The following is a 115,343-nucleotide window of genomic DNA, read 5'->3' on the forward strand; positions in this document are numbered from 1 at the left end:
CTGGTTCATCACATTTTCCTCTGTGCGTGAGTAAAATGTGTCAACGCTATTCAGGACGGGTCAATAGCCACAAAAAAACCCGCCGCAGCGGGTTTTTATTTAACAACCGAATCGGTCGAACTTACTGGCCTTTAACTTCTTTCAGGCCGTTGAATGGCGCACGGTCACCCAGCGCTTCTTCGATACGGATCAGTTGGTTGTATTTAGCAACGCGGTCAGAACGGCTCATGGAGCCGGTTTTGATCTGGCCAGCCGCAGTCCCTACCGCCAGGTCGGCGATGGTCGCGTCTTCGGTTTCACCGGAACGGTGAGAGATCACCGCGGTGTAACCAGCGTCTTTCGCCATCTTGATTGCAGCCAGCGTTTCGGTCAGAGAACCGATCTGGTTGAATTTGATCAGGATGGAGTTAGCGATGCCTTTCTCGATGCCTTCTTTCAGGATCTTGGTGTTGGTCACGAACAGGTCGTCGCCCACCAGCTGAATTTTGTCGCCCAGCACTTTGGTCTGGTAAGCGAAGCCCGCCCAGTCAGATTCATCCAAGCCGTCTTCGATAGACACGATTGGGTACTGTTTGGTCAGCTCTTCCAGGAAGTGAGTGAACTCTTCGGAAGTGAAGGCTTTATTGCCTTCGCCGGCCAGCACGTATTTACCGTCTTTGTAGAATTCGGAAGCCGCGCAGTCCATCGCCAGAGTAACGTCTTTGCCCAGCTCGTAGCCCGCCGCTTTTACCGCTTCAGCGATAACGGCCAGCGCTTCGGCGTTGGAACCCAGGTTTGGCGCGTAGCCGCCTTCGTCGCCCACGGCGGTGTTCATGCCTTTGGCTTTCAGAACTTTCGCCAGGTGGTGGAACACTTCAGAACCGATGCGCACCGCTTCTTTCAGGGTCTTCGCGCCAACCGGCTGAATCATGAATTCCTGAATGTCGACGTTGTTGTCAGCGTGCTCGCCGCCGTTGATGATGTTCATCATCGGCAGTGGCATGGAGAATTTGCCTGGGGTGCCGTTCAGTTCAGCGATGTGCTCATACAGCGGCATGCCTTTAGAGGCTGCGGCCGCTTTCGCTGCTGCCAGGGAAACCGCCAGAATGGCGTTGGCGCCGAAGTTGGATTTGTTTTCGGTGCCGTCCAGATCGATCATGATCTTGTCGATGTTCGCCTGGTCTTTGGCATCTTTACCCAGTACTGCCTGAGCAATCGGACCGTTTACTGCAGCAACGGCTTTCAGTACGCCTTTACCCAGGAAACGAGACTTGTCACCGTCACGCAGTTCCAGCGCTTCGCGGGAACCGGTAGAAGCACCTGACGGCGCAGCAGCCAAGCCGACGAAACCGCCTTCCAGATGAACTTCGGCTTCAACAGTCGGGTTACCGCGGGAGTCGATGATTTCACGACCGATGACTTTAACGATTTTGGACATTAGGTTTTCCTCAGTACAAGTTAAACTAAAACTCCAGACAAACAGCGCGCGGTTCTCACCGCGCGCCGCCCACCAAATATTTTATTTCACCTGGCGCTTCTGATGCTCGCCTGCGGCTTTCACGAAGCCGGCGAACAGCGGATGCCCATCACGCGGCGTAGACGTAAATTCCGGGTGGAACTGACAGGCTACAAACCACGGGTGATTCGGCAGTTCAATGATCTCGACCAGCTTGTTGTCGGCGGAACGACCGGCGACACGCAGCCCTGCGGCTTCGATCTGCTTCAACAGCATGTTGTTAACTTCGTAACGGTGACGATGACGCTCGACAATGGTCGGTTCGCCGTACAGCTGACGCACCAGGCTGTTGTCGCTCAGGTTGCACTGTTGGCCACCTACGCGCATCGTGCCGCCCAAATCGCTTTCTTCGCTGCGCACTTCGACGTTGCCGTCTTCGTCGCGCCATTCGGTGATCAACGCCACCACCGGGTACTTACAGTCTGGCATAAACTCGGTGGAGTTGGCGTTTTCCATGCCGGCCACGTTGCGAGCGAACTCCATCAACGCCACCTGCATGCCCAGGCAAATGCCCAGGTAAGGAATGTTGTTCTCGCGCGCATAGCGTGCGGTCATCACTTTGCCTTCCACGCCGCGGTAGCCGAAGCCGCCCGGGATCAGGATCGCATCCAGCCCTTTCAGCACTTCCACGCCGCGGGTTTCTACGTCCTGCGAGTCGATCAGCTTGATGTTCACGGTCAAACGGTTTTTCAGCCCGCCGTGTTTCAGCGCTTCGATCACCGACTTGTAGGCATCCGGCAGCTCAACGTATTTGCCGACCATTCCGATGGTCACTTCGCCGCCCGGATTGGCTTCTTCGTAGATCACCTGTTCCCATTCGGCCAGGTTGGCTTCCGGTGCGTTCAAGCTGAATCGTTTACAAATATAATCGTCCAGCCCCTGAGATTTCAATAGGCCTGGGATTTTATAAATAGAATCAACGTCTTTCAGAGAGATAACCGCTTTTTCCGGCACGTTACAGAAAAGCGCGATTTTCGCGCGTTCGTTAGCAGGAACCGCGCGATCGGAACGGCAAATCAGCACATCAGGCTGAATACCGATGGAAAGCAGCTCTTTTACAGAATGCTGGGTCGGCTTGGTTTTCACTTCGCCCGCCGCCGCCATGTAAGGCACCAGCGTCAGGTGCATGTACAGGGTGTGCTCGCGGCCCACTTCCACCGCCATCTGACGGATGGCTTCGAGGAACGGCAGCGATTCGATATCGCCGACGGTGCCGCCGATTTCCACCAGCACCACATCGTGGCCTTCGCCGCCTTCGATGATGCGTTCTTTGATCGCGTTGGTGATGTGCGGAATGACCTGCACGGTCGCGCCCAGATAGTCGCCGCGGCGTTCTTTACGCAGCACGTCGGAGTAGATGCGGCCGGTGGTGAAGTTGTTGCGACGCGACATTTTGGTGCGGATGAAGCGCTCGTAGTGACCCAAATCCAGATCGGTTTCTGCGCCGTCTTCGGTGACGAAAACTTCCCCATGCTGAATCGGGCTCATGGTGCCCGGATCCACGTTGATGTACGGGTCCAGTTTCATGATGGTAACGTTGAGGCCACGGGCTTCAAGAATAGCCGCCAGAGAGGCTGCGGCAATGCCTTTACCCAGAGAGGATACGACCCCGCCGGTCACAAAAATATAATTAGTTGTCATGCTGAACCTGAGAGTTTAGGTTTAAAGACGATGGAAGAACCAGGACGGGAAAGTAGTATACCCGAACCTCTCCTGACCTACAAACGATCGTTTTGCTGTCCATCATCTCGGCCGCCCTCCCGTGTTCATCAGGGTTTACTCCGCCGGCGCCGCCTAAACCCTCTAGGAAATACAAAGAGTTAGCGGAGAAAATTTCTTTTTACCGCCCCTATCGAGCGATAAAACGCCTTAGATTTCAGTTTGTTGGCCTTTTGCTGCCGACGGCAGCCCTGCGCCTGTGACCTGACCGTAAGCTTAACCGTTTCAGCCTGAGTGAACCTTGTTTGCGATCAACATTGTCGTTGCAGCGATTCAACTTTCCTTGCGCTTCACCTGCTGCCAGGCGTCTTCCATCTGCTCCAGCGTGGCGTCTTCAAGCCGCAGCCCGCGTTGCTGGACGATCGCCTCCACCTCCCGGAAGCGGCGTTCGAACTTGCGGTTCGCCGCCTGCAGCGCGTTCTCGGCCTTGTGGCCCAAATGGCGCGACAGGTTCACGGTGGCGAACAGCAGATCGCCGATCTCCTCTTCCAGCTTGCTCTCATCAACCACCGCCTGGCGGGCTTCGTGCATCACTTCGTCGATCTCTTCATACACTTTGTCCAGCACCGGGCCCAGCGTGTTCCAGTCGAAGCCGACCGAGGCGCAGCGTTTTTGGATCTTTTGCGCCTTCATCAACGCCGGCAACGCCTGCGGAATGTCGTCCAGCACCGAGTGCAGCGCTTTTTCGGCGCGCTCGCCGGCCTTGAGCTGCTCCCAGCGCGCCGCCACGGCTTCGCTGTCTCCGCCCTTGGCGTCGCCGAAGATGTGCGGATGACGGCGCTCCAGCTTGTCGCTGATGGCGGTGCACACCTCATCAAAATCGAACAGCCCCTGTTCCTGCCCCATCTGGGCGTAGAACACCACCTGGAACAGCAAGTCGCCCAGTTCGTCGCGCAGATCGGCGTAGTCCTGCCGTTCGATGGCGTCCAGCACTTCGTAGGTCTCTTCCAACGTATAAGGCGCAATGGTGGCGAAGGTTTGCTTGCGGTCCCACGAGCAGCCGAGCTGCGGGTCGCGCAGCGTTTTCATGATGTTCAGCAGACGCTGCAGCGGAGTGGATTGGGTCATAAAAAATCTCTGAGAAAGAATGGGGGCGCAGGGGAGCGCCCGCAGAATTCATGGATTTCGGGCCGCATCCGCTATCGATACGGCCCGAAAGGCGATATGGGCTTAGTTGCCGTGCAAACGCTTGGCGTCTATCACGTCCGGCAGTTGGTTCAGCTTCGCCAGCACCCGGCTCAACACCTGCTGGTTGTAGATTTCGATATCCATGTCGATAGTGGCCAACTGCTTCTTGGTATCGCTGCGGCTGGCGACGCCCAGCACGTTGACCTTTTCGTTGGCCAGAATGGTGGTGATATCGCGCAGCAGCCCGCTGCGATCGTTGGCCATCACGCGCACCACCAGCGAATAACCGCTGGAGTAGCTTTCGCCCCACACCGCATCGACGATGCGCTCCGGCGCATGCGATTGCAGATCGACCAGCTGATCGCAGTCCGCACGGTGGATCGAAATACCGCGCCCCTGGGTAATAAAACCGACGATGTCGTCGCCCGGGATCGGCTGGCAGCAGCGGGCGATGTGGTGCATCAGGTTGCCCACGCCCTCCACCACCACGCGGCCGTTATCCTTGTTGCGGGTCGGCGGCGGCGCTTTCTGCTGCACCAGCTGGCGCAGCGCCTCGCGATCCTGCTCTTCGGCGCTCGGCTTGTTGAACTTGCCCTGCAGGTAATTCACCATCTGGTTCAGGCGAATGTCCCCGCCGCCGATCGCCGCCAACACCTCGTCCAGCGAGTTCATGTTGTAGCGCGGGATCAACAGCTTCTCAGCCTCTTTCAGGCTGATGCCGAGATGCTCCAGTTCGTTGTCCAGCATCTGGCGGCCGGCGAGAATGTTCTTGTCGCGATCCTGCTTGCGGAACCAGTTGTGGATCTTCGAGCGCCCGCGGCTGGTGGTCACGTAGCCCAGGTTCGGGTTCAGCCAGTCGCGGCTCGGGTTTGGCTGTTTCTGGGTGATGATCTCAATCTGATCGCCCATCTTCAGCTGATAGGTAAACGGCACGATGCGGCCGCCGATCTTGGCGCCGATGCAGCGGTGACCGACGTCGCTGTGAATGTGGTAAGCGAAATCGAGCGGCGTGGAGCCGGCCGGCAGATCCACCACGTCGCCTTTCGGGGTAAAGACATAGACCCGATCGTCGAACACCTGGCTGCGCACTTCGTCGAGCATTTCGCCGGAGTCCGCCATCTCTTCCTGCCAGGCGATGAGCTTACGCAGCCAGGCGATGCGCTCTTCGTAGCCGGAGCGCACGGTCACGCCCGCGCCCTCTTTGTACTTCCAGTGTGCGGCCACGCCCAGCTCGGCGTCTTCATGCATTTGCCGGGTGCGGATCTGAATCTCGACGGTTTTGCCGCGCGGCCCCAGCACCACGGTGTGGATCGACTGGTAGCCGTTGGGTTTCGGGTTGGCGACGTAGTCGTCGAACTCGTCCGGCAGGTGGCGGAAGTGGGTATGCACGATGCCCAACGCCGCGTAGCAATCCTGTAGACGCTCCGCCACGATGCGCACCGCGCGCACGTCGAACAGTTCGTCAAACGCCAGGTGCTTTTTCTGCATCTTGCGCCAGATGCTGTAGATGTGTTTCGGCCGGCCGTAAATCTCCACCCGAATGCCTTCTTTGGCCATCTCGGCGCGCAGCCCGGCGACGAAGTCGTCGATGAACTGTTCGCGATCGATGCGGCGCTCATGCAACAGCTTGGCGATGCGCTTGTATTCTTCCGGGTGCAGGTAGCGGAAGCAGAAATCTTCCAGCTCCCACTTCAGTTGGCCGATGCCGAGCCGGTTAGCCAACGGGGCGTAGATGTTGGAACACTCTTTCGCCGCCAGCACGCGTTCGTCTTCCGGCGCGTCTTTCACCTCGCGCAGGTGGGCGATACGTTCCGCCAGCTTGATGACCACGCAGCGGAAATCCTCCACCATCGCCAACAGCATGCGGCGCACGTTGTCGACCTGTTCGGAGGCCATCGAGTCGTTTTGGGTGGCTTTCAGTTGACGAATGGCGTCCATGTCGCGCACGCCGTGCACCAGCGCGACGATGCCATTGCCGAACGCTTCGGTCAGGGTCTCTTCCTGCACGATGCCGGCGTCCACCAGCGGGAACAGCAGCGCGGCGCGCATACTGTCGTTGTCCATGCTCAGCGTCGAGAGGATTTCCACCATCTCCAGGCCGCGCCACAGCAGCAGCGAGGCGTCGGGATGGTTTTGGGTCTGCTGCTCACAATAACGCCAGGTTGCGGCCAATCGCTCACATGACTGCGGGTTGGGTAGCCCCAAGCCGGCGATCCACTCATCGAGAGCGAACTCACCCGCCGTATTCAGATGTGCACTTCTTACCGCAACCATAACTTCTCCCTACTTTGCAGCGACCTCTGGCGCGCGCTCGTTGATAAACAGCGCCATTGATTCAAGATGCCCCGTGTGCGGAAACATATCCAACATCCGCACGCGCGCAAGACGATAACCGGCGTTCAACAGCACTTTGCTGTCGCGAGCCAGCGTGGTGGGGTTACAGGAAACATACACCACCCGCGCCGGCGCCAGTTTTACAATGTGTGACATCACCCCGGCCGCACCGGCGCGGGCGGGATCCAGCATCACCTTATCAAACCCTTGTGCTGCCCAAGGTTGCCGCTCAACGTCGTCCTCCAGATTCTCATGGAAGAACGACGCATTATTCAGCTTATTCTTATGTGCATTATATTGCCCATTCGCTACCAGCGTGGCAACACCTTCGATGCCCACCACCGCAGCGGCGCGGCGCGCCAGCGGCAGGGTGAAATTCCCCATGCCGCAGAACAGGTCCAGCACCCGATCATTGGGTTGAATGTCGAGCCATTCAAGGGCCTGCGCCACCATTTGTTGGTTTACGGCGTCATTGACCTGAATAAAGTCGCGCGGACTGAAGTCTAAGCGTAGCCCGTCAACCTGATAATACGGCGTTTCACCGCACAGTTTTTCCACGCGGTCGCTGTCCGGCGCCAGATAAACAGCGACGTTTTCCCGCTCGCCAAACGCCAACAGCGCCTGGCGATCCGCCTCTTTCAGGGCATCGAGATGGCGCAGCACCAGCAGCGGGCCGTTATCCGCCAGCACCAGCTCCACATGCCCCAGCCGCCGCACCGCCTGCAGCCCGCTCAGGCAGGCGCGCACCGGCGCCAGCAGCTGTTCCAGCTCCGGGCGCAGCACCGGGCAGTGCTCCACCGCTACCAGCTCGCTGGAGGCCGCCTGTCGAAACCCCATCATCAGGCGCTGCAACTTCGGCTGCCACGCCAGGCTCAGGCGGGCGCGGCGGCGATAACCGTATTCCGGGCCGGCGATCACCGCTTCCTGCTGCGGGGTCACCCCGGTTTCGCGGGCGATCATGCGCACCAGCGCCGCCGCCTTGCTCTGCTGCTGCAGTGCCTCATCCGCATGCTGCTGCTGGCAGCCGCCGCACACGCCGAAATGCGGACAGCGCGGTGCCACCCGCTGCGGGCTGCGGCTCAGCAGGCGCTTGAGCTTGCCTTTGGCGAACTGGCGCTTGTCTTCGGTCAGCTGGATTTCCGCCTGCTCGCCCGGCAATACGCCCGGCACGAACACCGCTTTGCCGTCGTGGCGCGCCACGCCCTGGCCGAAAGGATCGAGATCGCTCACCGTCACGGTGAAGATTTGTGAGCTCTGCCGGGTCGTCACGCGGCGTTTGGGAGAGTAGAATTGCGCCATATTTGTCGATTGTGTGCTGGTTCATTAAGCTAGTGTCAGCTGTCAATTCTCCCACATTGGAATCCCATGACCAAATACAGCCTGCGTGCGCGCATGATGATCCTGATTCTGGCCCCGACCTTGCTGATTGGTTTGCTGCTCAGCACCTTCTTCGTGGTGCACCGCTATAACGAGCTGCAGGAGCAATTGGTCGACGCCGGCGCCAGCATCATCGAGCCGCTGGCGGTGGCCAGCGAGTACGGCATGACGTTCCGCAGCCGCGAATCGGTCAGGCAGTTGGTCAGCCTGTTGCACCGCCGCCATTCGGACATCGTGCGTTCGATCACCGTGTTCGATGCGCAGAACAATTTGTTCGTCACCTCCAATTATCACCACAACTTCGCCCAGCTGCAGCTGCCGAAAGGCGTGCCGTTGCCCACCGAACTGATGCTCACCCGGCGCGGCGATTCGCTGATCCTGCGCACGCCGATCCTGTCGGAAAATCAGTATCCGGATGAAACCGCCGACGGCGGCAGCCACCCCGACAACAACCTGGGCTATGTGGCGATCGAGCTGGATCTGCAGTCGGTGCGGCTGCAGCAGTATAAAGAGGTGTTCGTCTCCACCCTGCTGCTGCTGCTGTGCATGTGCATCGCCATCCTGTTCGCTTACCGCCTGATGCGCGACGTGACCGGCCCGATCCGCAACATGGTGAACACCGTCGATCGCATTCGCCGCGGCCAGCTCGACAGCCGCGTGGAGGGCTACATGCTCGGCGAGCTGCACATGCTGAAGAACGGCATCAACTCGATGGCGATGTCGCTCACCGCCTATCACGAAGAGATGCAGCAGAACATCGATCAGGCCACGTCCGACCTGCGTGAAACGCTGGAGCAGATGGAGATCCAGAACGTCGAGCTGGATTTGGCGAAAAAACGCGCGCAGGAGGCGGCGCGCATCAAGTCCGAATTCCTGGCCAACATGTCGCACGAGCTGCGTACCCCGCTCAACGGCGTGATCGGTTTTACCCGCCAGATGCTGAAAACCGATCTGAGCGCAACCCAAACCGATTATTTGCAGACCATCGAACGCTCGGCCAACAACCTGCTGACCATCATCAATGACGTGCTGGACTTCTCCAAGCTGGAGGCCGGCAAGCTGGTGCTGGAGCATATTCCGTTCGCCCTGCGCGAAACGCTGGACGAAGTGGTGGTGCTGCTGGCCCCCAGCGCCCACGACAAAGGGCTGGAGCTGACGCTGGATGTGCACAACGACGTGCCGGAGCAGGTGATCGGCGACTCGCTGCGCCTGCAGCAAATCATCACCAACTTGCTGGGGAACGCCATCAAGTTCACCGAAACTGGCAATATCGATATCCGCGTCGAGCTGCGCAAACAGCTGGATCGCCGGGTGGAAGTGGAAGTGCAGATCCACGACACCGGCATCGGCATCTCCGAACGCCAGCAGTCGCAGCTGTTCCAGGCATTCCGTCAGGCAGACGCCAGCATCTCCCGCCGCCACGGCGGCACCGGGCTAGGGTTGGTGATCACGCAAAAGCTGGTGAAGGAGATGGGCGGCGACATCTGCTTCCACAGCCAGCTGAATCGCGGCTCGACCTTCTGGTTCCACATCACGCTGGATCTGAACGAGGGCATGCTGTCGCTGGCGCCAAGCCTGCCGGATCTTAACGGCAAAACGCTGGCCTATATCGAGTCCAACCCGACGGCGGCGCAGGCAACGCTCAACATGCTCAGCGTCACGCAGCTGGTGATCACCCACTCGCCGACGCTGGGCCAGCTGCCGTCAGGCCATTACGATTTCCTGCTGGCCGGCGTGCCGATCCCGTTCCGCGACAACATGGCGCAGCATCAGGACAAATTGTTGGCCTCGCTGAAGCTGGCCGATCGGGTGATTCTGGCGCTGCCGTGCCAGGCGCAGATCGACGCCGAACTGCTCAAGCAACAAGGTGCGCTTGGCTGCCTGATCAAGCCTATCACCAGCACGCGTCTGTTCCCGCTGCTGAGAATGGAAACGCCCGATCGGCTCGCCGCCCCGCCTGAGCGCAAACGTCTGCCGCTGACGGTGATGGCGGTCGACGACAACCCGGCCAACCTGAAGCTGATCGGCACGCTGCTGGGCGAACAGGTGGAAAAAACGCTGCTGTGCGAGAGCGGTGAGGAAGCGCTGGCGCTGGCGCGCAACAACGTGCTGGATCTGATCCTGATGGACATTCAAATGCCGAAGATGGACGGCATTCACGCCAGCGAACTGATCCGCCAACTGCCGCACCACAACTCTACGCCGATCGTCGCCGTCACTGCCCATGCCGCCAGCGGCGAACGCGAGCATCTGCTGCAGGCCGGGATGGACGACTACCTGGCCAAGCCGATCGACGAGAAAATGCTGACCCGCGTGCTGTCGCGCTACCACAGCGGCGACGTGGAAAGCGCCGTCGCCGACGATGCCCCGCTGTCGCTCGACTGGCCGCTGGCGCTGCGCCAGGCGGCCAATAAACCGGATCTGGCGCGCGATCTGCTGCAAATGCTGCTCGATTTCCTGCCGCAGGTGCGCGAACGGGTGCAGGCGCTGCTCGAGGGGCAACACGACGACGAGATCCTCGACCTGGTCCATAAGCTGCACGGCAGCTGCAGCTACAGCGGCGTGCCGCGCCTCAAGCAGCTGTGTTTCTACCTCGAGCGGCAGCTGCGCCAGGGCATCACCAACGACGAACTGGAGCCGGAGTGGCTGGAGCTGTTGGATGAGATTGAACTGGTGATCCACGCGGCGCGCGCGCATCTGGCGCAACCGGCCTGAATCCTCAGGCCATAATGCAAAAAGGCACGCCGTAGCGTGCCTTTGTTGCTTTTAGCGCCTGACGTTTATCACTGCGCCAGCAGGTACAGTTGGCTATCGCCACGCTGAATATTCAACGCCAGCACCGACGGTTTGCTGTCGAGGATTTTACGCAGCTCGCCCAGGTTCTGGATCGGCTGTTGGTTCACGCCCAGGATCACGTCGCCCTTTTTCAGGCCGATGCGCGCGGCGGCGCTGCCGGCTTTCACGCTGTCGACCTTGACGCCTTTCACGTTGCCGACCTGGGTATTGCTCAGCTCGGCGCCTTCAATGCCGGTGTAGATATTGCCCGAGGCCACCTGGGTCTGCGCGCTTTGCTCCAGCGTGACGTCAATCGTTACCGGCTTGCCGTCGCGAATAATGCCCAGCGACATCTTGCTGCCGACCGGCAGCGTGCCGATCTCCGCCCGGAACGAGGCGAAGCTGGAGATGGCCTTGCCGTTCATGGTGACGATCACGTCGCCGGCCTTGATGCCCGCCTTCGCGGCGGAAGATTTCGGCATTACCTGGCTGACGAAGGCCCCGCGCTGCGCATCGACCTTCATCGCCTTGGCCAGCTCAGAGTTCAGCTCGGTGCCCATGATGCCCAGTTCGCCGCGTTTCACCTGGCCATACTCGACCATTTGCGCCGTCAGGTTTTTCACCATGTTGCTCGGAATAGCGAAGCCGATACCGATATTGCCGCCGTCCGGCGCCAGGATCGCGGTGTTGATGCCGATCAGCTCGCCGTTCAGGTTAACCAGCGCGCCGCCGGAGTTACCGCGGTTGATCGCCGCATCGGTCTGGATAAAGTTTTCGTAGTTTTCGATGTTCAGGCCGCTGCGCCCCAGGGCGGACACGATGCCCGAGGTGGCGGTTTCACCCAACCCGTACGGGTTGCCGATCGCCACGGTGTAATCGCCGACGCGCAGCTGATCGGAGTCCGCCATCTTGATCGCCGTCAGGTTCTTGAAGTCTTTCAGCTGGATCAACGCGATATCGGAACGCGGATCCTTGCCGATCACTTTGGCGTCGAAGCGGCGGCCGTCGCTCAACTGCACCTGGATCTTGTTGGCGTTGTCCACCACGTGGTTATTGGTCACCACATAGCCCTTGGCGGCATCGATAACCACCCCGGCGCCCAGCGCCTGGAATTTCTGCTGCGTGCCCTGCGGCTGGCCATCCGGCCCTGGCTGTTCACCGCCCTGACACATCGGCGAGCCCTGGAACGGCGAACCGTCCTGGCAGAACGGCGAATCCTCACCGAAGAACTGTTGGAACTGCTGCGGCATGCGCGGCGTATTGACCGTGGTGCTGCCCTCAACGTTAATGCTCACGACGGAAGGCATCACCTTCTCCAGCATCGGTGCCAGGCTCGGCAGCTGTTGGGTGCTGGAAGAGGCGGTTTCAGCGGCGCTGACCGTCGCCGGGCCCATCGCCATACCGATACTGAATGCCAGTGCGCTCAGAACTAATGCGGTTTTTTTCATCTGTGTGTCTCTTATAAAGTCGTTCAAAAAGAATGGCCGTCTTGCGTGCTTATTCAGAGTTAATTAATAGCCCGAAGTTCCGGCACAGATGATTGGCAATAGTAAACAAATATTGTCCGTCTTTACAAAACTCGAGACAGCCAACCGGTTGGAATTGCTGGAAATTATTCTTCAGCTCAATTATTCCGCCGCCATCAATCGACGATATTCATCATAGGCGTACAGGTCGGTCATTCCGCTGATATAGTCCTGCAATAAACGCGCGCGGAAATAATATTCCCGAATGGCTTGCTGCTCCGGCGATAAATGCTGCAGCCCTTCTACCGCCTCCGCATACGCCAGCCGATGCTTGGTGGACAGCTTGTGGAACAGGCGTGTTTCAATCGGATAAGCGCGATGGCTGTCCTCGCGCACCAGCTGGCTGAAGTCCGCCAGCGACATCGCCAACAGCGGGCTGTAAATGTCCAGCAGGCCGCTGATCACCCGATAGCCTTGCAGCTCGAGCTGCTCGACCTCAGGGTGGTTGAACACGTGCTTGAACGCCACATTTTTAAATATCTTCAGTAGCCGATAGGCCGGGCTGGAATCCTCCAGCAGCGCCTGATTGAAACTGCCCTGATAGACCGCGTCCAGATTGTCGATAAAGCGCTGCGCCGCATGCGGCACCAGCCGCGCCACGGTAAACACCCGCAGATACATGAAGAACTGATCTTCCGCGCTGCGCCGCGCGCCGCCGCGATCGATCTTGCGAAACGCGCTGGCGACGGTCTTGTCGAACAGATCGCCCGGCACCACCTCGCCCCACTCCTGAATCAGGTGCTGATACAGCTGCTCGACGGTGAAAATGCTCTTCTCCACCGCGTCTTCCAGATCGGCCACACAGTACGAGATATCGTCGGCGGCCTCCATAATATAGGTCAGCGGGAAACGATCGAACTCGCCCATGTGCAGCTCGCGCCGCAACCGATCGACGAAGGCCTCTTCCGCCAGATAGTAGCCGGGCTTTTTCATCAGGTAACTGTGGCTGGCAGGGATGTCGCTCGCCCAGTAGGCCGGGCGGGTGTATTTCAAAATGCAGCCGACCTGCGCGTAGGTCAGGTTGAGCTTGAGCAGGCTGTACACCATACGGATCGCCTGGGCGTTGCCCTCGAAGTGGCTGAGATCCTGACGGATCCGGCTGCGCAGCCGGTTCAGATCGCCCTCCCCTTCATGCAGGCGCAGCGTCGCCACCTGGCAGCGATCGTGGCTGCCCGGCTCGCTGCCGCAGCTGGCGGGATCGAGCCGCTGGGCGAACCAGTCGTTGATCGCCGACTCGCCGAAGTGTCCGAACGGCGGATTACCGATGTCGTGCATCAGGCAGGCCATTTCCACGATGCTTTCAAACGGATCGAGCAGCCGGGTCAAGCCGAGCTCATCAATTCTCCCCGCCTGTTTGAAGCGATTGAGGATCTCTTTGGCGATGTGGCGCCCAACCTGCTGCACCTCCATCGAGTGCGTCAGGCGGCTGCGCACCGCCGCGTTGCGTTCCAGCGGAAACACCTGGGTTTTTTGCTGCAGACGGCGAATGGCGGCCGAGTTGACGATGCGCCCGCGATCGCTCTCGAACTGCCGCACGATGTCGTACTCTTCCTCGGCCTCGATCGGTTTGCTGAAAGGCCGTTGGAAGCTGATTTTTTGCTTGAAGTCGATCCCGGACATCTGTTTCTCCGCCGTTGCGCCCTGCCCCCGTGATAACAATTCCCGGCAGCGGATGCAACGCATTATCTCTGATACACAGCCATGATAGACTATGCCGCAATTCTCACGGCCAATCAGCGAGTGTTATTTATGAAAGTAGGCATCATCGGCGCAATGGAGCAGGAAGTCACCCTGCTGCGCGATCAAATCGAAAACCGTCAAACCATCCAGCGCGCGGGCTGCGAAATCTACACCGGCCAGATCGGCGGCGTTGACGTGGCCCTGCTGAAATCCGGCATCGGCAAAGTCTCTGCGGCCATGGGCACCACCCTGCTACTGGAACACTGCAGCCCGGATCTGGTGATCAACACCGGTTCCGCCGGCGGCCTGGCCAGCACCCTGCGCGTGGGCGATATCGTGGTGTCGGAAGAAGTGCGCTACCACGACGCCGACGTCACCGCCTTCGGCTACGAGCCAGGCCAGATGGCCGGCTGCCCGGCGGCGTTCGTCGCCGACGACGCGCTGATCGCGCTGGCGGAAAGCTGCATCAAACAGCTGGATCTGCACGCGGTGCGCGGCCTGATCTGCAGCGGTGACGCCTTCATCAACGGCGCCGAGCCGCTGGCGCGCATCCGCGCCACTTTCCCGCGCGTCGCCGCCGTGGAAATGGAAGCCGCGGCGATCGCCCACGTCTGCCATCTGTTCGGCACGCCGTTCGTGGTGGTGCGCGCCATTTCCGACGTCGCCGACAGCGAGTCGCACATGAGCTTCGACGAGTTCCTGGTGGTAGCGGCCAAGCAGTCTACGCTGATGGTCAATGCCATGCTGCAAACCCTGGCCAAGCGCGGTTGATGTGAGGCTGCGCTTCACCTCGATGCTCTGTCTGTTGGCGCTCTGGCTGGCCCTGCCGGTCGGCGCCGCCCAGCGGGTGATTAGCCTGGCGCCCAACGCCACCGAGCTCGCCTATGCCGCCGGCATGGGCGATGTGCTGGTGGCGGCGAGCGCCTATTCCGATTATCCGCCGCAGGCCGCCAAGCTGGAGCAGGTGGCCTCCTGGCAGGGCATTAACCTGGAGCGGGTGCTGGCGCTCAAGCCGGATCTGATCCTCGCCTGGCGCGGCGGCAATCCGCAGCGCGTGCTGGATCAGCTCGCCGCGTTCGGCATCCCGATTTTCTATGCGGACGCCGACACCCTCGAAGGGATCGCCGGCTTGCTGGATAAGCTGGCGCAATACAGCCCGCACCCGGAGCAGGCGCATCAGGCGGCAGACGACCTTCGCCGCCAGTTCGCCGCTCTCAAGCAACAATACGCCGCTAACTCACCACGGCGCGTGCTGCTGCAGTTCGGCACCCAGCCGCTGTTCACCAGCGCCGGCGCCACATTGCAAAGCCAGGTGCTGGCGCTGTGCGGCGGGCAGAACGTCTTCGCCGATAGCCGCACCCCTTGGCCGCAGATCAGCCGCGAGCAGGTGCTGGCGCGTCAACCCCAGGCCATCGTCATCACCGGCGGCGCGAAAGAGGCCGCCAATGTGAAAGCCTTCTGGGCGCCGCAGCTGCAGGTGCCGGTGATCGCGCTGAACGAAGACTGGTTCAATCGCGGCGGGCCGCGGCTGCTGTTGGCGGCGCAGCAACTGTGCCGCCAGCTGGCGGAGATCCGCTGATGCTGGTGTTCTGGTTGGATATTCTCGGCACGGCGGTGTTCGCCGTCTCCGGCGTACTATTAGCCGGCAAGCTGCGCATGGATCCGTTCGGCGTACTGGTATTGGGCGTGGTCACCGCGGTCGGCGGCGGCACCATCCGCGATATGGCGCTGGCCAACGGCCCGGTGTTCTGGGTCAAGGATCCCACCGATCTGGTGGTGGCGATGATCACCTGCGTCTTGACGCTGCTGCTGGTGCGCCAGCCGCGCCGCCTGCCGAAATGGGTGCTGCCGGTGCTCGACGCCGTCGGGCTGGCGGTGTTCGTCGGCATCGGCGTCAACAAGGCTTTCGCGGCCGGCACCGGCCCGCTGGTGGCGATCTGCATGGGAGTGATCACCGGCGTCGGCGGCGGCATTATCCGCGACGTGCTGGCGCGCGAGATCCCGATGATCCTGCGCACCGAAATTTACGCCACCGCCTGCATCATCGGCGGCATCGTGCACGCTACGGCGTTTTACACCTTCCACATGCCGCTGCAACAGGCCATGATGCTGGGCATGATCATCACGCTGGCCATTCGGCTGGCGGCCATCCGCTGGCACCTCAAGCTGCCCGCCTTTATTCTCGAACGCTGAGCCGTCGCCCTGCGGGGCGACGCGTGGCAACGCCGCACCGGGTGATTTATTAGACTAAAAACGGGTCCAGTGGTATTACTTTCGTCCAAAAAATAGCGTAGTGTCGATGTAAAATTCTGTTAACCGCAGGTTAATCCCTTCCCCACACTGTTAAAACTTTTTAACTTTTTGCCGATAAGTCATCACAAGATGGCTTACGGATGACTATTCCCGCAATGATGAAAAAAATTCTGCTTGCCTGCTGTGGCGCCCTGCTGAGTGGCGCCGCGTATGCCGATGCCGTCAGCGGCCAGATCGGCGTTACCCTGACCATTGAACCGCAATGCGCCGTGCGCCTCGAAGCCGCCGTCCCCCAGGCCGAATGCAGCCACGCGACGGCGCAGCCGAAGATCATCCGCAACCCACCGACGCAGCAGAACGGTGCGGAAGTGATCCTCGTGGAATGGTAATGGTAGGCATAAAAAAACCCGCCGGCCTAAGGCGAGCGGGTTGATGTTCTGACGGGCAAACTCAGATGCTGAACGACGAACCGCAACCGCAGGTGGTTTTGGCATTCGGGTTGGTCACCACGAAGCGCGACCCTTCCAGCCCTTCGGTGTAGTCCACCGAACCGCCGACCAGATACTGCAGGCTCATCGGATCGACCACCAGCGCCACGCCCTGCTTCTCGATGGTCATGTCGCCATCGTTGACCTTGTCGTCAAAAGTGAAGCCGTACTGGAATCCGCTGCAGCCGCCGCCGGTAATGTAAACCCGCAACTTCAGGTTCGGGTTTTCTTCGTCAGCAATCAGGAACTTAACCTTGTTTGCTGCTGCCTCGGTAAATTGCAGGGGCAGTGCCGTTTGATCACTCATACTCTTTACTCCCAACATTGTTCAGCATCAGATCGCGACTATGGCTGCCTGATTAATATTAACGATTATCCGATACCTGAGTGTTGCGTTCAAGTATTCACCGCATTTGTTGTATTTTCTTTACCTGTTTTCTCCGCCGCTTCCCGTGCCAGCTGCGCCTCCTGCCTTTGCAGGGTGCGAGCCAAGATCGATGAATACAGCGGCTTGCCGCCGAGCAGCTGCGCCACTACCGTGGCGCCGAGGCAGGTGATGATCATCGGTAAAATCAGCTGGTAGTTGTCGGTCATTTCCAGCACCAGCACGATACCGGTCAACGGGGCCCGCACCGTGGCGGCGAACAGCGCCCCCATACCGGCGATGGCGAAGGTGCCCGCTTCGATGCCGTATTGCGGGAACAGATGCGCCCCCGCCAGCCCGAAGGCGGTGCCGAACAGCGTGCCCAGCGCCAGCATCGGCGCAAAGATGCCACCCGGCGCGCCGGAACCGAAGCACAGCAGCGTGGTGAAGATGCGGGTAATGAAGATAAACATCAACATGCCGACGCTGTAATTGCCCGCCGCGGCGATCGGGATCAGCCCAAAGCCGCCGCCCGCCGCCTCTGGCTGAATCAACCCCAGAATGCCACACACGCCGCCGAGCAACCCACCCATCAACAAGATATTGCGCATTCTGCCGCCGTGCAGGCGCGCGAACATGTCTTGGGTGCGGAAGATCAGCGCGTTGAACCCCACGCCCACCGCGCCGAATATCGCCCCCAGCACCAGATAGAGCCACAGGGTGTTGATGGGCGCCGAAGAAAGTTTGTCGACCGCGATCACCGAGCCCTGGCCGTTAAACAGCTGGTACACCACGCTCGACATGATAACGCCGATAAACACCGCTTTAATCGAGATCAGGTTGTAGCGAAACTGCGGCCGCATCTCTTCGATGATAAACAGAATGCCGGCCAGCGGCGCGTTGAACGCGGCGGACAGCCCGGCGGCGGCCCCGGTCGCCAGCAGCGAATGACGCGCCTCGGCGCCGCGAATGCGCAGCACGTCCAATACCATACGCCCGACGTTGCCGCCCATTTGCACCGTGGGCCCTTCGCGCCCCAGCACCATGCCCGCTCCCAGCGTGCCCATGCCGCCGATGAATTTCACCGGGATCACGCGCCACCAGCGCACCGGCCGCAGCTCCTCCAGCGCGCCTTCGATCTCCGGAATGCCCGAGCCGCCCGCCTCAGGCGCAAAGCGCCGCACCAGGTAATAGCCCAGCGCCGCCAGCGCGGCGGACAGGATAAATGCCAGCGGCCACACCAGGAGCCAAGAGTCGGCGACCTGTGCCAGCGAAGCCAGCCGCTGCTGCTGCACCCACTCCACCGCCTTATCGAAAGCCACGCCGAGCAAACCGGCCAGCGTCCCCACCAGCGCGGCCATCACCAGGATCGCCACCGGGGTTTTATCACGGCGAATAAACTGACGCACCGCATCGCTGCGGCTAAGACGCGGGCTCAACGTCCCGACTGGCTGTGAATGTGTTTCCGTCATCGCGAGTAATTCGTCAGGTAATTTGTAATACAAATAGGCAAGGCGGTTATTCTACCCCAACCCGGTGGCGGGCGCTGCCGTTAATGGTATCTGACTGTGATCGTTTCATAACGCGGCGCTCTCCTCTAGAATAGCGCGGTCAAATCATTCAAAAGAGAATCCAGGAGCCGATTTATGAGCCTACACAGCAAGTCCGAAAGTCTGTACGCCCAGGCGCAACAGTTGATCCCCGGTGGGGTGAACTCTCCGGTGCGTGCATTCACCGGCGTAGGCGGTGTGCCGCTGTTTATCGAGCGGGCAGACGGGGCTTACCTGTTCGATGCCGACGGTAAGGCCTATATCGACTATGTCGGTTCCTGGGGGCCGATGGTGCTGGGGCATAACCACCCGGCGATCCGCGACGCGGTGATCGAAGCGGCGCAGCGCGGCCTGAGCTTCGGCGCGCCAACCGAGATGGAAGTCAAAATGGCGCAATTGGTCACCGAGCTGGTGCCTACCATGGATATGGTGCGCATGGTGAACTCGGGCACCGAAGCTACCATGAGCGCCATCCGCCTGGCGCGCGGCTACACCAACCGCGATAAAATCATCAAGTTCGAAGGCTGCTACCACGGCCACGCCGACTGCCTGCTGGTGAAAGCCGGTTCCGGCGCGCTGACCCTCGGCCAGCCGAACTCACCGGGCGTGCCGGCCGACTTCGCCAAGCACACCCTGACCTGCACCTACAACGACCTGGATTCGGTGCGTGCCGCCTTCGAACAGTACCCGTCCGAGATCGCCTGTATCATCGTCGAGCCGGTTGCCGGCAACATGAACTGCGTACCGCCGCTGCCGGAATTCCTGCCGGGCCTGCGCGCCCTGTGCGACAAGTACGGCGCGCTCTTGATCATCGACGAAGTGATGACCGGCTTCCGCGTGGCGCTGGCCGGCGCGCAGTCCTATTACGGCGTTGAGCCGGATCTGACCTGCCTCGGCAAAATCATCGGCGGGGGGATGCCGGTGGGCGCCTTCGGCGGCCGTCGCGATGTGATGGAGGCGCTGGCGCCGACCGGTCCGGTCTACCAGGCGGGCACCCTGTCCGGCAACCCGATCGCCATGGCGGCGGGCTACGCTTGCCTGACCGAAGTGTCGCAGGTTGGCGTGCACCAGACGCTGACCGAACTGACCGAGATGCTGGCCGCAGGCCTGCTGCATGCGGCGCAGGAAGAGAATATCCCGTTGGTGGTCAACAACGTCGGCGGCATGTTCGGCCTGTTCTTCACCGACGCCTCGACAGTCACCTGCTACCAGGACGTGATGCAGTGCGACGTGGAACGCTTCAAGCGCTTCTTCCACCTGATGTTGGAAGAAGGGGTGTATCTGGCACCGTCCGCCTTCGAAGCGGGCTTCATGTCCGTGGCGCACAGCAAGGAAGACATCCAGCGCACCATCGACGCCGCGCGTCGCTGCTTCGCCAAGCTGTAATCCCGGCCGAATGGCCAAAAAAATGGGCGCCTCGGCGCCCGTTTTGTTTTTCGCTGCGGCTTAAAGCAGCGTGCCGTAAATGGTCAACAGCGCCACCACCACCACGATGATCATCGTCACCTTGCGCGCCAACGTCACCGCCGCGCGCGGCGTTTGCACCGGATCCATATGCGGATCGCGCGCCAGCGAGAACTGCGCCAGCCGCGTCAACACCTGATACGACGACGAATGCCGATCCCCCAGCGAGGCGAACCAGGCCGGCAGCGCGCGCTCGCCGTGGCCAAATAGCGCATAGGCCACCCCGGCCAAACGCACCGGGATCCAGTCCAGCCAGTTCAGCAGATGATCGATGCCCGACTGCGAACGCTCCAGCGGCGTATTGTGGCGCGCCAGCCAGGTTTGATAGGCGCGCAGGAAGGCATATCCCGCCAGCGCGATCGGCCCGTACGGCCCAAAGGCCACGAACCAGAACAGCGGCGCCAGGTAATAGCGGAAGTTGATCCACAGCAGCGCGTTTTGCAGCTCACGCAGGCGCAGCTCTTCGCTGCAGTCCACCGGCAAGCCGTGGATCAACGCCAGCTCTTCCGCCATCTGATCGCTGGCGTGGGTATCGCCCTGCCGCGCCGCTTTCAGGTAGGCGCGGTAGTGTTTGCGCTTGATGCCGGCGCCGACGCACAGCAGGTCGATGACGATCCACAGCAGCAGCGTCACCACGCCGAAGAACAACCCGTGCGACAACCACAGAACGCCCCAGACGACAACCATCCAGGCGGCGGTCATCACCAGCGTCTGCGCCAGCGAAACCCGATGCAGCCGTTGAAATACCACTTCGAGGCGATGATCCAGCTGCCAGTGTTCTCCCAGCTTGAACAGGCGTTCCCAGGCCAAAACCAGCAACAGCGTAAACAGCGTCATTAGCGATTCCTCTCCCTTTTTCTTGTCTCAAGCATAGCGTCGGCGGGCGCGCCGCGTTGTTCCAGAGATGCCAGATAGCGATCCCAATCGAACGCCGGCCCGGGATCGGTTTTGCGGCCGGGGGCGATATCGCAATGCCCGGCGATATGCGCCGCCAGCGGCGGATAATGTTCGGCCAGCAGCGCGGTGACCGCCTGCAGCGTGCGATATTGCGCCTCGGTGTAGGCTAACTGGTCGGTGCCTTCCAGCTCGATGCCGATGGAGAAATCGTTGCACCGTTCGCGCCCCTGATACAGAGAAACGCCCGCGTGCCACGCGCGCTGGTCGAAGGGCACATACTGCACGATCTCCCCATCGCGGCGGATCAGGCAGTGCGCAGACACTCGCAGCTGATGGATCTCGGCGAAATAAGGGTGCTGCGCGGGATCGAGCGTGCCGGTGAACAGCTGGTCGATATAGGGGCCACCGAATTCGCCGGGCGGCAGGCTGATGTTATGGATGACCAGCAGCGAGGGCGGCTCGTCATCCGGGCGACGATCGCAGTGCGGCGAAACCACTCGCGTCACCCCGACAATCCAGCCATTTTCCAACTGCATCAGACACCTCTCTGCGGTGGTACTTATTCCTGCAACAGAGTAGCATGTTCCCCTACGATCTAACCGTCCATTTCGGAGTTTTCCATGCCGACACGCCGCTACAGTGCCGACCGTCGCCGTACCGAGCTTCTTGAACGTATTGAAAGTGATATTCCCTATTCCGTCGCCCAGGCGCTGCGCGAAGACCTGGGAGGTGAAGTTGACGCCGGGCGCGATATTACCGCGCAATTGTTACCGGCGGACAAGCAGGCCGAAGCCACCGTCATTACCCGCGAAGCCGGCGTGTTCTGTGGCTGCCGCTGGCTGAACGAAGTCTTTATTCAGTTGGGCAACCAGGTGCAGGTGGAGTGGCTGGTGGCAGACGGCGACCGTCTGATACCGAACCAACCGCTTTGCCGGCTGCGCGGCCCTGCGCGGGTGCTGTTGACCGGCGAGCGCACCGCGCTGAACTTCGTGCAGATGCTCTCCGGCGTGGCGACCGAGGTCAGCCGCTATGTGGCTCTGCTGGAAGGCACCCAGACTCGCCTGCTCGATACCCGCAAGACCTTGCCCGGCCTGCGCACCGCGTTGAAATATGCCGTACTGTGCGGGGGCGGCAGCAACCACCGGCTGGGGCTGTCCGATGCCTTCCTGATCAAGGAAAACCACATCATCGCCTCCGGCTCGATCAAAAACGCGGTGGAAAAAGCCTTCTGGCTGCACGCCGACGTGCCGGTGGAAGTGGAAGTCGAATCGCTTGATGAACTGCAGCAGGCGCTGGACGCCGGCGCCGACATCATCATGCTGGACAACTTCAGCGTCGAGATGATGCGTCAGGCGGTCGCCCAAACCCAGGGCCGCGCCCAGTTGGAGGTATCCGGCAACGTCACCAGCGAGACGCTGCGCACCTTCGCCGAGACCGGCGTGGATTACATTTCGGTCGGCGCGCTGACCAAACATGTGACCGCGCTCGATCTGTCGATGCGCTTCAAATGATCCCCTCGCCCCCGGCCGCCGCCGGGGGCGTTACCGCAGATTTGCGAAGCCCCTCGCACCGTTTTTCCCTCCGCTGCAAACGGCATCATTACTGATGGAAGCACGCCGAGAAACGCGTAAAACCCGCTCGCCGTTCCCCCGCGCAAACCGCTACCGTTGTTTTCCACACCCTTATGGAGGAAACAACGCATGGAAACGCAACGCGGCTTTAGCCTGATCGAACTGATGGTGGTGATCGCCATCATCGCCATCCTCAGCGCCATCGGCATTCCCGCCTACCAGCGCTACATACAGAAAGCGGCGATGACCGACATGCTGCAAACCATGGCGCCGTATAAACTGGCGGTCGAACTGTGCGTGCTGGATGAAGGCGCGCCCGCCGGCTGTGACGCTGGCAGCAAAGGCATTCCCACCGGCGGCGCGTCGCGTTACGTCAGCGGGGTGAAAGTCGTTAAAGGCGTCATCACGCTGACCGGCGCCCAAACGCTGCAGGGGCTGGCGGTGGCGTTAACCCCCAAATCGAACGCCGATGGGCTGACCCACTGGACCCGGCTGTGCAGCAGCGAAAACGCGACGCTGGTTGAGGTGTGCCGAGAAGTCTTCCGCTTCGACGACGCAGCGGAGTAGCAGCGATGAACGCGCAAATCAGCGAAGAGGTTCACACCCTGTGTCGGCGCTATCAGGCGCTGGCGCTGAGCGAAGACCCGACCACCCTGACGGTCGCGCTCAGCGAAGAAGCGCCGCAGGGGCTGCTGGCGGCGCTGCGTTTCGCCACCGGCAAACGCATCCATCTGGAACAATGGCCGGCGGCCAGGTTGGAGCTGGCGCTGAATCAGCACCACGAGCCGCTCTCGGCACCGCTGGCGGCCGAAGAGGACACAACCGATATCGCCTACCCCGACGACGGCGATGCGCCGGTGGTACAGTTCATCAACCAGACGCTGCGCCTGGCCATTCAGCGCCGCGCCTCGGACATCCACTTCGAGCCCTTTCGGCAGCATTTTCGCATTCGTCTGCGCATCGACGGCGTGCTGCAAACCCTCGCCTCACCGCCGCCGCAGCTGACCGCGCGCCTCATCGCCCGGCTGAAGATCCTCGGCCAGTTGGATATCGCCGAGCGCCGTCAGCCTCAGGACGGGCAGCTCAGCCTGACGCTGGACAGCGCGCGCTATGCCATGCGTATCGCCACCCTGCCGACGCTGCACGGCGAAAAGGTGGTGCTGCGCGTCCAGCAGGGTGAGCAGCAGGAGCTGCCGCTGGATAAACTGGGCATGAGCCGGGCGGATCTGGCGCGCTACGCGACGGCGCTGGCCTGCCCGCAAGGGTTAATCCTGGTGACCGGCCCGACCGGCAGCGGCAAGACGGTCACGCTGTACAGCGGTCTGCGCCAGTTGAACGATGCGCAAAGCAACCTATGCAGCGTCGAGGATCCGGTCGAGATCCCGCTGTTCGGCATTAATCAGACCCAGATCAACGCCAAAACCGAGCTGAGCTTCGCCCGGGTGCTGCGCGCCCTGCTGCGCCAGGATCCGGACGTCATCATGATCGGCGAGATCCGCGATACGGAAACCGCCGAGATCGCGGTCAAGGCCGCGCAAACTGGCCACCTGGTGCTGTCAACGCTGCATACCAACTCCACTGGCGAAACCCTGACGCGGCTGATGCACATGGGGATCCCCGGCTACCTGCTCGCCGGCTGCCTGAAGCTGATCGTCGCGCAGCGGTTGGTGCGCAGGCTGTGCCGCCACTGCCGCTATCCGCAAAGCCAGCCGACGCATTTTCCCACCGCGATCTGGCCAGAACCGCTGACCGCCTGGCGCGCCGACGGCTGCGAGCACTGCTTCGGCGGCTACTATGGGCGCATCGGCGTGTATGAGCTGTTGGCCATTACGCCGGAAATACAGGCGGCGCTGCTGGCGAACGCTGCTCCTAGCCTGCTGGCGAATATCGCCCGTGAGCAGGGGCAGCTTTCGCTGCTGCAGGCCGGGCTGACTCTGGCCGCCGAAGGCACGACCTCGCTGGAAGAACTGTATCGCGTGATCGACGTCGTCCAGCTCGGCGCAACCACGTCATGAAAGCACGCCGCCTGTTTCTGTGGCAGGCTTTCGACGCTCAGGGCGCCTTACGCCGCGGCGAACTGATGAGCGAAGAAAAACGGCAGGTGAGCCGATTACTGATTGAGCAAGGCATGCAACCGTGCCGAATCGGGCACGGCAAACGCGTTACGCCCGGCCAATGGCGTGGAGAACCCTTAATCCACTTCACCCGCCAGCTCGCCACTCTGCTGCAGGCGGGGTTGCCGCTGGTCGATGCGCTGCAGTTGCTGGCAGCAGAGCATCCTTCGGCAGCCTGGCGCTGCCTGCTGCGCCAGCTGGCCGACCAGGTGCGCGAAGGGCAACCGCTTTCCGAAACCCTCGCCGAACAACCGGGGATTTTTCCCCTGATCTACCGCCAGCTGATCGCCATCGGCGAACTGACCGGTAACCTCGATCGCTGCTGCCTGCAGCTGGCACAACAGCAAGAAGCCCAGCTGCTGCTGCGCCGCAAGGTGACCAAGGCGCTGCGGTATCCCCTCTTCATCTGTACGGTGGCGCTGCTGGTCAGCGTGCTGATGCTGGTGATGGTGCTGCCAGAATTCGCCAAGGTTTATCAATCGTTCGATGCGCCACTGCCCTGGTTTACCCAAGGGCTATTGAAGTTGTCCGCGCTGCTGATCGCCGTTGGCCCCTATTTGGCGCTGCTGCTCGGCGCATCGCTGTTCGGCTACTGCCGCTGGCTGCATCCGCGCCCGCCGTGGCGCAGACGTGAACAGGCACTCTTGCTTCGCCTGCCGCTGATCGCCCGGCTGGTGAGCGGCGGCGCGCTGAGCCAAACATTTCGCATCCTGACCATGACCCAACGCGCCGGGCTGACGCTGGTGGAAGGCTTGAGCGCGGCGGCGCTGGCGGCTGACCATCTGCTGTACCGACAGGCGCTGGAGCAGGTGCGACGGCAGATCGCCGAAGGCGAAGCCTTTCATCAAGCCATGGGCCTGCAACCGCTGTTTCCGCCGCTGTGCCGGCAGTTGGTGCGGGTGGGCGAAGAGTCCGGTTCGCTGGACGCCTTGCTGGATAAATTGGCACAGTGGTATGAACGGCAGACGCACGAGCTGGCCGATACGCTGGCGCAAACGCTGGAGCCGCTGCTGATGCTGGTAGTGGGCGGGATTGTCGGCGCTTTGGTGATCGCCATGTACCTGCCTATCTTTCAACTGGGCAGCGTGTTGGGATAAGGGGAAGAGGATAGCGGGCACCGCGGTGTGCTGTGCCCGAATGCAAGCTGTGGCTTATTTGCTGCCGAAGACGCGGTTTTCCTGCTCTGCCACGCGGATAAAGGTGGTGCGCTTGGTCAGCTCTTTCAAACGCTCGGCGCCGACGTAGGTACAGGCGGAACGCAGGCCGCCGAGGATATCGCGCACGGTGAACTCCACCTCGCCGCGCAGCGGCAGCTTGACGGTTTTGCCTTCGGCCGCGCGATATTCCGCCACGCCGCCGACGTGGCGCTTCATCGCCGACTCGGAGCTCATGCCGTAGAACAGCATGAACTTCTCGCCGTTCTCTTCCACCACGGTGCCTTCGCACTCGTCGTGGCCGGCCAGCATGCCGCCCAGCATCACGAAGTCCGCGCCGCCGCCGAAGGCTTTGGCGACGTCGCCCGGTACCGAGCAGCCGCCGTCGCTGACGATTTGGCCACCCAGCCCATGGGCCGCATCGGCGCATTCGATTACCGCCGACAGCTGCGGGTAGCCCACGCCGGTTTTCACGCGGGTGGTACAAACTGAGCCCGGGCCGATGCCGACCTTAACGATGTCGGCGCCGGAGAGGATCAGCTCTTCCACCATCTCGCCGGTCACTACGTTACCGGCGCAGATCACGTGATTCGGGCAGGCTTCGCGCGCTTTCTGCAGGAAGGCGACGAAGTGTTCAGAGTAGCCGTTGGCCACGTCGATACAGATGAATTTCAGCGCCGGAGACAGGGCCAGGATCTGCTGCATTTTGGCGAAGTCGGCTTCGGAGGTGCCGGTGGACACCATCACGTGGCGCAGCACCGATTCCGGCATGCGCTGCACGAAGTCAGCCCATTGCTCGACGCTGTAATGTTTGTGTACGGCGGTGAGAACGTCGAAAGAAGCCAGGGCCTCGGCCATGCGGAAGGTGCCCACCGTGTCCATGTTGGCGGCGATAATCGGCACGCCGGACCAGCTGCAACCTGAATGCTTGAAGGTAAACTGACGTTCCAGTTCAACCTCGGAACGGCTTTTCAGCGTGGAACGCTTAGGGCGGATCAACACGTCTTTAAAGCCTAACTTCAAATCTTCTTCAATACGCATGACTTATGATTTCCTGGTTAATGGCGACGGATCGCAAGGAGGATATTCGAACCTCTGCCCGACGGCTTTCCCGTGGCGCGGAAAGATGACGGCGAGATTAATGCCAGTTCCAGTGACGTTATAATACGCGCTAATAATCGCCGAACAAGACTGCGAATTCGCCTTTATTTACGCTACAATCCGACAAATTTACCTGCATAATCGCAGTGTGATTGCCCGCTCATTTCTGCCGTGCCGCTGCGCTTTTTCTCGCCGCCCGAACGGGGCCGAGGCGCAAGCGCCGCCTGCCGACTTGCACTTCTGCGCGATCGCTTTATGATTCGTCTATTATTTTTTTATGAACATCGGATGCACCTAACACCATGGCCTACATTGTTGCGTTGACCGGGGGCATAGGCAGCGGCAAAACGACCGTTGCGAACGCCTTTGCGCGCCACGGCGCAGCCATTGTCGATGCCGACGTGATCGCCCGTCAGGTCGTTGAGCCGGGCACCCCTGCTCTGGCCGCGATCGCCGAGCGATTTGGTAATGAAATGTTGCTGCCGGACGGTGCGTTGAACCGCGCTGCGCTACGTCAGCGCATCTTCAGCCACCCCGATGACAAAACCTGGCTGAACCAACTACTGCATCCGCTGATACACCGCGAGACCCAACGCCAACTGGCGCAGGCTGCCAGCCCGTACGCACTGTGGGTGGTGCCGCTGCTGGTGGAAAACCGCCTGCAGGATCGCGCCGATCGGGTGCTCGTGATCGATGTCGACGCTGAGACCCAGTTGGCTCGCACCATCGCGCGCGACGGCGTCAGCCGCGAGCAAGCGCAGAGCATTCTCGCCGCCCAGGCCACGCGCCAGCAGCGCCTCGCCGTGGCGGATGACATTATTGACAACAGCGGCGCCGCTCAGGGGATAGAGCCACAGGTCGCCGCACTGCATCGTCGCTACCTTGAACTGGCGGCAACAGCGCCCCAACAGGATTAAACTGCATGAGTGATGTTTCCCCAACCGTTCTCTTTGAACACCCGCTTAACGAAAAAATGCGCACCTGGCTGCGCATCGAGTTTTTACTGCAACAGCTGCACGGCCAGCGCGCCCTGAGCGAAACCGCCATCGCCCTTACCTTCTTTCGCACCGTCTCCGACCTGCTGGACGTGCTGGAGCGCGGCGAAGTGCGCACCGAACTGCTCAAAGAGCTGGAGCGCCAGCAGCAAAAACTGTTGGCCTGGGCCGATGTGCCGGGCGTGGATATGGCGCTGATCGATCAGCTGCGCGGCCAGTTGAAGTCGCGCTCATCGGCGCTGATGGCGGCGCCGCGCCTCGGTCAGGCGCTGCGTGAAGACCGGCTGATCGGCCTGGTGCGCCAGCGGCTGAACATTCCCGGCGGCTGCTGCAGCTTCGATCTGCCAACCCTGCACATGTGGATGCACGCGCCGCAGCAGGATCGCGACGCCGACGTCGCCGCCTGGCTGCAATCGTTGGATCCGCTGAACCAGGCGCTGATCATGGTGCTGGATCTGATCCGTCAGTCGGGGCCGTTTCGCAATCAAATCAGCCTGAACGGCTTTTTCCAGGACAACGCCGAAGGGGCGGATCTGCTACGCCTGCGCCTCCATCTGGCGCCGCAGCTTTATCCGCAGATTTCTGGCCACAAGACGCGTTATGCCATTCGTTTCCTGCCGCTGGACAGCGAAAATGGCGTGGTGCCTGAACGCCTGACGTTCGAATTGGCCTGTTGTTGAACTCATGAAAGCAAGCCTTCTCAGCACTGACAGAAGGCGTAAGGAACCGTTATGACGACCGTAGTGAAATGCCCAACCTGTGGCACCGGCGTGGTTTGGGGTGAAGTCAGCCCGTTCCGGCCGTTTTGCAGCAAGCGCTGCCAGCTGATTGATCTTGGCGAGTGGGCCGATGAAGAGAAGCGCATTCCGAGCAACAGCGATCTGTCGGAAAGCGAAGACTGGAGCGAACTCGACGATCGCTAGTCGCCGGTTGAAGGCCTGGCGGACGCCAGGCCAATCTTGTTATTGCGCGGCGTTCGCCTGCGCTACCAGCAGTTGAATAATGCCGACGTTGGCTTCCGGGAACTCGTCTTCACGCAGATCGGCCTGTTTTACCCAGCGCATCGGCTGCCCCTCACGGCCAAACGGCTCGCCCGCCCAACGCTCCACCAGATAAAAATTCAGTGTCACGATGCGATCGCTGAAACGATGTTCCACCACCTCCAACAGTTCGGCCCGCTCGGCTTCGATACCGGTCTCTTCACGCAACTCGCGGCTCAGGGCCTGTTCCGGCGTCTCACCCGGTTCGATCTTGCCGCCGGGAAACTCCCAAAATCCGGCCATGTGCGTGTCAGCGGCGCGGCGGGTAATAAAGATCTCCCGTTGAGCATTGCGGATGATGCCCACGGCGATATTCAGATGTTTCATCTCACCCTCCTGATGGGTGCCAAAAAACAGGGGCTCAGCAAGCTGAACCCCTGGGTGTTATCGGTTAACCGCAGCCGGCATTACTGCAGGCGGCCGTGGCACTGCTTGTATTTCTTGCCGGAACCGCATGGGCAAGGATCGTTGCGGCCCACTTTGCGCTCGGCGGTCGCCGGCGCGTTCGGATCTTCGGTCACCAGCGCGTTCTCGTCGTGGTGGCTCAGCTGTTGCTGCTGCGCCAGGCGCTCAGCCTCTTCACGACGCTGCTGTTCCAGCGCTTCCACTTCTTCCGGCATCCGCACCTGTACCTTGCTCAGCACACTGATCACTTCATATTTCAGCGATTCCAGCATGGTGGCGAACATGTTGAAGGATTCGCGCTTGTACTCCTGCTTCGGATCCTTCTGCGCATAGCCGCGCAGGTGGATGCCCTGACGCAGGTAGTCCATCGCCGCCAGGTGCTCTTTCCACAGGGAATCCAGCGTCTGCAGCATCACGCCCTTCTCGAAGTTGCGCATCATTTCGCTGCCGACCACGTCTTCCTTACGCAGGTACTGCTCTTTGGCGTTCTCCAGAATACGTTCGCGCAGCGTCTCTTCGTGCAGCTCCGGCTCTTTGTCCAGCCACTGGGCAATTGGCATCTCCAGATCGAAGTCGTTCTTCAGGCGCTCTTCCAGCCCCTGAATGTCCCACTCTTCTTCCAGCGACTGCGGCGTGATGTAGTTGTCGATGGTGCTCTTGAACACGTCCTCGCGGATGCTGGCGATGGTTTCGCTCACGTCGGACACGTCCAGCAATTCGTTACGCTGGCTGTAGATAGCGCGGCGCTGATCGTTGGCGACATCGTCGTATTCCAGCAGTTGCTTACGGATATCGAAGTTACGGCTCTCCACCTTGCGCTGAGCGTTGGCAATCGCCTTGGTCACCCACGGGTGCTCAATCGCCTCGCCTTCTTTCATACCCAGTTTACGCATCATGCCAGACACGCGATCCGAGGCGAAGATACGCATCAGGGCATCTTCCATCGACAGGTAGAAGCGGGATGAACCGGCGTCGCCCTGACGACCGGAACGGCCGCGCAGCTGGTTATCGATACGGCGCGATTCATGGCGCTCGGTGCCGATGATATGCAGGCCGCCCGCCGCCAGCACCGCATCGTGGCGCACTTTCCAGGCGGCTTTGATGGCTTCAATTTGCTCTTCGGTCGGTTCTTCCAGCAGCGCCACTTCGGCCTGCCAGCTGCCGCCCAGCACGATATCGGTACCACGGCCCGCCATGTTGGTGGCGATGGTCACCGCACCGCTCTGACCCGCCTGGGCGACGATGTCCGCCTCCATGGCGTGGAATTTGGCGTTCAGCACCTTGTGCTCGATACCCGCTTTGGTCAGCTCATGGGAAACCACTTCGGATTTCTCGATTGAGATGGTACCCACCAGCACCGGCTGGCCTTTGGCGGTACGCTCGCGGATGTCTTCGATGATGGCACCGATCTTCTCTTTCTCGGTCATGTACACCAGATCCGGCATATCCTTACGGATCATCGGACGGTTGGTTGGCACCACGATGGTATCCAGCTTGTAGATCGAGCTAAATTCGAAGGCTTCGGTATCGGCGGTACCGGTCATCCCGGCCAGCTTCTCGTACAGACGGAAGTAGTTCTGGAAGGTAATCGAAGCCAGCGTCTGGTTCTCGTTCTGGATCTCCACGCCTTCTTTGGCTTCCACCGCCTGGTGCAAACCGTCGGACCAGCGGCGGCCCTGCATGGTACGGCCGGTGTGCTCATCGACGATGATCACTTCGCCGTCTTTCACGATGTAGTCCACGTCGCGGGTAAACAGCACGTGGGCGCGCAGCGCGGCGGTAACGTGGTGCATCAGCATGATGTTGGTCGGCGAGTACAGCGATTCGCCTTCATCCATGATGCCGGCTTCTACCAGCATCTCTTCGATCAGGATCAGGCCGCGTTCGGTCAGGTGAACCTGACGCGCCTTCTCATCCACCGAGAAGTGCCCTTCACCCTTGAAGGTGTCGGAGTCTTCTTTTTCCTGGCGGATCAGTTTAGGGATCAGCTTGTTAACCTTGATGTACATCTCGGAGCTGTCTTCTGCCGGGCCGGAGATGATCAGCGGCGTACGCGCTTCATCGATCAGGATGGAGTCCACCTCATCCACCAACGCATAGTGCAATTTACGCTGCACGCGCTCTTCCGGGCTGAACGCCATGTTGTCGCGCAGGTAGTCAAAACCGTATTCGTTGTTGGTACCGTAGGTGATGTCGGCAGCGTAAGCTTCACGCTTGGCCGGCGCAGGCATGCCCGGCAGGTTGATGCCGATGCTCAGGCCGAGGAACTCAAACAGCGGACGGTTGTTTTCGGCGTCACGCTGCGCCAGATAGTCGTTGACGGTCACGACGTGCACACCGCGGCCGCTCAGGGCGTTCAGGTAGGCCGGCAGCGTCGCGGTCAGGGTTTTACCTTCACCGGTGCGCATCTCGGCGATGCAGCGATCGTTCAACACCATACCGCCCAGCAGCTGAACGTCGAAGTGACGCATGCCGAACACGCGCTTGCTCGCCTCACGCACTACGGCGAAGGCTTCAGGGATCAGGCTGTCCAGCGACTCGCCTTTCTCCAGGCGCGCGCGGAACTCGTTGGTTTTCGCTTTCAGCTCGTCATCGGACAGTTTTTCCATGTCCGGTTCCATACGGTTGATCTGCTCAACCACTTTGCGCATGCGGCGCAGGGTACGATCGTTACGGCTGCCAAAAACTTTGGTTAATAATTTCACTAACATGATGTTTGATATCTCTGTCATGACGGCCGAGCACGGCAGTCAACTTGCTATTATTTATGGTTTTTGTGCCCGAAGGGCGAAGTCAGACGAGCGCGGCGGGCCCGGCACGAATGCCTTGCACCTGCGCCACCCACAGGCCGGTCTGGTGCCGTGCCAGCGTTGGCAACACCTCAAGGTGGGTGTGACGAATGATGGTCGGCGGCTTCGGCTCGTGCGTCAGCAGCGCGTTGAGAGTAGAAAGCAGCGCCAGTTGCGCCACTTGCAAAGGGGGCTCCGCTTCGGCTTCGCTCTCCTGCACCCGCGCATAAACTGCCTGCGGCGCCAGCGCGAAAGAGAGGTGACGAATGACGGTGCGCAGCGCATGTTGCTGCCAATAATCTACGCTGAAGGTAGGACGGCGGTGCGCGTCCTGGAGCAGAGCCAGGCTATTGAAGGTGCCGTTGGCCGAATTTTGCCGGTTAAGGCTGGACGACGTATTCGGCAGTGCGGCCTGATCGGGGGCGCCGGACAAATTGGAAGACGCGCCAAGCGTGGCCGCAACCATCCCTAACAGGAGATGGGGCCAGAAATAACGTCTGCCAAATTGTCGCCAACGATTTAGAATACCGATCACGAGTTTATAATCCGCCGGAGCCCATTATGCGCGATAGCCGTCCACAATTATTAGATGTCCTGTTCGACGACGCGTCTGCCGGCAGCAAAGGGACGCTGCAAAACGTCCAGCAACGCGCGGTGGCGCTGCTCAAGCTTAACCGTGCAGTGAAGGGCTTGTTGCCCGCTCCCCTGCATCCCTGGTGCCGCGTCGCGAATTTCCGACAGGGTATTTTAGTGCTCGAAACGGCAAATGCCAGTTGGATGATGCGCTTGCGCTACGAACAACCCGCTTTGCTATCTGCACTACGAGCGCAAATTCTACCATCATTGTCGTCGATCGACATCAGGATTAATCCGGCCTTGATGGCGAAAGGCAGCAACCAGGTGCAAAACGCCGAAAAAGCGCCTGAAAAACCCGTGCCAATGCGGCATTTGAGTCTGGAAAGTGCGGAGGAACTGAGAGGATTGGCGAGCCGTAGCCCGGAGAAGCTGCGCAAGATTTTGGAACGGCTGGCTGCATTGGCCGGAGAGGGTACCAACACAACCAGTCGTGATAAGTAATCAGCGACACGAACTGCAAAACACCCGACAGCCGGCATCACACCATCGCGAGCCTGAATTCTCAGGCTCTCAGGGGATGCGCCTGCCGTTATTCGCAGGCGAGGAATTCAGACCTTACGCCAATACGGTAGACGGTGCCTTGAATGCCAATGGCATTTCGGCTTCGTCCTGGAAGGTCACGTATTCCCACGCTTCCTGCTTGGCCAACACGGCCTGCAGCAGTTTGTTGTTCAGCGCGTGGCCAGACTTGAACGCGGTGAACGCGCCAATGATGTTGTGGCCGCACATGAACAGGTCGCCGATGGCGTCCAGCATTTTGTGACGTACGAATTCGTCTTCGAAACGCAGACCGTCTTCGTTCAGCACGCGGTAGTCGTCTACCACGATGGCGCAATCGAAACTGCCGCCCAAGGCCAGGCCACGGGACTGCAGGTATTCGATGTCACGCATAAACCCGAAGGTGCGCGCGCGGCTGATTTGACGCACGAACGACTCAGCCGAGAAATCAAGGCGATAGCGCTGAGAGCTGGCGTCGATAGCCGGGTGGTTGAAATCGATGGTGAAGTCCAAGCGGAACCCGTTATGCGGGGACAGCTCGGCCCATTTATCGCCATCTTCAACACGCACAGTCTCTTTCAGACGCAGGAATTTCTTCGCCGAGTTCAGTTCTTCGATGCCGGCATCCAGCAGCAAGAACACGAACGGACTGGCGCTGCCGTCCATGATTGGGATTTCAGCGGCGTCGACTTCAATGACGATGTTGTCGATGCCCAGCCCAGCCAGCGCGGCGTTGAGGTGCTCAACGGTCGAAATACGCACGTCATGCTCATTCACCAGGCAAGTACAGAGCATGGTATCACGCACGGATTTTGCATCAGCCGGAAAATCAACCGGTGGATTCAAGTCAGTGCGACGATAGATGACCCCGGTATTAGCCGGCGCTGGGCGCATTGTCAGCGTGACTTTCTTGCCGGTATGCAAACCGACGCCAGTCGCCTGAACAATACGTTTTAATGTCCTTTGTTTGATCATCGTTTTATCTCGCAATGTTATCCATCCTACCAGCCAAGCATACAGCATGGCTGGCGGGACAGTTTAGCACAAAGAGCGGAGATTCCAAATTCTCAGGATATTCTTAGTCTGCCTGCTTACGCAGGAAGGCTGGAATATCAAGATAGTCGGGCTCTTTATTCGGCTGCGCAGCTTGGTCGTTGACCACCTTCGCGGCAGGTTTCACTTCCTGCGGCAGAGGCGACATGCCGTGCTGCTGATAACGGTGATCCATCACCGGCTGGCTGGCCTGCTTATTGGTCACCAGGGTGATTTCAGGACGCTTGTCCATACCGATACCGGTTGCAACCACGGTTACGCGCAGTTCGTCGTTCATTTCTGGATCCAGCGAGGTACCGATAACCACGGTAGCGTTGTCGGAAGCGAACGCGCGGATGGTGTTACCCACGGTTTCGAACTCATCCAGACGCAGGTCGAAGCCAGCGGTAATGTTGACCAACACGCCGCGCGCGCCGGACAGGTCGATGTCTTCCAGCAGTGGGCTGGAGATCGCCATTTCGGCCGCTTCTTCGGCGCGGTCTTCACCGCAAGCCACGCCGGAACCCATCATCGCGTAGCCCATTTCGGACATCACGGTGCGCACGTCGGCGAAGTCGACGTTCATCAGGCCCGGACGGGTGATCAGCTCGGCGATACCCTGCACCGCGCCTTTCAGCACGTCGTTGGCCGCGCCGAACGCGTCCAGCAGGGAGATGCCGCGACCCAGAACTTTCAACAGCTTGTCGTTCGGGATGGTGATCAGTGAGTCCACGTGTTTGGACAGTTCAGCGATACCCTGCTCCGCGAATGCCATGCGCTTTTTGCCTTCGAAGTTGAAAGGCTTGGTCACCACGGCCACGGTCAGAATACCCAAATCTTTAGCCACTTCAGCCACCACTGGCGCTGCACCGGTACCGGTACCGCCGCCCATGCCGGCTGCGATGAAGACCATGTCTGCGCCGTCCAGCGCTGCGCGCAGGGCTTCGCGGTCTTCTTCCGCTGAATTGCGACCCACTTCAGGGTTCGCGCCCGCACCCAGACCTTTGGTAATACCGCTACCAATCTGGATGGTTTGGCCAACCGCCGTTTTGCGGAGCGCCTGGGCGTCCGTGTTCACAGCGAAGAATTCAACACCTTCGATGCGCTCGCGCACCATGTGTTCAACGGCGTTGCCACCGCCGCCGCCGACGCCGATGACTTTAATCACCGCGTCATTGGTTAGTTCCATTGGTTCAAACATAGTTTCTCTCCGTTTTGTGCCTGTCGCTGCGAGATCATAAAAAGATTACTCAGCATGATCTCTTTGTTGAAACATTAAAACTCTTTTCTCAGCCAGCTATTGATGCGTTTAAACCAATTGCCCACCGAGGCGCGTTTTTCTACCTCTGTCTCACCGCTCAGGTGAGACTCTTTTCCATAGTGCAGCAGACCTACCGCCGTCGAGTAGTAAGGCTCCTGCGCATAATCCGTCAGACCCGTGATGTTCAAGGGTTGGCCGATGCGTACCTGGGTGTGGAACACCCGTTGCGCACAGGCTGCCAGGCCATCAATCTGGGCGGCGCCACCGGTCAGCACGATACCTGCCGCCAGATGATGCTTCACCCCTTGCTGACGCAGTTGCTCCTGCAATTGCAAAATTTCATCGTTAACCAGATTCAACAGTTCGGTGTAGCGTGGCTCAATGACTTCAGCCAGCGTCTGTCTTTGCAGACTGCGCGGAGGACGTCCCCCGACGCTAGGCACCTCTACATTCTCATCCTTGCTAACAATCGACCCAAGCGCACAACCGTGTCGAACTTTAATCGCTTCCGCGTCGGTCGGCGGCGTGCCGAAGGCGTAAGCGATATCGCTGGTGACCACGTTCCCGGCGTAAGGGATCACTTTGGTGTGGCGCAGCGCACCGCCGGTGTACACCGCCATATCCATGGTGCCGCCGCCGATATCCACCACGCAAACGCCGAGTTCGCGTTCATCTTCGGTCAGCACCGCGTAGCTCGCGGCCAGACCGGCGAAAATAAGTTGGTCAACTTTCAGGCCGCAACGTTCCACGGCCTTGACGATGTTCTTCGCCATATCGTTATGGCAGGTAATCAGATGCACCTTGGCCTGCATGCGCACGCCGGACAGCCCAACCGGGTTTTTGATGCCTTCCTGATAATCGATGGCGTATTCCTGAGGAATCACGTGCAGGATGCGGTGTTCGTCGCGCACGCGCACCGATTTGGCGGTGTGCACCACGTTCTCCACGTCGTCCTGCGTCACTTCCTCTTCCGAGATCGGCACCATGCCGATTTCGTTCTGGCAGCTGATGTGCTTGCCCGACAGCGCCAGGTACACCGACGAGATCTGGCAGTCCGCCATCAGCTCGGCCTGATCGATGGCGCGCTGTACGCACTTCACCACCGACTCCAGGTCGTTTACGCCGCCCTTATCCATGCCGCGAGACGGGCAGCTGCCCACCCCGATAATGTTGACCATGCCATCGGGCAGAACTTCCCCTACCAACGCGGAGACTTTTGCAGTACCGATCTCCAGTCCAACTACCAGTTTTCTGTCCGTCGACTTGATCATTGTTGTTTTGCCTGTGCCTGATTCTGTTGCTGATTACTGTTTTGCTGACCGCCAAGCGCCTGCGGATCGACCAACACCGGAGCCCACCCTACCGAAGCGCCGGACTCGTAGCGCAGATCGACATAGCTGACACGCTTGCTCTCCGCCTGGCCCTGCTGCTGCAATACCGGGTAAAGCTCAATAAACCGCTGCAAACGCCCGTTGCGGTCATCGCGCCCCAGCTCAAGCCGAACATCGTTGTCCAGCGCCAGCTGCCAGGAATGGCGCGCGGTCATCGCCGCCATTTTCAGCGTATACTTGCTGGCCGCCAACGTGGCGCTCATCGCCCGATAGCCCTCCAGCACATCCTGTTCGCTTCCTTCCGGCCCGTAGAGCAGCGGCAACTTCTGCTTGCCCGCCCGCTCCGCCGGCACGCTGAACGCTTTGCCCTCGGCGTCCACCATGTGCAAATCGTTCCAGCGCGCCACCGGGACGTACTCCACCAGATGGATCTTCAGCTCATCCGGCCATTGTTTGCGCACGCTGGCCTGCTTGATCCACGGCAGACGTTCGATCTGCTGCTGGATGACGTCCACATCCTGCGTCATAAAGGTGCCGGGGGCGCCCAGCGCCAGGATCGCCTGACGAATATCATCGTTGGTGGTGTAGTGGCGTTCGCCGGTCACCACCAGCCTTGAGAGCGGCAGGCGACTGGCGTCTTTCATCCAGCCAAGCACCGCCCAACCGCTCCACACGACCGTTCCCAACACCATCAGCAGGAAAATCATTCCCGCCAACTGGGTTCCATTGCTGCGGCGCGGGCCGTTATCCACCTCGCGATCGCGCGCATTTAGGGCAGCTTGCGACATATCAGTCGGCCAACTCCAAAATTCTCGCCACTAGCTGCGAGAAGCTTAATCCAAACTGGCGCGCCGCCATCGGCACCAGGCTATGACTGGTCATGCCCGGAGAGGTGTTCACCTCAAGCAGATAGAAGCTGCCATCGCTGTCTTGCATCACGTCGACGCGGCCCCAGCCGCTGCAGTCCAGACCGCGGTAGGCGCGTAGCGCCAATGCCGCCATCTCGGCTTCCTGCTCGGCGCTCAAACCGCTCGGGCAGAAGTACTGCGTATCGTCCGAAATGTACTTGGCCTGGTAGTCGTAAAACACGCCGGCCGGCTGGATACGGATAGACGGCAGCACCTGGTCGCCCAGCATTGCCACCGTGTATTCCGGGCCGCTCAGCCACTTCTCCACCAGCACATCGTCGTCATGGCGGAAGGCTTCTTCCAGCGCGGCTTCCAACGCAGCGCTCTCGGTGACCTTGCTCATGCCGACGCTGGAGCCTTCACGGCTCGGCTTGACGATCAGCGGCAGGCCGAGATCCGCCACGCGCGCCAGCAGCGCCGCTTTTTCGGCGCCGAGATACAGCTGGCGATTCAGCGCCACGTAAGGCGCCACCGGCAAGCCCATCGACTGCCACACCATCTTGGTGCGCCATTTGTCCATGGTCAGCGCCGAGGCCATCACGCCGCTGCCGGTATAAGGCAGCTCGAGGAACTCCAGCAGCCCCTGCAGGGTGCCGTCCTCGCCGCCGCGGCCGTGCAGCGCGATAAACACTTTGGTGAACCCTTGATCTTTCAGCTGGGTCACCGGGAAATCGCGGGTATCGACGCCGTGCGCATCGATGCCGGCTTCGCGCAACCCGGCCAGCACCGCGGCGCCGGACTGCAGAGAAACGTCACGTTCAGCGGAGGTGCCGCCCAGCAGAACTGCAACTTTATCAGCCATGGTGCTCCTCCTCTTTCTTCGGCGGCTGCAGCTTCAGCTCGGCCAGTTTACGGGCGATTTTGCCCACGTTGCCGGCGCCTTGCACCAGCACCAAGTCTTCATCCTGCAGCAGCTGCGCCAGCGTTTCCGGCACGGTATCGGCATCGGAAACCAGGATCGGATCCAGCTTGCCGCGGCTGCGGATGGTGCGGCACAGCGAGCGGCTGTCCGCGCCCGGGATCGGCGCTTCACCGGCGGCGTACACGTCAAGCATCAGCAGCACATCCACCTGCGACAGCACGTTGGCGAAATCGTCGTACAGATCGCGAGTACGCGTGTAGCGGTGCGGCTGGAAGATCATCACCAGACGCTTGTCCGGCCAGCCGGCGCGCGCCGCTTTCAGCGTGGCGTCCACTTCGGTCGGATGGTGGCCATAATCGTCCACCAGCATCGCGCTGCCCGCTTTGCCGTTGACCGGCTCCAGCGGAAACTCGCCGAGGAAATCGAAGCGGCGCCCAGTGCCCTGGAAGCCCGCCAGCGCGCGCAGGATATCTTCGTCGTCGATGCCTTCTTCGGTCGCTACCGCCACCGCCGCCGCTGCGTTCAACGCATTGTGGCGGCCCGGCGCGTTCAGCGTCACCGTCAGCAACGGTTTGTCCTGACGGCTCAGGGTAAAGTGCCCCTGCGGCCCAATCTGCCGGTAGTCTTCGATGCGCACGTCGGCATCTTCACTGAAGCCGTAGGTGGTGATGTGGCGACCCACGCGCGGCAGCAGCTCACGCACCACCGGATCGTCGATGCACATTACCGCGCGGCCGTAGAACGGCAGGTTGTGCAAGAAATTGATAAACGTCTGCTTCAGGTTCTCGAAGTCGCCCTGGTAGGTGTCCATGTGGTCGGCTTCGATGTTGGTGACCACGGCCACCATCGGCTGCAGATGCAGGAACGACGCATCGCTCTCATCCGCTTCCGCGATCAGATAACGGCTGGACCCCAGTCGTGCGTGGGTCCCCGCCGCCTTCACCAGCCCGCCATTGACGAAGGTCGGGTCCAGGCGGGCTTCGGCGTAAATGCTCGAGACCATCGCCGTGGTGGTGGTTTTGCCGTGCGTGCCGGCGATAGCGATACCGTGGCGAAAACGCATCAGCTCCGCCAGCATTTCAGCGCGGCGGATCACCGGGATGCGCGCTTCACGAGCGGCGACGATCTCCGGGTTGTCGGCGGAGATGGCGGTAGACACCACCACCACGCTCGCATCCAGCACGTTTTCCGGACGGTGATTGAAATAAATCGTCGCCCCGAGCGCGCTTAACTGTTGGGTGACCGGATTCGGCGCCAGGTCGGAGCCGCTGATCTGATACCCTTCGTTTGCCAACACTTCGGCGATACCACCCATGCCGGCACCACCGATGCCGACAAAGTGAATGTGCCGGACGCGACGCATCTCGGGCACGATAGTACGTAGTTTCGCCAGTTGTTGTGTATTCATCACTCTCTCTAATCCGGATCCGGTACCCCGGCCCTACATCACATTGCTTTTATTCAGGTTCGGCGCGCCGAACCCCTGCACTCGTTACTTGGCGAGCCGCACCAGCTCCGCCGCCACGCGCTCGGTGGCATCCGGAATGGCGACCGCACGCGCTTTCTCGGCCATGGCCAGCAGCGTCTTGCGATCCCAACTCGCCAGCAGTTCGGCCACCACATCGGCGTTAAACTGCGGCTGTTCGATAATCTTCGCCGCGCCGGCTTCTTCCAGCGGACGCGCGTTCCAGTACTGCTGACGATCCTTGTGCATAAACGGCACGAAGATCGCCGGCAGCCCTGCCGCCGCGATTTCACTGACGGTCAACGCGCCGGAGCGGCAGACCACCACGTCGGCCCAGGCATAGGCGGCGGCCATGTCGTCGATGAACTCGGTCACTTTGTGCTGCGTCTGCCCTACCCTTTCGTAGTCGCGCAGCACCGTTTCCAGCGCGCCCTTGCCAACCTGATGCCAGAGCGTAATTCTATCGCCCAAACGCGCCGCGACTTCAGGAACTGTCTGATTCAGCACGCGGGCGCCCTGACTTCCGCCAATCACCAACACGCGGATCGGGCCTTCGCGCCCTTGCAACCGCTCTGCCGGCAGTGGCAGCGCCAACACGTCGGTACGCACCGGGTTGCCCACCACCTCGGCGTTCGGGAACGCGCCGGGGAAGGCCTGCATCACTTTGGCGGCGATGCGCGCCAGCCAGCGGTTGGTCAAACCGGCGATGCCGTTCTGCTCGTGCAGCACCACCGGGATGCCGCACTGCCAGGCTGCCAGGCCGCCGGGACCGGAGACGTAACCGCCCATTCCCAGCACCACATCCGGCTGATAGCTGCGCATAATGGCTTTTGCCTGACGCACCGCCTGCCAGATCCGCAGCGGTGCGGTCAATTGAGCCTTCAGGCCCTTGCCGCGCAGGCCGGAGATGCGGATAAAATCGATCTCGATCCCGTGCTTCGGCACCAGATCGGCTTCCATTCGGTCTGCGGTTCCGAGCCAGCGCACCTGCCAGCCCTGCGCCATCAGATGATGCGCGACCGCCAGCCCCGGGAACACGTGCCCGCCGGTACCGCCTGCCATCACCATTAAACGCTTAGGTTTCCCGCTCATCCCTTACCTCTTCACAAACGCCTGAGCCTTGGTCAGGCGCGTTTCATAATCAATTCGCAGCAACAGCACGATCGCCGTCGACATAATCAGCAAGCTCGAACCGCCGTAACTGATCAGCGGCAGCGTCAGACCTTTGGTCGGCAGCATGCCCGCGGCGGCGCCGACGTTAACCAGCGCCTGGAAGCTGAACCACACGCCGATCGCGCAGGCCAGGAAGCCGGAGAAGCGTTGGTCGATCTCCAGCGCGCGGCGCCCGATGGACATCGCGCGAAAAGCGACGAAGAATACCATTAACAGGGCTAAAACCACACCGATATAGCCCAGTTCTTCCCCCAAAATGGAGAAGATGAAGTCGGTGTGTGCCTCTGGCAAATACTCCAGTTTCTGCACCGAGTTGCCGAGCCCCTGCCCCCAGAACTCGCCGCGGCCGAACGCCATCAGCGACTGGGTCAGCTGGTAGCCGCTGCCGAACGGGTCGGCCCACGGGTTCCAGAACGACGTCACGCGGCGCATACGGTACGGTTCCGCGATGATCAGCAGCACCACGGCGAACACGCCGGAGCCGATGATCGCCAGGAACTGCCACATTTTCGCACCGGCCAGGAACAGCATTGCTAGCGTGGTGATGAACAGCACCACCACGGTACCGAGGTCCGGCTGCGCCAGCAGCAGCACCGCCAGCACCACCATCACGCCCATCGGCTTGCAGAAGCCCCAGAAGTTGCTGCGCACCTCTTCCACCTTGCGCACCAGATAGCTCGCCAGGTAGCAGAACAGCGACAGCTTGGACAGCTCCGCGGGCTGAATACGCAACGGGCCGAGTGCGATCCAACGCGAGGCCCCGTTTACCGAGCTCCCCACCACCAGGACGATCAGCAGCATCACGATCGACATCAGCAGCATCACGTTGCTGTAGCGCTGCCAAATTTCCATCGGGATGCGCAGCGTCACCAGCGACAGGCCGAACGCCAGGCCGAGGTACAGCGCGTCACGTTTGGCGAACAGGAACGGATCGTCCGCCAGGCGTTGGCCGATCGGCATCGAGGCCGAGGTCACCATCACGAAGCCGATGATCGCCAAGCCGAAGGTCAACCACAGCAGGGTGCGATCGTACAGCACCATGTTGACCGCGTCGTTGTCGCGCGCGCCGGTCACCCAGTCTTTCAGCCGTTCTGTCAGCCCGAAGTTCGGCAAGCGTAGTTTCATCCGCCAAGCTCCTGCGCCAGGCGGGCGAACTCATCGCCGCGCACTTCAAAATTACGGAACTGATCGAGGCTGGCGCAGGCCGGCGACAACAGCACCATATCGCCGGGCATTACGCGGCCGGCGATGGTGCGCATCGCCTGCTCCATGGTCTCGGTCAACGTCGCCACTTCCGGCCGCAGCTGTGCCAGCTGAGCGCCGTCACGGCCAAAACAATACAGACGCACGTTGTCGCCCTGCAGATAGCGCGCCAGCGGCGAGAAATCGGCGGACTTGCCGTCGCCGCCCAGCAGCAGATGCAGCGTGCCGTCCACCTGCAGGCCGTTCAGCGCCGCTTCGGTGCTGCCGACGTTGGTGGCTTTGGAATCGTTGATCCAACGCACGCCGTTGTGCTCCCAGGCCAGCTGGAAGCGGTGTGCCAGGCCGGTGAAGGTGGTCAGCGCCTTCAGGCTGGACGCACGCGGGATATTGACCGCATCCGCCAACGCCAGCGCCGCCAGGGCGTTGGTGTAATTGTGGCGGCCGGTCAGCTTCATTTCGCGCGTATTCAGCACCTTCTCACCGCGCACCCGCAGCCAGGTTTCCCCCTGCTGGCGGTTCAAGTGATAGTCGCCTACGTCCGCGCCGAAGCTGACACAGCGTTCGTCGGCGCCGCGCACCGGCATGGTCAGCGCGTCGTCCGCGTTCACCACGCACACCGCGGCGTTTTCATACACGCGCAGCTTGGCACCGCGATACTGCTGCAGACCGAACGGATAGCGATCCATATGATCTTCGGTCACGTTCAGGATGGTCGCCGCCGCCGCCCGCAGGCTATACGTCGTTTCCAGCTGGAAGCTGGACAGCTCCAGCACGTAAAGCTGACATTCCTGACGCAACAGGCTCAGCGCCGGCAGGCCGATATTGCCGCCCACGCCCACCGCCCAACCGGCGGCTTTCGCCATCTCACCCACCAGGGTGGTGACGGTGCTCTTGCCGTTGGAGCCGGTAATCGCCACGATCGGCGCCTGCGCCTCGCGGCAGAACAGTTCGACGTCGCCGACGATTTCGACGCCGGCGTCAGCCGCGGCGCTCAATGCCGGGGTCGCCAGCGCGACGCCCGGGCTGGCGACGATCAGATCCGCCGCCAGCAGCCAGTCTTGATTCAGATCGCCCAGATGGCGCTCCAAACTTTCAGGCAGTTTGTCCAACCCTGGCGGCGCGATACGGGTATCCATCACGCGCGGCGTCACGCCGCGCGCCATGAAGAAATCGACACAGGACAGGCCGGTGAGGCCCAACCCGATGATGACGACTTTTCTACCCTGATAGTCTGCCATGATTAACGCACCTTCAGCGTTGCCAGGCCAATCAGCACTAGCATCAGCGAAATGATCCAGAAGCGCACGATCACGCGCGGTTCCGGCCAGCCTTTCAATTCATAGTGGTGGTGAATCGGCGCCATGCGGAAAATGCGTTGTCCGCGCAGCTTGAACGACCCCACCTGCAGGATCACCGACAGCGTCTCTACCACGAACACGCCGCCCATGATCACCAGCAAGAACTCCTGGCGCAGCAGCACCGCAATGGTGCCCAGCGCGCCGCCTAGCGCCAGCGAACCGACGTCGCCCATAAACACCTGAGCCGGGTAGGTGTTGAACCACAGGAACCCGAGGCCGGCACCGACGATGGCGGTACACACGATCACCAACTCACCGGCATGACGCAGATACGGAATGTGCAGGTAGTTGGCGAAGTTCATATTACCGGTCGCCCAGGCCACCAGCGCGAAGCCGGCCGCCACGAATACCGTCGGCATGATCGCCAGGCCGTCCAGGCCGTCGGTCAGGTTGACCGCGTTGCTGGTGCCGACGATGACGAAATAGGCCAACAGGATGTACAGCAGGCCCAGCTGCGGCATCACGTCCTTAAAGAACGGCACAACCAGCTCGGTGGCTGGCGTGTCTTTTCCTACGGCGTACATGGCGAATGCGACAATCAGCGCAATCACCGACTGCCAGAAATACTTCCAGCGGGCGATCAGCCCTTTGGTGTCCTTACGCACCACCTTGCGGTAGTCGTCGACGAAACCGACGATGCCGTAACCCACCAGCACAAACAGCACGCACCAGACATACGGGTTGGACGGGTAGGCCCACATCAGCACCGAAATGGTGATGGAGGTCAGGATCATGATGCCGCCCATGGTCGGCGTGCCGCGCTTGCTGAAGTGCGACTCGGGGCCGTCGTTGCGCACCACCTGACCGAAGGACATTTCTTGCAGACGCTTGATCACCCGCGGGCCCATCCACAGCGACAGGAACAGCGCGGTCAGCAGGCTGACAATGGCTCGGAACGTCAGATAAGAAAAGACGTTGAAGCCTGAGTAATACTTGACCAAATGTTCGGCCAGCCAAACTAACATGGTGCTTTCTCCTGTAACGCGCGTACTACCTGCTCCATTGCGGCACTACGTGAACCTTTGATTAACACGGTGATGACCGCATGTTCCGACAGTAATTCCGCCACGCGCGCGATCACTGCTGTCTTGTCCTGATAATGTTCGCCGTTGCCGGAGGCTTCGCTCAGCACGCGGCTCAACCCGCCGACGCTGATCACTTTATCGACCCCGGCCAGGCGGGCGGCTTCACCCACCTGACGGTGGCACTCTTCCGCTTCTGCGCCCAGCTCGGCCATATCGCCGACCACCATCACGCGGTAGCCCGGCATTTCCGCCAGCACCTGCGCCGCCGCGGTCATCGACCCGACGTTGGCGTTATAGCTGTCGTCCAGCAGCAGCTTGCCTTCGGCCAGCGCCACCGGGAACAAGCGCCCCGGCACCGCCTGCAATTGTTTCAACCCCTGACGCACCGCTTCGAGCGTCGCGCCCACCGACATCGCCAGCGCCGTGGCCGCCAGCGCGTTGGCCACGTTGTGGCGCCCCGGCAGCGGCAGTGCGATCTCGGCGGTGCCGAACGGGCTGTGCAGCGTGAACTGCGTACCTGCGCCATTCACCCGCACGTTGTCCGCGAAGAAGTCCATACCTTCGGCGGCCTGCGGCGAGAAGCGCCAGACGGTTTTGCCGACCAGCATGCTCTGCCAGTGCGGCCAATCGTTGTTATCGGCGTTGATGATCGCCGCGCCGTCGGCCGGCAGGCCGGTAAAGATTTCACCTTTCGCCTGAGCGACGCCGGCCAGCGAGCCGAAGCCTTCCAGGTGCGCCGCCGCCAGGTTATTCACCAAAGCGGTCTGCGGACGCGTCAATGCGGTGGTGTAAGCGATTTCGCCAATGTGGTTAGCGCCCAGCTCTATCACGGCAAAATCATGCTGCGGCTCCAGACGCAACAGCGTCAGCGGCACGCCGATGTCGTTATTGAAGTTACCGGCGGTATACAGCACTTCGCCGCATTCACGCAGAATGGCGGCGGTCATTTCTTTCACCGATGTCTTGCCCGAGGAGCCGGTCAGCGCCACCACGCGCGCCGGCACCTGCTGACGCACCCAGGCGCCAAGCTGCCCCAGCGCCAAACGGGTGTCTTCCACCACCAGCTGCGGCACGTCCACCAATAAGCGCTTACTGACCAGCAATGCCCCGGCGCCTGCGGCTACGGCATCCGCCGCGAAGTCGTGAGCGTCGAAACGCTCACCTTTCAGCGCCACAAACAGGCAACCGGCGGTCACCTTGCGGGTGTCTGTCGTCACCTCGACAATTTGGCAATCGGCGCCGATCGGTTCAGCGCTCAATACCTCAGCCAGTGTCTGAAGAGAGACAGGGATCATGCCAGCACCCCCAGCAGTCGGGCGACCGTCGTGCGGTCGGAGTAATCCAGGCGGCGGTTGCCCACCAGCTGATAATCTTCATGGCCCTTGCCCGCCACCAACACCACATCCTGCGCCTGCGCTTGCATGATGGCGCTGGTTACCGCTTCGGCGCGGCCGTGGATCACCAGCGCCTGCCCGGCGTCCAGCAATCCGGTCAGGATGTCGTTGATAATTGCGCGCGGCTCTTCGGTACGCGGGTTGTCATCGGTGATCACCACGCGATCGGCGAACTGCTCGGCAATACCGCCCATCAGCGGACGCTTGCCCTTGTCGCGATCGCCGCCGCAGCCGAAGACGCACCACAGCTGCCCCTGGCAGTGCAGGCGCGCGGCTTCCAGCGCTTTCTCCAGCGCATCCGGCGTGTGGGCGTAATCCACCACCACCGTCGGTTTGGCCGGCGCGTTAAACACTTCCATGCGGCCGCAGACCGGCTGCAGACGGCTGCCGGTTTCCACCAGCGCCTCCAGCGGATAGCCCAGCGACAGCAGCGTGGCCAAGGCCAACAGCAGGTTGCTGACGTTGAAAGCGCCCATCAGGCGGCTTTCGATCTCGCCGTCGCCCCAGCTGGAGCTGAAACGAACGGTGGCGCCGTTGTCGTGATAATCGACCGCCGTGGTTTTCAGCCAGCGGCCGTGGCCGCCCGGCTGCAGGTTGCCCTGCATCGTCACCGCTACCGCATCCGGCAGCTTGCCGAGCCAGCGCTGACCGACTTCATCGTCGGCGTTGATGATCGCCTGCCCCACGCTGTGGGCGGCGAACAGCGACCATTTGGCCGCCTCGTAATTGGCCATGTCACCGTGGTAATCCAGGTGATCGCGGCTCAGGTTGGTAAAGACCGCCGCGGCGAACGGCAGCGCCGCCACCCGGTGTTGCACCAGACCGTGGGAAGAAACTTCCATGGCGGCGAAGGTCGCGCCCTGTTCCGCCAACTCGTTTAATACGTGTTGAACATCCACCGCAGAACCGGTGGTATTCTCGGTCGGACACACCTGGCCCAGCAGGCCGTTGCCGACGGTGCCCATCACCGCGCTGGTTTCGCCCAGCAGTTGGCTCCACTGCGCCAACAGCTGCGTAGTGGTGGTTTTGCCGTTGGTGCCGGTCACGCCGACCAGGCGCAGACGCTCGCCCGGCTGGTGGTAAAAACGCCCGGCCAGCGCGGAAAGGCGCTGGTTCAGTTGGCTCAGGTAGATCACCGGCACGCCGTGCATCTCAACGATGGCGCCGTCTTCGGCCTGACCGTCAGCTTCGGCGATCACGGCGGCGACGCCCTGCGCGATGGCCTGCGGAATATAGCGGCGTCCATCCGTTTGATGGCCGACAACGGCGACAAACAGATCCCCGGCAGCCGCCACACGGCTGTCTAATGTCATTTCCCGCAGCGCGCGCCCGGGTGCCGTCGGCACCCACGGGGCGAGTAAGTCGCGCAAATTACGATCTGCCACCTGAACCCTCTTTCTTGTTAATCACTAATTCGCTTTTGTCACCGGTAGGCAACGCGTCAGGCTCGACGTTCATGGTGCGTAATACGCCGCCCATGATGGCGCCGAACACCGGCGCGGAGATTGCGCCACCATAGTATTTCCCACCCTGTGGGTCGTTGATGACGACCACCAGGGCAAAACGGGGGTTACTTGCCGGCGCGACGCCGGCGGTATAAGCGATATATCGGTTGACGTATTTGCCGTCCGGGCCCACTTTTTTCGCGGTACCGGTTTTGATGGCGATACGGTACCCCTTGATGGCGGCTTTCACGCCGCCGCCGCCCGGCAAGGCCACGCTTTCCATCATGTGCACCACGGTGCGCACCAGAGGTTCAGGGAAAACGCGTTCGCCGGCGACCGGAGGGTCAACCTTGGTGATCGACAATGGGCGATACACGCCCAGGCTGCCGATCGTTGCATAGACTCGCGCCAACTGTAACGGAGTTACCATCAGCCCGTAGCCGAAAGAGAAGGTGGCCCTCTCTATGTCAGACCACCGTTGTTTTTTTGGGTATATGCCACTGCTTTCTCCGACCAGCCCCAAATTGGTCGCTTTTCCCAGCCCAAAACGAGAGTAAGTATCTACTAACGCTGAGGACGGCATCGCTAACGCCAGCTTTGAAACACCGACGTTACTCGACTTCTGCAAGATCCCGGTCAATGACAGCTCCGAGTACCGCGCCACGTCTTTGATCTCGTGGCCCTGGATGCGGTACGGGATGGTGTTCAGCACGCTGTTTTCTCTCACCACGCCGTTTTGCAGCGCGGTCATCACCACCATTGGCTTCACGGTTGAACCGGGTTCAAAAATATCGGTGATGGCGCGGTTACGCATGGTTTCTTTCGGCGTACCGGCCATGTTGTTCGGGTTGTAAGACGGGCTGTTGGCCATCGCCAGCACTTCGCCGGTGTTCACATCGATCAGCACCGCAGTGCCCGATTCGGCCTTGTTGAACGCCACCGCATTGTTCAGCTCGCGATACACCAGCGCCTGCAGGCGCTCATCGACGCTCAGCACCAGGTTGTGCGCCGCCTGGCTGTCGACGGAGGAGATGTCTTCGATCACCCGGCCGAAACGATCCTTACGCACCGTTCTCTCGCCCGGTTGCCCGGTCAGCCAGCGGTCGAAGCTCTTCTCTACGCCTTCGATACCTTGCCCGTCGATGTTGGTCACGCCGATGATGTGCGACGTCACCTGCCCCGCCGGGTAGTACCGGCGCGACTCCTGCCGCAGGTAGATCCCCGGCAGCTTGAGTTTGTGGATGTAGTCGCCGATCGCCGGGTTAACCTGGCGCGCCAGATAAACGAAGCGCCCTTTCGGGTTGGCGTTGATGCGGTTGGAGAGTTGGTCCAGCGGGATGTTCAGCGCATCGGAAAGCGCTTTCCAGCGGCTGTCCAGCGTGATGCCGCCGCGCTCGTTCAGCTCTTTCGGATCGGCCCACACCGCATTCACCGGCACGCTGACCGCCAACGGACGGCCGGCGCGATCGCTGATCATGCCGCGCGCGGTCGGCACTTCCTGCACGCGCAGCGAACGCATGTCACCTTCTTTCACCAGACGATCGGGGTTGATGACCTGCAGGTACGCGACGCGCAACATCAGGCCAACCATCGCCAGCAAAATGCAGCCGCACAGCAACGCAAAACGCCAGCTGACAAAGCTGGCCTGATCTTCCTGGCGTCTCAACTTACCGGGGCGCGCTGCTTTCATGCGTTTCCTTTCTACTCCGTGTCATTATTCCGGTTAAACCATTCATTGTTTAACGATGATATTTTCCTGCGATGGATCAACGTGTTGCATCTGCAGTTTTTCTGTCGCGATACGTTCAACCCGGCTGTGATCGCCGAGGGCGTTCTCTTCTAAAATCAGGTTGCGCCACTCGATGTCCAGCGCATCGCGCTCCAGAACCAGCTGTTCGCGCTCGGCGGTCAGCAGGCGGGTGCGGTGCGCGGTAGTCACCACGAAAATCGCGGAGACCAGTGACGCAATCAGTAAAATCAGGGGGATCTTGGCGTTGCGCAGCAGATCGCCGCCAATGACCCCAACCAGACCGTGACGTTCGTTGCCGATCACGCGGGCATCCTCTCAGCAATACGCAGCACCGAGCTGCGCGCACGCGGGTTGTCCGCCACTTCCGCTTCCGACGGCATCATTTTGCCCAGCGCTTTCAGCGTTCGTCCGCCCATGCTGCGCAGTTGCTCTTCGGTCAACGGAATGCCCGCCGGCACCTGAGCGCCGCGGCTGTGGTGACGCATAAAGCGTTTGACAATGCGGTCTTCCAGCGAGTGGAAACTTATGATCGACAAACGGCCCTGTGGGGCCAGCACTTCCAGCGCGCCGTCGAGCGCACGCTCGATCTCTTCCAGCTCGCTGTTGATATAGATGCGGATCGCCTGGAAGCTGCGCGTCGCCGGATGCTTGTGCTTTTCACGGAACGGGCTGGCATCGGCAATCAGATCCGCCAACTCTTTGGTGCGCGTCATCGGCTCCACGCGGTTTCTTTCGACGATGGCGCGTGCGATGCGCTTGGCGAAACGCTCTTCGCCAAAGGTTTTCAGCACCCAGGCGATATCGTCCGCCTCGGCCTTCATCAGCCAATCCGCGGCGGACAGGCCGGTGGACGGATCCATGCGCATGTCCAGCGGACCGTCGCGCATGAAGGAGAACCCGCGCTCTGCGTCGTCAAGCTGCGGCGAGGAAACGCCCAGATCGAGCAGAACGCCGTCGATCTTGCCGACCAGTTCGCGCTCCCGCACATAGTGCGACAACTCGGAAAATGGGCCGTGTACGATGGTAAAACGAGGATCTTCAATAGATTTGGCGGCTGCAATCGCCTGAGGGTCACGGTCAATTGCCAGCAAGCGCCCTTCCGGCCCCAGCTGGGACAGAATCAGACGAGAATGGCCACCGCGACCAAAAGTACCGTCGATATATATGCCGTTGCTGCGGATGTTGAGGCCGTTGACGGCTTCGTCCAGCAGGACGGTGGTGTGTTTATAGTTTTCCAACATGCTTATAGCGACAAGTCCTGTAGCCGCTCAGACAACGGTTCCTGAGTCGACTGTTCAGCGTCAATATCATCCTTGACTTGTTGATACCAGGTCTGTTCATCCCACAGTTCAAACTTGTTGAACTGACCGACCAGCATCACTTCTTTTGTGAGCCCGGCGTGTTGCCGCAGCGTATTGGCAAGCAGCAAACGACCGGCACTATCCATCTGACACTCACTGGCATGCCCCAACAGCAGGCGCTGAACGCGGCGCTCGGCGGGATTCATGCTCGACAGACGTGATAATTTTTGTTCAATAATTTCCCATTCGGGCAAAGGATAAAGCAGCAGGCAGGGCTGATGGAGGTCAATGGTACAGACCATTTGGCCTTGCGATTCCTCGTTGAGCAATTCCCGATATCGGGTAGGTACGGCGAGCCGCCCTTTGCTGTCGAGGTTGACCATCGTCGCTCCACGGAACATTCCTGAGCTACCCCTTAGTGACCGTTTTCACCACTTTACCCCACAAATTCCCACACAATGGAGTTTACGGAGGGTATGAAAACCTTGTCAAGCCAGAGCGCCAGCGCTTTGGCAATATTTCTCTGGTCATTTTGGGAGCTGACTCGCGAAAGAAACTCTGATTATTCGACGATTAAAAATTAACACCATGATAAACGGAGAGAATTTTCTAAGCGGAAAGAATCTGATTAAAAACCTGACGAACTGGCGATTAATTAACTCATTACTTCCTTCTGCAAGCCATGTCTCATTTTTCAGCTCGGCAATCTCAGGGCTGTAACCGCTGCCGCCCCGCGCCCGCCAAGGCTCAGCGCCTGGCGAATCGACCGAAGAATAAGGCCATAACCCCTTGAGTTAATAACGCTCAATCGTTATTCACCGTGAAACTGCGCGCTATTTTACTTCAATTTGTCCCGCCATGATGAGAGCACGATAAAAATAAATGGCTCGGATATTACGAGCAGAAGTAATTTCGATTTAAATCAATTTGGTAAGATTATTCCCAAAATACCTGTTTACAATTATGGTTTCATTTTCTTACACCTTTATTTCCACAATTTTTGCCGGAAAAAAACCTCTTCAAACACCAAAAATCGCAACTGCATGTTTTTAATGAATTTATTTAAATTCACCGATTTTAATCTCCCTGTCCCATCCTGTGCCCCTGTTCTGCGGGACAAAAACCGAACAAATGTTAAAAATAAAAATTTAAATCCAGTTAAAAAACACAATACAGATTAGTACACTATATGAAGTGCAAAAAACCAGAACTAACAACTACGAATAAATAATTTAACAGAACATTAACCAAAAAGGAGAGAGTGCATGCTTTCGCCCGCCCCTCACTGGCGTAGCGCCGCTGCCGATACGTTCGCACTGGTGGTGTACTGCTTTATCGCCGGCATGGCGATAGAAGTGTTGATCTCCGGCATGAGCTTCCAGCAATCCCTCTCTTCGCGCCTGCTGTCGATCCCGGTCAACATCCTGATCGCCTGGCCTTACGGCCGCTATCGCGATCTGTTTATCCGCACGGCACGCCGCTGCCCACGCGGCCAATTCCTACTGCGCAACCTCGCCGATCTGCTGGCTTACGTCAGTTTCCAGTCGCCGGTTTATGCCGCCATTCTGTGGAGCGTGGGCGCCGACGGCCAACAAATGCTGACGGCGGTGACCAGCAATGCGCTGGTCTCCATGGCGATGGGCGTAGTGTATGGCTATTTCCTGGAATATTGCCGACGGCTGTTTCGGGTCGCGGGTTACGTCTAAACCAGGAGCCCGACAACGCGGGCTCCTGTAGAGCGGCCTATTTGCGGCTCAGGCTACCGCGGCGGAACAGATTACGGCGTATCCGCGTCAGTCCCGGTTTGGGTTTACGCGGTTCGTCCAGGCTGGCCAACACCAGCTCCAGCACGCGTTCGGCCACGTCGCGATGGCGCTGCGCTACCGCGAGCACCGGGCACTCCAGAAAATCCAACAGCTCATGGTCGCCGAAGGTGGCAATCGCCAGATCGGTCGGCAAACGGCCGCGTTGCTTCAGCGTCACGTCCATCACGCCCTGCAATAAAGAGAACGACGTGGTGAACAGCGCCTGCGGCATCGGGTGCGTTTTCAGCCATTCGGCAAACAGCGCGCCGGCGGCCTCACGCTCATAGCTGTTGGCGTACAGATAATCGACATGGCGAGGATCCTCTTGCCAGGCCTGACGGAAGCCCTGCTCACGCAGGAAGCTGACCGAAAGCTCCGGCAAGGCGCCCAGGTACAGTACCGACTCCGCCGGGAAGGTGCGCAGCTCCTGCGCCAGCGCAAAGGCATCTTCCTCGTCGGCCCCGACGACGCTGATGAAATGCTCGCGATCCAACGCGCGGTCCAGTGCGATGATCGGCAGCGGATCGTTGGCCCAGCGTTGATAGAAGGGGTGCTCCGGCGGCAAGGCGGTGGAAACGATGATGGCGTCCACCTGACGCTGCAGCAAGTGCTCGATACAGCGCATTTCGTTGTCCGGCTGATCTTCGGAGCAGGCGATCAGCAATTGATAACCACGCTGGCGCGCCTGACGCTCCAGGTAGTTGGCGATACGGGTATAGCTGGTATTTTCCAGATCCGGGATCACCAGACCGATAGAACGGGTGCGCCCAGCGCGCAGCCCTGCCGCGACGGCATTCGGGTGGTAGTTATGCTCCCTGACCACGGCCATCACTTTCTCGACGGTTTTATCGCTGACACGATACTGCTTCGCCTTGCCGTTGATGACATAACTGGCCGTCGTGCGCGAAACGCCCGCGAGACGCGCGATTTCATCCAGTTTCACATTAACCCCTTAATGACGCTGAAAATAGAAGTGAAGGCTGTGCTCGGATTAACCATGACATCCCGTGCGGTTATTCAATCCAGCCTCTGCGATCTAACAGCAGAAAACACTACCTAGCAACCGCTTTTGCCGAAAGGTGCCAGCAATCGGGCAAAAAAATGCCGAAAAACAAAGGGCGCAGCCATGCCGCGCCCCGATTATTCGCCACTAAACCGCGCTCAGCGCATGATTTTGTCGCCGCGCGACACGCCGACCACGCCGGAACGCGCCACTTCCACAATCTCCGCCACTTCACGCACCGCGCTCAGGAAGGCGTCGAGCTTGTCGCTGGTGCCGGCCAGCTGTACCGTGTACAGCGTCGCCGTCACATCGACGATCTGGCCGCGGAAAATGTCGGCGCAGCGTTTCACCTCTTCACGGCCATAACCGCTGGCCTGCAGCTTCACCAGCATGATCTCGCGCTCGACGTGAGCGCCTTGCACCAGCTCGCTGACGCGCAGCACGTCCACCAGCTTGTGCAGCTGTTTCTCAATCTGCTCCAGCACTTTCTCGTCGCCGACGGTCTGGATAGTCATGCGCGACAGCGTCGGATCGTCGGTCGGCGCCACCGTCAGGCTTTCAATGTTATAACCGCGCTGGGAGAACAGCCCGACCACGCGCGACAAGGCGCCGGATTCGTTTTCCAGCAAGACAGATAAAATACGGCGCATGATCAGGTCCTCTCCGTTTTGCTAAGCCACATTTCGTCCATGCTTCCGCCGCGGATCTGCATCGGGTAAACATGTTCGGTTTCATCGACGGTCACGTCGACGAACACCAGCCGCTCTTTTTCCGCCAGCGCCTGCGCCAGCTTACTTTCCAGCTCATCCGGCGTGCGGATGGCGATGCCGACATGGCCGTAAGCCTCGGCCAGCTTGACGAAGTCCGGCAGCGAATCCATGTAAGACTGCGAATGGCGGCCGGAATAAATCATGTCCTGCCACTGCTTCACCATGCCCAGATAACGGTTATTGAGGTTCACCACCACCACCGGCAGGTTATATTGCAGCGCAGTGGACAGCTCCTGAATATTCATCTGAATGCTGCCGTCGCCGGTCACGCACACCACGGTTTCTTCCGGCAGCGCCAGCTTGACGCCCAATGCCGCCGGCAGGCCGAAGCCCATGGTGCCGAGGCCGCCGGAGTTGATCCAGCGGCGCGGTTTGTCGAACGGATAATAGAGCGCGGCGAACATCTGGTGCTGGCCCACGTCCGAGGTGACGTAGGCGTCGCCTTTGGTCAGGCGGTGCAGGGTTTCGATCACCGCCTGCGGCTTGATGGTGCCGCTGTGCTTGTCGTAACCCAGGCAGTCGCGGGCACGCCACTGCTCGATAGACTGCCACCAGTCGCGCAGCGCATCGTGATCCTGCGCTTTCTCATCCTGCGCCAGCAGCTCCAGCATTTGAACCAACACCTGCTTGGCATCGCCGACGATCGGAATATCGGCGTCCACCGTTTTGGAGATCGAAGTCGGATCGATATCAATGTGCAGCACGGTGGCGTCCGGGCAGTATTTAGCCAGATTGTTGGTGGTGCGATCGTCGAAGCGCACGCCTACGGCGAAGATCACGTCGGCATGGTGCATGGTTTTGTTGGCTTCATAGGTTCCGTGCATGCCGAGCATACCGACGCTCTGACGATGGGTGCCGGGGAAAGCGCCCAATCCCATCAGGCTGCTGGTTACCGGCAGGTTCAGCTGCTCCGCCAACGACAGTAATTCAGCTTCACAACCGGCGTTGATCGCGCCGCCGCCGACGTACATCACCGGCTTTTTGGCCGCCAGAATGGTTTGTAACGCGCGTTTGATCTGCCCGCGGTGGCCCTGCACCGTCGGGTTATAAGAACGCATGCTCACGTCCTGCGGGTAGGCATAAGGCATCCGCACCGCCGGGCCGACAATGTCTTTCGGCAGATCGATCACTACCGGGCCGGGGCGGCCGCTGGAGGCCAGGTAAAAGGCCTTCTTCAACACCGCCGGGATGTCTTCGGTGCGTTTTACCAGGAAGCTGTGCTTCACCACCGGACGCGAAATCCCCACCATATCGCACTCCTGGAAGGCGTCGTAGCCGATCAGCGAGCTGGGCACTTGTCCCGACAGCACCACCATCGGGATCGAATCCATATAGGCGGTAGCGATACCGGTAATGGCATTGGTGGCGCCGGGGCCGGAGGTCACCAACACCACGCCCACTTCACCGGTGGCGCGCGCGTAACCGTCGGCCATGTGCACCGCACCTTGCTCGTGGCGCACCAGAATATGATCGATCCCTCCGACCGTATGCAGGGCGTCGTAGATATCGAGTACCGCCCCGCCGGGATAGCCGAATACATGCTTAACGCCCTGATCGATCAACGATCGGACGACCATCTCGGCTCCTGACAACATCTCCATGGGTTTGCCTCCAGGCTTGCTTATTCTTCTCTGGCGCCGGAACGTAGCGCCTGCTGCGGGGCAATGCCCCTAAATTTTTATGGGTTGTCGCTATCGAATTAACATAACGTCAGAAGATGGGGCAGGCAAACGGCAAAATGGCTTAACGGCGGCGGGGTTATTGCCAAGCGGCTGGAGATCGCGGCTTTATAAAAACAATGCGCTAGCCCCAGAGGCATCAGGCTAGGCATTGTTTCGAACAGAGGGAAAATTACAGAACTAAATCAGGCGAGGTATATGCCGTTTTTTTCGCCGGACGCGCGATCCGGCGGCAGCGTCAAGCCTGTTCCTGGTACATTGAGTCGATTTCACGCTGATAGCGCTGCAGGATCACTTTGCGGCGCAGCTTCAGCGTTGGCGTCAGCTCTCCCAGCTCCATGGAAAAGGCCGCCGGCAGCAGAGTGAACTTCTTCACCTGTTCGAAGCGCGCCAGCTCCTTTTGCATCTCGCGCAGACGCTTTTCGAACATCTCGAGAATTTCACCGTTGCGCAGCAGTTCCAGACGATCTTGGTACTTCAGGTTGACTGACTTCGCGTACTCTTCCAGCGACTCAAAGCACGGCACGATCAGCGCGGAAACGAACTTGCGCGCATCGGCGATGATCGCCACCTGTTCGATAAAACGGTCCTGCGCCAGCGTACCTTCCAGCATCTGCGGCGCGATGTATTTGCCGCCGGAGGTTTTCATCAAATCCTTCAGGCGCTCGGTGATGAACAGATTGCCCTCTTCATCGATCGCCCCGGCATCGCCGGTTTTCAGCCAGCCGTCTGCGGTAAAGGTCGCGGCGGTTTCCAATGGCTTGTTGAAATAGCCGCGCATCACGATCGGCCCTCGCACCTGGATTTCATTTTCTTCACCGATGCGCACCTCGACCTCCGGCAGCGGTTTGCCGATGGAGCCGAAACGGAAATGCCCCTCTTCCCAACAGGAGACGGTCGCACAGGTTTCGGTCATGCCGTAGCCGTACTTGATGTTGACGCCCATCGCCTGGAAGAACAGGATCACATTGTCATCCAGCTTGGCTCCCGCCGCCGGCAGAAAGCGCACCCGGCCGCCGAGGATGCCGCGCAACTTGCTCAATACCAGCTTGTCGGCCCAGCGATGAGAGAGTTCGAACAGTTTGCCCAACGGTTTGCCGGCCCGCTCTTGAAGGAACTTGCGCTCCCCGCAGACGATCGCCCAGTGGAACAGCGCGCGGCGCAGCCAAGGGGCGCGCGCCACTTTTTCATGCACCGCGCTGAAAATCTTCTCGTAGAAACGCGGTACCGCGCACATCAGCGTCGGGCGGACCTGCCCCATCGCTTCCCGCACCCAGTCGGTGTTCGGCAGGAAGACGTTCTGCGCGCCGGAATGCATCACAAAGAAGCTCCAGGCACGTTCGAACACGTGCGACAGCGGCAGGAAGCTGAGCGACACATCTTCTTCGCCGACCGTCAGCCTTTCATCATGCAGGTAAAGCTGCGCCGCCAGGTTGCGGTAGTCCAGCATCACCCCTTTCGGCTCGCCGGTAGTGCCCGAGGTATAGATCAGGGTGAAGAGATCCTGCAGGTCGCACTCTTCAATACGCTGCCGACGTTGAGCGGCAAAAGCCACCGGATCGGCAGCGCGTTCGAAGGCGCTCAGATGCTGTGCGATCTCGCAGCCGCGCAGATCGGCCCCCTCGTCGAAAACGACAATATGGCGCAGCTGCGGGCAGACGCCGCGCAGCGCGATGGCGGCGTCAAGCTGCGCCTGCTCGCCAACGAACAGTATACGGATGTCGGCGTCGTTGGTGACGAACGCCGCCTGTGCCGGCGTATTGGTGGAATACAGCGGTACGCTGACACCGCGCAGATGCAGGATAGCGAGATCGGCCAACGCCCAGGCCATCGTGTTATTGGCGAAAATACCGATGCGTTCTTGCACGTCGACGCCAAGCCCCAGCAGCCCGGCGGCAATGCGATCAATACGAGTGGCGGCCTCTCCCCAGGTCAATTGAAACTCGCCGTTTGGCGACCATTGGCGAAAAGCTGTGCGATCGGCTCGATGGATGATTTGATGCTGTATACGATGGATAAGATGGTATTGCAGCAGATTAGTGATCATAGTGCTCTAAGCCTGAAATGAATCATACAGTTAAGCCTGAACGACGCCTTGCGGCCCTCATCTCAGCTTACACGTGTTTACTTTTTTCCGCGCAGTCTACCTACTCTCAGGCAGAGGGAAAAGTGATTTCAGCGTAGAAGTGTGAGCCAAAACTCAGGCCGGCTTTCGCGCTTTCATGGGTTGGACAGAACGGGAAAGAAAAGGTTGGGTGGCGGCAATAAAACGCGGCCCATCCGGGCCGCCGCATCGAATTAGTTTAAAATACCAGCCGAAAAGTAAAAATCAGAATATTAATTTATATTAATTATTTTTGGTAAACGAACCAACCCATCCTGAAAATAAGTTATTTTATCGCCGCAAAACCAAGAAACATCTTAATAAAAACCCAGATAGTTCTTAGCTTTTATCATGAGAAAAAAACGATCAGTTGAATATTATTTTTGTATGACCCCATTTTTTATCGCGTTACTTTGGGTTACCGGCCTCAATCAGAACGGATTTCATCCACTGGTGGCCTTTATCCCGCTCGGAGGATTCATGCCAGGAGAGATAGCAAGTGGCTTTATTATCGTTGCCACATAAAGGAACCGACTTTATTTTCAACGCTTCCGTCTGTTGCCGCACCAGCCAGGCGGGCGCAATCGCCACCATGTCCGTTTGCGACACCATATTCAACACGCTGTAGAGATCCGTGCACTGTTGTGTCACGGTGCGCAGCATCGGTTCCTCTAAATAAAAAGGTTTACTGAAAGAACCAAAACTTTCCAGAGAAACTGCCGCGTGCTGTTCGGCCAACATTTTCTCCGGCGTCACCTCCTCCCCTATTCGCGGGTGCGCCTGCGCGACCGCCAGCACTAATTCGTCGTCGAACATTGCCAGGCTGCGAAACTCCGCCGACTCGAAACGGCTGTAGCCGATGACAAACTCGACGTCCTGATAACGCAATTGATGTTCGATATTATTGTTAATGTATGACTTTATTTGCAGGTTAAGCTGCGGCGCGATCTGTTTGACGTGATTGATTATTCCAGCGCCCAGACGTAAATCGAGCGGGCTGCACAGCGACAAGGAGAACGCTCGCGTGCTGGTCAGCGGCTCAAACTCAGATCCCGGCAACTCATTTTGCACCAGCTGCAGCGCTTGCCGCACCGGCCCGAACAGCTGCCTGGCGCGCATAGTGGGCTGAATCCCGCGCCCGCAGCGCACAAACAGTTCATCGTTGAACATCACCTTCAGGCGCGCCACCGCGTTACTCACCGCCGGCTGCGACATCCCCAACGAATTAGCGGCTCGCGTAATATTTTGCATTTGCATCACGGCGTCAAACACCGTCAGCAAATTAAGATCGACGCTGCGCAAATGAATGTCCGCCGGCTCTTTGACCATGGCGATTTCTGAATCATATTCAGCCATATTTCACTCCACTAAATCCTGTGTAGATAATCTAATCCTTATGCTCGAAAAACAATGAAACGCCGCATTGTCTTATCTTTGCACGACAAATCCTGCTATTACCGTCATGAGCCGATAAAAAACCTCGTGTTATCGACACGATATAAGTCGTATATGGAATGCATGTCAGTCACTTATCCCGTCAGCAGGAAGAATGCTACCTGGGTGGTACCAACAATTAGGTATTAACAATGATTAATACAATTAAACAACGTAACCGCACTGTATGAGACAAACTATAAAAACACATCATAAGCAATCAAACCATCTAAAAACACCGCTCACTTTGTGTAAAATCGCATTATTTTGTTATATTATGACTAAAACAATCAATTAATCATATGAATCCAATTTCAATCATTTGAATTAAAAATGTTATTTTGTTGCCTCCCGTGATTAATCTCTCTTAATTTTCATCACAAATCTTAACCCAACAAAATCCAGAAGCAATTAGCGCAGTCTCTATTCGATTCGTTTATGCTAAGCAACGCGCAAACTGCGCCCCACTTTTTCTCTAGAGCACCGCATTTTTACCGAATGTTCCTCTGTTTGGCCACTTAGCCGGTGCATTGTCCCCGCATTCAATCAGGTGTTGACATCGCCAGGCCAATCACGTATCAAATTAGGCAGACACCCAATTTAAGAGAAGCTGAACCCTTATGATCCGTACCCACCGTCTACTAGGCCTACTACTCAACGCATCTTGTTTGCGCGGTATGCCTGTGGATGAAGTTCGGAGCTGACTCAGCCGATCACCCATAAGAAACCCGCGCTACTGCGCGGGTTTTTTTTTGCCCGCTTAGCGTGAAATCAACACGATAAGGAATGCACCGATGAGCCAACAAGTCATTATTTTCGATACCACGCTGCGTGACGGCGAACAGGCATTGCAGGCCAGCCTGAGCGTAAAAGAGAAGATTCAGATTGCGCTGGCGCTGGAAAGAATGGGCGTTGACGTGATGGAAGTCGGCTTCCCGGTCTCTTCGCCGGGCGACTTCGAATCGGTGCAAACCATCGCGCGCCAGATCAAGAACAGTCGCGTCTGCGGCCTGGCCCGCTGCGTGGACAAAGACATCGACGTGGCCGCCGAAGCGCTGCGCGTCGCCGAAGCGTTCCGCATCCACGTGTTCCTGGCCACCTCCACCCTGCATATCGAATCGAAGCTGAAGCGCTCGTTCGACGAAGTGTTGGAGATGGCGGTGCGCTCGGTCAAACGCGCCCGCAACTACACCGACGACGTAGAGTTCTCCTGTGAAGACGCCGGCCGCACGCCGATCGACAATCTGTGCCGCGTGGTCGAAGCCGCCATCAACGCCGGCGCCACCACCATCAATATTCCGGACACCGTCGGCTACACCACGCCGAACCAGTTCGGCGGCATCATCACCACCTTGTATGACCGCGTGCCGAACATCGACAAAGCCATCATTTCCGTACACTGCCACGACGATTTGGGCATGGCGGTCGGCAACTCCATTGCCGCGGTCCAGGCCGGCGCCCGTCAGGTGGAAGGCACCCTGAACGGCATCGGTGAGCGCGCCGGCAACTGTTCACTGGAAGAGGTGATCATGGCGATTAAAGTGCGCCAGGACATCATGAACGTGCACACCAACATCAATCATCAGGAAATCTTCCGCACCAGCCAGATCGTCAGCCAGCTGTGCAACATGCCGATTCCGGCCAACAAGGCGATCGTCGGCTCCAACGCCTTCGCCCACTCCTCCGGCATTCACCAGGACGGCGTGCTGAAGAACCGCGAAAACTACGAAATCATGACCCCGCAGTCGATCGGCCTGAAGGACGTGCAGTTGAACCTGACCTCCCGCTCCGGCCGCGCGGCGGTGAAACACCGCATGGAAGAGATGGGCTACCAGGAGCAGGACTACAACCTGGATACCCTGTATGCCGCCTTCCTGAAGCTGGCCGACAAAAAAGGCCAGGTGTTCGACTATGACCTGGAGGCGTTGGCCTTCATCAATAAACAGCAGGAAGAGCCGGAGCACTTCAGCCTGGGCTACTTCAGCGTGCAGTCCGGCAGCAGCATCATGGCCACCGCCTCGGTGAAACTGATCTGCGGCGGCGAAGAGAAAGCCGAAGCCGCCACCGGCAACGGCCCGGTCGATGCGGTCTATCAGGCGATCAATCGCATCACCGATTACCCGATCGAGCTGGTGAAGTACCAGTTGACCGCCAAGGGCCATGGCCGCGACGCGCTGGGCCAGGTGGATATCGTCGTCTCTTACAACGGCCGCCGCTTCCACGGCGTAGGCCTGGCGACCGACATCGTCGAATCCTCTGCCAAGGCAATGGTGCACGTGTTGAACAATATTTGGCGCTCACAGCAGGTAGAAAAAGAAAAGCAGCGCCTGCAGCAAAACAAACATCAAAATAATCAGGAAACGGTGTGAACATGACGAAGACTTATCACATTGCCGTCTTGCCCGGAGACGGCATCGGCCCGGAAGTAATGGCTCAGGCGCGCAAAGTATTGGACGCGGTGCGTCAACGCTTTGATATTCGCATCACCACCGCCGAGTACGACGTCGGCGGCATCGCCATCGATCGCCACGGCAGCCCGTTGCCGGCGGCGACCGTCGCCGGCTGCGAGCAGGCCGACGCCATCCTGTTCGGCTCGGTGGGCGGCCCGAAATGGGAACACCTGCCGCCGGCCGAGCAGCCGGAACGCGGCGCGCTGTTGCCGCTGCGCAAGCACTTCAAACTGTTCAGCAACCTGCGCCCGGCCCGCCTGTATCAAGGGCTGGAGGCATTCTGCCCGCTGCGCGCCGACATCGCCGCCCGCGGCTTCGACATTCTGTGCGTGCGCGAACTGACCGGTGGCATCTACTTTGGCCAACCGAAGGGCCGCGAAGGCCAGGGCATGCAGGAGCGCGCTTTCGATACCGAGGTGTATCACCGTTTCGAGATTGAACGCATCGCACGCATCGCCTTCGAATCCGCCCGCAAGCGCCGCCACAAGGTGACGTCGATCGACAAGGCCAACGTACTGCAAAGCTCCATCCTGTGGCGTGAAGTGGTCAATCAGGTTGCCAAGGATTACCCGGACGTGTCGCTGTCGCACATGTATATCGACAACGCCACCATGCAGCTGATCAAGGATCCGTCCCAATTCGACGTGCTGCTGTGCTCCAACCTGTTCGGCGACATCCTGTCCGACGAATGCGCGATGATCACCGGCTCGATGGGCATGTTGCCATCCGCCAGCCTGAACGAGCAAGGCTTCGGCCTGTACGAGCCGGCGGGCGGTTCCGCGCCGGATATTGCAGGCAAAGGCATCGCCAACCCAATTGCGCAGATCCTGTCCGCCACCCTGCTGCTGCGTTACAGCCTGGGCGCCGATGAAGCGGCCGACGCCGTGGAGCGCGCCATCAACCAGGCGTTGGAACAGGGCTACCGCACCGCCGATCTGGCCGGTGACGGCAAAGCCGTCAGCACCGATGAAATGGGCGACATCATCGCTCGCTTTGTAGCTCAGGGGGCATAACATGGCCAAGACCTTATATCAGAAGCTGTACGACGCCCACGTGGTATACGAAGCGCCGAACGAAACGCCGTTGCTGTATATCGACCGTCACCTGGTGCACGAAGTCACCTCGCCGCAGGCGTTCGACGGCCTGCGCGCCATGGGCCGCAAGGTACGCCAGCCCGGCAAAACCTTCGCCACCATGGATCACAACGTGTCGACCCAGACCAAAGACATCAACGCCAGCGGCGAGATGGCACGTATCCAGATGCAGGAGTTGATCAAGAACTGCGCGGAATTCGGCGTTTCGTTGTATGACCTGAATCACCCCTTCCAGGGCATCGTGCACGTGATCGGGCCTGAGCAAGGCATGACGCTGCCGGGCATGACCATCGTCTGCGGCGACTCGCACACCGCCACCCACGGCGCTTTCGGCTCGCTGGCGTTCGGCATCGGCACCTCCGAAGTGGAACACGTGCTGGCGACCCAAACCCTGAAGCAGGGCCGGGCCAAAACCATGAAGATTGAAGTCACCGGCGACGCCGCCGAGGGCATCACCGCCAAAGACATCGTGCTGGCGGTGATCGGCAAAACCGGCAGCGCCGGCGGCACCGGCCACGTGGTGGAGTTCTGCGGCAAAGCGATCGAAGCGTTGAGCATGGAAGGCCGCATGACCCTGTGCAACATGGCGATCGAAATGGGCGCCAAAGCCGGCTTAGTGGCGCCGGACGACACCACCTTCGCCTACCTGAAAGGGCGCCAGTTCGCGCCAACCGGCGAAAACTGGGAGCAGGCGGTCGCTTACTGGCGCACGTTGAAGTCCGACGCCGACGCCCAGTTCGATACCGTGGTGACGCTGCGCGCCGAAGAGATCGCACCGCAGGTCACCTGGGGCACCAACCCCGGCCAGGTGATCGCCGTCAATCAGGCGATCCCGGCGCCGGAATCGTTCAACGATCCGGTCGAGCGCGCCTCCGCCGAGAAAGCGCTGGCCTACATGGATTTGAAACCGGGCATCAAATTGACCGACGTGCCGATCGACAAAGTGTTCATCGGCTCCTGCACCAACTCACGCATCGAAGATCTGCGCGCGGCGGCGGCGATCGCCAAGGGGCGCAAGGTCGCCAGCGGCGTGCAGGCCATCGTGGTGCCGGGATCCGGCCCGGTGAAGGCCCAGGCGGAAGCCGAAGGGTTGGACAAAATCTTTATCGAAGCCGGTTTCGAATGGCGTTTGCCGGGTTGCTCAATGTGTCTGGCAATGAACAACGACCGTCTGAATCCGGGCGAGCGCTGCGCATCCACCAGCAACCGTAATTTCGAAGGGCGTCAGGGCCGCGGTGGGCGCACCCACCTGGTCAGCCCGGCGATGGCGGCCGCGGCCGCCGTCGCCGGTCACTTCGCCGACATCCGTGATATTCACTAAGGGGCTAACGTGGCTAAATTTACTCAACATACCGGCTTAGTGGTGCCTTTGGATGCGGCCAACGTCGACACCGACGCCATTATTCCCAAGCAGTTCTTACAGAAGGTCACCCGCACCGGTTTCGGCCAGCATCTGTTCAACGACTGGCGCTTCCTCGACGATGCCGGCCAGCAACCGAACCCGGCGTTCGTGCTGAACAAACCGCGCTATAAAGGCGCCAGCATCCTGTTGGCGCGGGAGAACTTCGGCTGCGGCTCCTCGCGCGAACACGCCCCTTGGGCGCTGACCGACTACGGGTTCAAAGTGGTGATCGCGCCGAGCTTCGCCGATATCTTCTACGGCAACTCATTTAACAACCAGCTGTTGCCGGTAACGCTGAGCGAGCAGCAGGTGGATGAACTGTTCAAACTGGTAGACGCCAACGAAGGGACGGAGTTCGTGGTGGATCTGGAGAACCAGACGGTCAACGCCGGCGGCAAAAGCTATCCGTTCGAAATCGACAGCTTCCGCCGCCACTGCATGATCAACGGGCTGGACAGCATCGGCCTGACGCTGCAGCACGAAGTGGACATCTCCCGCTACGAAGCGCAGCAGCCGGCGTTTCTGAATTAATCCCCTTCACCCGCCGCCCGGCGGGTGAATTTTTTCCTCACCAGTAGCCCAGCAGCTTCCACCACGCCCCGCCGATCAGCATCCAGATCAGCAGGTTAACCACACTCATCACCCATCCCGCTTTCCACCATTCTCCCAGCGTCACATAGCCGGAGCCAAAGATGATCGGCGCGGTGCCGGTGCCGTAATGCGTCAGCGACATCATCAGCGAAGAAGAAAACGCCAGGATCAGGCCCAGCAGCGCCGGTGGCGCGCCAAGCGCGATGCCGGCGGCGAAGAAGGCGGCGAACATCGCCGTCACGTGCGCGGTGGTGCTGGCGAAGAAATAGTGCGAATACAAGTAGATGAGAGTCAGCAAGATCGTACCGCCCACCCAGCTCATACCCATATGGTCAATGCCGTTGCCCACGGTCTGCGACAGCCAGCCGATCAGCCCCAGCTTGCCGAGGAAACTGGCCATCATCACCAGCGCCGAGAACCACACCACGGTGTCCCAGGCCCCTTTATGCTTCAGCACATCCTCCCAGCTCAGCACGCCGGTGGCCAGCAGCACCGCCAAGCCGATCAACGCCGCGGTGGTGGGATTGACCGCCAGCGCCGGGCCGAAGATCATCGCCGGAATGCCGGCCCACAGTATCAGCAACAGCGCGAACACCCCGAGGGTAATTTTTTCCGGCAGCGTCACCGGCCCCAACGCCTGCAGTTTTTCGCGCGCGAAGCGCGGCGCGTCCGGGGTGCTTTTCACCTCCGGCGGATACAGCAGGTAGATGACCAGCGGCATCACGAGCAGCGAACACAGCCCAGGTACCAGGGCGGCAATCGCCCACATCGACCAGGACAGCTCGAAGCTGCCATGGGTGCCTTTGGCGATCAGGCTGACGATCAACGGGTTAGGCGCAGTGGCGGTGATAAACATCGCCGAGGTGACCGGGTTGATGTTGTAGTTCACCAGCGACAGGTAGCGGCCGATCTTGCCGGAGGTATTGAGCTCCGGTTTGGAGCCGAAACTGTCGGCGATCGATTTCATGATCGGGTGAATGATGCCGCCGCCGCGCGCGGTGTTACTCGGCGTCACCGGCGCCAGTGTGGTTTCCGCCAGCGTCAGCGCATAGGCGATGCCCAGCGTTTTTTTGCCGAACAGCGAAATAAAATAGTAGCCGATGCGCGCGCCCAGCCCGGTTTTGTTCAGGCTGAGGGAGATCATGATCGAAAAGCCGATCAGCCAGATCAGCTGGTTGGAAAAACCGCTGAGTGCATCGTCCAGCGCGGCGCCCGGCTTGCCGGGATTGGTGACGCCGGTCACCGCCACCAGGGCGATGGCGATCACTGAGACCGCGCCAATCGGCATCGCTTTGCCGATAATGGCGATGATGGTGCCGATAAACAGCGCCAGCAGCTGCCAGGCGTTGGGCGCAACGCCCTCCGGTACGGGAATGAGGAACCAGATAATCAGCGTGGCGGCCAGGGCGCACAAGGAAGGAAGCGGTTTGAGCGGTGTGAGTTTATCCATAACGTTCCCACTGTTCTAAACAACAAGGCGGCATCTCAATAGCGAGACGGGCGTGGGCGCAACGATCGCGCTCCATATGCCTTCAGCTTGGGCGTCCGCATCAGCCTTCTCAATGACTTGCATCAAGAATGCCGTCGTTTAACCTCACACTTCACGCACTTTGGCGCTCATCCCGAGCGCCGCCAGCGCCAACAGCGCCGCCATCCAATACACCGAGCCATGACCGAGGTTCTCCACCAGCGCGCCCTGCAGCACCCCGGCCAGGATCACCCCGGTCGAGATGCTGTTGGTGAACAGCGTGGTGGCGGCGCCCGGTCGGCCCGGCATCAAATCCTGAAAATAGAGCATGCCGATACCGGCGACGATACCGATAAACACCGCGTTGAGCAGCTGCAGCGCGATCAGGGCCGGCTTGCTCTCCAGTACCGTCAGCCCGAGGTAAAACAGCACGCCTGCCACCACCGCCAGCAGCATCATGTTGCGCTTGCCGAAGCGTTTGACGTAGTAACCGGCCAGCAGCATCGCCGGGATCTCCAGCCCGGCGGCGGTGCCCATCAACACCCCGGCCAACCCTTCCGGCAGGCCAAGATCGGCGGTGATATACAGCGGCATATCGATGATATACAAGGTGTTGCAGGTCCACATCAGCATTGAGGCGATGAACAGCAGCCGCACGTCGCGATTGCGCCAGGCACTGGCGGGCGCGATCGGCGCAGACACCCCACCCTGCAGCCCCTCATTTTCCGCCGCGCGCGGCACCGAAGGCAGCATAAACCCCACCAGCAGCACGCAAACCGCGAAGGTGGCGGCGGCAATCAGGAACATCACGGTGAATCCGTAGTTCAGCGCCAACGCAAACGACAGCGGCGGGCCGATCACCCACGCCAGCGAAAGCTGGGCGCGCATCACCGAGCTGAACATCACCACTTCACGCGCCTCGCTATCGGCATATTCCCGCGCCAGCGCGAAGATCTGCGGCATGGCGGTGTTGGCAACGGCGGACATCAGCACCCCGGCGGTGATCAGCGTCAGGTAGTCGCGGTTAAAGGCGAACAACAGGCAGTTACCGACCGCCATCAGGCAGCACAGCAGGATCAGCCTGCGGCGATCGCCGCGGGTGTCGGAACGTTTGGCCAGCAGGAAGCTGACGACGATGCCGGCCACCGCGTTGGCGGTGTAAAACAGCCCGACCCACAGCGGCCGCACCTTAACTTCGGTGGTCAGAAACAGGCTGAGCGTCGGCGTCAGCAATGCGCCGGCGATGCCGGAGAGAAAAGCGATCAGTAGGAATGCGGCAAAGATGGGGTTAATGCGCAGTGACAACCGGCTCAGGCGTTGCATATCGTCTTCCCTGACCTCAAAGCAGAAGAAAGAACCTTAGGCCACGGCAAGAAAAATGCAAGCGCATCGCCATGTCCATGCATAAAAAAACCAGTGGGTTGCCCCACTGGCTGGTGAAACAGCACCATTACTCAGAAACTTGTTGCCGCAGCCCCTACAGGTGCTCGCGATATTGCTTATCGGTCATCTCTTTGATGTCCCATTGCGTCAGGTGTGCCAGCATCGCCAGCCGCGCCTGTTCGGGCACCACGCTCAGCCAGTCGGCGCGTTGACGGCGCACCGCGCTGAAATAGCGCTGATAGAACTGTTTGGATAAGAAAGCTTTCATGATTACGCCCTCCCCTTTCATTGATGAAAATTATCGGCGTAATATAGGGAAAGAAAAATTGACGAGTTGAGGCGGGAGCGTTCCTCTTTTATGTCCACGTCCAGATTGCAGCAACAGTTCATCCGCCTGTGGCAGCGCTGCCACGGTGAAACCACCGACACCACCCTGCAGGATCTGGCGGAGGTGCTCAGCTGCTCGCGGCGCCACGTGCGCTCCCTGCTGAGCGCCATGCAGCGGGAAGGCTGGCTCACCTGGCAGGCGGAGTCGGGGCGCGGCAAGCGTTCACGGTTAACCTTCCACTACACCGGCCTGGCGCTGCAGCAACAGCGGGCCGAGGAGCTGTTGGAACAGGATCGCATCGATCAGTTGGTGCAGCTGGTGGGCGACAAAAACGTGGTGCGCCAAATGCTGCTGTCGCAGCTGGGGCGCAGCTTCCGCCAGGGTAAACACATCCTGCGGGTGCTCTACTACCGGCAGTTGTACAACCTGCTGCCCGGCTCGGCGCTGCGGCGTTCGGAAACCCATTTGGCGCGCCAGATCTTCAACGGCCTGACGCGCATAAATGAGGAAAACGGGGAACTGGAGTCCGATCTGTCCCACCATTGGCAGGCGCTGACGCCCTTGCACTGGCGGTTTTACCTGCGCCCGGCGATCCATTTTCATCACGGCCGCGAGCTGGAGATGGCAGACGTCATCACTTCCCTCTCGCGTCTGACCTCGCAACCGCTGTTCTCACATATCGAAAGCGTCACCTCGCCGACGCCGTTCGTTATCGACGTGCATCTGCGCAGCCCCGACCACTGGCTACCCTGGCTGCTGGGCAGCGTGCAGGCCATGATCCTGCCGCGCGAATGGCGCGAACTGCCGGACTTTGCCCGCCATCCGGTCGGCACCGGCCCCTACCGCGTGGTGCGCAATCTTCCCAGCCAGATGAAGATCCACGCCTTCGACGACTATTTCGGCTACCGGGCGCTGATCGACGAGGTGAACATCTGGGTGCTGCCGGAGTTCTCCGAAGAGCTGGTGCACTCCGGCGTGCAGCTGCAGGGCGATGAAACCGGCAAAAACGAACTGGAAAGCCGACTGGAAGAGGGCTGTTATTTCTTGCTGTTCGATCAGCGTTCCCCGCTGGCCGCCGACCCCGCCATTCGCAGCTGGCTGTGCGAATTGATCAACCCCATTTCATTGCTGAGCCACGCCGGGCCGCTCTACCAGCGCTATTGGTCGCCGGCATACGGCCTGCTGCCGCGCTGGCACCACAACCGCACGCTGGCGCAGCAACCCAAACCGGCGGGGCTGACTGAACTGACGATGACCCACTTCAATGAACATTCGGAGTTTCACGCCATTCGCCAGGCGATCGAACCGCTGTTGGCGCAGCACGGCATCCGCCTGATCGTACAAAGCGTGGATTACGCCACCTGGCACCAGGGCGACGCGCGCAGCGATCTGTGGCTCGGCAGCGCCAACTTCTATCTGCCGCTGGAGTTTTCGCTGTTCGCCACGCTGTACGAACTGCCGCTGATGCAGCACTGCATGAACGAGGATCTGGCGCAGGACGCGGAGTTATGGCGCGCCAACCGCTTGCCGCTGGCGGAGTTTTGCCAGCGGCTAGTCAGCAACCACCAGCTACATCCGCTGTTCCACCACTGGCTGCAGCTGCACGGCCAGCGCAGCATGCGCGGCGTGCGAATGAACACCCTCGGCTGGTTCGACTTCAAGTCAGCCTGGTTTGCCCCGCCGGAGGCATAAGCGCCTTTCGCCCGGGTCGGTTAATCTTTACAATAGCGCCGTCTCAACGGGGTGCGGTGAGTCGGGCCGTGTGCATAAGCCCGATTCTCCGCTGAGAGCACACCCGTCGAACCTGATCCGGTCAATACCGGCGGAGGGATTTGAGCCCAGCGAACCGGCGACGCCGCCTCGCCCCCTCAGATACCCTTGCCCCCTTATTTTTCAGGAGTGCAACGTGGTCAAAAAATATCTGCCCTGCTTATTGCTGCTGTGCGCCGCGCCGGTGTTCGCCAAGCCGACGCTGACGGTTTACACCTACGATTCCTTTGCCGCCGACTGGGGCCCTGGCCCGGCGGTAAAAAAAGCCTTCGAAGCCGAGTGCGACTGTGAGCTGAAGTTCGTGGCGCTGGAAGACGGCGTCTCACTGCTCAACCGCCTGCGCATGGAAGGCAAGAACAGCGCCGCCGACGTGGTGCTGGGGCTGGACAACAACCTGTTGCAGGCGGCGCAGCAAACCGGCCTGTTCGCGCCGAGCGGCGTCGACACCGCCAAGCTGACGGTGCCGGGCGGCTGGCAGGATACGACCTTCGTGCCTTACGACTACGGGTACTTCGCCTTCGTCTACAACAAAGAAAAACTGAAGAATCCACCGAAAAGCCTGCAGGAGCTGATCAGCAGCGATCGCGACTGGAAGGTGATTTACGAAGATCCGCGCACCAGCACGCCGGGCCTCGGCCTGCTGCTGTGGATGCAAAAAGTGTATGGCGACAAGGCGCCGGCCGCCTGGCAGCAGTTGGCGAAGAAGACCGTCACCGTCACCAAAGGTTGGAGCGAGGCCTATGGCCTGTTCCTGAAAGGCGAAGGCGATCTGGTGCTCAGCTACACCACCTCTCCCGCCTACCACCTGATCGCTGAGAAAAAAGACCTCTACGCCGCCGCCACGTTCAGCGAAGGCCACTACCTGCAGGTGGAAGTGGCGGGCAAGCTGAAGGCCGCCAAACAGCCTGAACTGGCGGAGCGCTTCATGCAGTTCATGGTGACGCCGGCGTTCCAGAACACCATCCCGACCGGCAACTGGATGTACCCGGTGATCAACACCCCGCTGCCCGTCGGTTTTGAGCAGATGAACGTGCCGCAGACCGCGCTGCAATACAGCGCCGAAGAGGTGGCCACACAACGCGGCGGTTGGATCCGGGCATGGCAAACCGCCGTCAGCCGCTGATCCCCCGCTGGCTCTGGCCGGGGCTGCTGGCCGCCGGCGTGATCCTGCTGGTCGCCGCACTGGCGATGGGCTCGCTGTGGCGCCATGCGCCGGACAGCGACTGGCGCGGCCTGTGGCAGGACAGCTACCTGTGGCACGTGGTGCGCTTCACCTACTGGCAGGCGCTGCTGTCAGCGCTGATTTCGGTGCTGCCCGCCGTTCTGCTGGCGCGCGCGCTCTATCGCCGCCGTTTCCCCGGCCGGCAGCTGTTGCTGCGGCTGTGCGCCATGACGCTGGTGCTACCGGTGCTGGTGGCGGTGTTCGGCCTGCTCAGCGTCTATGGGCGCCAGGGCTGGCTGGCGACGCTGTGCGGCTGGCTGGGCGTCGAGTATGATTTCTCGCCCTACGGGCTGCAGGGCATTCTGCTGGCGCACCTGTTCTTTAACCTGCCGCTGGCTACCCGCCTGTTGTTGCAAGCGCTGGAGAACATTCCGGTGGAGCAGCGCCAACTGGCCGCCCAACTGGGTATGAGCGGCTGGCAGCAGTTCCGCTTCGTCGAATGGCCGGCGCTGCGCCGCCAGATCCTGCCGAGCGGCGCGTTGATCTTCATGCTGTGTTTCGCCAGCTTCGCCACCGTGCTGTCGCTGGGCGGCGGACCGCAGGCCACCACCATCGAACTGGCGATCTACCAGGCGCTGAGTTACGACTACGATCTGGGCCGCGCCGCCATGCTGGCGCTGATCCAGTTAAGCTGTTGTCTGGGGCTGGTGCTGATCAGCCAACGCCTGAGCCAGGCATTGCCGGTAGGGCATACCCACGCCCAGCGCTGGCGCAACCCGGAAGACAGCCGGTGGCGGCGCATCAGCGATTTTCTGCTGATCGCCGCCGCGCTGTTGCTGCTGCTGCCGCCTCTGCTGGCGGTGATTGCCGACGGCGCCAATCAGGCCGTCGTCAGCGTGCTGCGCCAGCCGGTGCTGTGGCAGGCGCTGTTCACGTCGCTGCGCATCGCCCTCGGCGCCGGGCTATTGTGCGTGGCGCTCACGATGATGCTGCTGTGGAGCAGCCGCGAGCTGAAGCTGCGACAGCAACTGCGCGGCGGCCAGGCGCTGGAGCTGAGCGGCATGGTGATCCTGGCGATGCCGGGCATCGTGCTGGCCACTGGCTTCTTCCTGCTGCTGAGCGATACGATCGGGCTGCCGCAGTCGCCCTATGCGCTGGTGATCCTCACCAATGCGCTGATGGCGGTGCCCTATGCGCTGAAGGTGTTGGAGAACCCGATGCGCGACCTCGCCGAACGTTACAACCCGCTGTGCCTGTCGCTGGATATCCGCGGCTGGCAGCGGCTGCGGCTGATCGAACTACGCGCCCTGCGCCGCCCGCTGGCGCAGGCGCTGGCCTTCGCCTGCGTGCTGTCGATCGGCGATTTCGGCGTGGTCGCCTTGTTTGGCAATGAGCATTTCCGTACCCTGCCTTTTTACCTGTATCAGCAGATTGGCGCCTACCGCAGCAACGACGGGGCGGTGACCGCGCTGCTGCTGCTGCTGCTGTGCTTCCTGCTGTTTACCCTGATCGAACGCTTACCGGGGCGCCATGCTGACGCTTGAAAAACTGACCTACCTGTATGAACACCTGCCGATGCGCTTTGATCTGCGCATCCAGCCGGGCGAGCGCGTCGCGGTGCTCGGCCCCAGCGGCGCCGGTAAAAGCACCCTGCTGAGCCTGATCGCCGGTTTTCTGCCGGCGGCCAGCGGCCGGCTGCTGCTGAACGGCGAAGATCATACCGCAACGCCGCCGGCCAAACGGCCGGTGTCGATGCTGTTTCAGGAGAACAACCTGTTCGCGCACCTGACGGTGGCGCAGAACATCGGGCTGGGATTGGATCCCGGCCTACGCCTGACTGAACAACAGCGCCAACAGCGGGCGCATATCGCCCGTCAGGTCGGCCTGGAGGAGCACCTGGAGCGCCTGCCGTCGCAGCTTTCCGGCGGCCAGCGTCAGCGCGCCGCGCTGGCGCGCTGTTTGATTCGCCAACGGCCGATCCTGCTGCTCGACGAGCCCTTCTCGGCGCTCGATCCGGCGCTGCGCAACGAGATGTTGCAGCTGCTGCAGACGGTGTGCGAACAGCGTAATCTGACGCTGCTGATGGTGTCGCACAATCTCGACGACGCCGCACGCATCGCACCGCGCACGCTGCTGGTGGTCGACGGCCGCATCTACTACGACGGCCCGACGCAGGCCCTGCTGGACGGCAGCGCACCGGAAGCGCGCGTGCTGGGCATTTCGGGTAAAGCGTGATCTGACGCGCGTTTTTTATGCTGCGCCAATAAACCTGTTGTGCGAATTTTGCGCCTGTGTTTTTATAAAAACCTGACTTTTTTTACTGATGATAAGGTTCCCTGTGATCGCATCCTCGCTGACTTCGACCCTACTAGTTACCGCGCTACCAGCCGCGGTGGTCGTCGTGCGTGTGGTGGTGGTCGTCGGCAATGCGCCGTAGGGTCCGAATCAACGCATCGATTCCCAAACCCCGCCGGCGCAAACCGGGCGGGGTTTCTTGTTTTAGCATCCTGCCCAGCAAAGCTCACCGGCCTTGAGAAAGGACAGGAACATGGCAACTTCGGGCACGCCTCAACCGAGTACCCGCTTCACCGGCGCACAATTGATCGTTCATTTGCTGGAGCGTCAGGGCATCACCACCGTCGCCGGCATCCCCGGCGGTGCGGCGCTGCCGCTGTATGACGCGCTGAGCCAAAGCACCCGCATTCACCACGTGCTGGCGCGCCACGAACAGGGCGCGGGCTTTATGGCGCAAGGCATGGCGCGCGCCAACGGCAAGGCGGCGGTGTGCATCGCCTCCAGCGGGCCGGGCGCCACCAACCTGGTCACCGCTATCGCCGACGCCAAGCTCGACTCCATTCCGCTGGTGTGCATCACCGGTCAGGTGCCCTCCTCGATGATCGGCACTGACGCCTTCCAGGAAGTGGATACGTACGGCATTTCCATCCCGATCACCAAGCACAACCATCTGGTGCGCGATATCCGCGAACTGCCGCAGGTGATTGGCGACGCCTTCCGCATCGCCGAGTCCGGCCGCCCCGGCCCGGTCTGGATCGATGTGCCGAAAGACGTGCAAACCGCCACCATTACCCTGGAAGAACTGCCGCCGATCGCCGTGCCGGACGCCGCTCCGAGCTTCGATCCGGCGCTGGTTTCTCAGGCCGCCACGATGATCAACCAGGCGAAACGCCCGATCCTCTACCTGGGCGGCGGCATCATCTGCGCCGACGCTCACCGCCAGGCGGTGGAACTGGCCGAGCGCGCCGGTCTGCCTACCACCATGACGCTGATGGCGCTGGGCGCGATGCCGGTGGAACACCCGCTGTCGCTGGGCATGCTGGGCATGCACGCGGCGCGCAGCACCAACTTCATTCTGCAGGAGGCCGATCTGCTGATCGTGCTGGGCGCACGCTTCGACGATCGGGCAATCGGCAAAACCGAGCAGTTCTGCCCTAACGCCGCCATCATTCACGTGGATATCGACCGCGCCGAGCTGGGCAAGGTCAAACAGGCCAACGTGGCAATCCATGCCGACGTCGGCCAGGTGCTGGAACAGCTGCTGCCGCAGATCGACACGCAGCCACGCAGCGCATGGCTGAACACCGTCAACGACCTGAAACGCGAATTCCCGTTCAACATGCCGAACGCCGACGATCCGCTGAGCCATTACGGCCTGGTGCTGGCCGCCGCGCGCTGCGTGGACGACAGCGCCATTATCACCACCGACGTGGGCCAGCATCAGATGTGGGTGGCGCAGGCCTATCCGCTGAGCCGGCCGCGCCAGTGGCTGACGTCGGGCGGCCTGGGCACCATGGGCTTCGGTCTGCCGGCGGCGATCGGCGCAGCGTTGGCAGAGCCCGAGCGCAAAGTACTGTGCTTCTCCGGCGACGGCAGCCTGATGATGAACATTCAGGAAATGGCCACCGCGGTCGAGCACGATTTGGACGTGAAAATCATTTTGATGAACAACCAGGCATTGGGGCTGGTGCACCAGCAGCAAACCCTGTTCTACCAACAGCGCATCTTCGCCGCCGCCTATCCGAAGCGTACCGACTTTCTGAAAATCGCCGCCGGATTCGGGCTGGATACCTGCGATCTGAATGCTGCGGAAGATCCGCAGGCGGCGCTGGCCGAGGCGATCCAGCGCCCAGGCCCTTGCCTGATCCACGCGCTGATCGATATCAACGAAAAAGTATTCCCGATGGTGCCGCCGGGCGCCGCCAACATCGACATGATTGGAGAATAAGCCATGCTGCAACCACAAGATAAACCCCAGGTGATCCTGGAGCTGGCCGTGCGCAACCATCCCGGCGTCATGTCGCACGTTTGTGGGTTGTTCGCCCGCCGCGCGTTCAACGTCGAAGGCATTCTGTGTCTGCCGCTGAAGGACGGCCAGCAGAGCCGCATTTGGCTATTGGTCGCCGACGATCAGCGGCTGGAGCAAATGATAAGCCAGGTAGAAAAGCTGGAAGACGTGCTGCAGGTGAAGCGCCACAGCGAAGACGTGCGGGTATTTGAACAGCTGGAAGCCTTCTTCCAGTGATACGAAGGGGGCTTACGCCCCCGCAATCATTGCCCGGCCAGCACTTTCCACAGCAGGTGCCGGTACACCGGCATCAGCGGCTGTTGGCTCAGCAGATAGCCGACCGCCAACGCCGCCAGCCAACTCAATCCGCACACCACGCGCAGCCGCAGCGGCGTCAGCCAACGGCTCAGCCGATCGGCGTTGCGCTTGCCCTCACGCCACCAGCGCCAGCTCAGCCACACCGCCAGCCAGAGGGTAAGCGCCGCAGCGAGCAGCAACCACTTGAACATCGCGCTGTTGGCGCCGGCGGGAATGTCGATCGCCACGCCCGCCAGGATGCCGGGGAAGAAATAGACCGGCGGCCAGGTCAGGCAACCAATGATGTTCGGCAACGCGAACTTGTACGGCGGCAAATCGAGCATGCCGGCCACCATCGGCACCAGCGGGCGCGTCGGGCCAACGAAGCGGCCGATCAGAATGGTCGCCATGCTGTGCTGGTGCAAGGCATGTTCGGTTTTGTCGAGCAATGCTTTGTTCTTTTTCAGGAACGACCAGCGGTGCAAGGGCCCCTTAAAGGCGCGGCCGACGAAATAGGAGATCCAGTCGCCAAGCAGGCAGCCGACGATCCCCGCCGCCCAGGCGTAGTAAAAGTCCACCTTGCCGCTGCCGATCAGCGCGCCGATGCTGGCCATCATCACCGTGCCGGGCAGCAGCAGCCCCACCAGCGCTAGCGACTCGAAAAGAGCGACCAGCAGAACGACCATCAGGGTGAAAGCCAGTGACTGGGTGATCAAATCTTGTAAATAGGCTTCCATTACACCTCTGCGGATTATTCGGGCCAAACGGGGCCGAGGATTTTCCAGCGCCGCCGCTGGCGAGTCAATCGATGAATTGTATGCGTATTTGGCAACGCGCGCGGCGATGGACAATCACTGTATAAAAACCCATACTATAATATATCTATATTAGCGCCAAAACCGACATCACGCTGAACGTCGCGCACGCCGCCCGGTGGAAAACGAAGGGGTTATGACAGCACTGCAACAGGGGTTCCTGCTCACTCGCCACTGGCGCGACACGCCCGCCGGCACCGAGGTCGAATTTTGGCTGGCGACCGACGCAGGCCCGCGCCAACTGCGCTTGCCGCCGCAGACCTCGGTGGCGTTTATCCCCGCCGAACAAAGGCAGCGCGCGGAACTGCTGCTGCGTGAAGAGCGGCAGGTGGAACTGAAACCGCTGGCGCTGACGGATTTTCATCACCGCCCGATGCTGGGGCTGTACTGCCGCCAGCACCGTCAGCTCATCAAGCTGGAAAAGCTGCTGCGGGAAGGCGGCGTTGCGGTCTACGAGGCCGACATTCGCCCGCCCGAGCGCTACCTGATGGAACGCTTCATTACCGCGCCGGTGTGGTTCAACGGCCAGGGCAACGGCGATGGGCCGTTGCTCAGCGGCCAGATGAAGCCGGCACCGGACTACCGCCCGGCGCTCAGGCTGGTGTCGCTGGATATCGAAACTACCGCCCACGGCGAGCTTTACTCCATCGCGCTGGAAGGTTGTGGCCAGCGGCAGGTCTACATGCTGGGGCCGGCCAACGGCGGCGATGAGCCCCTGGATTTCGATCTGGAATACTGCGCCAGCCGTCCTCAGTTGCTGGAACGGCTGAACGCGTGGCTGGAGCGTCACGATCCCGACGCCATCATCGGCTGGAACCTGGTACAGTTCGATCTGCGGGTGCTGCAAAAGCACGCCGAACGCTACCAAATCCCGCTGCGGCTGGGGCGCGGCGGCAACCTGCTGGAGTGGCGCGAGCATGGCTTCAAGCAGAATCACTTTTTCGCCGCCGCCGCCGGCCGCCTGATCATCGACGGCATCGAGGCGCTGAAATCCGCCACCTGGAATTTTCCCTCCTTCAGCCTGGAATACGTTTCGCAGGAACTGCTGGGCGAAGGCAAGGCTATCGACAACCCTTATCAGCGCATGGCGGAGATCGACCGACGCTTCGCCGAAGACAAGCCGGCGCTGGCCCGTTACAACCTGAAGGACTGCGAGCTGGTGACGCGCATCTTCGCCAAGGCCGATCTGCTCAACTTCCTGCTGGAGCGCGCCACCGTCACCGGGTTGGCGGCCGATCGCAGCGGCGGATCGGTGGCGGCCTTCAGCCACCTCTATATGCCGCGCATGCATCGCCTGGGCTTTGTTGCCCCCAACCTCGGCGAACAGCCGGAGGAGCACAGCCCCGGCGGCTTTGTGATGGACTCCCAGCCCGGCCTGTACGATTCGGTGCTAGTACTGGACTATAAAAGCCTGTACCCGTCGATCATCCGCACCTTCCTGATCGATCCGGTCGGATTGGTGGAAGGCATGCGCCACCCCAGCGACGCCGACTCGGTGCCCGGCTTTCGCAACGCCCGCTTCTCGCGCAGCAAACACTGCCTGCCGGCGATCGTCGAGCAGATCTGGCAGGGGCGCGAGGCCGCCAAGCGCCAACACAACAAGCCCCTGTCGCAGGCGTTGAAGATCATCATGAACGCGCTGTACGGCGTGCTGGGATCGAGCGGCTGCCGCTTCTTCGATCCGCGGCTGGCGTCGTCGATCACCCTGCGCGGCCACGAGATCATGCGCCAAACCCGTGAGCTGATCGAAGCCGAAGGCTATCAGGTGATTTACGGCGACACCGACTCCACCTTCGTCTGGCTGAAACAGCCGCATGACGAGCAGCAGGCCGCGCAGATCGGCCGGGCGCTGGTGCAACGGGTCAACGCCTGGTGGCAACAGCATCTGCAGCAGCAGTTCGGGCTGGAGAACGCGCTGGAGCTGGAGTTCGAAACCCACTATTCCCGCTTCCTGATGCCGACCATTCGCGGCGCCGAGCAGGGCAGCAAGAAACGCTACGCCGGCCTGATCGCGCGCGCCGACGGCCAGGAAGAAATGGTGTACAAAGGCCTGGAAACGGTGCGCACCGACTGGACGCCGCTGGCGCAGGAGTTCCAGCAGCAGCTCTATCAGCGCATCTTCAAACGGCAACCCTACCAGGACTACGTGCGCGACTACGTCGGCAAAACCCTGAACGGCGACTTCGACGATCAATTGGTGTACCGCAAACGGCTGCGCAGGAAGCTCGACGACTATCAGCGCAACGTGCCGCCGCACGCCCGCGCCGCACGCATCGCCGACGACTACAACCGCAGCCAGGGGCGGCCGCTGCAGTATCAGAACGGCGGCTGGATCAGCTACGTGATGACCGTCGCCGGGCCGGAACCGCTGGAAACCCGCCATTCGCCCATCGACTATCAGCATTACCTCGAACGCCAGCTGCAACCGGTGGCAGACGCTATACTCCCTTTCTTGCACGACGATTTCACTACGCTGGTCACCGGGCAGATGGGGCTGTTTTGAGATTGCGCCAGGTTAAGAAAAATCATCCGGTTTTGCAGGTGACGAACGCGCCGCCTTCCATTACCATAGCGCCCTTCCCAAAACTGAACCACGCTTAGCCCTGCCGTCTCGCGACGTCTGCATGGCGTGAACGGCTATTGCCCGTCAAATTTAAAACAAACCGGGATTAACCGATGTTCAGTACAGGTGCCGCGGCCCTTCCCGCCCGGTAACAAGACTTACTTACAAAGAATCGAGCCGACAATATATGCCTTTTACTCTTGGTCAACGCTGGATCAGCGATACGGAAAGCGAATTAGGACTGGGCACCGTCGTGGCGCTGGACGCGCGCATGGTTACCCTGCTTTTCCCCGCCACCGGTGAAAACCGCCTCTATGCCAGAAATGATTCGCCGATCACCCGCGTGATGTTCAACCCGGGCGATACCGTCAGCAGCCACGAGGGATGGCAGCTGCAGGTGGAAGAGGTGAAAGAGGAAAACGGTCTGTTGACCTATATCGGCACCCGCCTGGACACCCAGGAAAGCGGCGTGGCGATGCGCGAAGTGCTGCTGGACAGCAAACTGACCTTCAGCAAGCCGCAGGATCGCCTGTTCGCCGGCCAAATCGACCGCATGGATCGTTTCGCGCTGCGTTTTCGCGCCCGCAAATACCAGAGCGAGCAGTATCGCCTGCCGTTCGCCGGCCTGCGCGGCATGCGCGCCAGCCTGATCCCGCACCAGCTGCACATCGCTCATGAAGTCGGCCAGCGCCATGCGCCGCGCGTTCTGCTGGCGGACGAAGTCGGCCTCGGCAAAACCATCGAAGCCGGCATGATCATCCACCAGCAACTGCTGGCGGGCCGCGCCGAACGCGTGCTGATCGTGGTGCCGGAAACGCTGCAGCACCAGTGGCTGGTGGAGATGATGCGCCGCTTCAACCTCTACTTCTCGCTGTTCGACGACAGCCGCTACGCCGAAGCCAAGCTCGACAGCAGCAACCCGTTCGAGACCGAACAGCTGGTGATCTGCTCGCTGGACTTCGTGCGCCGCAACAAGCAGCGCCTGGAAGAGCTGGCGGACGCCCAGTGGGATCTGCTGGTGGTCGATGAAGCGCACCACCTGGCCTGGAGTGAAGAAGCGCCGAGCCGCGAATATCAGGTGATCGAACAGCTGGCCGAGCATATCCCCGGCGTGCTGCTGCTGACCGCCACCCCGGAGCAGCTGGGCCAACAGAGCCACTTTGCGCGCCTGCGCCTGCTCGATCCGAACCGTTTCCACGACTACGGCGAGTTCGTTGCCGAGCAGCAAAAATACCGTCCGGTGGCCGACGCCGTCACCCTGCTGCTGAGCGGTGAACGCCTGGCCGACGACAAGCTGAACCTGCTGGGCGAGCTGATCGACGAGCAGGACATCGAACCGCTGCTCAAAGCGGCCAACAGCGAAGGCGACAACGCCGAGCAGGCGCGCCAGGAGCTGGTGGCCATGCTGATGGATCGCCACGGCACCAGCCGCGTGCTGTTCCGCAACACCCGTAACGGCGTGAAGGGCTTCCCGCACCGCAACCTGCACCAGATCAAGCTGCCGTTGCCAACCCAGTATCAGACCGCGATCAAAGTGTCCGGCATCATGGGCGCCAAGAAATCCGTCGAAGCGCGCGCGCGCGACATGCTGTATCCGGAGCAGATCTACCAGGAATTCGAAGGCGAAAACGCCACCTGGTGGAACTTCGACCCGCGCGTCGAGTGGTTGCTGGACTACCTGCTGGCCAACCGTAACGAAAAAGTGCTGGTGATCTGCGCCAAAGCCGACACCGCGCTGCAGCTGGAGCAGGTGCTGCGCGAGCGTGAAGCGATCCGCGCCGCGGTGTTCCACGAAGGGCTGTCGATCATCGAGCGCGACCGCGCCGCCGCCTACTTCGCCTCCGAAGAGGAGGGCGCGCAGGTGCTGCTGTGTTCCGAGATCGGCTCCGAAGGCCGCAACTTCCAGTTCGCCAGCCAGCTGGTGATGTTCGATCTGCCGTTCAACCCGGATCTGCTGGAACAGCGTATCGGCCGTCTGGACCGTATCGGCCAAATGCACGATATCCAGATCATGGTGCCTTACCTGGAGCACACCGCGCAGGCGGTGCTGGGCCGTTGGTTCCACGAAGGGCTCGACGCCTTCGAACACACCTGCCCGACCGGCCGCACCATCTACGACAGCTGCTACGAGCAGTTGATCGGCTATCTGGCCGCGCCGACCGAGCAGGAAGGCCTGGACGAATTCATCCACGCCTGCCGCCAGCAGCACGATCAGTTGAAAGCGCAGCTGGAACAGGGCCGCGACCGCCTGCTGGAGATGCACTCCAACGGCGGCGACAAAGCCCAAGCGCTGGCCGCCGCCATCGCCGAGCAGGATAACGACGTCAACCTGGTAGGCTTCGCGCTCAACCTGTTCGACATTGTCGGCATCAATCAGGAAGACCGCAGCGACAGCCTGATCGTGCTGACGCCGTCCGACCATATGCTGGTGCCGGACTTCCCGGGCCTGCCGCAGGACGGCTGCACCGTGACCTTCGACCGCGATCAGGCGCTGTCGCGCGAAGACGCGCAGTTCGTCAGCTGGGAGCACCCGATCATCCGCAATGGCCTGGATCTGATCCTGTCCGGCGATACCGGCAGCTGCGCGGTGTCCCTGTTGAAAAACAAAGCGCTGCCGGTTGGCACCCTGCTGGTTGAACTGGTCTATGTGGTGGAGGCCCAGGCGCCGAAACACCTGCAGCTGACCCGCTTCCTGCCACCGACGCCGATCCGCATGCTGATGGATCGCAAGGGCACCAACCTGGCGGCGCAGGTCGAGTTCGAAAGCTTCAACCGTCAGTTGAACGCGGTCAACCGCCACACCTCCAGCAAGCTGGTCAATGCCGTGCAACAAGACGTGCACGCCATGCTGCAGCAGGCGGAAAGCCTGGTGGAAGCGCAGGCACGCCAGCTTATCGAACAGGCGAAGCAAGAGGCGGACGACAAGCTGAGCGCAGAGCTGGCGCGTCTGGAAGCGCTGAAGGCGGTCAACCCGAACATCCGCGACGACGAAGTCGAGACGCTGGAGTTCAACCGCCGTCAGGTGCTGGCCAACCTCAATGAAGCCGGCTGGCGTCTCGACGCCATTCGTCTGGTGGTGGTCACCCACCAATAACCGGCGCGATGCGGGGAGGCCACCGTCTCCCCGTTCGGCCCTTTTCGCGGAGCCAAGATGGAACCCTACAATCCCCCGCAGGACCCGCTGCACATCCTGTATCAGGATGAACACATCATGGTGGTCAACAAGCCCAGCGGCTTGCTGTCGGTACCCGGCCGCGCCCCGGAAAACAAAGACAGCCTGATGACCCGCATTCAGGCCGATCATCCGGCCGCCGAATCGGTGCACCGGCTGGATATGGCCACGAGCGGGGTGATCGTGGTGGCGCTCAACAAGGCCGCCGAGCGTGAGCTAAAGCGTCAATTTCGCGAACGCGAACCGAAGAAATCCTATATCGCCCGCGTTTGGGGACATATGGCGCATGATGAAGGGTTAGTGGATTTGCCGCTGATCTGCGACTGGCCGAACCGGCCGCTGCAAAAAGTGTGTTTTGACACCGGCAAAGCGGCGCAGACGGAATATCGGGTGCTGTCGCGCGACGCCGACGGCAGCACCCGCGTGAAGCTGACGCCGATCACCGGCCGCTCGCACCAGCTGCGGGTGCACATGCTGGCGCTGGGACACCCGATCCTCGGCGACGGTTTCTACGCCCCGCCGGAAGCCAAAGCGATGGCGCCGCGGCTGCAGCTGCACGCGCAGGAGTTGCGCATCACCCACCCCGCCTTCCAGACGCCGATGCACTTTCGCGCCGAGCCGGATTTCTGAGCTCATCACCCTGAGATACCCTAAATAATTCGAGTTGCAGGAAGGCGGCAACTAAGCGCAGCCCCGGGAGCGTACAAAAAGTACGTGACCGGTGTAAGCGCGGGCAGCCAACACACCTGCAGCTCGAAGTATGACGGGTATCGTTATTTAAAACCTTTCTCGCGTTTGATCAGGTCGTACGCCGCCTGGATCTCCTGCGCTTTCTGCTTGGCCATTTCCATCATCTCCGGCGGCAAGCCTTTCGCCACCAGCTTATCCGGATGGTGTTCGCTCATCAGCTTGCGGTAGGCGCGTTTGATGGTGGCGGCATCGTCGCTGCTGCGCACGCCAAGCACCTTGCACGCATCGTCGAGCGTCGGGCCGCGCTGAGCCTGCTGATAGCCGCCCTGCGAATACCCGCCCTGCTGACCGCCGCCGAACTGACGCCCGCCCTCCATCATGCTGAGGAACTGATCGAACTGCGCGCGCGAAATGCCCAGCTCTTCGGCGATGACATACAGCACCTGACGTTCGTTCGGGTGCAGCGAGCCGTCGGCGAACGCCGCCTGTATCTGAATTTCCAGAAACATCCGAATCAGATCGAAGCGGCCGAAACAGATACTGCGGAACTGCTGCAGCGTCTCACGCAGCGGGAACTGGCTCTGTTTGCCCTCGCGGAACGCCTGCTGCGCCGCGGTGCGCGCTTCGCCGTGCAGCTGAAGGCGATCCATAAACAGGCTGGCGATCTGAATATCCGCCTCGGTGACGCGTCCTTTGGATTTGGTCAGGTGGCCCATCACCTGAAAAGTGGTGCGGAAAAACAGCGTTTGCCGCGTTTGCTGGTCGGTGAAAAACCCCCGACTGCGCTTGTTGCTGCGCGCCGTATCGATCATATGACCGATAATCAGCCCCAGAACTACACCCCAGAATCCCGCGCCAGACCAGATGGCGACGATGACGCCGAGCAGTTTTCCCCAATACTGCATATACTCCTCAATTATCATGCCGAAAGCCGCCCGCTCTCCTCCGTTTCAGGAAAGGGCGCAGGCGATTTTTCCTAGAATTTGGATTATCATACCTGTCATTTATCTTTGCGCCTAACGACGACGCAAGTAAACGGCTGGATTTAGCACTAGCGCAACGCAGATGAGTAATATAGTCTCTGACCGTTTGCCGGACACGACGCCTCTGATGACGGAACACCAAAACCGCGTATGAAAAAAAGTTTCCCAACACTGCTGGCCACGATGATTTGGACGGCACTCTACAGTCAGCATGCGCTGGCTGATCTGGCCGAGCAATGCATGCTTGGCGTTCCCGTTTACGACAAGCCTTTGGTCAGCGGCGATCCGAACAGCCAGCCGGTGACCATCAATGCCGATGACTCGCGCGCCGACTACCCGAAAAGCGCCCTGTTCAGCGGCAACGTGCATATCGAGCAGGGTAACAGCACCCTGACCGCCAAAGAAGTTGAGCTGAACCAGACGGAAAACCCCGGCCAGACGGATCCGGTGCGCACCGTCACCGCTACCGGCGACGTGCACTACAGCGACAATCAGATCAAACTGAAAGGCCCGAAGGCCTGGTCGAACCTGAATACCAAAGATACCGACGTCTATGAAGGCGACTACCAGATGGTAGGCCGTCAGGGTCGCGGCGACGCCGACAAGATGAAAATGCGCGGCGCCAACCGTTACACCATCCTGGAAAACGGCACCTTTACCTCCTGCCTGCCGGGCGACGACAGCTGGAGCGTGGTCGGTTCCGAAGTGATCCACGATCGCGAAGAGCAGGTGGCGGAAATCTGGAACGCCCGCTTCCGCATCGGCGGCGTGCCGGTGTTCTACAGCCCGTACCTGCAATTGCCGGTCGGCGACAAGCGCCGTTCCGGCTTCCTGATCCCGAACGCCAAGTACGGCAGCAACAATGGCTTCGAGTTCATGTTGCCGTACTATTGGAACATCGCGCCGAACTACGACGCCACCATCACGCCGCACTATATGTCCAAGCGCGGCCTGCAGTGGCAGACCGAGTTCCGTTATCTGGTGCAGCCGGGCCTCGGCCTGATGGAGTTCGACTGGCTGCCGGACGACAAGGAATACGGCAAAGATCATGACGACAACAAACGCTGGCTGTTCTACTGGAACCATAACGGCGTCATGGATCAGGTATGGCGCTTCAACGTCGACTACACCAAGGTCAGCGATTCCAAATACTTCACCGATCTGGACTCCAAATACGGTTCCACCACCGACGGCTACGCCACGCAGAAATTCAGCCTCGGCTACGCCAACGAAAACTGGAACGCCACGCTGAGCTCCAAGCAGTTCCAGATCTACGACGACACCGATCGTTCACAGTCGGACTCGTATAAAGTTCAGCCGCAGCTGGACCTGAACTACTACAAGAACGACATCGGCCCGTTCGACTTCCATATTTACGGCCAGGCGGCCAAGTTCACCAGCGTCAACCCATATAGCCCTGACGCCACCCGTCTGCACATGGAGCCGACGCTGAGTCTGCCGCTCACTAACGGCTGGGCCAGCCTGAACACCGAAGCCAAGGTGATGGCGACCCACTACCAGCAGGATATTCCTGACGGTTTCGCTGCCAACTACCAGAGCCGCAAAAACGCTGCCGCGCCGGAGCTCGATGATTCGGTCAACCGCGTACTGCCGCAGTTCAAAGTCGACGGCAAGCTGGTGTTCGAGAGGCCGATGATCTGGGCCGAGGGCGCTACCCAGACGCTGGAGCCGCGCGTGCAGTACCTGTATGTGCCGTACCGCGACCAGAGCAACATCTACACCTACGACACCACGCTGCTGCAGACCGACTACTCCGGCCTGTTCCGCGATCGCACCTACAGCGGCCTGGATCGCATCGCTTCGCAGAACCGCGTCTCTACCGGTTTGACCACCCGCATTTATGATGACGCCCTGGTTGAACGTTTTAACGCTTCCGTGGGTCAAATCTACTACTTCAGCCGTTCGCGTACCGGTGACCAGATGACCGGTTACGACAACAACGATGATACCGGCAGCGTAGCCTGGGCCGGCGATACCTATTGGAAAATCGACGATCGTTGGGGCCTGCGCGGCGGCCTGCAGTACGACACCCGCCTGAACAGCGTCTCGCTGGGCAACGGCGTGGTGGAATACCGCCAGGACGCCGAGCGCGTGGTGCAGTTGAACTACCGTTACGCCACGCCGGAATATATCCAGACGGCGTTGAACACCAAAACGGTTCCGGCCTTCCAGGACGGCATCTCGCAGGTGGGCATCACCGGCAGTTGGCCGATCGCCGATCGTTGGGCGGTGGTCGGGGCGTACTACTACGACACCCGCGCCAAACAATCCGCCGATCAGTTGGTGGGGCTGAAGTACAACACCTGCTGCTGGGCGGTGACGCTGGGCTATGAGCGCAAGATCACCGACTGGAACAACAGCAACAATACCAGCGTTTACGACAACAGAGTTTCGTTCAACGTCGAACTGCGCGGCCTGAGCAGCGATCATAGTCTCGGCTCCGCAGAAATGCTGCGCTCCGGCATCCTGCCGTATCAGCGCGCATTCTGACGCTTTGCAACACTTTGAAAACGAGAACTTTCACCCGCATTTGCGGATTACATAATGGGAAATGTATGAAGAACTGGAGAACGCTTATTCTCGGATTGGTGGTTTGCGCCAATGCCGCGTTCGCAGCACCCCAAGAAGTGGATAAAGTCGCCGCCGTCGTGGATAACGGCGTGGTACTCGAAAGCGACGTCAACGGTCTGTTGCAGTCAGTCAAGCTCAACGCCCAGCAGGCCGGCCAGCAACTGCCGGACGACAAGACGCTGCGCCATCAGATCATCGAACGCCTGATCATGGATAACATCCAGCTGCAGATGGCCAAGAAAATGGGCATCACCGTGTCCGATGCCGATCTGGACAAGGCGATCGCCAACATCGCCGCGCAAAACAAGATGAGCGTCGATCAGCTGCGCAGCCGCCTGTCGTACGAAGGGTTGAACTACAACACCTACCGCGCGCAGATCCGCAAAGAGATGCTGATCTCCGAAGTGCGTAACAACGAAGTGCGCCGCCGCGTCACCATCCTGCCACAGGAAGTGGACGCACTGGCCAAACAGGTGGGCGCACAGAACGGCAGCGACACCGAAATGAACATCAGCCACATCCTGATCCCGCTGCCGGAAAACCCGTCGCAGCAGCAGGTCGACAAAGCCGAAGAGCTGGCCAAACGTCTGGTGGGTGAGATCAACAGCGGCGCCGACTTCGGCAAGCTGGCGATCACCTACTCCGCCGACTCTCAGGCGCTGAAAGGTGGCAACATGGGCTGGGGCAAACTGCAAGAAATCCCGACCCTGTTCGCGGAACGTCTGGTGAGCGCCAAGAAAGGCGACGTCGTCGGCCCAATCCGTTCCGGCGTCGGCTTCCACATCCTGAAAGTGAACGACATTCGCGGCGCCAGCCAGTCGGTGTCGGTCACCGAAGTGCACGCCCGTCACATCCTGCTGAAACCTTCAGTGGTGCTGACCGACGACCAGGCTCGCGCCAAACTGCAATCCGTGGCGGAAGCGATCAAGAGCGGCCGCGCCAAGTTTGCCGACGAAGCCAAACAGCTGTCGCAAGATCCGGGTTCTGCGATGCAGGGCGGCGATCTGGGCTGGGCTTCCCCGGACATCTACGATCCGGCCTTCCGCGATGCGTTGCTGAAGCTGAGCAAGGGTGAAATCAGCGCGCCGGTCCACTCCTCCTTCGGTTGGCACCTGATCCAGTTGCTGGATACCCGCCAGGTGGATAAGACCGACGCTGCGCAGAAAGATCGCGCTTACCGTATGCTGTTCAACCGTAAGTTCGCCGAAGAAGCGCAGACCTGGATGCAGGAACAGCGCGCCCAGGCTTACGTGAAGATCCTCGATGGCAGCGATGCACAGCAATAAACGCGTCGTCATTACCCCCGGCGAACCTGCCGGGGTTGGGCCGGATTTGGTGGCCGCGCTGGCGCAACAGGATTGGCCTGTTGAGCTGGTGGTGTGCGCCGATCCGGCCCTGCTGCTTGAACGCGCCAAGCGTATGGGCCTGCCGCTGACGCTGCGCGACTACCAGCCGCAGCAACCGGCCGAAGCGCAACGCGCCGGCACGCTGACCGTGCTACCGGTCCCGCTCGCTCACCCGGTTACCGCCGGTGAGTTGAACGTCGGCAACAGCGCCTACGTGGTGGAAACCCTGGCGCGCGCCTGCGACGGCTGCCTGAACGGCGAGTTCGCGGCGCTGATCACCGGCCCGGTGAACAAGGGCGTGATCAACGACGCCGGCGTGCCGTTTATCGGCCATACCGAATTCTTTGCCGATCGCAGCCGCTGCGATCGCGTGGTGATGATGCTCGCGACCGAAGAGCTGCGCGTGGCGCTGGCGACCACCCACCTGCCGCTGCTGGCGGTGCCGGGCGCCATCACGCAGCAGAGCCTGTTCGAAGTCATCCGCATCCTCGACCACGATCTGAAAACCAAATTTGGCATCGCCCAGCCGCACATTTACGTTTGCGGTCTGAATCCCCACGCCGGGGAAGGCGGCCATATGGGGCGCGAAGAGATAGACACCATCATCCCGGCGCTCGACGCGCTGCGCGCTGACGGCATCCATCTTGTCGGCCCGCTGCCGGCGGACACCCTGTTCCAGCCCAAATATCTGCAAGATGCCGATGCGGTGCTGGCGATGTATCACGATCAGGGGCTGCCGGTGCTAAAATACCAAGGGTTCGGCCGCGCGGTGAATATCACCCTCGGTTTGCCTTTCATACGCACCTCGGTCGACCACGGTACCGCTCTGGAACTGGCCGGCACCGGCACCGCCGATGTCGGCAGTTTCCAAACGGCCCTGAATCTCGCCATTAAAATGATAATTAATTGTAATGAATAACAGAGTCCACCAAGGGCACTTTGCCCGCAAACGCTTTGGACAAAACTTTTTAACCGATCAGTTTGTCATCGATAGCATTGTCTCCGCCATTCACCCGCAGCCGGGCGAAGCGGTGGTCGAGATCGGCCCCGGCCTCGGCGCCTTGACCGAGCCGGTCGGCGCGCGCATGGACCGCATGACGGTGATCGAACTGGACCGCGATCTGGCCACCCGGCTGGAGAACCACCCGCGGCTGAAAGACAAGCTGACCATCCACCAGCAGGACGCCATGACGGTGAATTTCGCCGAACTGGCCGAGGAAGCTGGCCAACCGCTGCGCGTATTTGGTAACCTGCCGTACAATATTTCGACGCCGCTGATGTTCCACCTTTTCAGCTATACTCAGGCAATCCGCGACATGCACTTTATGTTGCAAAAAGAGGTGGTCAACCGTCTGGTGGCCGGCCCGAACAGCAAGGCCTACGGGCGTTTGACCGTGATGGCGCAGTACTACTGCAACGTCATTCCGGTGCTGGAAGTGCCGCCGACCGCGTTCGCGCCGCCGCCGAAGGTCGATTCCGCCGTGGTGCGTCTGGTGCCGCACACCGAGCTGCCGAACCCGGTGGGCGACGTGCGCATGCTGAGCCGCATCACCACGCAGGCATTCAACCAGCGGCGGAAAACCATCCGCAATAGCCTGGGCGACCTGTTCACGCCGGAGCAGCTGACGGAGCTGGGCGTCGATCCTTCGCTCAGAGCAGAAAATATTTCTGTGGCGCAGTACTGCAAGCTGGCGAACTGGCTGTCAGCCAATCCGGCGCCGCAGCAATAAGGAGTTGTTGTCATGATTGATTCGCCCCGCGTGTGTATTCAGGTTCAGAGCATCTATGTGGAATCACAGTCGATCCCTGAAGAAGAGCGTTACGTCTTCGCCTATACCATCACCATCCGCAATCTGGGGCGGACCGACGTGCAACTGTTGGGCCGTTACTGGCTGATCACCAACAGCAACGGCCGTCAGACCGAAGTCCAGGGCGAAGGCGTGATCGGCGAACAGCCCGTCATTCCGCCCGGTGGCGAGTTTCAGTACACCAGCGGCGCCATTCTGGAAACGCCGCTGGGCACCATGGAAGGCCATTACGAAATGGTGGACCATCAGGGTCAGCCGTTCCGCACCGCTATTCCCGTGTTCCGCTTAGCCATTCCAACGCTGATCCATTAACTATGTCGACATACCTTATCGGCGACGTTCACGGCTGTTTCGATGAACTGAAGTCGCTGCTGGCTCAGGCTGCTTTCGATCCCGAGCGCGATCAACTGTGGCTGACCGGCGATCTGGTGGCGCGCGGCCCCGCCTCGCTGGACGTGCTGCGCTATGTGCGCTCGCTCGGCCCGGCGGTGCGCATGGTGCTGGGCAACCACGATCTGCACCTGCTGGCGGTTTACGCCGGCATTAGCCGCAACAAACCCAAAGATCGCATCACGCCGCTGCTGGAAGCGCCGGACGCCGACGAGCTGATCAATTGGCTGCGCCGCCAACCGGTGCTGCAGGTGGATGATGAGCAAAAGCTGGTGATGGCCCACGCCGGCATCACCCCGCAGTGGGACATCGACACCGCGAAAATGTGCGCACGCGAAGTGGAGGCGGTATTGAGCAGCGACAGCTATCCGCTGTTCCTCGACGCCATGTACGGCGACATGCCGAACAACTGGGCGCCGGAGCTGAGCGGCCTGGCGCGCCTTCGTTTCAGCACCAATGCGCTGACGCGCATGCGCTACTGCTTCCCCAACGGCCAGCTCGACATGATCTGCAAAGATGCGCCGGGCAGCGCGCCGGCGCCGCTGAAACCGTGGTTCGAGCTGCCGCGCCTGGTGGATCCGGAATACACCATCATCTTCGGCCACTGGGCCTCGCTGGAAGGCAAGGGTACGCCGGAGGGCGTGATCGGGCTGGATACCGGCTGCTGCTGGGGCGGCGATCTGACGATGCTGCGCTGGGAAGACCGCCGTTACTTCACGCAACCCGCCAATCGCGGCGAAGCGCCTGACCACGCCGGCAGATTAGCCGCATCCTGAAACGATAAAGGCGGCCCGGTGGCCGCCTTTGTTCTGTATTGATTGCCGCCTTACGCTCCAATCACTCCGCCATCTTCACGCGTGATCATCAACACCGATGAACGCGGGCGCGGGCTGTTGTTCGGGAAGTGCGAATCGCCCTCTTCTCCCGGATGCTGTACGTTGACGAACATCGTCTTGTAGTCCGGGGTGAAGGTGATGCCGGTCAGTTCGCAGGACTTTGGCCCCACCATGAAACGGCGAATTTCGCCGCTGACCGGATCGCCCACCAGCATCTGGTTGTTGCCCTGCCCGACGTAATCGCCCTTGTTGCTGTACTTGCCATCGGTGAGGATCCACAGGCGGCCGGCGCGATCGAAGCCCAGCCCGTCCGGGCTGTTGAAGGTATTTTCCGCCGTGATATTCGGCGTGCCGCGGTTGACGCCTTCGGGGTGGGCGATCGGGTTGCCGCACAACGCATAGATGTCCCAGGCGAAGACGTCGGCGGTGGCGTCGCCGCCCTCGTCCCAGCGAATGATTTGGCCGTAGATATTGTTCGGTCGCGGGTTGGCGGCGTTCAACGGCATCCCTTCCTCGCCGCGCTTGCTGTTGTTGGTCAGCGTGCAGTACGCGCGCCCGTCATGCGGGTTGACCGCGATCCACTCAGGGCGATCCATCTTGGTGGCGCCGACCTGCTGCGCCGCCTTGCGGGCGAAGATCAGCACTTCGGCCTCATCGCGGAAACCGTTCTCCGGCGTCAGGCCGTTCTTGCCGAACTCGAGCGCAATCCAGCGCCCTTTGCCCTTCAGCGGCGTGCCGGCGGCGTCGCCGTCGAACTGCGCCACGTACAGCGTTCCCTCGTCCAGCAGCGTGCGATTGTTGGCCGGGTTAGCGGCGTCGACCACGTCTTTGGAAACGTACTTATAGATATGTTCACCGCGCTCGTCGTCGCCCATATACACCACCAGACGGCCGTCTTTGGCCACGGTCACCGCCGCGTTTTCATGTTTGAAGCGGCCGAGCGCGGTGTGCTTGATGGGCGTCGAGGTCGGATTCAACGGATCGATCTCGACGATCCAGCCGTGGCGGTTGAATTCGTTGGGATTCTTCGCCACATCGAAGCGCTCGTCATAGTCCGGCCAGTTGCGCTCCGGTTCGTTGACCTTCAGCGTGTAGCGCTTCTGTTCCGGCGTGGTTCGATAATCGGCCTGACGGGTGCCGAAATAGGTGTCGAAGTTTTCCTCGCAGGTCAGGTAGGTGCCCCACGGCGTCTTGCCGTTGGCGCAATTGCCGAACGTGCCCAGCACCTTGCGGCCGCTCGGATCGGCGGCGGTCTGCAACAGCGGATGTCCGACGGCCGGGCCGCTGAATTGCATCTCGCTGTTGGCGGTGATGCGGCGGTTATAGCGCGACGGGCGCTCCACCGCCCAGCGCTGGCCGTCGCCGACCCGCTTGACCGCGACAATGGAGACGCCGTGCGCCGCCTGCGATTTGCGCACCTCTTCCAGGCTGGTGGCCTTGGCGCCGCCGTGGGCGAACAGGTACTGCTCGTTAACGTATTCGTTATTGATGGCCATCACGCCGTGATTGTCATCGATAGGGAAGAAGCTCATGCCATCGTTGTTGTCGCCAAACTGTTTTTCCTGATCGGCGGCGCTGTTGTTGCCCTGCGGATCGAAGGCCGGCGCGCCGTCCACCAGCGGCTCGCCCCAGGAGATCAGCACCTCGGCGCGGTAGCCTGGCGCTATCGTCACTTCATCGGCGGTAGACGCGGCGATGCCCCGGAAACCCAGCAGCGTGTTCGGCGGCAGATCCTCGGCTAACGCCTCGGCGGAGACCGACCAGATGCCGCCGCCGAGAAAACCGGCCAGGCCGACGGCGCCGGCGCTGCCGAGCAGCAGCTTGCGGCGAGTGGGATCGATCAGGCGGTCGGCGTCTAATTGCTCAATTTGCTTGGTCATAACGTGGTTACCTTTTTAGTTATGGCGCCGCGGTCAAGATTCACCAGAGTTGCCGTGGCGCTCGGAGTTGGGCTTCATACTAATCAGGTAATGTGACGGAAAGGTTACGAATGACCGGCGCAAAAAGACCGGGGGCGCAATTGCTTGCGCCCCCGGGGATAGCTGGCTAACGCGCTGAAATCAGCGGCGCTGCAGGATTTCGAAGCAGTAGCTGTGCGAATTCAGCTCGTCGGCGTCGTGGAATTCGCTGAACGTGGTTTCCCACTCGTCCGGCTCGTAATCCGGGAAGTGAGTATCGCCGCCGACTTCGGCGTCGATGTGCGTCAGGTACAGGCGATCGGCGCGCGGCAGCAGCTGGGTATAGATGCGCCCACCGCCGATCACCATCACTTCTTCCACATCACCGGCGGCGGCCAGCGCCTCATCCAGCGAGGTCACCCAGGTCACCCCGGCTTCGCTGCCCGGACGGCTGCTCAAAACGATATTGTGGCGGCCCGGCAGCGGGCGGCCGATGGACTCGAAGGTCTTGCGGCCCATAATAACCGGCTTATTCAACGTGTTGCGTTTAAACCACGCCAGGTCCGCCGGCAGGTGCCACGGCATGGCGTTTTCCATGCCAATAACGCGATCCGCCGCCAAGGCAGCGATCAGGCTGATAATCATTGTTTAACCCTGTGTAGGCAGCAAAATTGGTGACACTATACGTAAAGGCCTGAGTGCCGTCGATAGGCTAATCAAGCAAGATGAATATATAAGATAGCTCTTATCAGCATATCTAATAACCAACGATCGCCCGCCGGGAAATTTCACACGCCGGGGCGTTTGCGATACAGCCACAGGCCCGGTAACGACAGGCCGATCGACAACGCGCCGACGATGAAACTGGCCTTGAGGAAGTTGGTGATCATGGTCTCCATCAAGGCTTCGCTGTAGCCAAGATGCGAGATCTCTACCACAGTTATCATCGCGGTATAGGCGGAAATGCCGGGGAACATCGGGATCACCGCCGCCACGGTGAATACCTTCGGATGCGCCAACAGCCAGCGCGACCAGTAGATGCCGATGATACCGATCAGGATCGCCGCCAGCAGCGACGCCCACTCGATATTCATGCCAGCGTGCATCATCAACATGCGCGAGCCGCGCCCGATTGCCCCGAGCAACGCGCAATAGCGCAGCGCGCGCAGCGGCACGTTGAACACCATGGCGAAGCCCAGCGCCGGTACCGCCGCCAACAGCATCTCCTGCAACAATGCCCACAGCAGATTCATGACCACCCCCGCAGATCCCACAGCGACATCGCCATCACCACCCCGATGCAGGTCGCCAGCGTCAGCAGGCTGGCCATCGCCCAGCGCGCCAGCCCGGTGTTGACGTGCCCCTTAAACATATCGGCCACTGCGTTGATCAGCGGGAAGCCCGGCACCAGCAACAGCACGCTGGCGGCCATCGCCACGCTCGAGGTGTCTTTAAACGCCGGCAGGCGCAGCAGCAGTCCGGAGATCGACGTCGCGACAAACGCCGTCAGGCAAAAATTGATCAGCGGATTCATCTGGCGGGCGGTGAGGATCTGGCGCACCAGCATCGCCGCGCCGCTGGCGATAAAGGTCACCAAAAAGGCGTCGCCGCCGCCGCCGTTGAGCATGCTGAAACATCCACAGGACAGGCCCACCATCAGCACCACCAGCCAGCGCGGGTAGCGCAGCGGCCGGATCCTTTCAAAGCGACGCGCCACGTCGTGCGCATCCGCCAGGCGATGCTCGGCGAGGATCACGATATGCTGCACTTCGGTCACCACCTGCATATTGATGCCGCGATCGACATTCTTGCGGGTGGTGGTCAGGCAGGCGCCGTGGCTGAGGGTGGTCAACACCACCGCATTGGCGGAGATTGAACTTTCCACGCTGTCCATCCCCAGCGCCAACCCCAGGCGGGTCGACAGCTGTTCCACCACCGTGCTCTCGGCGCCGTGCTGCAACAGCAGCAGCGCGCATTGAATGCACAAGCGGGTAATTTCACGCTGTTGCCGGTGCGGCTCCGGCCTCTCTGTGGCGGTAGTCTGCTGCATGGTGCTCCGTCGCTGGCGGTAGATGAATTATTATCATAGAGCCTAACAATACCTCATTGGGTTGATGCGCATCAGAGGAAGCGGCGTTATTATCGCCAGAACTCTGTCTTTTGCGCGAGACGCTCCCATGCTTGAAACTTCGCTGTTCGTCGCCGGCATTGCCGCCCTCGGCATGCTCTCCCCCGGCCCGGATTTTTTCCTGGTGATCAAAAACGCCGCCCGCTATCCTCGGCTAGCCGCCATGATGACCGCATTCGGCGTGATATGCGGTGTCGCCACCCACATGTCCTACTGCGTCGCCGGGCTGGCGGTGGTGATCACCACCACGCCGTGGCTGTTTAACCTGCTGAAATACGCCGGGGCGGTCTATCTGGTGTGGATCGGCATCCAGGCGCTGCTGTCGCGCGGCGGCGGCAAAATGAACGTCAGCAATCTGCCGCAGCAGCAGGTCAGCCTGAAGAGCGCCTTTGCGCAAGGCTACCTGTGCAACCTGCTGAACCCGAAAGCCACCCTGTTCTTCCTGGCGGTATTTACCCAGGTGCTGCAGATCGATTCCGGTCTGGGCGACAAGCTGTGGTACGCGAGGATTATTCTCGGCCTGTCGGTCATCTGGTGGCCGCTGCTGGTGTTCCTGATCCAAAGCGGGCCGGTGCGCCGCGGGCTGGAAAAGACGCAGAAGGTCGTCGACAAATTGCTGGGTGGCATGCTGATCGCCTTAGGGATCAAGGTCGCGTTGAGCTAAGCAAAAAAACGGGGCGCCATTACGGCGCCCCTGCTGTTATCCTTTGGCTTCCACCACCTCATCTTCCGGCGCCTTGCCGTCGATACTGCCGCGCCAGCCGGTCTGCTGCACCCGCGACAGCCGATTCTGATCCTGCTCGATGGCCGCACTGAGCATCTCCTTGGCTCGCTGCAGGCTGGCGATACGGAATTCAGTATCCTGATAATTCTCCAGCGTGTCTTCCAACATTTTCAGGTTATAGCGGCGGAACGTGTCCGCCTTCTCGCGCGCCTCATAGGCGTCCAGCCCCAGCAGTTCCAGCGTTTCACGGCCGATGCGCAGCGAGCTTTCGAAAGTTTCGCGCTCCGGTTTTTCCACCCCTAGCTGCCGCAGCTGATACCAATGATCGACGTCGCGCGCCCGCGCCACCACCTTCAGATGCGGGAAGTGCTGCCTGGCCAGCTCGGTTAACGCCAGGCTGTCTTCCACATCGTCGATGGCGTTGATCAGCACCTTGGCGTGAGCGGCGCCGGCGGCCTCCAGCAGATCGGCCCGCGTGGCGTCGCCGTAAAACACCTTGGTGTCGAATTTGCGCAGCGTTTCAATATGGTCCGGATCGTGATCCAGTACCACGGTGTGCACGCCGTTGGCCAACAGCAAACGGCCGGCGATCTGGCCGAAACGGCCGAAGCCGGCAATGATCACGCTGGCATTCTCGTCGTCGATGACGTCAGCCGGGCGCTCCTCTTTCGGCGCATTTTTTTCCAGCTGCGCGGCGATCACCAACAACAGCGGCGTGGCCGCCATCGACAGCGCTACCGCCAGCGTCAGCGACTTGGCCCATTCGACCGGCAATACGCCGGCCAGCTGCGCGGCGCTGAAAATCACAAAGGCAAACTCACTGCCCTGGCCCAGCAGAATGGCGAACAGGCCGCGCTGGCGCTTCGGCACCCCGAGCAGCGGCCCAATCAGCCACAGCAGCGCCGCCTTGATCAACATAAAGCCCAGCAGCAGCGAGGCGATCAGCAGCGGGTGATGGAACAGGGTGCCGAAGTCAATCGACATGCCAACGCCGATAAAGAACAGCCCCAGCAGCAACCCCTTGAACGGCTGAATATCGCTCTCCAGCGCGTGACGGTATTCCGAGCTCGCCAGCAGTACCCCGGCGAGGAACGCCCCCATCGCCATCGACAGTCCGGCCATCTCCAGCAGGATGCCAAAACCGAACACCAGGAACAGCGCCACGGCGCTGAACACCTCGCGCATGCCCGAACGGGCGACAAAGTGCAGCAGCGGGCGGGTGACGTAGCGGCCGAGCAGCACCACCATCGTCAACGCGCCCACCACCTTGGCCGCCGACAGTACGAAAGCGCCCAGCGTGGTGGTGGCGCCGCTGCTGGCGAGCAGCGGGATCATCGCCACCAGCGGGATCGCCGCGATATCCTGGAACAGCAGCACCGCAAACGCACTGCGGCCGATTGGCGACGGCGTCAGGTTGCGTTCGCTCATCGCCTGCATGGCGATGGCGGTAGATGAAAGCGCCAGCGTCAAACCGATCAGCAGCGCCACCTTCCAGTTGAGGCCGAGGAAGTAACAGAAGGCGCTCAGCGCCAGGCCACAGCCCACCATTTGGATGCTGCCGCCGCCGAACACCGAGGCGCGCAGCGTCCACAGCCGCTTGGGATCCAGCTCCAGGCCGATGATAAACAGCATCAGCACCACGCCGATCTCGGCGAAGGTCAGGATCGACTCGGCATCCGACACCAGCTTCAGCCCCCAGGGGCCGATAATACAGCCGGCGATCAGGTAGCCAAGCACCGAGCCCAGCCCCAGTCGCACCGCGATCGGCACGAACAGCGCCGCGGAGCCGAGGTAGATCAGTCCCTCGATCATCATGTGATGGTTATCCATGGCTGGCCTCCCGGGTTTCCGCTTCGGCATGTTCCATCAGGTAGTCAACCAACCGCTGGCGGTAGGCTTCGCCGGCGGCGAGCAGCGCCGGCTCGTTGCAGGTAAAGGTGTTGTGCACGGCGAAATAAGGTTGCCAGTTCATGCCGCAATAGATCGCCGTAGCCTGCAGCGGCTGCGCCAGCGTAGCGAAGTTAGGAAAGTCGCCCAGCTCGAAGTGGTGCTCGTCGCCGCCGCTGGTCACTGCCCACAGGCAGTCTTTACCCACCAGCGCATTGCCGTCGTGGCCGTAGGCCCAGCCGTGCTCCAGCACTTTGTCGATCCACAGCTTCAACAGCGGCGGGAAGCTGTACCACTGCATCGGATGCTGCAGCACCACCAGGTCGGCGCGCTCCAGCGCCTGTTGCTCGGCGTTGATATCGATATTGAAATCGGGGTACAGCTCATACAGCGAGCGCACCTCTACCTCGGGGAGATCCCTCACCGCCTGCAGCAGGCGCTGATTGGCATGCGAATGCCGGGGATACGGGTGAGCATAAATTATCAGAATCATTGTTATCGTCGTTCCTTCGTTTCTTGCCAATACACCAAGCATATACCAATCACACAGAGTGACAGTTTGCCCACTGATTGATAGCGGAAATTTTTAACACCAGCCGACAAATTCGCTGAATAAAAAAAGGCGCTGCATCTGCAGCGCCCTGGCATAACGTTCTCGCGCGGTTATTTGCCGATACGCGCGTGCATTTCCTGCACCGAAGTCACCTGCTCGGTCGGATCCGCTTTCAGCGCCATCGCGGTGGCAAAGCCGCCGTTCAGCGTGGTGTCGTAGTGCACCTTGTACTGCAGGGCGCTGCGGCGAATCAGCTTGGAGTCCTCAATCGCCTGGCGGCCTGCCGTGGTGTTGACGATGTAGGTGTACTCGCCGTTCTTGATACGGTCTTGAATATGCGGACGCCCTTCGTGCACCTTGTTGACCAGACGCGGGTTGATGCCCGCTTCGCCCAGCACCACCGCGGTGCCGTGGGTGGCATCCAACTCGAAGCCCTGCTTCAGCAGGCTGGCGGCCAAATCGACCACGCGGGCTTTATCGCCTTCGCGCACCGACAGCAGCGCGCGGCCCTGCTTCTTCATGCCCGAGTTGCTGCCCAGCATCGCTTTGGAGAAGGCTTCCGCGAAGGTGCGGCCTACGCCCATCACTTCCCCGGTAGAGCGCATTTCCGGCCCCAGAATCGGGTCGACGCCCGGGAATTTGTTGAACGGCAGCACCACTTCTTTCACCGAGTAGTACGGCGGGATAATTTCTTCGGTCACGCCCTGCTCAACCAGCGTTTTGCCCGCCATCACGCGCGCGGCCACTTTGGCCAGCGGCACGCCGGTCGCTTTGGACACGAACGGCACGGTACGCGCGGCGCGCGGGTTGACTTCAATCAGGTAGACTTCGTTGTCTTTCACCGCGAACTGCACGTTCATCAGACCGCGCACCTGCAGCTCGAACGCCAGTTTTTCCACCTGGCGACGCATCACGTCCTGAATTTCCTGGCTCAGGGTGTACGCCGGCAGTGAGCACGCGGAGTCGCCGGAGTGCACGCCCGCCTGCTCGATGTGCTCCATGATGCCGCCAATCAGCACGCGCTCGCCGTCGCAGATAGCATCGACGTCCACTTCCACCGCGTCGTCCAGGAAGCGGTCCAGCAACACCGGCGCATCGTTGGACACGCTGACCGCGGTCTGGAAATAACGGCGCAGGTCGGTTTCGTCATAGACGATTTCCATCGCCCGGCCGCCCAGCACGTAGGAAGGACGCACTACCAGCGGATAGCCGATGCCCGCCGCCTTCTCGACCGCCTGCTCGATGGCGGTAACGGTGGCGTTGGCCGGCTGCTTCAGGCCCAGGCGGTTGACCGCCTGCTGGAAGCGTTCGCGGTCTTCGGCACGGTCGATGGCATCCGGGCTGGTACCGATGATCGGCACGCCTGCGGCTTCCAGCTCACGCGCCAGCTTCAGCGGGGTCTGGCCGCCGTACTGCACGATAACGCCTTTCGGCTTCTCGATACGCACGATTTCCAGCACGTCTTCCAGCGTTACCGGCTCAAAGTACAGGCGGTCGGAGGTGTCGTAGTCGGTGGAGACGGTTTCCGGGTTACAGTTGACCATGATGGTCTCGTAACCGTCTTCGCGCAGCGCCAGAGAGGCGTGCACGCAGCAGTAGTCAAACTCGATGCCTTGGCCGATACGGTTCGGCCCGCCGCCCAACACCATTACTTTCGGCCGGTCGTTGGTCGGGTTGGACTCGCACTCTTCTTCATAGGTGGAGTACATGTAGGCGGTGTCGGTGGCGAATTCCGCCGCGCAGGTATCCACGCGCTTGTACACCGGATGCAGACCGTGGCTGTGACGCAGCTTGCGAATTTCGCTCTCGGCGACACCGGCTAGCTTGGCCAGACGCGCATCGGCGAAGCCCTTGCGCTTCAACGTGCGCAGGAAGTCTTTGTCCAGGCCATTGATGCCCGCTTCGGCTACCTGCTCTTCCAGGCGCACCAGCTCTTCAATCTGCACCAGGAACCAGCGATCGACGTTGGTCAGGTTGAAGACGCCGTCGACCGACAGACCGGCGCGGAAGGCGTCGGCGATGTACCAGATGCGGTCGGAACCGGCGTCTTTCAGCTCGCGGCGGATTTTGGTCAGCGCTTCCGGATCGTCCAGGCTCACTTTCGGATCGAAGCCGGTGGCGCCCACTTCCAGACCGCGCAGCGCTTTCTGCAGCGACTCCTGCTGGGTGCGGCCGATGGCCATCACTTCGCCGACCGACTTCATCTGGGTAGTCAGGCGATCGTTGGCGCCGGCGAACTTCTCGAAGTTGAAGCGCGGGATCTTGGTCACGACGTAGTCGATGGACGGCTCGAACGACGCCGGAGTGCGGCCGCCGGTGATGTCGTTCATCAGCTCATCGAGGGTATAGCCCACTGCCAGTTTGGCGGCGATCTTAGCGATCGGGAAGCCGGTGGCTTTCGACGCCAGCGCCGAAGAGCGCGACACGCGCGGGTTCATCTCGATGACGATCAGGCGGCCGGTTTTCGGGTTAACCGAGAACTGCACGTTGGAACCGCCGGTTTCAACGCCGATCTCACGCAGCACCGCCATCGAGGCGTTGCGCATGATTTGGTATTCCTTGTCGGTCAGGGTCTGGGCCGGCGCAACGGTGATCGAGTCGCCGGTGTGGATGCCCATGGCGTCGAAGTTTTCGATGGAGCAAACGATGATGCAGTTGTCGTTCTTATCACGCACCACTTCCATCTCGTACTCTTTCCAACCGATCAGCGATTCGTCGATCAGCAGCTCGTTGGTCGGCGACAGGTCCAGACCGCGTTCGCAGATCTCTTCGAACTCTTCGCGGTTGTAGGCGATGCCGCCGCCGGTGCCGCCCATAGTAAAGGAAGGACGGATAATGCACGGGAAGCCGACGTCAGCGGCTACCGCCAGCGCTTCTTCCATGGTGTGCGCGATGCCGGAACGCGCGGTATCCAAACCGATTTTCTTCATCGCCACGTCGAAACGGCGTCGGTCTTCGGCCTTGTCGATGGCATCGGCGGTCGCGCCGATCATGGTGACGCCGAACTCGGCCAGCACGCCCTGACGCTCCAGCTCCAGCGCGCAGTTCAGCGCCGTCTGGCCGCCCATGGTCGGCAGCACCGCATCCGGGCGCTCTTTTTCAATGATCTTGCGCACCACTTCCCAGTGGATCGGCTCAATGTAGGTCGCGTCGGCCATCTCCGGGTCGGTCATGATGGTCGCCGGGTTGGAGTTGACCAGAATGACGCGGTAGCCCTCTTCGCGCAGCGCTTTACAGGCCTGGGCGCCCGAGTAGTCGAACTCACACGCCTGGCCGATAACGATCGGACCCGCGCCGAGGATCAGGATGCTTTTTATGTCTGTACGTTTTGGCATTTTTTACTGCTCCTGATTATTTGGCGTTAGAACGGTAAGTCTCAATCAGTTCGATAAAGTGATCGAACAGCGGCGCGGCGTCGTGCGGGCCTGGGCTGGCTTCCGGGTGCCCCTGGAAGCTGAACGCCGCCTTGTCGGTGCGGTGAATGCCCTGCACCGTGTGGTCGAACAGCGATTTGTGCGTCACGCGCAGATTCGCCGGCAGGTTGTTTTCATCTACCGCAAAGCCGTGGTTCTGCGCGGTGATCATCACCGTGTTGTTGTCCAGATCCTTCACCGGGTGGTTGCCGCCGTGGTGGCCGAGCTTCATCTTCATGGTTTTCGCCCCGCTGGCCAGCGCCAGCAGCTGGTGGCCCAGGCAGATGCCGAACACCGGAATGTCGGTTTCCAGGAACTGTTTGATGGCGGCGATGGCGTAGTCGCACGGCTCCGGGTCGCCCGGGCCGTTGGACAGGAAGATGCCGTCCGGATTCATTTTCAGCACTTCGTCGGCTGGGGTCTGCGCCGGCACCACGGTCAGGCGGCAGCCGCGATCCACCAGCATGCGCAAGATGTTGCGCTTGGCGCCGTAGTCGTAAGCCACCACGTGGAACGGCAGTTCCGCGGCGGTTTTGGCTTCCGGCAGATCGCCTTCAAGCGTCCAGCTGCCTTGCTGCCAGCTGTAGGCCTCTTGAGTGGTGACCTCTTTCGCCAAATCCATGCCCTTCAACCCCGGGAAGCCTTGCGCCTTGGCCAGGGCCAGCGCGGCGTCCGGCGAATCGGCGGCAACGATGCAGCCGTTCTGGGCGCCTTTTTCGCGCAGCAGGCGGGTCAATTTACGGGTATCGATATCGGCGATCGCCACGATGTTGTGACGCTTGAGGTAGTCGGACAGGCTTTCTTCACTGCGGTAGTTGCTGGCGATCAGCGGGAGGTCACGAATGACGAGGCCTTGGGCGTGTACTGCGGAGGATTCTTCGTCGGAAGCATTGGTGCCGACATTGCCGATATGAGGATAAGTAAGAGTAACGATCTGGCGGGAATAGGAAGGATCAGTGAGGATTTCTTGATAACCGGTCATCGACGTATTGAAGACCACTTCCCCCACTGCCGTTCCCTCTGCCCCGATGGCCCGACCGTGGAATTGGGTTCCGTCTTCCAGAACCAATAGCGCTGACTTTATCAAAACATCCTCCGAGGAATAATCAATCACAATATTTGCATATTAATTCAGATATCGCGATCTAAATCAATGCAAAAACCGTCCGCGAGGCCAATTTTTGGCAAATTGGGCGCATTTTAATGATGAGTGCCTGGCTTGTCTACCCAAACCGCCATTTTTTGTTTTATTTTTGCAGTTCTCGGCGCTCATGCGGCGTGAGCGGCGATAAAAACACAGAAAACCGGGGCTAGGAAACGGTTGCGGGGAAGAATGACGGAAAACGCGGCCAGAATGGGACGAAAAAGACGCTAAAAAAGCTGTAAGCGGAAAAAACGGAGGTAATCAGCAGGATAAACACATAAAAACAACCACTTCAATGACAAAGCAAACAAAACATAATATTTATCATGTTAAAAAAAAGGACAATAAAATTATTGCCCTATTATCATAGCATTATGATCAACACAACCACATCACGATGGTATTCAATTTAGTTATATCTGGTCCAAACTTAGCACATCGCGCATATCAAATAGGCCTTTATCCCGGTTATGCAACCAGGAAGCCGCGCGCACCGCGCCGCTGGCAAAAGTCATACGGCTGGAGGCCTTATGGGTGATTTCCACCCGTTCACCGATGTCGGCGAACATCGCGGTGTGCTCGCCGACGATGTCGCCGGCGCGAATGGTGGCAAAGCCGATGCTTTTCGGATCGCGTTCGCCGGTATGGCCTTCGCGCGCATAGACCGCACAGCTTTTCAGATCGCGCCCCAGCGCGCCGGCGATCGCTTCGCCCATGGCCAACGCCGTGCCCGACGGCGCATCCACTTTGTGGCGATGGTGCGCCTCAACGATTTCGATATCGGTATAGTCGCCCATCACCTGCGCGGCCTTCTCAAGCAGTTTCAGCACCAGGTTGACGCCGACGCTGAAGTTGGCGGCGAACACGATGCCGATATGCTGCGCCGCATCGCGGATCGCCTGCTTGCCGGCGTCATCAAAGCCGGTGGTACCAATCACCATCGCCTTATGGTGCGCCATGCAAAATTCCAGGTAGCCCAGGGTGCTTTCAGGGCGGGTGAAGTCGATCAGAATGTCGAACTCGTTCGCCACGTTATCCAGACTGTCGCTCACCTTGACGCCCAGCGCGCCGATGCCCGCCAGCTCGCCGGCGTCGACGCCGATCAGGCTTGAACCCGGGCGCGACAGCGCCGCTCCCAACACCACGCCTTCCGCCTGCTGCACCGCCTGGATCAACTGACGGCCCATCCGGCCGCCGGCGCCCGCAATCGCAATGCGGATTTGTGAATCACTCATGCTTGCTCTCTTCTTGTTTTGACGCCTATCCCATTAGGCTATCGATTCAGGGTAACCGTCCCACTTCAGCGTCGCCAGAGGATTCATTTCATAATTAGAAAATTATGATATTCCCCCGCTTTCATCAGCGGCGCTGTCGTGAGATTAACATTCAACCGATTTGGCGGCCTGCGACGATTGTACATAATCATGCAGTTTCCATGGCAAGAAAATGCAGAAAAAAGGCGCCGAAAACGGCGCCTGGGGAAAGGAACACTGCGAGGTCAGGCGGTAATGGCGGCCACTTCGTTGGCGATCGCCGTGAGCGCATCGTGGCGGGCATAGTCCTCACGCACCAGCGCTGCGCGTTGCCGATAGATCGGCTGCTGCAGAATACGCGACGCCGCCGCCAGGATCTGTTCTGCGCTCGGCGTGCTGGTGTGCAGACTGATGCCGCAGCCGGCGGCCACCACGCGCGCGGCAGCCTCCAGCTTGTCCTCGCCGGTGCCGGCGACAATCAGCGGCACGCCGCTGTCCAGCGCATAGTTGATCGAGCCGTAACCGCCGTTGGTGATCAGCAGCGCCGCCTGCGGTAACCAGTGTTCGAAGGAGATGAACGCCCGCACTCGGGCGTTGTCCGGCAACGCGTCCATCAGCCCTTCGGTCGCTCGCCCGCCGGTGGTGGCCAACACCCGCACCGGCAGATGCGCCAGCGCCTGCAGCGTCGGCACGATCAGCTGATGCAGATCGACATTGGCCAGCGTGCCCTGAGACACGATCACCAGCGGCTGACGATCGTCCTCCTCCCACAGCGCCTCTTCCGCGGCCGGTTGACCACCGCTGCGCAGCGGCCCGACGAAGCGCACACCGCTCGGCAGGTCGTCGCGCTCATATTCCAGCGCCGTGGTGGCCAACTGCAGGAAACGCTCGCAGCCGCCGATCAGCGCATCGGTAAACGGGCGATTCAGCGGCCGCCCGCCCGCTTGCACCAGCGCGGCATCAAAGCTTTGCTGCACCTCATCAAGCAACACCCGCGTCGCTTCATCCACCAATTGCTCGCGGGTCAGCGCCCGCGGCAGCAGCGCCGGCGGGATGCGCGGGCCATAGAAAATGGCGTCGCGCGAAGAATACGACAGCGGCGTGACGCCGATCCCGAAGACCGGCGGCCGTTCGGCGGACTGCAGCAGCGGCAGCACGCCGTAGAAGCAGTTCTCCACCATCAGCAGATCGGTCTTTTCGGCGGCGATGGCCGCACGCAGCTGACGATCCAACAGTGGGATCGGCGCGGCGAAGAAATCTTTCAGCGCCAGCGCCATCTGCGCATTGCCCGGCGGCAGCGCGGCGCGCTCGGGGAAATGCTCCTCCAGGTGGCGATAGTCGAAATCCACCTGCGCGTCGAACGGCACGAAGCTCGCCCCAGCCGCTTCGGCGCGTTCGCGGAACAGCGCGCCGGTCATCACCCGCACCTGATGCCCTTGGGCAACCAGGTGGCGAGCGATGGCCAACATCGGGTAGACGTGCCCCGGAGTGGCGACCGCCGCCATCAGTATCCTTGCCATAATGCTCCTTTACGCTTCTGCGTTGGCCGGCTTCAGCGCCAGATTGGCGCACACCGGGTTGCTCTGAATATGCACGCGCTGCAAATGACGCGCGGAACGGGCGGTAAAGCCCTCACGGCCGTGCAGCAGCGAGAAATTGTCCGCCACCACCACGTCGCCCTGTTGCCACTGATGGGCATAATAGTGACGCGGATCGTACAGGTGCTGCTGCAGAGTGTGATGGAACTGTTCCTGCTGTTGTTCCGGCACGCCGTGATATTCCAGCGCATGCTGGTTGAGGAATTTTTTCCCCTCCGTCGGCGGTTCATTGTAGCGCATGATCAAGCCCCTGCCGTTCGGGTGCTGCACCACCAACGGCGAACAGACTTCTCCGCCGTAATGCACCACCTGCTTGATGCGGTAGGTGATCGACACCGACAGCCACTGATCCAACAACGCTTCGTCCGCATTGGCCAGCAACCGCGTGGTATCGACGAAGGTAGTGCACCCGCCTTCGTCCTGCGACGGCGCCGCCACGCAGTGGAACAGCTGGAACTCGGGGATGGTCGGCTTATACATACCATCCCAATGCAGTGGGACGTAGCTGCTGTCGAAAATATGATCCTTGGCGTCAGGATGTTCCTTCACGTCCAGCACCGCGCCGAACGGCCACATCATGATCTCGCCCCACTGCTCGGCGTAGCGCGTCAGAACCTCCCCATCGCTGAAACCGGAGTCGAATCCGCGCAGCACCAGCAAGTGGTGCTCCTGCGCCAGCGCTCGCAGCGCCGCCACCGGTAGCTCGCCGATCTTTTGCCCCGGATGCTGCGGCGTCAGGATCGCGCCGAACGGGGTATTCGGTTGGATATGGCAATTAAGCGGTTGGTTGTTCATCGGTATTCTCCTTGCATCGAATGTGCTGCTCACACGGCAACGTGCCGTCAAAAACGCGCCCGTCAGGATTTCGGGCGCAAAAGCATGCAGCGGCCTCAGGCCATCTGCGGTTGTTCGATCAGGTAATGGCTCGGCGTGCCGCGGATCTCTACCAGCTCGCCGTCCAGGCTCTGCGCGTCTTTACGTTTCATCAGCACGAACTGGCCGTTCACGTTGGCTGCCACGCCGTGCCACGGCGTCAGCCAGTCGTCTTTGGTCGGCATCATGTGGATACCCATTTTCAGACTGTCGACCGGCTGCGGGTGAATCGACAGACGGATCGCCGCCGGGAAGTGCTGCGCCAGCAGATTGCCCCAGGCCCAGCTGCGCTGGATCACGCCGCAAGCGCGCTGTTTGGCGTCTTTCTGCAGCGCGGCGTTGGAACCGCTGTAGCCCGGCAGTTGGCTGTCTTCATACAGGAAGCGCGTGATGGCGCGGTACAGCAAGAGGCCCTGTTCGTCCTGCATCAGTTGCTGTTTGATCGCCTCTTCCGATTCGGCATAGCCCTCCACCAACAATCGGCGCAGCAGATCATAATCATCGGTATGCTCCGCCAGGCCTTTGACATCGCCGAGGTTGAACACGCTCAGGTATGTCGCGCCCACTTCATGCAGCAGGCTTTCAATCTCGCGCTGATAGTGGTTGATCGCGTCGTCGCTGACGCGGATCAGATCGCCGAACACGTGACCGTCGGAGCAGATAACGATATGCGCCCCCGGCGGGTAATAGAGCTGAATGCGCTGGCACAGCGAGTTGAGGAAGATCAACGACAGCCGCTCCGCCATGTCCGGCAGCGCACCGATCACCTTGTTGGTGTTGGGCGACTTGGTCGGGAAGGCCGGTAGCACGAATTCGATACGTTGCTCGTTTTCGATGAATGCCCGAATGCGCGGCAATTGCACCTGAGTGACCCGCCGTTCTTCTTCGGCGATCGAGGTGTCGTCGCCGGGGAAACGGCGGCGGTATTGCAATAATTCACGTAGGATCTTTAACGATATTTCTTCTTTCTGAGCGCTGTCCACAATGAGCTCCTGTTGCGATGTGGCGCGGGTGTATTATTGATAAGCGCAATAAGATTTATCAAAAAGAGAAAAAATCTCTGCAAAATAATAATCAGCCCGGCGTTTATATGCTTCAGGCAATATAGAAGAGATGGTGCTATATTATTAGCCCGTATAATTCACAATCTTGGTTAAGTTGTGCTTAACAAACTATGAGCAATATTTTAAAACGCATGGCCATTTTCTCAAAAGTGGTCGATTGCGGCGCATTCAGCATGGCGGCAAAAGAATTGGGCATGACGACCTCCGCCGTCAGCCAACATATTCGCCAGCTGGAGGAACATCTGGGCATTCAATTACTGTTGCGATCGACGCGTTCATTGAGTCTGACCGAAGCAGGATTGTGTTTTTATGAAGATTGCCTGCTGATGATCCACGCAGCCGAACGTGGCCAACAACGGATCGCCGCGCTGCGCGGCGAGCTGGTCGGCGAACTACGTGTCGCCACCTCCACTGAATTCGCCACCCACTATCTGGTGCCGGCGCTGCAAAGCTTCCTCGATGAACACCCGCAGCTTACGCTGCGACTGGAAATCCACGATGAGAAGATAGACCTCATCACGCAACGCATCGATCTGGCGATACGTGGCGGCGTGCTGGCCGACTCCAGCTACGTTTCCACGCGGCTGGCGCGCTGCCGTGAAGTGTTATGCGCCTCACCGGCCTACCTGGCACACCACGGCGTGCCGGATTCACCGCAGGCGCTGAGCCATCACCACTGGGTCACCTTTACACCGCTCGGCAACCCGCAGTTTGTCCGTCTTATCCATCGCGACGGCGGCGAACACCGCATGCGTATGACGGGGCGTTTGTTCACCAACAGCGGTATGGCGATGAAGGAGTTGGCGCTGACCGGCAAGGGGATCATTCGCAATTTCTTCGCCAACGTTGAACGTGAATTGCGCAGCGGTGAGCTGATTGAAATATTGCCCGATTGGCGGTTACCGGAAATTAATTGCTATGCCATTATGCCGCGCAGGGAGATCCAGCCATTAAAAGTCAGACGGTTGCTGGAACATATGAAACTCTATTTGCAGGAGAAGGGATTAACGGCCGTAGAACATATTCGACAGGAATAAAATAAGAAACATCTGCAACATCCATTATTGTAATTATTGTAATCACTTTGCCAACACCGGGCCTCATTTAGATTGCAGCCTAATGATATTCTGATTAATGACTTTTCGCCAGCCTTTATAATTAAATACACCGCCGTTATTTCAAATACTCAGAATAAATTTGACTTTAGTTAGCAGAAAATTTGAATATGCATGGCATGTTATTTTTAACGCGGCACGATTCCAAAAAAAACGGGAAGCCTAAGCTCCCCGCTGTCATCCGCCGGCGCATGTCAGTCAATCTGACGAACGTCCACCCGCAGCTCTTTAGGCACTTCAAACACGATGTTCTCTTCACGCCCGCTGATTTCATGCACGTCCAGGCCGCCCAGCGCTTTCAGGCGAGAAATCACCTCCTGCACCAGCACGTCCGGTGCCGAGGCGCCGGCGGTAACGCCGATATTGCGCGCTTCGCTCAGCCAGCTCTCCTGAATATCCGCCGCCGAATCGATCAGATAAGCCGGTTTGCCCACGCGCTGCGCCAGTTCAGCCAGACGGTTAGAGTTGGAAGAGTTCTTTGACCCCACCACCAGCACCACATCCGCATCGCCTGCCAGGTTACGCACCGCTTCCTGACGGTTGGTGGTGGCGTAGCAAATGTCATCCTTACGCGGACCGATAATGCTCGGGAAGCGCTGACGCAGCGCGTCAATCACGTCCGAGGTATCATCAACCGACAGCGTGGTCTGCGTCATGAAGCACAGATTGCTTTCGTCTTTCACCTGCAGCTTCCACACGTCTTCCGGCGATTCGACCAGGTACATGCCGCCCTTCGGGTTGCTGTACTGGCCCATGGTGCCTTCCACCTCCGGATGACCGGCATGGCCAATCAGAATCGCTTCGGTGCCGCGGCGGCTGGCGCGCGCCACTTCCATATGCACCTTGGTCACCAATGGGCAAGTGGCATCGAACAACATGGTCAGATCGCGCGCCTTGGCTTCGGCGCGTACCGCCTGAGACACGCCGTGCGCCGAGAAGATCAGGATAGAACCGTCCGGCACTTCGGCGATCTCTTCGATAAACACGGCGCCCCGCTCACGCAGGCTGTCAACCACGTAGCGGTTGTGCACCACTTCATGCCGTACGTAGATCGGCGCGCCATACAGCTCCAGCGCACGTTCCACGATGCTGATCGCACGATCAACCCCGGCGCAGAAGCCGCGCGGGTTAGCCAGCAATATTTGCATGCGTCTCCTCCTGCTGCGGATCGATCTCCAGCACTTCAATGTCGAAGGTCACCGGATGGCCCGCCAGCGGATGGTTGAAATCGACGGTGATTGAATCCTCCGCCACCGCGCGCACCACGCCCGGCATTTCGCTGCCGTCGATGGCGGTAAACAGCATGATGGTGCCCACGTCCGGCACGCCGGTTTCCGCGAAGTCGCGGCGCGAGAAGAACTGGACCAGATCCGGGTTCTCCGCGCCGAACGCCGCTTCCGGCTGCAGGGTAAAGGCACACTTGTCGCCCGCTCGCAGGCCGAGCAGCTGCGCTTCCAGCGGCGCCGACAGGCTGCCGTCACCCAGACGGAACAGCGCCGGTTTGCCGCTGCTGCGGGTAGATTCGGCGGTCGAACCGTCTTCCAGTTTCAGCGTAAAGTGAACCAGCACCGCGCTGTCACTGATAATCTGAGCCGTCATGTTACTCACCTTTACTCTTTGCGCCTTTGTTCGCCGGCGACAGGAAACCTTCCAGCACGATCATCGCCGCACCCACGCAGATAAAGCTGTCCGCCAGATTGAAGGTCGGGTAGTGCCAGTCACCGACGTAGAAGTCGATGAAATCGACCACAAAACCGTGCCACAGGCGATCGAACAGGTTGCCCAACGCCCCACCGATGATGAAGGCGTAGGCGATGTTGTTCAGCTTCTGCTGCGCCGCGCTGCGGTACATCATCACCAGCAGCACCGCGACGATGGCGATGGCGATGCCGGCGAAGAACCAGCGCTGCCAACCGCCGTGATCGGCCAGGAAGCTGAACGCAGCGCCGTAGTTGCGCGCGTAAAACAGGTTGAACGACGGGATCAACGGTTGGGACTGGCCCAGCGTAAAGTTAGCGAGGATCCACTGCTTGCTGCCGAAATCCAGCGCCAGCACCGCCACTACAACCCACAGCCAACGCAGGCCGGTCGAACAAATTGGTTTACTCATCAGGCGCGAGTTCTCAGGCAAAGTTACGCTTCTCGCCGTCACCGGCGACGTTGCTCACACAGCGGCCGCAGATGTCTGCGTGCTCCGCCACCAGACCGATATCGGTGGTGTAATGCCAGCAGCGCGGGCACTTCTCACCTGGCGCCGTGCTGAAGGCGATCTTCAGCCCTTTCAGCAGCTCGGAGGCCTGCGCGTCGGCCGGCGCATCCGCCAATGGCGCAACGCTTGCCGCAGAGGTCAGCAGCACGAAGCGCAGCTCATCCTGCAGGCTGTTCAGGCGAGCCGCTAGCTCGCTGTCGGCATACAGCGTCACCGCCGCTTCCAGCGAACCGCCGAGGCGTTTGTCGGCACGCGCCTGCTCCAGCACCTTGTTCACTTCGCCGCGCACTTTCAGCAGCTCAGCCCAGAAAGCGTCGTTCATCGGCTCGCCTTCCGCCAACCCGAACAGGCCGTCGTACCACTCTTCGGTGAACACGTACTGCGCGCGTTTGCCCGGCATGAAGCCCCAGATCTCGTCTGCGGTGAACGACATGATCGGCGCCATCCAGCGCACCAGCGCTTCCACGATGTGATACAGCGCGGTCTGGCAGCTGCGGCGGGCGACGCTGTCGCTCTTCGCGGTGTACTGACGATCCTTGATGATATCCAGGTAGAAGGAGCCCATCTCGACCGAACAGAACTGCATCAGGCGCTGCACCACTTCGTGGAAATCGTAGTTGGCATAAGCCTGCTCGATATCCTGCTGCGCCGCCAGCGCGCGGCCGACCGCCCAGCGATCCAGCACCACCATGTCTTCAGGCGCCACGCAGTCGGTGCTCGGCTCGAACCCGTTCAGGTTGGCCAGCAGGAAGCGCGCGGTGTTGCGGATGCGGCGGTAAGAGTCGGCGGAACGCTTGAGGATCTCGTCGGATACCGCGATCTCGCCGGTGTAATCGGTCGACGCCACCCACAGACGCAGAATGTCGCCGCCGAGCTTGTTCATCACGTCCTGCGGGCTGACGGTGTTGCCGATCGACTTGGACATCTTGCGGCCCTGGCCATCGACGGTGAAGCCGTGGGTCAGCACTTCTTTATAAGGCGCCTTACCTTTCATCGCGGTGGAGATCATCAGCGATGACATGAACCAGCCGCGGTGTTGGTCGGAGCCTTCCAGATACATGTCGGCGCCGTGGCCGTTGAATTCAGGGCGCACATCGACAACAGAGGCGTGGGTAGAACCGGAATCGAACCACACGTCCAGCGTATCCGGCACTTTCACGTAGTCGGCGGCTTCCGCGCCGAGGATGTCGGCCGCGTCCAGATCCCACCAGGCCTGAATGCCGTCTTGCTCGACGCGCTTGGCCACTTCTTCCATCAGCTCAACGGTGCGCGGGTGCAGCTGCTCGGTCTCTTTGTGCACGAACAGCGACATCGGTACGCCCCAGGTGCGCTGACGCGAGATGCACCAGTCCGGGCGGTTGGCCACCATCATTTCGATGCGCGCCTGGCCCCAATCCGGGATCCACTGCACGCCCTTGATCTCTTCCAGCGACTGCTGACGCAGGCCTTTCTGATCCATGCTGATGAACCATTGCGGCGTGGCGCGGAAGATGATCGGCGTCTTGTGGCGCCAGCAGCACGGATAGCTGTGCAAGAACTTCTCGACGTGCAGCAGCGCGCCTTTGTCACGCAGCAGATCGACGATCAGATCGTTGGCCTTGAAGACGAACTTGCCGTCCAGCAGCGGGTAGGTGCCGGTCAGGTAGCAGCCGTTCGGCCCTACCGGGTTGGCCACTTCCAGGCCGTATTTCTGGCCGATCACGAAGTCGTCCGGGCCGTGGCCTGGCGCGGTGTGCACCGCACCGGTACCGGCGTCCAGCGTCACGTGCTCGCCGAGGATCGCCGGCACGTCGAAGTCCATGAACGGGTGTTTGAAGCGCAGCAGCTCCAGATCGGCGCCTTTGCAGCTGCCCAGCACCGTCCACTCGGTGATGCCGGCGCGTTTCATCACGCTTTCCACCAGTTCGGCCGCCAGGATCAGGCACTGGCCGTCAACCTGCACCAGTTGATAGGTGAAGTCCGGATGCAGCGAGATCGCGCGGTTGGCTGGCAGGGTCCACGGGGTGGTGGTCCAGATAACCAGCGAGATGGCGCCGTTGAAGTGGCTCACGCCAAACTTGGCCGCCACGGCAGCCGCGTCGGCCGCATGGAAGGTCACGTCGATCGACGGCGAAGTCTTGTCGTAGTACTCCACTTCCGCTTCCGCCAGCGATGAGCCGCAGTCGGTGCACCAGTGAACCGGCTTGGCGCCTTTCAGCAGGTGGCCGTTGCTGATGATCTTGCCCAGCGCGCGGATAATGTTGGCTTCGGTTTTGAAATCCATGGTCAGGTAGGGACGATCCCAGTCGCCCAGCACGCCCAGGCGGATGAAGTCCTTCTTCTGACCTTCAACCTGCTCGGCCGCGTACTCGCGGCACTTCTGGCGGAACTCGGCCGCCGTCAGCTTCTCGCCCGGTTTGCCGTACAGCTGTTCCACCTTCAGTTCGATCGGCAGGCCGTGGCAATCCCAACCCGGCACATAAGGCGAGTCGAAGCCGGCCATCCCTTTCGACTTGATGATAATGTCTTTGAGAATCTTGTTAACCGAGTGACCAATGTGAATGCTGCCGTTCGCATACGGAGGGCCGTCATGCAAAATGAAGGTTTTTTTGCCCTTTTTGGCAGTACGAATAATCCCGTACAGATCCTGTTCATACCAACGTTGCAGCATGCCAGGTTCGCGCTTGGCGAGATCGCCGCGCATCGGGAACCCTGTTTCCGGCAAGTTCAGGGTATTCTTGTAGTCACTCATTAGATTCTCGGTTCCGTTTTCGGCTATAGAGATTAAACCGGTGTCTGTAGCCCGAAGAACTTCCGGGCCGTCACCACATCATTGGCGATTTGCTGCTTCAGGGCATCGAGAGAAGCAAACCGTTGTTCATTGCGCAATTTTGCGCGGAGCACCACCTCAATATGGCGCCCGTAAAGATCCATTGTGACATCCAGCAGATGCACTTCCAGCTGCTGGCGCACGCCGGCGACGGTCGGACGCGTGCCGATGTTGGCCACGCCCGGCAGCGGCTGCGGCCCCAGGCCGTACACCTCCACCGCATACACCCCTTTCACCGGCGCCACCAGGCGCTTGAGCGGCAGGTTGGCGGTCGGGAAGCCGATGGTGCGGCCCAGCTCATCGCCGTGCACCACGCGCCCGGAGATGCTGTACGGGTGGCCCAGCAGGGTCTCTGCCAGCGGCAGATCGTCCTCGCTCAGCGCGGTGCGGATCGCGGTGCTGCTGATGCGCCGATCGCCTTCGCGGAAGGTCGGGGTACTGACCACGTCGAAGCCGTACTCTTTTCCGGCCTGCTGCAATAGCGGAAAATCGCCCTGACGCCCGGCGCCAAAGCGAAAATCATCCCCCACCATCAGGAATTTGACGCCCAGTTTTTCCACCAGCAGCTCGGCGACGAACGCCTGCGCGGTGTTGGCGGCGAAACGCGGATCGAACTTGACGCACAGCAGGTAATCGACGCCCGCCTGCGCCAGGTAGTTGGCCTTGTCACGCAGGCGCGTCAAACGGGCCGGCGCCTTGTCTGCGGCGAACATCTCCAGCGGCTGCGGCTCAAAGATCATGACCATCACCGGCAGCCCGAGGCGTTGCCCTTGTTGCTTCAACTGCTCCAGCAACGCCTGATGACCGCGATGCACGCCGTCGAAGTTGCCGATGGTGAGCACGCAACCATGGTGGCGCGCCCGGATATTGTGAATGCCGCGAATTAGCTCCATAGCTGGCTCAAAACAGTGGAAATCGGCGGATTATACCTTGTACAGCCGGTAAGGTTAACCCGCGATTGGTGCCTTTATGTAATAGACATACCATACCGGAGATAATCTGCGCGTGAAACGGCTTCGCCGCAGTTTATCCGGCGCCACCGGGCCGATTCTCGACCGCGGCCAACGGCTTGCGTCCGCCGCGGCAAAACATTGGCGAATTTTCTCGCGAAACACTGTATTCCCAAGAGCGAAGCTGGTAAAATCCTGCGCCATCACAACGTAGCGAGTGCCGCCTGTACAAACGGCGCTTATTTGCACAAATCCATTGACAAACGAAGGCTAAAAGGGCATATTCCTCGGCCTTTGAATTGTCCTCAATAGAATATATTTGGGAGTTGGACCTTGGCTAATATCAAATCAGCTAAGAAACGCGCCGTACAGTCTGAGAAACGCCGCAAGCATAACGCAAGCCGTCGCTCAATGGTGCGTACCTTCATCAAGAAGGTAGACGCAGCTATCGCAGCTGGCGACAAAGAAGCAGCACAAAATGCATTCCTGGTAATGCAGCCACTGGTGGACCGTCAGGCAGCTAAAGGCCTGATCCACAAAAACAAAGCAGCGCGTCATAAGTCAAACCTGACTGCACGCATCAACGCAATGCAGTAAGCATTTCGTTATCTGCTTGATAAAAAAAC

At 60.5% G+C, this 115,343-nt stretch carries 96 protein-coding genes and 1 riboswitch; of the genes, 38 read left to right on the forward strand and 58 right to left on the reverse strand.

Annotated elements, in window-relative coordinates; genetic code table 11:
- Nucleotides 1–121: 121 nt before the first annotated feature.
- The 5 genes from eno to rlmD all read right to left on the reverse strand — a co-directional run bounded on the left by eno (nucleotide 122) and on the right by rlmD (nucleotide 7,975).
- The gene (gene eno / locus QMZ29_RS00355; protein ID WP_025301599.1) at nucleotides 122–1,417 is read right to left on the reverse strand and encodes a phosphopyruvate hydratase; all 1,296 of its coding nucleotides are present in this window, start codon (nucleotides 1,415–1,417) and stop codon (nucleotides 122–124) included.
- An 81-nt stretch (nucleotides 1,418–1,498) separates the two neighbouring features.
- Nucleotides 1,499–3,136 carry a glutamine hydrolyzing CTP synthase gene (pyrG, locus tag QMZ29_RS00360; RefSeq protein ID WP_004932674.1) on the reverse strand — a complete coding sequence of 546 codons (1,638 nt, stop codon included), beginning with the start codon at nucleotides 3,134–3,136 and terminating at the stop codon, nucleotides 1,499–1,501.
- A 351-nt stretch (nucleotides 3,137–3,487) separates the two neighbouring features.
- Complete coding sequence (mazG, locus tag QMZ29_RS00365; RefSeq protein WP_025301598.1) at nucleotides 3,488–4,282, reverse strand: nucleoside triphosphate pyrophosphohydrolase; 795 nt, start codon at nucleotides 4,280–4,282, stop codon at nucleotides 3,488–3,490.
- 102 nt (nucleotides 4,283–4,384) lie between these two features.
- A complete protein-coding gene (relA, locus tag QMZ29_RS00370) occupies nucleotides 4,385–6,616 on the reverse strand; it encodes a GTP diphosphokinase (RefSeq protein ID WP_025301597.1) in 2,232 nt (743 codons plus the stop codon).
- A gap of 9 nt (nucleotides 6,617–6,625) precedes the next feature.
- Nucleotides 6,626–7,975 (reverse strand): 23S rRNA (uracil(1939)-C(5))-methyltransferase RlmD, encoded by a 1,350-nt coding sequence (gene rlmD / locus QMZ29_RS00375; protein ID WP_261427489.1) that lies wholly within the window; start codon nucleotides 7,973–7,975, stop codon nucleotides 6,626–6,628.
- 66 nt (nucleotides 7,976–8,041) lie between these two features.
- Between rlmD and barA the strand changes: the two genes are divergently transcribed.
- Nucleotides 8,042–10,768, forward strand: a complete 2,727-nt coding sequence (barA, locus tag QMZ29_RS00380; RefSeq protein WP_049204768.1) for a two-component sensor histidine kinase BarA — start codon at nucleotides 8,042–8,044, stop codon at nucleotides 10,766–10,768.
- A 68-nt stretch (nucleotides 10,769–10,836) separates the two neighbouring features.
- Here barA and degP read toward each other — a convergent pair whose 3' ends face one another.
- The gene (degP, locus tag QMZ29_RS00385) at nucleotides 10,837–12,276 is read right to left on the reverse strand and encodes a serine endoprotease DegP (RefSeq protein WP_060434248.1); all 1,440 of its coding nucleotides are present in this window, start codon (nucleotides 12,274–12,276) and stop codon (nucleotides 10,837–10,839) included.
- 180 nt (nucleotides 12,277–12,456) lie between these two features.
- The gene (gene dgt / locus QMZ29_RS00390) at nucleotides 12,457–13,974 is read right to left on the reverse strand and encodes a dGTPase (RefSeq protein WP_049204771.1); all 1,518 of its coding nucleotides are present in this window, start codon (nucleotides 13,972–13,974) and stop codon (nucleotides 12,457–12,459) included.
- 129 nt (nucleotides 13,975–14,103) lie between these two features.
- Here dgt and mtnN point away from each other — a divergent pair, with 129 nt between their 5' ends.
- The 4 genes from mtnN (at nucleotide 14,104) to QMZ29_RS00410 (ending at nucleotide 16,676) form a co-directional block, all read left to right on the forward strand.
- Entirely contained in the window at nucleotides 14,104–14,805 is a 702-nt protein-coding gene (gene mtnN, locus QMZ29_RS00395) for a 5'-methylthioadenosine/S-adenosylhomocysteine nucleosidase (RefSeq protein ID WP_049200308.1), read from the forward strand.
- Between the two features lie 22 nt (nucleotides 14,806–14,827).
- Complete coding sequence (btuF, locus tag QMZ29_RS00400; RefSeq protein ID WP_261427492.1) at nucleotides 14,828–15,613, forward strand: vitamin B12 ABC transporter substrate-binding protein BtuF; 786 nt, start codon at nucleotides 14,828–14,830, stop codon at nucleotides 15,611–15,613.
- Nucleotides 15,613–16,227, forward strand: a complete 615-nt coding sequence (locus tag QMZ29_RS00405) for a TRIC cation channel family protein (protein WP_038873529.1) — start codon at nucleotides 15,613–15,615, stop codon at nucleotides 16,225–16,227. Before btuF ends, QMZ29_RS00405 begins: the two co-directional genes overlap by 1 nt.
- A gap of 200 nt (nucleotides 16,228–16,427) precedes the next feature.
- A complete protein-coding gene (locus QMZ29_RS00410; RefSeq protein WP_065424607.1) occupies nucleotides 16,428–16,676 on the forward strand; it encodes a fimbrial protein in 249 nt (82 codons plus the stop codon).
- A 61-nt stretch (nucleotides 16,677–16,737) separates the two neighbouring features.
- Here the strand turns inward: QMZ29_RS00410 and erpA are convergent, their stop codons facing one another.
- Nucleotides 16,738–17,082 carry an iron-sulfur cluster insertion protein ErpA gene (gene erpA, locus QMZ29_RS00415; protein WP_004932708.1) on the reverse strand — a complete coding sequence of 115 codons (345 nt, stop codon included), beginning with the start codon at nucleotides 17,080–17,082 and terminating at the stop codon, nucleotides 16,738–16,740.
- 89 nt (nucleotides 17,083–17,171) lie between these two features.
- The gene (clcA, locus tag QMZ29_RS00420; RefSeq protein ID WP_261427486.1) at nucleotides 17,172–18,611 is read right to left on the reverse strand and encodes a H(+)/Cl(-) exchange transporter ClcA; all 1,440 of its coding nucleotides are present in this window, start codon (nucleotides 18,609–18,611) and stop codon (nucleotides 17,172–17,174) included.
- Nucleotides 18,612–18,785: 174 nt separating this feature from the next.
- Between clcA and hemL the strand changes: the two genes are divergently transcribed.
- A complete protein-coding gene (hemL, locus tag QMZ29_RS00425; RefSeq protein ID WP_197833326.1) occupies nucleotides 18,786–20,075 on the forward strand; it encodes a glutamate-1-semialdehyde 2,1-aminomutase in 1,290 nt (429 codons plus the stop codon).
- Between the two features lie 60 nt (nucleotides 20,076–20,135).
- Here hemL and ampE read toward each other — a convergent pair whose 3' ends face one another.
- Both ampE and ampD read right to left on the reverse strand, forming a co-directional pair.
- Nucleotides 20,136–20,990, reverse strand: a complete 855-nt coding sequence (gene ampE, locus QMZ29_RS00430; protein WP_261427483.1) for a beta-lactamase regulator AmpE — start codon at nucleotides 20,988–20,990, stop codon at nucleotides 20,136–20,138.
- Nucleotides 20,990–21,586 (reverse strand): 1,6-anhydro-N-acetylmuramyl-L-alanine amidase AmpD, encoded by a 597-nt coding sequence (gene ampD, locus QMZ29_RS00435; RefSeq protein ID WP_025301585.1) that lies wholly within the window; start codon nucleotides 21,584–21,586, stop codon nucleotides 20,990–20,992. The genes ampE and ampD overlap by 1 nt, the downstream gene beginning before the upstream one ends.
- Nucleotides 21,587–21,670: 84 nt before the next feature.
- On the opposite strand from ampD, the gene nadC reads away from it, so the two are divergent.
- The 4 genes from nadC (at nucleotide 21,671) to hofC (ending at nucleotide 25,832) form a co-directional block, all read left to right on the forward strand.
- On the forward strand, nucleotides 21,671–22,561 hold the full coding sequence (nadC, locus tag QMZ29_RS00440; RefSeq protein WP_147823053.1) for a carboxylating nicotinate-nucleotide diphosphorylase: 891 nt from the start codon (nucleotides 21,671–21,673) through the stop codon (nucleotides 22,559–22,561).
- A 189-nt stretch (nucleotides 22,562–22,750) separates the two neighbouring features.
- Nucleotides 22,751–23,188 (forward strand): prepilin peptidase-dependent pilin, encoded by a 438-nt coding sequence (gene ppdD, locus QMZ29_RS00445; RefSeq protein ID WP_043135904.1) that lies wholly within the window; start codon nucleotides 22,751–22,753, stop codon nucleotides 23,186–23,188.
- A gap of 5 nt (nucleotides 23,189–23,193) precedes the next feature.
- Nucleotides 23,194–24,636: a type II secretion system protein GspE gene (gene gspE / locus QMZ29_RS00450; protein WP_025301582.1), complete on the forward strand. Its 1,443-nt coding sequence runs from the start codon at nucleotides 23,194–23,196 to the stop codon at nucleotides 24,634–24,636.
- Entirely contained in the window at nucleotides 24,633–25,832 is a 1,200-nt protein-coding gene (gene hofC, locus QMZ29_RS00455; RefSeq protein ID WP_151428288.1) for a protein transport protein HofC, read from the forward strand. The genes gspE and hofC overlap by 4 nt, the downstream gene beginning before the upstream one ends.
- 54 nt (nucleotides 25,833–25,886) lie before the next feature.
- Here hofC and QMZ29_RS00460 read toward each other — a convergent pair whose 3' ends face one another.
- Nucleotides 25,887–26,930, reverse strand: coding sequence for a GMP reductase (locus tag QMZ29_RS00460; RefSeq protein ID WP_015376656.1), 1,044 nt, complete (start codon nucleotides 26,928–26,930; stop codon nucleotides 25,887–25,889).
- Between the two features lie 362 nt (nucleotides 26,931–27,292).
- Between QMZ29_RS00460 and coaE the strand changes: the two genes are divergently transcribed.
- From coaE to yacG, 3 genes are read left to right on the forward strand one after another with little or no spacing between them, the layout of a single operon-like run.
- Entirely contained in the window at nucleotides 27,293–27,907 is a 615-nt protein-coding gene (coaE, locus tag QMZ29_RS00465) for a dephospho-CoA kinase (protein ID WP_043135914.1), read from the forward strand.
- A 5-nt stretch (nucleotides 27,908–27,912) separates the two neighbouring features.
- Nucleotides 27,913–28,665, forward strand: a complete 753-nt coding sequence (zapD, locus tag QMZ29_RS00470; RefSeq protein ID WP_025301579.1) for a cell division protein ZapD — start codon at nucleotides 27,913–27,915, stop codon at nucleotides 28,663–28,665.
- A gap of 51 nt (nucleotides 28,666–28,716) precedes the next feature.
- Complete coding sequence (gene yacG, locus QMZ29_RS00475; RefSeq protein WP_025301578.1) at nucleotides 28,717–28,908, forward strand: DNA gyrase inhibitor YacG; 192 nt, start codon at nucleotides 28,717–28,719, stop codon at nucleotides 28,906–28,908.
- 39 nt (nucleotides 28,909–28,947) lie between these two features.
- On the opposite strand, the gene mutT is transcribed toward yacG, so the two are convergent.
- The 3 genes from mutT to secM form a co-directional block, all read right to left on the reverse strand.
- The gene (gene mutT / locus QMZ29_RS00480) at nucleotides 28,948–29,352 is read right to left on the reverse strand and encodes an 8-oxo-dGTP diphosphatase MutT (RefSeq protein ID WP_025301577.1); all 405 of its coding nucleotides are present in this window, start codon (nucleotides 29,350–29,352) and stop codon (nucleotides 28,948–28,950) included.
- 80 nt (nucleotides 29,353–29,432) lie between these two features.
- Nucleotides 29,433–32,141, reverse strand: a complete 2,709-nt coding sequence (gene secA / locus QMZ29_RS00485; RefSeq protein ID WP_025301576.1) for a preprotein translocase subunit SecA — start codon at nucleotides 32,139–32,141, stop codon at nucleotides 29,433–29,435.
- Nucleotides 32,142–32,223: 82 nt separating this feature from the next.
- Entirely contained in the window at nucleotides 32,224–32,754 is a 531-nt protein-coding gene (secM, locus tag QMZ29_RS00490) for a secA translation cis-regulator SecM (RefSeq protein ID WP_033641259.1), read from the reverse strand.
- 26 nt (nucleotides 32,755–32,780) lie between these two features.
- On the opposite strand from secM, the gene QMZ29_RS00495 reads away from it, so the two are divergent.
- Nucleotides 32,781–33,296: a DUF721 domain-containing protein gene (locus QMZ29_RS00495; RefSeq protein ID WP_025301574.1), complete on the forward strand. Its 516-nt coding sequence runs from the start codon at nucleotides 32,781–32,783 to the stop codon at nucleotides 33,294–33,296.
- 114 nt (nucleotides 33,297–33,410) lie between these two features.
- On the opposite strand, the gene lpxC is transcribed toward QMZ29_RS00495, so the two are convergent.
- The 16 genes from lpxC to mraZ all read right to left on the reverse strand — a co-directional run bounded on the left by lpxC (nucleotide 33,411) and on the right by mraZ (nucleotide 51,262).
- Entirely contained in the window at nucleotides 33,411–34,328 is a 918-nt protein-coding gene (gene lpxC / locus QMZ29_RS00500) for a UDP-3-O-acyl-N-acetylglucosamine deacetylase (protein ID WP_004932754.1), read from the reverse strand.
- A gap of 103 nt (nucleotides 34,329–34,431) precedes the next feature.
- On the reverse strand, nucleotides 34,432–35,586 hold the full coding sequence (gene ftsZ, locus QMZ29_RS00505; RefSeq protein WP_004932757.1) for a cell division protein FtsZ: 1,155 nt from the start codon (nucleotides 35,584–35,586) through the stop codon (nucleotides 34,432–34,434).
- Between the two features lie 74 nt (nucleotides 35,587–35,660).
- Nucleotides 35,661–36,917, reverse strand: a complete 1,257-nt coding sequence (gene ftsA, locus QMZ29_RS00510; RefSeq protein ID WP_004932758.1) for a cell division protein FtsA — start codon at nucleotides 36,915–36,917, stop codon at nucleotides 35,661–35,663.
- On the reverse strand, nucleotides 36,914–37,765 hold the full coding sequence (ftsQ, locus tag QMZ29_RS00515; protein WP_004932761.1) for a cell division protein FtsQ: 852 nt from the start codon (nucleotides 37,763–37,765) through the stop codon (nucleotides 36,914–36,916). The genes ftsA and ftsQ overlap by 4 nt, the downstream gene beginning before the upstream one ends.
- A 1-nt stretch (nucleotide 37,766) precedes the next feature.
- Nucleotides 37,767–38,687: a D-alanine--D-alanine ligase gene (locus QMZ29_RS00520; protein WP_127146503.1), complete on the reverse strand. Its 921-nt coding sequence runs from the start codon at nucleotides 38,685–38,687 to the stop codon at nucleotides 37,767–37,769.
- Nucleotides 38,680–40,155, reverse strand: a complete 1,476-nt coding sequence (murC, locus tag QMZ29_RS00525) for a UDP-N-acetylmuramate--L-alanine ligase (protein ID WP_025301571.1) — start codon at nucleotides 40,153–40,155, stop codon at nucleotides 38,680–38,682. The genes QMZ29_RS00520 and murC overlap by 8 nt, the downstream gene beginning before the upstream one ends.
- Before the next feature lie 84 nt (nucleotides 40,156–40,239).
- Nucleotides 40,240–41,304, reverse strand: a complete 1,065-nt coding sequence (gene murG / locus QMZ29_RS00530; protein WP_004932773.1) for an undecaprenyldiphospho-muramoylpentapeptide beta-N-acetylglucosaminyltransferase — start codon at nucleotides 41,302–41,304, stop codon at nucleotides 40,240–40,242.
- Nucleotides 41,305–41,307: 3 nt separating this feature from the next.
- On the reverse strand, nucleotides 41,308–42,510 hold the full coding sequence (gene ftsW / locus QMZ29_RS00535) for a cell division protein FtsW (RefSeq protein ID WP_025301570.1): 1,203 nt from the start codon (nucleotides 42,508–42,510) through the stop codon (nucleotides 41,308–41,310).
- Nucleotides 42,507–43,826, reverse strand: a complete 1,320-nt coding sequence (murD, locus tag QMZ29_RS00540) for a UDP-N-acetylmuramoyl-L-alanine--D-glutamate ligase (RefSeq protein WP_261427474.1) — start codon at nucleotides 43,824–43,826, stop codon at nucleotides 42,507–42,509. The genes ftsW and murD overlap by 4 nt, the downstream gene beginning before the upstream one ends.
- Nucleotides 43,827–43,828: 2 nt before the next feature.
- Complete coding sequence (mraY, locus tag QMZ29_RS00545) at nucleotides 43,829–44,911, reverse strand: phospho-N-acetylmuramoyl-pentapeptide-transferase (protein WP_004932782.1); 1,083 nt, start codon at nucleotides 44,909–44,911, stop codon at nucleotides 43,829–43,831.
- Nucleotides 44,905–46,266, reverse strand: a complete 1,362-nt coding sequence (gene murF, locus QMZ29_RS00550) for a UDP-N-acetylmuramoyl-tripeptide--D-alanyl-D-alanine ligase (protein ID WP_261427473.1) — start codon at nucleotides 46,264–46,266, stop codon at nucleotides 44,905–44,907. The genes mraY and murF overlap by 7 nt, the downstream gene beginning before the upstream one ends.
- Entirely contained in the window at nucleotides 46,263–47,750 is a 1,488-nt protein-coding gene (gene murE / locus QMZ29_RS00555) for a UDP-N-acetylmuramoyl-L-alanyl-D-glutamate--2,6-diaminopimelate ligase (protein ID WP_197811548.1), read from the reverse strand. Before murE ends, murF begins: the two co-directional genes overlap by 4 nt.
- Complete coding sequence (gene ftsI, locus QMZ29_RS00560) at nucleotides 47,737–49,500, reverse strand: peptidoglycan DD-transpeptidase PBP3 (protein ID WP_004932790.1); 1,764 nt, start codon at nucleotides 49,498–49,500, stop codon at nucleotides 47,737–47,739. The genes murE and ftsI overlap by 14 nt, the downstream gene beginning before the upstream one ends.
- A gap of 42 nt (nucleotides 49,501–49,542) precedes the next feature.
- Complete coding sequence (ftsL, locus tag QMZ29_RS00565) at nucleotides 49,543–49,863, reverse strand: cell division protein FtsL (RefSeq protein ID WP_015376645.1); 321 nt, start codon at nucleotides 49,861–49,863, stop codon at nucleotides 49,543–49,545.
- The gene (gene rsmH / locus QMZ29_RS00570; RefSeq protein WP_025301565.1) at nucleotides 49,860–50,801 is read right to left on the reverse strand and encodes a 16S rRNA (cytosine(1402)-N(4))-methyltransferase RsmH; all 942 of its coding nucleotides are present in this window, start codon (nucleotides 50,799–50,801) and stop codon (nucleotides 49,860–49,862) included. The genes ftsL and rsmH overlap by 4 nt, the downstream gene beginning before the upstream one ends.
- A gap of 2 nt (nucleotides 50,802–50,803) precedes the next feature.
- On the reverse strand, nucleotides 50,804–51,262 hold the full coding sequence (gene mraZ / locus QMZ29_RS00575) for a division/cell wall cluster transcriptional repressor MraZ (RefSeq protein WP_025159638.1): 459 nt from the start codon (nucleotides 51,260–51,262) through the stop codon (nucleotides 50,804–50,806).
- An 864-nt stretch (nucleotides 51,263–52,126) separates the two neighbouring features.
- Between mraZ and QMZ29_RS00580 the strand changes: the two genes are divergently transcribed.
- Nucleotides 52,127–52,567 carry an L-alanine exporter AlaE gene (locus QMZ29_RS00580; protein WP_261427470.1) on the forward strand — a complete coding sequence of 147 codons (441 nt, stop codon included), beginning with the start codon at nucleotides 52,127–52,129 and terminating at the stop codon, nucleotides 52,565–52,567.
- A gap of 37 nt (nucleotides 52,568–52,604) precedes the next feature.
- Here QMZ29_RS00580 and cra read toward each other — a convergent pair whose 3' ends face one another.
- From cra to leuO, 5 genes are all read right to left on the reverse strand, one after another.
- Complete coding sequence (gene cra, locus QMZ29_RS00585; RefSeq protein WP_025301563.1) at nucleotides 52,605–53,609, reverse strand: catabolite repressor/activator; 1,005 nt, start codon at nucleotides 53,607–53,609, stop codon at nucleotides 52,605–52,607.
- A gap of 218 nt (nucleotides 53,610–53,827) precedes the next feature.
- Nucleotides 53,828–54,319 (reverse strand): acetolactate synthase small subunit, encoded by a 492-nt coding sequence (ilvN, locus tag QMZ29_RS00590; protein ID WP_004932806.1) that lies wholly within the window; start codon nucleotides 54,317–54,319, stop codon nucleotides 53,828–53,830.
- Between the two features lie 2 nt (nucleotides 54,320–54,321).
- The gene (ilvI, locus tag QMZ29_RS00595) at nucleotides 54,322–56,040 is read right to left on the reverse strand and encodes an acetolactate synthase 3 large subunit (protein WP_043135936.1); all 1,719 of its coding nucleotides are present in this window, start codon (nucleotides 56,038–56,040) and stop codon (nucleotides 54,322–54,324) included.
- 316 nt (nucleotides 56,041–56,356) lie between these two features.
- Nucleotides 56,357–58,165 carry an AMP-dependent synthetase/ligase gene (locus QMZ29_RS00600; RefSeq protein ID WP_148123128.1) on the reverse strand — a complete coding sequence of 603 codons (1,809 nt, stop codon included), beginning with the start codon at nucleotides 58,163–58,165 and terminating at the stop codon, nucleotides 56,357–56,359.
- Nucleotides 58,166–58,630: 465 nt separating this feature from the next.
- A complete protein-coding gene (leuO, locus tag QMZ29_RS00605) occupies nucleotides 58,631–59,578 on the reverse strand; it encodes a transcriptional regulator LeuO (protein WP_025301560.1) in 948 nt (315 codons plus the stop codon).
- An 872-nt stretch (nucleotides 59,579–60,450) separates the two neighbouring features.
- Between leuO and leuA the strand changes: the two genes are divergently transcribed.
- From leuA to leuD, 4 genes are read left to right on the forward strand one after another with little or no spacing between them, the layout of a single operon-like run.
- A complete protein-coding gene (gene leuA, locus QMZ29_RS00610) occupies nucleotides 60,451–62,025 on the forward strand; it encodes a 2-isopropylmalate synthase (protein ID WP_004932820.1) in 1,575 nt (524 codons plus the stop codon).
- Nucleotides 62,026–62,027: 2 nt separating this feature from the next.
- A complete protein-coding gene (gene leuB / locus QMZ29_RS00615; protein ID WP_025159635.1) occupies nucleotides 62,028–63,119 on the forward strand; it encodes a 3-isopropylmalate dehydrogenase in 1,092 nt (363 codons plus the stop codon).
- 1 nt (nucleotide 63,120) lies between these two features.
- On the forward strand, nucleotides 63,121–64,521 hold the full coding sequence (leuC, locus tag QMZ29_RS00620) for a 3-isopropylmalate dehydratase large subunit (protein WP_025301558.1): 1,401 nt from the start codon (nucleotides 63,121–63,123) through the stop codon (nucleotides 64,519–64,521).
- Between the two features lie 9 nt (nucleotides 64,522–64,530).
- Nucleotides 64,531–65,133, forward strand: a complete 603-nt coding sequence (leuD, locus tag QMZ29_RS00625; protein WP_043135950.1) for a 3-isopropylmalate dehydratase small subunit — start codon at nucleotides 64,531–64,533, stop codon at nucleotides 65,131–65,133.
- A 37-nt stretch (nucleotides 65,134–65,170) separates the two neighbouring features.
- Here leuD and QMZ29_RS00630 read toward each other — a convergent pair whose 3' ends face one another.
- From QMZ29_RS00630 to sgrT, 3 genes are all read right to left on the reverse strand, one after another.
- Nucleotides 65,171–66,643, reverse strand: coding sequence for a DASS family sodium-coupled anion symporter (locus QMZ29_RS00630; protein WP_025301557.1), 1,473 nt, complete (start codon nucleotides 66,641–66,643; stop codon nucleotides 65,171–65,173).
- 144 nt (nucleotides 66,644–66,787) lie between these two features.
- On the reverse strand, nucleotides 66,788–67,984 hold the full coding sequence (locus tag QMZ29_RS00635; RefSeq protein WP_060434222.1) for a sugar efflux transporter: 1,197 nt from the start codon (nucleotides 67,982–67,984) through the stop codon (nucleotides 66,788–66,790).
- A gap of 154 nt (nucleotides 67,985–68,138) precedes the next feature.
- Complete coding sequence (gene sgrT / locus QMZ29_RS00640) at nucleotides 68,139–68,312, reverse strand: glucose uptake inhibitor SgrT (protein ID WP_071826098.1); 174 nt, start codon at nucleotides 68,310–68,312, stop codon at nucleotides 68,139–68,141.
- Nucleotides 68,313–68,402: 90 nt separating this feature from the next.
- On the opposite strand from sgrT, the gene sgrR reads away from it, so the two are divergent.
- The 7 genes from sgrR to ilvN (QMZ29_RS00675) all read left to right on the forward strand — a co-directional run bounded on the left by sgrR (nucleotide 68,403) and on the right by ilvN (QMZ29_RS00675) (nucleotide 75,844).
- Nucleotides 68,403–70,064 carry an HTH-type transcriptional regulator SgrR gene (gene sgrR, locus QMZ29_RS00645; RefSeq protein ID WP_043135953.1) on the forward strand — a complete coding sequence of 554 codons (1,662 nt, stop codon included), beginning with the start codon at nucleotides 68,403–68,405 and terminating at the stop codon, nucleotides 70,062–70,064.
- Nucleotides 70,065–70,101: 37 nt separating this feature from the next.
- A riboswitch (TPP riboswitch) is annotated at nucleotides 70,102–70,221 on the forward strand.
- Between the two features lie 57 nt (nucleotides 70,222–70,278).
- Nucleotides 70,279–71,265, forward strand: coding sequence for a thiamine ABC transporter substrate binding subunit (gene thiB, locus QMZ29_RS00650; RefSeq protein WP_025301554.1), 987 nt, complete (start codon nucleotides 70,279–70,281; stop codon nucleotides 71,263–71,265).
- Nucleotides 71,241–72,848, forward strand: coding sequence for a thiamine/thiamine pyrophosphate ABC transporter permease ThiP (gene thiP, locus QMZ29_RS00655; RefSeq protein WP_282980710.1), 1,608 nt, complete (start codon nucleotides 71,241–71,243; stop codon nucleotides 72,846–72,848). The genes thiB and thiP overlap by 25 nt, the downstream gene beginning before the upstream one ends.
- Nucleotides 72,835–73,539, forward strand: a complete 705-nt coding sequence (gene thiQ, locus QMZ29_RS00660) for a thiamine ABC transporter ATP-binding protein ThiQ (protein ID WP_025301552.1) — start codon at nucleotides 72,835–72,837, stop codon at nucleotides 73,537–73,539. Before thiP ends, thiQ begins: the two co-directional genes overlap by 14 nt.
- An 88-nt stretch (nucleotides 73,540–73,627) precedes the next feature.
- Nucleotides 73,628–73,741 carry an ilvB operon leader peptide IvbL gene (ivbL, locus tag QMZ29_RS00665; protein WP_154747116.1) on the forward strand — a complete coding sequence of 38 codons (114 nt, stop codon included), beginning with the start codon at nucleotides 73,628–73,630 and terminating at the stop codon, nucleotides 73,739–73,741.
- Nucleotides 73,742–73,852: 111 nt separating this feature from the next.
- Nucleotides 73,853–75,547, forward strand: coding sequence for an acetolactate synthase large subunit (gene ilvB / locus QMZ29_RS00670; protein WP_033651682.1), 1,695 nt, complete (start codon nucleotides 73,853–73,855; stop codon nucleotides 75,545–75,547).
- A 3-nt stretch (nucleotides 75,548–75,550) separates the two neighbouring features.
- Complete coding sequence (gene ilvN, locus QMZ29_RS00675; RefSeq protein WP_016929110.1) at nucleotides 75,551–75,844, forward strand: acetolactate synthase small subunit; 294 nt, start codon at nucleotides 75,551–75,553, stop codon at nucleotides 75,842–75,844.
- A 26-nt stretch (nucleotides 75,845–75,870) separates the two neighbouring features.
- Here the strand turns inward: ilvN (QMZ29_RS00675) and QMZ29_RS00680 are convergent, their stop codons facing one another.
- Nucleotides 75,871–76,641, reverse strand: a complete 771-nt coding sequence (locus QMZ29_RS00680) for a DedA family protein (protein ID WP_261427458.1) — start codon at nucleotides 76,639–76,641, stop codon at nucleotides 75,871–75,873.
- Nucleotides 76,642–76,855: 214 nt separating this feature from the next.
- Between QMZ29_RS00680 and QMZ29_RS00685 the strand changes: the two genes are divergently transcribed.
- From QMZ29_RS00685 to rluA, 3 genes are all read left to right on the forward strand, one after another.
- Nucleotides 76,856–79,222, forward strand: a complete 2,367-nt coding sequence (locus QMZ29_RS00685; RefSeq protein ID WP_197781130.1) for a DNA polymerase II — start codon at nucleotides 76,856–76,858, stop codon at nucleotides 79,220–79,222.
- A gap of 247 nt (nucleotides 79,223–79,469) precedes the next feature.
- A complete protein-coding gene (rapA, locus tag QMZ29_RS00690; RefSeq protein ID WP_060448173.1) occupies nucleotides 79,470–82,376 on the forward strand; it encodes an RNA polymerase-associated protein RapA in 2,907 nt (968 codons plus the stop codon).
- Between the two features lie 57 nt (nucleotides 82,377–82,433).
- The gene (gene rluA, locus QMZ29_RS00695) at nucleotides 82,434–83,084 is read left to right on the forward strand and encodes a bifunctional tRNA pseudouridine(32) synthase/23S rRNA pseudouridine(746) synthase RluA (protein WP_043135978.1); all 651 of its coding nucleotides are present in this window, start codon (nucleotides 82,434–82,436) and stop codon (nucleotides 83,082–83,084) included.
- A gap of 143 nt (nucleotides 83,085–83,227) precedes the next feature.
- Here the strand turns inward: rluA and djlA are convergent, their stop codons facing one another.
- A complete protein-coding gene (gene djlA / locus QMZ29_RS00700; protein ID WP_025301546.1) occupies nucleotides 83,228–84,049 on the reverse strand; it encodes a co-chaperone DjlA in 822 nt (273 codons plus the stop codon).
- 228 nt (nucleotides 84,050–84,277) lie between these two features.
- Between djlA and lptD the strand changes: the two genes are divergently transcribed.
- The 6 genes from lptD (at nucleotide 84,278) to apaH (ending at nucleotide 91,039) form a co-directional block, all read left to right on the forward strand.
- Nucleotides 84,278–86,638, forward strand: a complete 2,361-nt coding sequence (gene lptD / locus QMZ29_RS00705; RefSeq protein ID WP_025301545.1) for an LPS assembly protein LptD — start codon at nucleotides 84,278–84,280, stop codon at nucleotides 86,636–86,638.
- Between the two features lie 65 nt (nucleotides 86,639–86,703).
- Entirely contained in the window at nucleotides 86,704–88,005 is a 1,302-nt protein-coding gene (gene surA / locus QMZ29_RS00710; protein WP_025301544.1) for a peptidylprolyl isomerase SurA, read from the forward strand.
- On the forward strand, nucleotides 87,992–88,984 hold the full coding sequence (gene pdxA / locus QMZ29_RS00715; protein ID WP_049205446.1) for a 4-hydroxythreonine-4-phosphate dehydrogenase PdxA: 993 nt from the start codon (nucleotides 87,992–87,994) through the stop codon (nucleotides 88,982–88,984). Before surA ends, pdxA begins: the two co-directional genes overlap by 14 nt.
- Nucleotides 88,977–89,795, forward strand: coding sequence for a 16S rRNA (adenine(1518)-N(6)/adenine(1519)-N(6))-dimethyltransferase RsmA (rsmA, locus tag QMZ29_RS00720; protein WP_025301542.1), 819 nt, complete (start codon nucleotides 88,977–88,979; stop codon nucleotides 89,793–89,795). Before pdxA ends, rsmA begins: the two co-directional genes overlap by 8 nt.
- Before the next feature lie 12 nt (nucleotides 89,796–89,807).
- Entirely contained in the window at nucleotides 89,808–90,185 is a 378-nt protein-coding gene (gene apaG, locus QMZ29_RS00725) for a Co2+/Mg2+ efflux facilitator ApaG/CorD (protein ID WP_016929119.1), read from the forward strand.
- A 2-nt stretch (nucleotides 90,186–90,187) separates the two neighbouring features.
- On the forward strand, nucleotides 90,188–91,039 hold the full coding sequence (apaH, locus tag QMZ29_RS00730) for a bis(5'-nucleosyl)-tetraphosphatase (symmetrical) ApaH (protein ID WP_043135986.1): 852 nt from the start codon (nucleotides 90,188–90,190) through the stop codon (nucleotides 91,037–91,039).
- 50 nt (nucleotides 91,040–91,089) lie between these two features.
- On the opposite strand, the gene QMZ29_RS00735 is transcribed toward apaH, so the two are convergent.
- From QMZ29_RS00735 to QMZ29_RS00750, 4 genes are all read right to left on the reverse strand, one after another.
- Nucleotides 91,090–92,979 (reverse strand): PhoX family protein, encoded by a 1,890-nt coding sequence (locus QMZ29_RS00735; protein ID WP_261427453.1) that lies wholly within the window; start codon nucleotides 92,977–92,979, stop codon nucleotides 91,090–91,092.
- 180 nt (nucleotides 92,980–93,159) lie between these two features.
- Entirely contained in the window at nucleotides 93,160–93,642 is a 483-nt protein-coding gene (folA, locus tag QMZ29_RS00740) for a type 3 dihydrofolate reductase (protein WP_261427451.1), read from the reverse strand.
- Nucleotides 93,643–93,785: 143 nt separating this feature from the next.
- Nucleotides 93,786–94,250, reverse strand: coding sequence for a threonine/serine exporter (locus tag QMZ29_RS00745; RefSeq protein WP_015376621.1), 465 nt, complete (start codon nucleotides 94,248–94,250; stop codon nucleotides 93,786–93,788).
- On the reverse strand, nucleotides 94,247–95,047 hold the full coding sequence (locus QMZ29_RS00750; protein ID WP_261427449.1) for a threonine/serine exporter family protein: 801 nt from the start codon (nucleotides 95,045–95,047) through the stop codon (nucleotides 94,247–94,249). Before QMZ29_RS00750 ends, QMZ29_RS00745 begins: the two co-directional genes overlap by 4 nt.
- Before the next feature lie 127 nt (nucleotides 95,048–95,174).
- Between QMZ29_RS00750 and QMZ29_RS00755 the strand changes: the two genes are divergently transcribed.
- Nucleotides 95,175–95,789: a LysE family translocator gene (locus QMZ29_RS00755; RefSeq protein WP_283003029.1), complete on the forward strand. Its 615-nt coding sequence runs from the start codon at nucleotides 95,175–95,177 to the stop codon at nucleotides 95,787–95,789.
- 36 nt (nucleotides 95,790–95,825) lie between these two features.
- On the opposite strand, the gene kefC is transcribed toward QMZ29_RS00755, so the two are convergent.
- The 8 genes from kefC to pvcA all read right to left on the reverse strand — a co-directional run bounded on the left by kefC (nucleotide 95,826) and on the right by pvcA (nucleotide 107,553).
- Entirely contained in the window at nucleotides 95,826–97,679 is a 1,854-nt protein-coding gene (kefC, locus tag QMZ29_RS00760) for a glutathione-regulated potassium-efflux system protein KefC (RefSeq protein ID WP_025301535.1), read from the reverse strand.
- Nucleotides 97,672–98,229 (reverse strand): glutathione-regulated potassium-efflux system oxidoreductase KefF, encoded by a 558-nt coding sequence (kefF, locus tag QMZ29_RS00765; protein WP_025301534.1) that lies wholly within the window; start codon nucleotides 98,227–98,229, stop codon nucleotides 97,672–97,674. The genes kefC and kefF overlap by 8 nt, the downstream gene beginning before the upstream one ends.
- A 170-nt stretch (nucleotides 98,230–98,399) precedes the next feature.
- Complete coding sequence (carB, locus tag QMZ29_RS00770) at nucleotides 98,400–101,624, reverse strand: carbamoyl-phosphate synthase large subunit (protein ID WP_025301533.1); 3,225 nt, start codon at nucleotides 101,622–101,624, stop codon at nucleotides 98,400–98,402.
- A gap of 16 nt (nucleotides 101,625–101,640) precedes the next feature.
- A complete protein-coding gene (carA, locus tag QMZ29_RS00775; RefSeq protein WP_071826157.1) occupies nucleotides 101,641–102,789 on the reverse strand; it encodes a glutamine-hydrolyzing carbamoyl-phosphate synthase small subunit in 1,149 nt (382 codons plus the stop codon).
- 470 nt (nucleotides 102,790–103,259) lie between these two features.
- Nucleotides 103,260–104,081, reverse strand: coding sequence for a 4-hydroxy-tetrahydrodipicolinate reductase (dapB, locus tag QMZ29_RS00780; protein ID WP_261427446.1), 822 nt, complete (start codon nucleotides 104,079–104,081; stop codon nucleotides 103,260–103,262).
- Nucleotides 104,082–104,344: 263 nt separating this feature from the next.
- Nucleotides 104,345–105,604: a glycosyltransferase gene (locus QMZ29_RS00785; RefSeq protein WP_261427491.1), complete on the reverse strand. Its 1,260-nt coding sequence runs from the start codon at nucleotides 105,602–105,604 to the stop codon at nucleotides 104,345–104,347.
- A 24-nt stretch (nucleotides 105,605–105,628) separates the two neighbouring features.
- Nucleotides 105,629–106,492, reverse strand: coding sequence for a TauD/TfdA dioxygenase family protein (locus tag QMZ29_RS00790; protein ID WP_049207249.1), 864 nt, complete (start codon nucleotides 106,490–106,492; stop codon nucleotides 105,629–105,631).
- A 95-nt stretch (nucleotides 106,493–106,587) separates the two neighbouring features.
- Nucleotides 106,588–107,553, reverse strand: a complete 966-nt coding sequence (pvcA, locus tag QMZ29_RS00795; protein WP_261427444.1) for an L-tyrosine isonitrile synthase — start codon at nucleotides 107,551–107,553, stop codon at nucleotides 106,588–106,590.
- A 191-nt stretch (nucleotides 107,554–107,744) separates the two neighbouring features.
- Here pvcA and QMZ29_RS00800 point away from each other — a divergent pair, with 191 nt between their 5' ends.
- A complete protein-coding gene (locus QMZ29_RS00800; RefSeq protein WP_025301527.1) occupies nucleotides 107,745–108,671 on the forward strand; it encodes a LysR family transcriptional regulator in 927 nt (308 codons plus the stop codon).
- 272 nt (nucleotides 108,672–108,943) lie between these two features.
- Here the strand turns inward: QMZ29_RS00800 and ispH are convergent, their stop codons facing one another.
- The 5 genes from ispH to ribF are packed head-to-tail and all read right to left on the reverse strand — an operon-like array spanning nucleotide 108,944 to nucleotide 114,660.
- Nucleotides 108,944–109,897, reverse strand: coding sequence for a 4-hydroxy-3-methylbut-2-enyl diphosphate reductase (ispH, locus tag QMZ29_RS00805; RefSeq protein ID WP_025301526.1), 954 nt, complete (start codon nucleotides 109,895–109,897; stop codon nucleotides 108,944–108,946).
- Nucleotides 109,878–110,348, reverse strand: coding sequence for an FKBP-type peptidyl-prolyl cis-trans isomerase (fkpB, locus tag QMZ29_RS00810; protein ID WP_038628869.1), 471 nt, complete (start codon nucleotides 110,346–110,348; stop codon nucleotides 109,878–109,880). The genes ispH and fkpB overlap by 20 nt, the downstream gene beginning before the upstream one ends.
- Nucleotide 110,349: 1 nt before the next feature.
- On the reverse strand, nucleotides 110,350–110,859 hold the full coding sequence (lspA, locus tag QMZ29_RS00815; RefSeq protein ID WP_025301524.1) for a signal peptidase II: 510 nt from the start codon (nucleotides 110,857–110,859) through the stop codon (nucleotides 110,350–110,352).
- A gap of 13 nt (nucleotides 110,860–110,872) precedes the next feature.
- Nucleotides 110,873–113,689, reverse strand: coding sequence for an isoleucine--tRNA ligase (gene ileS / locus QMZ29_RS00820; RefSeq protein WP_049207244.1), 2,817 nt, complete (start codon nucleotides 113,687–113,689; stop codon nucleotides 110,873–110,875).
- Nucleotides 113,690–113,721: 32 nt separating this feature from the next.
- The gene (gene ribF / locus QMZ29_RS00825) at nucleotides 113,722–114,660 is read right to left on the reverse strand and encodes a bifunctional riboflavin kinase/FAD synthetase (RefSeq protein WP_049207243.1); all 939 of its coding nucleotides are present in this window, start codon (nucleotides 114,658–114,660) and stop codon (nucleotides 113,722–113,724) included.
- 390 nt (nucleotides 114,661–115,050) lie between these two features.
- Here ribF and rpsT point away from each other — a divergent pair, with 390 nt between their 5' ends.
- Nucleotides 115,051–115,314, forward strand: coding sequence for a 30S ribosomal protein S20 (gene rpsT, locus QMZ29_RS00830; protein ID WP_004932960.1), 264 nt, complete (start codon nucleotides 115,051–115,053; stop codon nucleotides 115,312–115,314).
- The last annotated feature ends 29 nt before the right edge of the window (nucleotides 115,315–115,343 follow it).

The sequence above is a fragment of the Serratia sp. PF-27 genome (assembly GCF_030053255.1).
Classification (GTDB): Bacteria; Pseudomonadota; Gammaproteobacteria; order Enterobacterales; family Enterobacteriaceae; genus Serratia; species Serratia bockelmannii.

Bases quoted from the DNA above. Each gene is read 5' to 3' on its own strand.
- eno (WP_025301599.1), bottom strand. From the start codon at position 1,417: ATGTCCAAAATCGTTAAAGTCATCGGTCGTGAAATCATCGACTCCCGC.
- pyrG (WP_004932674.1), bottom strand. From the start codon at position 3,136: ATGACAACTAATTATATTTTTGTGACCGGCGGGGTCGTATCCTCTCTG.
- mazG (WP_025301598.1), bottom strand. From the start codon at position 4,282: ATGACCCAATCCACTCCGCTGCAGCGTCTGCTGAACATCATGAAAACG.
- relA (WP_025301597.1), bottom strand. From the start codon at position 6,616: ATGGTTGCGGTAAGAAGTGCACATCTGAATACGGCGGGTGAGTTCGCT.
- rlmD (WP_261427489.1), bottom strand. From the start codon at position 7,975: ATGGCGCAATTCTACTCTCCCAAACGCCGCGTGACGACCCGGCAGAGC.
- barA (WP_049204768.1), top strand. From the start codon at position 8,042: ATGACCAAATACAGCCTGCGTGCGCGCATGATGATCCTGATTCTGGCC.
- degP (WP_060434248.1), bottom strand. From the start codon at position 12,276: ATGAAAAAAACCGCATTAGTTCTGAGCGCACTGGCATTCAGTATCGGT.
- dgt (WP_049204771.1), bottom strand. From the start codon at position 13,974: ATGTCCGGGATCGACTTCAAGCAAAAAATCAGCTTCCAACGGCCTTTC.
- mtnN (WP_049200308.1), top strand. From the start codon at position 14,104: ATGAAAGTAGGCATCATCGGCGCAATGGAGCAGGAAGTCACCCTGCTG.
- btuF (WP_261427492.1), top strand. From the start codon at position 14,828: ATGCTCTGTCTGTTGGCGCTCTGGCTGGCCCTGCCGGTCGGCGCCGCC.
- QMZ29_RS00405 (WP_038873529.1), top strand. From the start codon at position 15,613: ATGCTGGTGTTCTGGTTGGATATTCTCGGCACGGCGGTGTTCGCCGTC.
- QMZ29_RS00410 (WP_065424607.1), top strand. From the start codon at position 16,428: ATGACTATTCCCGCAATGATGAAAAAAATTCTGCTTGCCTGCTGTGGC.
- erpA (WP_004932708.1), bottom strand. From the start codon at position 17,082: ATGAGTGATCAAACGGCACTGCCCCTGCAATTTACCGAGGCAGCAGCA.
- clcA (WP_261427486.1), bottom strand. From the start codon at position 18,611: ATGACGGAAACACATTCACAGCCAGTCGGGACGTTGAGCCCGCGTCTT.
- hemL (WP_197833326.1), top strand. From the start codon at position 18,786: ATGAGCCTACACAGCAAGTCCGAAAGTCTGTACGCCCAGGCGCAACAG.
- ampE (WP_261427483.1), bottom strand. From the start codon at position 20,990: ATGACGCTGTTTACGCTGTTGCTGGTTTTGGCCTGGGAACGCCTGTTC.
- ampD (WP_025301585.1), bottom strand. From the start codon at position 21,586: ATGCAGTTGGAAAATGGCTGGATTGTCGGGGTGACGCGAGTGGTTTCG.
- nadC (WP_147823053.1), top strand. From the start codon at position 21,671: ATGCCGACACGCCGCTACAGTGCCGACCGTCGCCGTACCGAGCTTCTT.
- ppdD (WP_043135904.1), top strand. From the start codon at position 22,751: ATGGAAACGCAACGCGGCTTTAGCCTGATCGAACTGATGGTGGTGATC.
- gspE (WP_025301582.1), top strand. From the start codon at position 23,194: ATGAACGCGCAAATCAGCGAAGAGGTTCACACCCTGTGTCGGCGCTAT.
- hofC (WP_151428288.1), top strand. From the start codon at position 24,633: ATGAAAGCACGCCGCCTGTTTCTGTGGCAGGCTTTCGACGCTCAGGGC.
- QMZ29_RS00460 (WP_015376656.1), bottom strand. From the start codon at position 26,930: ATGCGTATTGAAGAAGATTTGAAGTTAGGCTTTAAAGACGTGTTGATC.
- coaE (WP_043135914.1), top strand. From the start codon at position 27,293: ATGGCCTACATTGTTGCGTTGACCGGGGGCATAGGCAGCGGCAAAACG.
- zapD (WP_025301579.1), top strand. From the start codon at position 27,913: ATGAGTGATGTTTCCCCAACCGTTCTCTTTGAACACCCGCTTAACGAA.
- yacG (WP_025301578.1), top strand. From the start codon at position 28,717: ATGACGACCGTAGTGAAATGCCCAACCTGTGGCACCGGCGTGGTTTGG.
- mutT (WP_025301577.1), bottom strand. From the start codon at position 29,352: ATGAAACATCTGAATATCGCCGTGGGCATCATCCGCAATGCTCAACGG.
- secA (WP_025301576.1), bottom strand. From the start codon at position 32,141: ATGTTAGTGAAATTATTAACCAAAGTTTTTGGCAGCCGTAACGATCGT.
- QMZ29_RS00495 (WP_025301574.1), top strand. From the start codon at position 32,781: ATGCGCGATAGCCGTCCACAATTATTAGATGTCCTGTTCGACGACGCG.
- lpxC (WP_004932754.1), bottom strand. From the start codon at position 34,328: ATGATCAAACAAAGGACATTAAAACGTATTGTTCAGGCGACTGGCGTC.
- ftsZ (WP_004932757.1), bottom strand. From the start codon at position 35,586: ATGTTTGAACCAATGGAACTAACCAATGACGCGGTGATTAAAGTCATC.
- ftsA (WP_004932758.1), bottom strand. From the start codon at position 36,917: ATGATCAAGTCGACGGACAGAAAACTGGTAGTTGGACTGGAGATCGGT.
- ftsQ (WP_004932761.1), bottom strand. From the start codon at position 37,765: ATGTCGCAAGCTGCCCTAAATGCGCGCGATCGCGAGGTGGATAACGGC.
- QMZ29_RS00520 (WP_127146503.1), bottom strand. From the start codon at position 38,687: ATGGCTGATAAAGTTGCAGTTCTGCTGGGCGGCACCTCCGCTGAACGT.
- murC (WP_025301571.1), bottom strand. From the start codon at position 40,155: ATGAATACACAACAACTGGCGAAACTACGTACTATCGTGCCCGAGATG.
- murG (WP_004932773.1), bottom strand. From the start codon at position 41,304: ATGAGCGGGAAACCTAAGCGTTTAATGGTGATGGCAGGCGGTACCGGC.
- ftsW (WP_025301570.1), bottom strand. From the start codon at position 42,510: ATGAAACTACGCTTGCCGAACTTCGGGCTGACAGAACGGCTGAAAGAC.
- murD (WP_261427474.1), bottom strand. From the start codon at position 43,826: ATGGCAGACTATCAGGGTAGAAAAGTCGTCATCATCGGGTTGGGCCTC.
- mraY (WP_004932782.1), bottom strand. From the start codon at position 44,911: ATGTTAGTTTGGCTGGCCGAACATTTGGTCAAGTATTACTCAGGCTTC.
- murF (WP_261427473.1), bottom strand. From the start codon at position 46,266: ATGATCCCTGTCTCTCTTCAGACACTGGCTGAGGTATTGAGCGCTGAA.
- ftsI (WP_004932790.1), bottom strand. From the start codon at position 49,500: ATGAAAGCAGCGCGCCCCGGTAAGTTGAGACGCCAGGAAGATCAGGCC.
- rsmH (WP_025301565.1), bottom strand. From the start codon at position 50,801: ATGTTGGAAAACTATAAACACACCACCGTCCTGCTGGACGAAGCCGTC.
- mraZ (WP_025159638.1), bottom strand. From the start codon at position 51,262: ATGTTCCGTGGAGCGACGATGGTCAACCTCGACAGCAAAGGGCGGCTC.
- QMZ29_RS00580 (WP_261427470.1), top strand. From the start codon at position 52,127: ATGCTTTCGCCCGCCCCTCACTGGCGTAGCGCCGCTGCCGATACGTTC.
- ilvN (WP_004932806.1), bottom strand. From the start codon at position 54,319: ATGCGCCGTATTTTATCTGTCTTGCTGGAAAACGAATCCGGCGCCTTG.
- ilvI (WP_043135936.1), bottom strand. From the start codon at position 56,040: ATGGAGATGTTGTCAGGAGCCGAGATGGTCGTCCGATCGTTGATCGAT.
- QMZ29_RS00600 (WP_148123128.1), bottom strand. From the start codon at position 58,165: ATGATCACTAATCTGCTGCAATACCATCTTATCCATCGTATACAGCAT.
- leuO (WP_025301560.1), bottom strand. From the start codon at position 59,578: ATGGCTGAATATGATTCAGAAATCGCCATGGTCAAAGAGCCGGCGGAC.
- leuA (WP_004932820.1), top strand. From the start codon at position 60,451: ATGAGCCAACAAGTCATTATTTTCGATACCACGCTGCGTGACGGCGAA.
- leuB (WP_025159635.1), top strand. From the start codon at position 62,028: ATGACGAAGACTTATCACATTGCCGTCTTGCCCGGAGACGGCATCGGC.
- leuC (WP_025301558.1), top strand. From the start codon at position 63,121: ATGGCCAAGACCTTATATCAGAAGCTGTACGACGCCCACGTGGTATAC.
- QMZ29_RS00630 (WP_025301557.1), bottom strand. From the start codon at position 66,643: ATGGATAAACTCACACCGCTCAAACCGCTTCCTTCCTTGTGCGCCCTG.
- QMZ29_RS00635 (WP_060434222.1), bottom strand. From the start codon at position 67,984: ATGCAACGCCTGAGCCGGTTGTCACTGCGCATTAACCCCATCTTTGCC.
- sgrT (WP_071826098.1), bottom strand. From the start codon at position 68,312: ATGAAAGCTTTCTTATCCAAACAGTTCTATCAGCGCTATTTCAGCGCG.
- sgrR (WP_043135953.1), top strand. From the start codon at position 68,403: ATGTCCACGTCCAGATTGCAGCAACAGTTCATCCGCCTGTGGCAGCGC.
- thiP (WP_282980710.1), top strand. From the start codon at position 71,241: ATGGCAAACCGCCGTCAGCCGCTGATCCCCCGCTGGCTCTGGCCGGGG.
- thiQ (WP_025301552.1), top strand. From the start codon at position 72,835: ATGCTGACGCTTGAAAAACTGACCTACCTGTATGAACACCTGCCGATG.
- ivbL (WP_154747116.1), top strand. From the start codon at position 73,628: ATGATAAGGTTCCCTGTGATCGCATCCTCGCTGACTTCGACCCTACTA.
- ilvB (WP_033651682.1), top strand. From the start codon at position 73,853: ATGGCAACTTCGGGCACGCCTCAACCGAGTACCCGCTTCACCGGCGCA.
- ilvN (WP_016929110.1), top strand. From the start codon at position 75,551: ATGCTGCAACCACAAGATAAACCCCAGGTGATCCTGGAGCTGGCCGTG.
- QMZ29_RS00680 (WP_261427458.1), bottom strand. From the start codon at position 76,641: ATGGAAGCCTATTTACAAGATTTGATCACCCAGTCACTGGCTTTCACC.
- QMZ29_RS00685 (WP_197781130.1), top strand. From the start codon at position 76,856: ATGACAGCACTGCAACAGGGGTTCCTGCTCACTCGCCACTGGCGCGAC.
- rapA (WP_060448173.1), top strand. From the start codon at position 79,470: ATGCCTTTTACTCTTGGTCAACGCTGGATCAGCGATACGGAAAGCGAA.
- rluA (WP_043135978.1), top strand. From the start codon at position 82,434: ATGGAACCCTACAATCCCCCGCAGGACCCGCTGCACATCCTGTATCAG.
- djlA (WP_025301546.1), bottom strand. From the start codon at position 84,049: ATGCAGTATTGGGGAAAACTGCTCGGCGTCATCGTCGCCATCTGGTCT.
- lptD (WP_025301545.1), top strand. From the start codon at position 84,278: ATGAAAAAAAGTTTCCCAACACTGCTGGCCACGATGATTTGGACGGCA.
- surA (WP_025301544.1), top strand. From the start codon at position 86,704: ATGAAGAACTGGAGAACGCTTATTCTCGGATTGGTGGTTTGCGCCAAT.
- pdxA (WP_049205446.1), top strand. From the start codon at position 87,992: ATGCACAGCAATAAACGCGTCGTCATTACCCCCGGCGAACCTGCCGGG.
- rsmA (WP_025301542.1), top strand. From the start codon at position 88,977: ATGAATAACAGAGTCCACCAAGGGCACTTTGCCCGCAAACGCTTTGGA.
- apaG (WP_016929119.1), top strand. From the start codon at position 89,808: ATGATTGATTCGCCCCGCGTGTGTATTCAGGTTCAGAGCATCTATGTG.
- apaH (WP_043135986.1), top strand. From the start codon at position 90,188: ATGTCGACATACCTTATCGGCGACGTTCACGGCTGTTTCGATGAACTG.
- QMZ29_RS00735 (WP_261427453.1), bottom strand. From the start codon at position 92,979: ATGACCAAGCAAATTGAGCAATTAGACGCCGACCGCCTGATCGATCCC.
- folA (WP_261427451.1), bottom strand. From the start codon at position 93,642: ATGATTATCAGCCTGATCGCTGCCTTGGCGGCGGATCGCGTTATTGGC.
- QMZ29_RS00745 (WP_015376621.1), bottom strand. From the start codon at position 94,250: ATGAATCTGCTGTGGGCATTGTTGCAGGAGATGCTGTTGGCGGCGGTA.
- QMZ29_RS00750 (WP_261427449.1), bottom strand. From the start codon at position 95,047: ATGCAGCAGACTACCGCCACAGAGAGGCCGGAGCCGCACCGGCAACAG.
- QMZ29_RS00755 (WP_283003029.1), top strand. From the start codon at position 95,175: ATGCTTGAAACTTCGCTGTTCGTCGCCGGCATTGCCGCCCTCGGCATG.
- kefC (WP_025301535.1), bottom strand. From the start codon at position 97,679: ATGGATAACCATCACATGATGATCGAGGGACTGATCTACCTCGGCTCC.
- kefF (WP_025301534.1), bottom strand. From the start codon at position 98,229: ATGATTCTGATAATTTATGCTCACCCGTATCCCCGGCATTCGCATGCC.
- carB (WP_025301533.1), bottom strand. From the start codon at position 101,624: ATGCCAAAACGTACAGACATAAAAAGCATCCTGATCCTCGGCGCGGGT.
- dapB (WP_261427446.1), bottom strand. From the start codon at position 104,081: ATGAGTGATTCACAAATCCGCATTGCGATTGCGGGCGCCGGCGGCCGG.
- QMZ29_RS00785 (WP_261427491.1), bottom strand. From the start codon at position 105,604: ATGGCGGCGGTCGCCACTCCGGGGCACGTCTACCCGATGTTGGCCATC.
- QMZ29_RS00790 (WP_049207249.1), bottom strand. From the start codon at position 106,492: ATGAACAACCAACCGCTTAATTGCCATATCCAACCGAATACCCCGTTC.
- QMZ29_RS00800 (WP_025301527.1), top strand. From the start codon at position 107,745: ATGAGCAATATTTTAAAACGCATGGCCATTTTCTCAAAAGTGGTCGAT.
- ispH (WP_025301526.1), bottom strand. From the start codon at position 109,897: ATGCAAATATTGCTGGCTAACCCGCGCGGCTTCTGCGCCGGGGTTGAT.
- fkpB (WP_038628869.1), bottom strand. From the start codon at position 110,348: ATGACGGCTCAGATTATCAGTGACAGCGCGGTGCTGGTTCACTTTACG.
- lspA (WP_025301524.1), bottom strand. From the start codon at position 110,859: ATGAGTAAACCAATTTGTTCGACCGGCCTGCGTTGGCTGTGGGTTGTA.
- ileS (WP_049207244.1), bottom strand. From the start codon at position 113,689: ATGAGTGACTACAAGAATACCCTGAACTTGCCGGAAACAGGGTTCCCG.
- ribF (WP_049207243.1), bottom strand. From the start codon at position 114,660: ATGGAGCTAATTCGCGGCATTCACAATATCCGGGCGCGCCACCATGGT.